We start from the raw sequence: 115,343 nt of genomic DNA on the forward strand, positions 1-115,343 counted from the left end.
TGAACACATAATTACCGGCAGCGGATTTGGCAACACGCGCTTTACCTTCTTCCGTGCTGGCAACAATAAAATGCCACGGCTGGGAGTTGGTGCTGGATGGGCTGTATTGCAGGAGAGTTTTGATCTGCTCGGCCTGTTCCGGGGTAAGTTTTTTACTGGCATCAAATGCCTTAGTGGAATGACGCTTTAAGGCGACAGAAATGATATCCATAAAGACTCCATGTGAAAGTAATTTTGCGTGCCAGCAGATTACAAGGTTCAACGAGAAATGGTAAGCGAGAAAAATGCGCTATAGATTTCCGCTTTAGCCTGGACGCACTCTTTTTTGATCGCGTTTAGCCAGACCATCAACCACCAGATTCCACGAATCGTTGATCAGATCGCGAAGTAACGCTTCGGAGATTGCCTCGCCGGGATACACCGAAATCCAGTGCTTTTTATTCATGTGATACCCTGGCTTAATGCTCGGGTATATCTGCTGATTTAACAGGGATTTTTGTGGATCGGACTTCAGATTGATAAAGGGGACGCCGCGCAGCTCCGACGACAGCATAAAAATTTTGCCGCCAATTTTAAAAACATCGAACTCCGGGCCAAAAGGCCAGCAAAGCTCGACAAAGGGTAACTCAAGGGCCAGGCGTTTCGCCGTTTCGTGCAGTGATTGCTTATCCATAAACGTTCCTTTAGGCGAAGGAGAATAAGCAAAGTATGCCGCGAAGTACGGCGATAATCGACGTTTAATCCGCCAGCGAGAACCAGCGTCGCCAGATAAAGCGCAGAACAAAATACTCAATAGCGCCCAGCACTAAAAACCACAGACAAAACAATAAAGTGTAAAGCTGGCTAAGATCCATCAGATGGAACATGGTCACCAGTTTTTGTGCCAGCGTCAGCCCCAGTGCGGGGGCGGGCAGCAGCAGGCAAGAGAGGAAAGCCATCAGCAAAATGCCTGCTGCGGTAGTCAAGGTTTCTAAAGGGTGTTTCATAACATTGTTAAATGTAAGTTAAAACACCATTGTCAGGGATATTCTTCTGTAAGGCAATTCCCTACTTAGTCACCGGCCCAGATCTCACAATGCTTTTTCACCAGCCCAATCAGCGAGCCACCATCGGCGACGAAATCGCGCATCAGCTGCGCTTCATTCAGACCGCTGACGACCTGGCGATGCAGGGCCTCAATCGCGCTCGATGCACCCATTTTATGTGCGGAAGGGGCGATTTTTTCCAGCAATCGCAAGGTATCTTCCGTTAGCGGTCGACGATCGCCAGTGTGCGGATCGGTAATGACGCCTTCCAGCCCATAGCGGCAGGCCTGGAAACGGTTGAATTTATACAGCAGGTAATCTTTCTCCTGATGTTTAAACGGGCGTTCCGTCAGTAACCAGTGGGCGGTGGCCTGAATTAATCCCGCCATATTTACCGCGTGGCTAAGGGTTAACGGGGTATCCATCACCCGAACCTCCACCGTGCCAAAATGAGGACTGGGGCGAATATCCCAGTGCAGATCTTTAATGCTGTCGATCATCGTGGTGTAACTCAGGCAGCGAAACAGGGCTTCAAATTGTTGCCAGTTACTGACCCACGGCATCGGGCCATTATCGGGAAAGGCGGAAAAAATATTCGGTCGTGAGGAGGCAAAACGCGTATCCGTTCCCTGCATATACGGCGACGCGGCGGAAAGGGCGATGAAGTGCGGCACAAACCGTGACAGGCCGTGCAGCAAATAAATGGCGTCATCGCCACTGGCGCAGCCAACATGGACATGCTGACCAAAAACGGTCGCCTGCTGGATGAGATAGCCAAAGTTTTCCAGCGTTCGTTGATAGCGTTCGTTGTCGCATACCTCCTGACGCTGCCATTTCTGAAACGGGTGCGTGCCACCGCCGCAAATTTCCAGATGATGGTCTGCGGCTGCCTGCAATACGACTTTCTGCATCGCTGAAAACTGCCCGGCAGCCTGGTTGATATCACGGCAAACATCCGTCGCCAGCTCCAGCATACTTTCGGTGATATCGTGCTTTACCTCTCCGGCCGTGATCTCATTTTTAACCGCGTCAATCAGCATTGAAGAGTCCTGGCTTAAGTCATAGCCCGGCGGATTAACCACCTGCATTTCCAGTTCAATACCGAGGGTAAAAGGTTCAGAAACATGAAAATCGGGTAATGGCATAGGTTTCTCTTATGTTGGCGTTTTCTATTCAGTATAGAAGTCGGAGCGGCTGGGCGAGATGCGGAAGTTCTGGAATGTTTCTTTTTTTGGTGATGGTGACTGAAGCAATTTGGCTACTTTTGCAATGTGACAAGTTATGGCACGGCTGGCTGGTGGCGAAGAATTTTGACGATTGAGGCATGCAGAAAAAACGGGCTCAGCTTCAGTTGATTAAATGAGGAGTGAGAAGTCCGAAACAGGATTTACTGTATAAATAAACAGCTATTTTGTTGAGGAAGGGTAAGATAACGGCGGGTGCCTGAAGCTTTCCGGTTTCAGGTTTACTCTGAGGTCTGGAAAGATGAAGCCCCAGGAGATATTTCTATCAACCCTGGGGCTGCCACTCCAAACCAGACAATTTGGATGGTAGTTCCTTCTTCGCATGGAGGCAATATAAACATGCTGACGAAATATGCCCTTGTGGCAGTCATAGTGCTGTGTTTGACGGTACTGGGATTTACGCTTCTGGTCGGAGACTCGCTGTGTGAGTTTACGGTGAAGGAACGTAATATTGAGTTCAGGGCTGTTCTCGCTTACGAACCGAAGAAGTAGCCGTTGTGCGGGGAGTAATCCCCGCATATCCGGTTGTCAGGTCAGGATGGTAAGGCACCTGCTTTACACTTTCGCCCGCGGTCAGTGATGGCTGCGGGCGGTTTCGTTTTAAGAGCAATGATGAGTTTTGCCGACAGAAGTCCGAAACAGGATTCACTGTATAAATAAACAGCTATTTTGCTAAGGAAGGGTAAGATAACGGCGGGTGCCTGAAGCTTTCCGGTTTCAGGTTAACTCTGAGGTTTGGAAAGATGAAGCCCCAGGAGATATTTCTATCAATCCTGGGGCTGCCACTCCGAACCTGAACAACTCGGATGGTAGTCCCTTCTTCGCATGGAGGCAATATAAACATGCTGACGAAATATGCCCTTGTGGCAGTCATAGTGCTGTGTTTGACGGTGCTGGGATTTACGCTTCTGGTCGGAGACTCGCTGTGTGAGTTCACCGTAAAGGAACGTAATATTGAGTTTAAGGCTGTTCTCGCTTACGAACCGAAGAAGTAGCCGTTGTGCGGGGAGCAATCCCCGCATATCCGGTTGTCAGGTCAGAGTGGTAAGGCACCTGCTTTACACTTTCGCCCGCAGTCAGTGATGGCTGCGGGCGAATCGTACCAGATGTTGTCAATTAATCGTGTTGGCACAGAGTTATGACTATTTTTTCTTTTATCTGCCAGTGCACAGCAAACATCTCATTCTCACGATGAATGATGACCTGCTGTTTATTCCAGCTAATTATCTGATAGTCCAGAAAACCTGCATCAGTTTGGATCTCACTTGCCTTAAATGCGCTCTCTTTGGCGGAAAATGCCAGTGTCAGCGCCAGAGAAAAGGCTAAACCGCAGTCTGCGAGTCGCTCGTGTTCTGCTGGTGTAATAATGTTGTCTGTCAATTCGGTCGCTGTTTGCGCAGAAAAAATTTCTTCGATATCAACGCCAATCGGTTGACGGGAAACCACGGCCAATGCCGTAGCCCCGCAGTGGCTAATACTGCCGTATACCTCCGCAGGCCACACCGGTTGGCGTAGCTCGCCGATTGCGGGCACACATTTATAGCCATATTCCCGCAAGGCATAAACAGCAGCGATCCGTCCGGCTAAATGCTCTGTTTTACGTTTACGTCCAGCGTGTTGCAGTTGTGCGTAGTGCGGCAGCCAGAGTAAATCCTGCTCACAAAAATTCGCCGGATCGAACTCAACAAAATGCAGCGTATGTCCGGCAAAGGGGAGGGAGGTATGCGTAGTTTTCATATCGACCATATTCGAGACTGATGACAAACGCAAAACTGCCTGGTGCGCTACGCTTATCAGGCCTACATGGTCCTGCAATATATTGAATTGGCAAGATTTTTGTAGGCCGGATAAGGCGTTCACGCCGCATCCGGCATGAACGACGCGCACTTTGTCAACAATCTGACGTTAGCATCAGAAGTGAGTGTTTACGCTCATATACCACGTACGTCCCGGCTCGTTATAGGTATACGCCCCGGCACCGGCGATATAGTTGGCCCCTGCCAAATCGCCCGTGGTCTGGGCATTACCCGCACGCCACAAACGTTTGTCGAACAGATTGTCCACGCCGCCGGTCAGACTGACATTCTTCGTCACATCCCACGTCGCGCTCAGCCCAACAATGCTGTAAGGACTAATTTCTTTGGTTTCCGGTCCAACCGCTGGCTGACCTTTATAGTTGTACTTCTTCGGCTGCTGCTTACCGTACCAGGTGAAGGTCGTTTGCATCGACAAATCTTCTCGTGCCTGCCAGCTCAGCGTTGAGTTCAACGTATACTCCGGGATGATCGACAAACGGTCGCCCGTGGTTTTGTTTTCACTCTTCAGCATATAAGTGATGTTATTAGTCCACATCACCGTTTCGCTAACCGGTACGTTTAACGATCCTTCCAGACCTTCAACCACCGCTTTCGGCACGTTATCCCACTGATAGAGATCGGTGCCGACTGCGTTTTGCCCTACAGCAACATAGCCTGCTTCAATCTTATTGCGATAATCGTTGCGGAACCAGGTCACACCCGCCAGCCAACCGTCGCGTTTGAACTCCAGACCAATCTCCTTGTTGATGCTGGTTTCTGCTTTCAGGTCATCGTTACCTTGCAGATAGCAGCCGCCCGCGCTGGCATAGCAGCCCTGGCCTTTACTATAGAGGATATAGTTAGGGTTAGTCTGGTACAGGCTCGGCGCTTTATAAGCACGGGCAATGCCCATTTTCAGCGTGAAGTCATCGCCTAAACCTTGCGATATGTTCAGCGCCGGGCTCCAGTTATTGCCGACAATACTGTGATGATCGAAACGCAGCCCCGGCGTTACGATGGTGCTGTCAGTCAGCTCCATGTTGTTTTCGGCAAACAGCGAGAAAATTTCTGCTTTTGAATACGGGCTACGGTCGGTGGCACTCACGCCATCAATAGCGCCACCGGTATTCGTTCCGGTCAGTGCCTGGGTGTTGGAACTTAAGTCCTTCATCCGTTGCTGATTCCACTCCGTACCCAGCGTCAGCGTTTGGTTAACGAGGAAATCAATCGGCAGGTTAACTTCGCTGTGCAGCATCACGTCATCAAGATCGATATCGACGAAATCCTGTGTCGCTTTTTCGTTAAATTTCCCTTCGGTACCGCCCGCCAGACCTTCCGGAATACGCGAGTTACGGGTGTGTTCGTACTGCACCCAGTTGCTGGTGGTCACGCCGTTATCCCAGCCGCCGTTCCAGGTCAGCGAGTAGTTCTGGCGATACAGACGGTTGGTTTCATCGCCATATTTCGAGCGGGTATAGGAATCGGAGTTGGTGTTCTGGGTGTCGCCCGCATACAGGTTACCCTGGCGGCTGTAACCCGCTTCCAGTTCCAGCGATTGCAATGGTGCGAAGTCCCAGCGCACCACGCCGTTAATATCTTTATTGATCACCCCTTCGCGCCCGGCTGGTAACGTCGTGGCATACGTTCCGGCACGCGCGGACTGATGGCCCTGGTTGATATCCCACGCGTCAGCCTGAGTTTTGTCGAGGTTGCCATACAAGCGGAAGCTGAATTCGTCGCCCAGCGGACCGGTCAGGCTAAAGTTAGTGCGTTTGGTGGCACCTTCCTCTTTATGTTCTGGCGCATTGAAATATGCGTCCCAGGAGCCGTGCCACTCGCCGCTGCCTTTTTTGGTAATGATGTTAACCACGCCGCCCGCCGCGCCGTTGCCATAACGCGCAGCTGCCGGACCACGCAGAACTTCAATACGTTCAATCATTTCAGGTGGCACCCAGGAGGTATCACCACGGGTATCGCGCTCGCCACGCCAGCCCTGACGCACCGAGTTACGGCTGCTTACCGGCTTGCCGTCAATCAAAATCAGCGTGTTTTCCGGACCCATACCGCGAATATCAATCTGTCGGTTATTCCCACGCTGACCACTGGTGGAGTTACCGGTCAGGTTAACGCCTGGCATGGTACGGATGATCTCCGACACATCGCGGGCAACGGGGTTTTTGCGGATTTCATCTGCGGTGATGGTCGAAACGCCAGGCGCCTGTAAGTTCTGCTCGGCGGCGGTAACGACAATAGTATCGTCATGTGAAACAGGAGTATCGGTCGGCTCTTGTGCCTGCGCTACCCCATAAATCCCCAGATTGACCAACAAGGCCAAGGAATGAATCTTCTTGTTCATTGTTTTATTCCTGCATTTTTGCCACGAATTGCAACTGTCGGGCATGGTCGTCATCAACACGACGCATCCCGCTACCGCGAAAACCTTTGATCCTGAAAGACACGCAGTGCAGTTGGTTAATTAATGTCCGCGCTTCCCACGGCGCGCCATTACGCTATTGCAAATGCAAATAGTTATCAATAATATTATCAATATATTTCTGCAATCAATGAAAAATTGCACAGTAAACATGGGGTTATGGTGTGACGGCGTTAAAAGTAGGAAGTGAGAGCTGGTGGCAGTCGAAACATGGCCCGGAATGGCAGCGTCTGAATGACGAAATGTTTGAGGTCACTTTCTGGTGGCGTGATCCCCAAGGTTCTGAAGAATACTCGACGATAAAGCGCGTATGGGTCTACATCACTGGTGTGACCGATCATCATCAGAACAGCCAGCCCCAGTCGATGCAGCGAATTGCAGGTACTGATGTCTGGCAGTGGACGACACAACTCAATGCCAACTGGCGCGGCAGCTACTGCTTTATTCCCACCGAACGCGATGACATTTTTTCTGCACCATCCCCCGATCGCCTCGAATTACGTGAAGGCTGGCGAAAACTATTACCCCAGGCAATAGCCGATCCGCTGAATCCACAAAGCTGGAAAGGCGGGCGAGGGCACGCTGTTTCTGCACTCGAAATGCCGCAAGCGCCTCTGCAACCGGGATGGGATTGTCCGCAAGCGCCAGAAATACCAGCCAAAGAAATTATCTGGAAAAGTGAACGGTTGAAAAATTCACGTCGTGTATGGATTTTTACCACCGGCGATGTAACAGCAGAAGAACGCCCGCTGGCAGTTTTGCTCGATGGCGAATTTTGGGCGCAAAGTATGCCCGTCTGGCCTGTGCTGACTTCGCTGACCCATCGTCAGCAACTTCCTCCCGCCGTGTATGTGTTGATCGACGCTATCGACACCACGCACCGCGCCCACGAACTGCCGTGTAATGCGGATTTCTGGCTGGCAGTACAGCAAGAGTTATTACCCCTGGTGAAAGCTATTGCCCCTTTTAGCGATCGCGCCGATCGCACCGTGGTCGCCGGGCAGAGTTTTGGTGGGCTTTCCGCGCTGTATGCCGGACTGCACTGGCCTGAACGCTTTGGCTGTGTATTAAGCCAGTCAGGATCGTACTGGTGGCCGCATCGGGGCGGGCAGCAAGAGGGCGTGTTACTTGAAAAGCTAAAAGCTGGTGAAGTTAGCGCCGAAGGTCTGCGCATTGTGCTGGAAGCGGGTATTCGCGAGCCGATGATCATGCGGGCCAATCAGGCGCTGTATGCGCAATTGCACCCTATAAAAGAATCCATTTTCTGGCGTCAGGTTGACGGCGGACATGATGCGCTTTGTTGGCGCGGTGGCTTGATGCAGGGGCTAATCGACCTCTGGCAACCACTTTTCCATGACAGGAGTTGAATATGGCATTCAGTAATCCCTTCGATGATCCGCAGGGAGCGTTTTACATATTGCGCAATGCGCAGGGGCAATTCAGTCTGTGGCCGCAACAATGCGCCTTACCGGCAGGCTGGGACATTGTGTGTCAGCCGCAGTCACAAGAGTCCTGCCAGCAGTGGCTTGAAGCCCACTGGCGTACTCTGACACCGGCGAATTTCACCCAGTTGCAGGAGGCACAATGAGCCAGCATTTACCTTTGGTCGCCGCACAGCCCGGCATCTGGATGGCAGAAAAACTGTCGGATTTACCCTCCGCCTGGAGCGTGGCGCATTACGTTGAGTTAACCGGAGAGGTTGATGTGCCATTACTGGCCCGCGCGGTGGTTGCCGGATTAGCGCAAGCAGATACGTTGCGGATGCGTTTTACGGAAGATAACGGCGAAGTCTGGCAATGGGTCGATGATGCGCTGATATTCGAACTGCCAGAAATTATCGACCTGCGAACCAATATTGATCCGCACGGTACTGCGCAGGCATTAATGCAGGCGGATTTGCAACAAGATCTGCGCGTCGATAGCGGTAAACCACTGGTCTTCCATCAGCTGATACAGGTGGCGGATAACCGCTGGTACTGGTATCAGCGTTATCACCATTTGCTGGTCGATGGCTTCAGTTTCCCGGCCATTACCCGCCAGATCGCCAATATTTACTGTACATGGCTGCGTGGCGAACCAACGCCTGCTTCGCCGTTTACGCCTTTCGCTGATGTAGTGGAAGAGTACCGGCAATACCGCGAAAGCGAAGCCTGGCAGCGTGATGCGGCATTCTGGGTAGAACAGCGTCGCCAACTGCCACCGCCCGCGTCACTTTCTCCGGCACCTTTACCGGGGCGTAGCGCCTCGGCAGATATTCTGCGCCTGAAACTGGAATTTACCGACGGGGAATTCCGCCAGCTGGCTATGCAATTTTCAGGTGTGCAGCGTACCGATTTAGCTCTTGCGCTGGCGGCTTTGTGGCTGGGGCGATTGTGCAATCGCATGGACTACGCTGCCGGATTTATCTTTATGCGTCGACTGGGGTCGGCGGCGCTGACGGCTACCGGACCTGTGCTCAACGTTTTGCCGTTGGGTATTCACATTGCGGCACAAGAAACGCTGCCGGAACTGGCAACCCGACTGGCGGCTCAACTGAAAAAAATGCGTCGCCATCAACGTTACGATGCCGAACAAATTGTCCGTGACAGTGGGCGAGCGGCAGGTGATGAACCGCTGTTTGGTCCGGTACTCAATATCAAGGTATTTGATTACCAACTGGATATTCCTGATGTTCAGGCGCAAACCCATACCCTGGCAACCGGGCCGGTTAATGACCTTGAACTGGCCCTGTTCCCGGATGAACACGGTGATTTGAGTATTGAGATCCTCGCCAATAAACAGCGTTACGATGAGCCAACGTTAATCCAGCATGCTGAACGCCTGAAAATGCTGATCGCCCAATTCGCCGCGGATCCGGCGCTGTTGTGCGGCGATGTCGATATTATGCTGCCAGGTGAGTATGCGCAGCTGGCGCAGATCAACGCCACTCAGGTTGAGATTCCAGAAACCACGCTTAGCGCGCTGGTGGCAGAACAAGCGGCAAAAACACCGGATGCTCCGGCGCTGGCAGATGCGCGTTACCAGTTCAGCTATCGGGAAATGCGTGAGCAGGTGGTGGCGCTGGCGAATCTGCTGCGTGAGCGCGGCGTTAAACCAGGGGACAGCGTGGCGGTGGCACTACCGCGCTCGGTCTTTTTGACCCTGGCACTCCATGCGATAGTTGAAGCTGGCGCGGCCTGGCTACCGCTGGATACCGGCTATCCGGACGATCGCCTGAAAATGATGCTGGAAGATGCGCGTCCGTCGCTGTTAATCACCACCGACGATCAACTGCCGCGCTTTGTTGATGTTCCAGATTTAACCAGCCTTTGCTATAACGCCCCGCTTACACCGCAGGGCAGTGCGCCGCTGCAACTTTCACAACCGCATCACACGGCTTATATCATCTTTACCTCTGGCTCCACCGGCAGGCCGAAAGGGGTAATGGTCGGGCAGACGGCTATCGTTAACCGCCTGTTGTGGATGCAAAATCATTATCCACTTACAGGTGAAGATGTCGTTGCCCAAAAAACGCCGTGCAGTTTTGATGTCTCGGTGTGGGAGTTTTTCTGGCCGTTTATTGCCGGGGCTAAACTGGTGATGGCTGAACCGGAAACGCACCGCGACCCGCTCGCTATGCAGCAATTCTTTGCCGAATATGGCGTAACGACCACGCACTTTGTGCCGTCGATGCTGGCGGCATTTGTTGCCTCGCTGACGCCGCAAACCGCTCGCCAGAGTTGCGCGACGTTGAAACAGGTTTTCTGTAGTGGTGAGGCCTTACCGGCTGATTTATGCCGCGGATGGCAACAGTTAACCAGCGTGCCGTTGCATAATCTATATGGCCCGACGGAAGCGGCGGTAGATGTCAGCTGGTATCCGGCTTTTGGCGAGGAATTGGCACAGGTGCGCGGCAGCAGTGTGCCGATTGGTTATCCGGTATGGAATACGGGTCTGCGTATTCTTGATGCGATGATGCATCCGGTGCCGCCGGGTGTGGCGGGTGATCTCTATCTCACCGGCATTCAACTGGCGCAGGGGTATCTTGGAAGACCCGATCTGACCGCCAGCCGTTTTATTGCCGATCCTTTTGCCCCAGGTGAACGGATGTATCGTACCGGAGACGTTGCCCGCTGGCTGGATAACGGCGCAGTGGAGTACCTCGGGCGCAGTGACGATCAGCTAAAAATTCGCGGGCAGCGTATCGAACTGGGCGAAATCGATCGCGTGATGCAGGCGCTGCCGGATGTCGAACAAGCCGTTACCCACGCCTGTGTGATTAACCAGGCGGCAGCCACCGGTGGTGATGCGCGTCAGTTGGTGGGCTATCTGGTGTCGCAATCAGGTCTGCCGTTGGATACCAGCGCATTACAGGCACAGCTTCGCGAAACATTGCCGCCGCATATGGTGCCGGTCGTTCTGCTGCAACTTCCACAGTTACCTCTTAGCGCCAACGGCAAGCTGGATCGCAAAGCCTTACCGTTGCCTGAACTTAAGGCACAAACGCCGGGGCGTGCGCCGAAAGCGGGCAGTGAAACGATTATCGCTGCGGCATTCGCGTCGTTGCTGGGTTGTGACGTGCAGGATGCCGATGCTGATTTCTTCGCGCTTGGCGGTCATTCGCTACTGGCAATGAAACTGGCAGCGCAGTTAAGTCGGCAGTTTGCCCGTCAGGTGACGCCGGGGCAGGTGATGGTCGCGTCAACCGTCGCCAAACTGGCAACGATTATTGATGGTGAAGAGGACAGCTCCCGGCGCATGGGATTCGAAACCATTCTGCCGTTGCGTGAAGGTAATGGCCCGACGCTGTTTTGTTTCCATCCGGCATCCGGTTTTGCCTGGCAGTTTAGCGTGCTCTCGCGTTATCTCGATCCACTATGGTCGATTATCGGCATTCAGTCGCCGCGCCCTCATGGCCCCATGCAGACAGCGACGAACCTGGATGAAGTCTGCGAAGCGCATCTGGCAACGTTACTTGAACAACAACCGCACGGCCCTTATTACCTGCTGGGTTATTCACTTGGCGGTACGCTGGCGCAGGGTATTGCGGCGCGGCTGCGTGCCCGTGGCGAACAGGTGGCATTTCTTGGCTTGCTGGATACCTGGCCGCCAGAAACGCAAAACTGGCAGGAAAAAGAAGCTAATGGTCTGGACCCGGAAGTGCTGGCGGAGATTAACCGCGAGCGCGAGGCCTTCCTGGCGGCACAGCAGGGAAGTACTTCAACGGAGTTGTTTACCACCATTGAAGGCAACTACGCTGATGCTGTGCGCCTGCTGACGACTGCTCATAGCGTACCGTTTGACGGTAAAGCGACGCTGTTTGTTGCTGAACGCACACTTCAGGAAGGTATGAGTCCCGAACGCGCCTGGTCGCCGTGGATAGCGGAGCTGGATATCTATCGTCAGGATTGTGCGCATGTGGATATTATCTCTCCAGGGGCATTTGAAAAAATTGGGCCGATTATTCGCGCAACGCTAAACAGATAAATTAACATTATCTATAAACCCATAATTGCAGGAAATAATTATGGGTTTATCATTTATTTAATTTATAAGTTTGCTGGTTATTTTTCTTAAATAGAGTGAATGTTGCATTCAGTGGAATGAATTTACAAACTTCAGCTTCGGATAATTCTCACCAACTGGTAAAGTGAGCGCCGTGGAGATTTCCCCCTATTGGACTCATTTTCAGGTTATACCCCATGTCATCACTGAATATTAAACAGGGAAGTGACGCTCATTTTCCCGATTATCCTCTGGCGTCGCCCAGTAATAATGAAATTGATTTACTTAATCTAATCTCAGTTTTATGGCGGGCCAAAAAAACGGTCATGGCGGTCGTTTTTGCGTTTGCCTGCGCAGGCTTGCTGATCTCTTTCATCCTGCCGCAAAAATGGACCAGCGCGGCGGTTGTCACGCCTCCAGAACCTGTTCAGTGGCAAGAGTTGGAGAAAACATTCACTAAGCTTCGTGTGCTGGATCTGGATATCAAAATTGATCGTACAGAAGCATTTAACCTGTTTATCAAGAAGTTTCAGTCGGTTAGCTTGCTGGAAGAGTACCTGCGTTCATCACCTTATGTGATGGACCAATTAAAAGAGGCGAAAATCGACGAACTGGATTTGCATCGCGCAATTGTCGCATTGAGCGAAAAAATGAAAGCGGTTGATGACAATGCCAGTAAGAAAAAAGATGAACCGTCACTGTATACCTCCTGGACGCTAAGTTTTACCGCGCCAACCAGTGAAGAGGCGCAGACCGTTTTGAGCGGGTATATCGATTATATCTCTGCGTTGGTGGTGAAAGAGTCGATAGAAAACGTCCGTAATAAACTGGAGATCAAAACCCAGTTTGAAAAAGAAAAACTGGCTCAGGACCGCATTAAAATGAAAAATCAACTTGATGCAAACATTCAGCGCCTCAATTATTCACTCGACATTGCCAACGCGGCAGGAATTAAAAAGCCCGTTTACAGTAATGGTCAGGCCGTTAAAGATGACCCCGATTTCTCTATTTCTCTCGGCGCAGACGGTATTGAACGCAAACTGGAAATTGAAAAAGCGGTCACTGACGTTGCGGAACTGAACGGTGAATTACGTAATCGTCAGTATCTTGTCGAGCAGTTAACAAAAGCAAATATCAACGATGTGAATTTTACGCCGTTTAAATATCAGTTAAGCCCGTCATTGCCAGTGAAAAAAGACGGTCCGGGTAAGGCGATTATTGTGATCCTTTCCGCGCTGATCGGCGGGATGGTGGCTTGTGGTAGCGTGTTATTGCGCCATGCGATGGCATCCAGAAAAAAGGATGCCATGATGGCAGACCACTTAGTTTAACTATTTGCGATTGAAGGTGCCGTTCGTCCGAGCGGCACCACAAGTGGCGTTCCTGCAACCGGGTCGTCAATTATCATGCAGCGCAGACCATAAATGCGCTCAATCAGTTCAGCAGTGACAATCTCCTTCGGCGCTCCCTGAGCAACAATTTTCCCTTCTCGCAATGCAATCAAATGGCTGGCGTAACGACAGGCCTGATTAAGATCGTGCAGCACCGCCGCCAGGGTATAGCCTTTCTCGCGGTTCAGTTCGCTTAACAGTTCCAGTAGATCAATCTGATGACTGATATCCAGCCAGGTCGTGGGTTCGTCGAGCAGCATAATCGCCGTTTCCTGGGCCAGCACCATCGCGATCCACGCTCGCTGGCGTTGCCCACCGGAAAGGGTATCCACGCTTTGATCCGCCAGATGAGTTATTCCCGTGGCCTGCATCGCTTTCGTTACCGCTTCTTCATCTTCTTTGCGCCAGCGGGTAAACAGCGGTTGATGCGGGTAACGCCCACGCGCCACCAGCTCCTGCACGGTGATATCTCCCGGAGTGGTGGCATTCTGTGCCAACAGACCAATCCGGCGTGCAACCTCTTTACTGGCGTAATGTTGAATGTGCTCGCCATCCAGCCAGACATGCCCGTGAGCAGGCGTCATCAGGCGGCTTAAGGTACGCAGTAACGTGGATTTACCGCAGCCATTTGGCCCGATAATTGCCGTGAAGTGACCATCAGGAATTTCTACAGTCAGATTTTCCGCAACGGTAAATTTGCCATATCCGAGGGTTAACTGTTCGCCGCGCAAACGGGCTACTGATTCGGTCATTTTTTGCGAGACTCCTGAATTAACAAGACGATAAGGTAAATACCGCCGAGGCTGACGGTAACGACGCCAACCGGAAGTTGATACGGCATAAACAGTTGTTGGGCGCAGAGATCGGCCGCCAGCAGTAACAGCGCCCCGCATAGCGCCGCCTGGGTTAGCCCCCAGCGAGCGGTGCCGCTAATGCGTCGGGCAATGTGCGGCGCGACTAAAGCAATAAAGGAAATCGGCCCGGCAAGCGCTGTTGCCGCAGCGGTAAGCACCACTGCAACCAGCATCATTAACAGACGCGAACGTTCGACGCTGACGCCAAGCGCACACGCGGTATCATCGCCCATTTCCAGCAAGCGCATCCGGCGTACCAGTAAGGCGGCGGCAATTAGCATCAATATAATGATGGGTGCGGAAGGCGAGGTTTTTGCCCACGTCAGGCCGTTGAGCGATCCGGCATTCCACAAACCTGCTGTTAGCGCCGTTTCTAAAGACGCTTTCAGCAACAGCCAGGTATTAAAGGCCACCAGCATGGCGCGAACGCCGATACCGATAATAATCAACCGAAAGGTGTCGATACCGTTACGCCAGGCGAGCAGCCAGACCAACAGCGAAGTGATAATGCCGCCCACCATTGCTGCCAGCGCGATAGCCGTCAGATCCTGACCAAACAGCACCATCGCCACCAGCACGCCGCTCCACGCCCCGGTGTTAAAGCCCATTACGTCAGGGCTGCCGAGCGGGTTACGCATCAGCGACTGAAAAATCGCACCGCTGACGCCCAGTGCCGCGCCAATCAACAGCGCCATCAGCACGCGTGGTAAACGCCATTCGGTGACCACCATCGTCATACTGCGCGGCGCATCGCCCATCAGCGCGGCGAATACCTGCGAGGTTTCCAGCGTGACGGCACCGCTGCGTAATCCCCAGATACCTGCAACCACACAGGCGGAAATCAGCAGCAAACAGGTGATGAGTAATCGGCGAGAGACGTAAATCATGCACCACCTCGCGTTTTACGTCGCACGAGGAAGATCAGCACCGGTGCACCAATAAACGCACTGACCACAGAAACGCGCAGTTCACCGGGCACAATCACCCGCCCGATGATATCGGCGAACAGCAGCAGGGCAGGGGTAGCAAGTAGCGTGACGGGCAGCGACCAGCGATGATCGGCACCCACCAGCCAACGCGCCATATGCGGCATCATCAGGCCAATAAAGGCAATCGGGCCAACTACCGCTGTCGCACTACCACAAAGCACGGTAATCGCCAGCAGACCAATTAACTGTGTGCGCGCCACGCGACTGCCCAGCGCCGTCGCGGTGTCACTGCCGAGGCTCAAACTGTTCAGCGCGCGACTCAGTAATAGCGCAGTTGCTCCGGCGATCAGCACCGGGATCAGCACCACTTTTAAGGTATGTAGATTGCGAATATCCAGCGAACCGGCTTGCCAGAAACGCAGTTGATCGTAGACGTCAGGATTAAGCAGGGCGATGCCGCTGGTCAGTCCTTCCAGCACCGCCGCCAGCGCCACGCCCGCCAGGGTTAAACGCACCGGACTTAACTGCCCGCCGCCCTGACTGCCGGTAAAGGCAACAATCAATGAGGCCACCAGCGCCCCGGCGAAGGCCATCGCCAGTTGTTCCTGCGCGGATGAGTAACCAAACAGCGCCGCACCCAGCACAATGGCAAAGCTGGCTCCGGCATTCACGCCAAGCAAGCCGGGGTCGGCAAGTGGATTTCGGGTGAGGGTTTGCATCAACGCCCCGGCAAGGCCAAGCGCGCCGCCTGCAAGTAAACCGGCAAGGGTGCGCGGCAGTCGCGCGTCGAGCACGATGGTGCAGTCGGCGCTCTGGCAGGTGCCGGAGAGGGCCTCCAGCACTACGGAAGCGGGGAGTGATTTTGCCCCAATGAGCAGGCTTAATGCCGTCGCGATAATCAGTAATAACAGCAATCCGGGCACGGCAATGGCGCGTGTCACGGCAACAGAACCAGACATACGAACTTCCATGATAATGAAATTAATTATCGTTATCGATCTTATTTGGATATGTTAGCATGTGCAGCCTAAGAATAGGTATTTAAAATATTTGATGGCAAGGCATTGTAATGAATAAACAATCCTGGCTGCTTAACCTCAGCCTGTTGAAAACGCACCCGGCGTTTCGCGCAGTATTCCTCGCTCGTTTTATCTCAATTGTGTCTCTGGGTTTGCTCGGCGTCGCGGTGCCGGTGCAGATCCAGATGATGACGCATTCTACCTGGCAGGTGGGGCTTTCGGTGACGCTGACCGGCGGCGCGATGTTTGTTGGCCTGATGGTTGGCGGTGTGCTGGCGGATCGCTATGAGCGCAAAAAAGTGATTTTGCTGGCGCGCGGCACCTGTGGCATTGGCTTCATTGGACTGTGCCTTAATGCACTGCTGCCGGAGCCGTCATTGCTGGCAATCTATTTACTTGGTTTATGGGATGGTTTTTTCGCATCGCTTGGCGTTACGGCGCTATTGGCGGCGACACCAGCACTGGTAGGGCGTGAAAACTTAATGCAGGCCGGGGCGATCACCATGTTGACCGTGCGTCTGGGGTCGGTGATTTCGCCCATGATTGGCGGTTTATTGCTAGCGACCGGTGGCGTAGCCTGGAACTACGGGCTGGCGGCGGCGGGCACGTTTATTACCTTGCTACCGTTGTTAAGCCTTCCGGCGTTGCCACCGCCACCGCAGCCGCGTGAGCATCCGTTGAAATCATTACTGGCAGGATTTCGTTTTCTGCTTGCCAGCCCGCTGGTGGGCGGGATTGCGCTGCTGGGTGGTTTATTGACGATGGCGAGCGCGGTGCGGGTACTGTATCCGGCGCTGGCTGACAACTGGCAGATGTCAGCGGCACAGATTGGTTTTCTCTACGCGGCGATCCCGCTCGGCGCGGCTATTGGTGCGTTAACCAGCGGGAAGCTGGCACATAGTGCGCGACCAGGGTTATTGATGCTGCTCTCCACGCTGGGATCGTTCCTCGCCATTGGTCTGTTTGGCCTGATGCCGATGTGGATTTTAGGCGTGGTTTGTCTGGCGCTGTTCGGCTGGCTGAGCGCGGTTAGTTCGTTGCTGCAATATACAATGCTGCAAACGCAAACCCCGGAAGCGATGTTAGGGCGGATTAACGGTTTGTGGACGGCGCAGAACGTGACGGGCGATGCCATAGGCGCGGCGCTGCTGGGTGGTTTGGGCGCGATGATGACACCGGTTGCTTCCGCAAGCGCGAGCGGTTTTGGTTTGTTGATTATCGGCGTGTTGTTATTGCTGGTGCTGGTGGAGTTGCGACGTTTTCGCCAGACGCCGCCGCAGGTGACAGCGTCTGACAGTTAATGCTTAAAACAGCGCCTTAAGTCGTTCCAGCACTTGCATGGCGCTGTAGTAATCCAGGCGGAACGTCTCGGTTCCCAGCGCATAAACCTGCTTGTTTTGTACTGCGGGCAGGTGCGCGAGCAGTGGATTGGCATAAATCGCATCGGCATCTTTCTGATCACCGGCGAACAGGAATAGTGACTCGCCATTTAACCCAGCAGCCAGATTTTCCCCACCAAGCTGAATGATGTCATGGCGTTTGCCCTGGCTTTGGCTGGCGTTTAACCCTGCGGGCAACTTCGCCAGCGTAAAGCCGAGTTGTTCCAGCATCTGCCCTTGTGCTGATTCCGGCGTCCAGAGATTGGCACTGTGTGCAGCGGCGGTATAGACAATGGCAGTGACCGGCTGCGGCGGTAATTTGATTTGCTCTTTCGCCGCTGCCAGTTGCTTATCAAACTGTGCAATCCGCTCTGCCGCTTGTTTCTCATGCCCGGTAATTTCGCCAAGCTGCGTTAACAGCGACTGCCAGCTTTTGTCGTCGTAATTGATGATTAATGTCGGGGCGATGGTGGAAAGCTGATCATACAGTGCCAGCGCCGAATCCCCGCCGGTTGCGCTAATTAAAATCAGATCCGGCATTTGCGCGGCAACGGCTTCGGCGCTCGGTTCGCCGATATAGAGCCGTTGCAGTTTGCGTTCTTTCGCCACCTTGCTCCACTGGCGTAAAAAGCCCTGGTCATCCGCGACGCGGTTATTCGGCGTGGTCGCGCCGCTGGCGATCACCGGAGCATCAATCGCCAGCAGTGAGCCGGTCAGGGTGACGCTGGTGGAAACAATACGCTGCGGCTGGCTTTCCAGGGTATGAGTGCCCCGGCTGTCAGTAATCTGACGCGGCCAGTCGGCAGCCTGAACTGCGGCTATTCCTGAAAGCAAAAGTCCTGTTAATAGAAGGGCGTTGCGGTAGAGCGGGGCGAGTCTCACAAATCAGCTTCCTGTTATTAATAAGGTTAAGGGTGTAATGACAAATTCGACAAAGCGCACAATCCGTCCCCTCGCCCCTTTGGGGAGAGGGGGCAAAACGGCGCAGGACATCACATTGCGCTTATGCGAATTCATCAATAATGCTTCTCATTTTCATTGTAACCACAACCAGATGCAACCCCGAGTTGCAGATTGCGTTACCTCAAGAGTTGACATAGTGCGCGTTTGCTTTTAGGTTAGCGACCGAAAATATAAATGATAATCATTATTAAAGCCTTTATCATTTTGTGGAGGATGATATGGATACGTCACTGGCTGAGGAAGTACAGCAGACCATGGCAACACTTGCGCCCAATCGCTTTTTCTTTATGTCGCCGTATCGCAGTTTTACGACGTCAGGATGTTTCGCCCGCTTCGATGAACCGGCTGTGAATGGGGATTCGCCCGACAGTCCCTTCCAGCAAAAACTCGCCGCGCTGTTTGCCGATGCCAAAGCGCAGGGCATCAAAAATCCGGTGATGGTCGGGGCGATTCCTTTCGATCCACGTCAGCCTTCGTCGCTGTATATTCCTGAATCCTGGCAGTCGTTCTCCCGTCAGGAAAAACAAGCTTCCGCACGCCGTTTCACCCGCAGCCAGTCGCTGAATGTGGTGGAACGCCAGGCAATTCCGGAGCAAACCACGTTTGAACAGATGGTTGCCCGCGCCGCCGCACTTACCGCCACGCCGCAGGTCGACAAAGTGGTGTTGTCACGGTTGATTGATATCACCACTGACGCCGCCATTGATAGTGGCGTATTGCTGGAACGGTTGATTGCGCAAAACCCGGTTAGTTACAACTTCCATGTCCCGCTGGCAGATGGTGGCGTTCTGCTGGGGGCCAGCCCGGAACTGCTGCTACGTAAAGACGGTGAGCGTTTTAGCTCCATTCCGTTAGCCGGTTCCGCGCGTCGTCAGCCGGATGAAGTGCTCGATCGCGAAGCGGGTAATCGTCTACTGGCGTCAGAAAAAGATCGCCATGAACATGAACTGGTGACTCAGGCGATGAAAGAGGTACTGCGCGAACGCAGTAGTGAGTTACACGTTCCCTCCTCTCCACAATTGATTACCACGCCGACGCTGTGGCATCTCGCAACTCCCTTTGAAGGTAAAGCGAATTCGCAAGAAAACGCACTGACTCTGGCCTGTCTGCTGCATCCGACCCCCGCGCTGAGCGGTTTCCCGCATCAGGCCGCGACCCAGGTTATTGCTGAACTGGAGCCGTTCGACCGCGAACTGTTTGGCGGCATTGTGGGTTGGTGTGACAGCGAAGGTAACGGCGAATGGGTGGTGACCATCCGCTGCGCGAAGCTGCGGGAAAATCAGGTGCGTCTGTTTGCCGGAGCGGGGATTGTGCCTGCGTCGTCACCGTTGGGTGAGTGGCGCGAAACAGGCGTCAAACTTTCTACCATGTTGAATGTTTTTGGATTGCATTAAGGAGCGAGGATGAGCATTCCATTCACCCGCTGGCCGGAAGAGTTTGCCCGTCGCTATCGGGAAAAAGGCTACTGGCAGGATTTGCCACTGACCGACATTCTGACTCGCCACGCTGCGAGTGATAGCATCGCGGTTATCGACGGCGAGCGGCAGTTGAGTTATCGGGAGCTGAATCAGGCGGCGGATAACCTCGCCTGTAGTTTGCGCCGTCAGGGCATTAAACCTGGTGAAACCGCGCTGGTACAACTGGGTAACGTCGCTGAACTTTACATTACCTTTTTCGCGCTGCTGAAACTGGGCGTCGCGCCGGTGCTGGCGCTGTTCAGCCATCAGCGTAGTGAACTGAACGCCTACGCCAGCCAGATTGAACCGGCGTTACTGATTGCCGATCGCCAACATGCGCTGTTTAGCGGGGATGATTTCCTCAATACTTTCGTCACAGAACATTCCTCCATTCGCGTGGTGCAGCTACTCAACGACAGCGGTGAGCATAACTTGCAGGATGCGATTAACCATCCGGCAGACGGTTTTACTGCCACGCCGTCACCTGCTGATGAAGTGGCCTATTTCCAGCTTTCCGGCGGCACCACCGGCACACCGAAACTGATCCCGCGCACACATAACGACTACTACTACAGCGTGCGTCGTAGCGTCGAGATTTGTCAGTTCACACAACAGACACGTTACCTGTGCGCGATCCCGGCGGCTCATAACTACGCCATGAGTTCGCCGGGATCGCTGGGGGTATTTCTCGCTGGCGGCACTGTCGTTCTGGCGGCCGATCCCAGCGCCACGCTCTGTTTCCCATTGATTGAAAAACATCAGGTGAACGTTACCGCGCTGGTGCCGCCGGCAGTCAGCCTGTGGTTGCAGGCGCTGACCGAAGGCGAAAGCCGGGCGCAGCTTGCCTCGCTGAAACTGTTACAGGTCGGCGGCGCACGTCTTTCTGCCACCCTTGCGGCGCGTATTCCCGCTGAGATTGGCTGTCAGTTGCAGCAGGTGTTTGGCATGGCGGAAGGGCTGGTGAACTACACCCGACTTGATGATAGCGCGGAGAAAATTATCCATACCCAGGGTTACCCAATGTGTCCGGACGATGAAGTGTGGGTTGCCGATGCCGAAGGAAATCCACTGCCGCAAGGGGAAGTCGGACGCCTGATGACGCGCGGTCCGTACACCTTCCGCGGCTATTACAAAAGCCCGCAGCACAATGCCAGCGCCTTTGATGCCAACGGTTTTTACTGTTCCGGCGATCTGATCTCTATTGATCCAGAGGGTTACATCACCGTACAGGGGCGCGAGAAAGATCAGATCAACCGTGGCGGCGAGAAGATCGCTGCCGAAGAGATCGAAAACCTGTTGCTGCGCCATCCGGCGGTGATCTACGCCGCACTGGTCAGTATGGAAGATGAGCTGATGGGCGAAAAAAGCTGTGCTTATCTGGTAGTAAAAGAGCCGCTGCGCGCGGTGCAGGTGCGTCGTTTCCTGCGTGAACAGGGTATTGCCGAATTTAAATTACCGGATCGCGTGGAGTGTGTAGATTCACTTCCACTGACGGCGGTCGGGAAAGTCGATAAAAAACAATTACGTCAGTGGCTGGCGTCACGCGCATCAGCCTGAAGGAGAGAACACGATGGCTATTCCAAAATTACAGGCTTACGCACTGCCGGAGTCTCACGATATTCCGCAGAATAAAGTCGACTGGGCCTTTGAACCGCAACGTGCCGCGTTGTTAATCCATGATATGCAGGACTATTTTGTCAGCTTCTGGGGTGAGAACTGCCCGATGATGGAGCAGGTGATCGCGAATATTGCTGCGCTACGCGACTACTGCAAACAGCACAATATCCCGGTTTATTACACCGCCCAGCCGAAAGAGCAGAGCGATGAAGATCGGGCGCTGTTGAATGATATGTGGGGGCCAGGCCTGACCCGTTCGCCGGAGCAGCAAAAGGTGGTGGATCGCCTGACGCCAGATGCCGACGACACGGTGCTGGTGAAGTGGCGCTACAGCGCGTTTCATCGTTCTCCGCTGGAGCAAATGCTCAAAGAGAGTGGGCGTAACCAGCTGATTATTACAGGGGTATATGCCCACATTGGCTGTATGACCACCGCAACCGACGCATTTATGCGCGATATTAAACCGTTTATGGTGGCGGATGCGCTGGCCGATTTCAGCCGTGACGAGCATTTGATGTCGCTGAAATATGTGGCCGGACGTTCTGGCCGGGTGGTGATGACCGAAGAATTACTGCCAGCACCTGGCCCAGCCAGCAAAGCGGCGCTGCGTAAGGTGATCCTGCCGTTGCTGGACGAGTCCGATGAACCGTTCGATGACGACAACCTGATCGACTACGGTCTGGATTCGGTGCGCATGATGGCGCTGGCGGCGCGCTGGCGCAAAGTGCATGGCGATATCGACTTTGTCATGCTGGCGAAAAAACCGACCATCGACGCCTGGTGGAAGCTACTCTCCCGCGAGGTGAAATAATGGATTTCAGCGGTAAAAATGTCTGGGTAACAGGCGCGGGGAAAGGTATCGGCTACGCCACGGCGCTGGCATTTGTTGAGGCTGGAGCGAAAGTTACAGGTTTTGATCAAGCGTTCACTCAGGAGCAATATCCCTTTGCGACCGAAGTGATGGATGTTGCCGATGCTGCGCAGGTGGCGCAGGTATGTCAGCGACTGTTAGCTGAAACGGAGCGACTGGACGTGCTGGTCAATGCGGCGGGAATTTTGCGCATGGGCGCGACAGACCAACTGAGCAAAGAGGACTGGCAGCAGACTTTTGCGGTTAACGTCGGCGGTGCGTTTAACCTGTTTCAGCAAACCATGAACCAGTTTCGCCGTCAGCAGGGCGGGGCGATTGTCACTGTGGCGTCCGACGCCGCACACACGCCGCGTATTGGTATGAGTGCTTATGGCGCATCGAAAGCGGCGCTGAAAAGCCTGGCGTTGAGCGTCGGGCTGGAACTGGCGGGTAGCGGCGTGCGCTGTAATGTGGTTTCGCCTGGCTCCACCGACACCGATATGCAACGCACGCTGTGGGTGAGCGATGACGCCGAAGAACAGCGTATTCGCGGCTTTGGCGAGCAGTTTAAACTCGGCATTCCGCTGGGGAAAATCGCCCGTCCACAAGAGATCGCCAACACGATTTTGTTCCTCGCCTCTGACCTCGCCAGCCATATCACCCTACAGGATATTGTGGTAGATGGCGGCTCAACGCTGGGGGCATAAGCATGATCTGGAAACGCCATTTAACGCTCGACGAACTGAACGCCACCAGCGATAACACAATGGTGGCGCATCTGGGGATTGTATATACCCGTCTGGGCGATGATGTGCTGGAAGCCGAAATGCCGGTTGATACCCGTACTCATCAGCCGTTTGGCCTGCTGCATGGCGGCGCGTCGGCGGCGCTGGCTGAAACGCTGGGATCGATGGCCGGATTTATGATGACCCGTGACGGGCAGTGTGTGGTGGGCACGGAACTTAACGCCACCCATCATCGCCCGGTGTCTGAAGGCAAGGTACGCGGCGTCTGCCAGCCGCTGCATCTTGGGCGGCAAAATCAGAGCTGGGAAATCGTCGTTTTCGATGAACAGGGGCGGCGTTGCTGCACTTGTCGGCTGGGTACGGCAGTTTTGGGATGAGCCCGACAGAATTAAATGAGATTGCAGGAAAACTCGGTTAACGGAGTGATCGAGTTAACATTGTTAAGTTAAATATTGGTTTCAACTCCGATTTACATGGTTGCCGTGTTGTTAAATCGTACAAAGATGTTATAGAAACAAAATGTAACATCTCTATGGACACGCACACGGATAACAACTATGAACAAATCAGGGAAATACCTCGTCTGGACAGTGCTCTCTGTAATGGGAGCATTTGCTCTGGGATACATTGCTTTAAATCGTGGGGAACAGATCAACGCGCTGTGGATTGTGGTGGCGTCGGTCTGTATCTATCTGATCGCTTACCGTTTTTATGGGCTGTATATCGCCAAAAATGTGCTGGCGGTTGACCCGACGCGTATGACGCCAGCGGTGCGCCATAACGACGGGCTGGACTATGTGCCGACGGACAAGAAAGTGCTGTTCGGTCACCATTTTGCGGCCATTGCCGGAGCAGGTCCGTTGGTTGGGCCGGTACTGGCGGCGCAAATGGGTTACCTGCCAGGGATGATCTGGCTACTCGCCGGGGTGGTTCTCGCCGGTGCAGTGCAGGATTTCATGGTGCTGTTTGTTTCTACGCGTCGTGACGGTCGCTCGCTGGGTGAGCTGGTCAAAGAAGAGATGGGGCCAACCGCCGGGGTGATAGCGCTGGTGGCCTGCTTTATGATCATGGTCATTATCCTTGCAGTACTGGCGATGATCGTGGTGAAAGCCCTGACTCATAGCCCGTGGGGAACGTATACCGTTGCGTTCACCATTCCGCTGGCGATTTTTATGGGAATCTACCTGCGCTATCTGCGTCCGGGGCGTATTGGCGAAGTGTCAGTGATTGGCCTGGTGTTCCTGATTTTTGCCATTATCTCTGGCGGCTGGGTGGCAGAAAGCCCGACCTGGGCACCGTACTTTGACTTTACCGGCGTGCAGCTGACCTGGATGCTGGTGGGCTACGGTTTTGTGGCGGCGGTGCTGCCGGTGTGGTTACTGCTGGCCCCGCGTGACTACCTCTCTACCTTCCTGAAAATCGGGACTATCGTCGGTCTGGCGGTAGGCATTTTGATTATGCGTCCGACGCTGACCATGCCTGCGCTGACCAAATTTGTCGATGGCACTGGCCCGGTATGGACCGGTAATCTGTTCCCGTTCCTGTTTATCACCATCGCCTGTGGCGCGGTGTCAGGCTTCCATGCGCTGATCTCTTCCGGCACCACGCCGAAGATGCTGGCGAACGAAGGGCAGGCTTGTTTTATCGGCTACGGTGGAATGTTAATGGAATCCTTCGTGGCGATTATGGCGCTGGTTTCCGCCTGTATCATCGATCCGGGCGTTTACTTTGCCATGAACAGCCCAATGGCGGTGCTGGCTCCGGCAGGGACGGCGGATGTGGTCGCTTCTGCCGCGCAGGTGGTGAGTAGCTGGGGCTTTAGCATTACACCAGATACGCTCAACCAGATTGCCAGCGAAGTGGGTGAACAGTCGATCATTTCCCGTGCGGGCGGTGCGCCGACGTTGGCGGTGGGGATGGCTTACATCCTGCACGGCGCGCTGGGCGGTATGATGGATGTAGCGTTTTGGTATCACTTCGCCATTCTGTTTGAAGCTCTGTTTATTCTGACGGCGGTAGATGCGGGTACGCGTGCTGCGCGCTTTATGTTGCAGGATCTGCTGGGCGTGGTGTCTCCTGGCCTGAAGCGGACCGATTCACTGCCTGCTAACCTGCTGGCAACGGCGCTGTGCGTACTGGCGTGGGGCTACTTCCTCCATCAGGGCGTGGTCGATCCGCTGGGCGGTATTAACACTCTGTGGCCGCTGTTTGGTATTGCCAACCAGATGCTGGCAGGGATGGCGCTGATGCTCTGTGCCGTGGTGTTGTTCAAGATGAAACGTCAACGTTACGCCTGGGTGGCGCTGGTACCAACGGCCTGGCTGCTGATTTGTACCCTGACCGCTGGCTGGCAGAAAGCGTTTAGCCCGGATGCGAAAGTCGGCTTCCTGGCCATTGCTAATAAGTTCCAGGCAATGATCGACAGCGGCAATATTCCGTCGCAGTATACTGAGTCACAGCTGGCGCAACTGGTGTTCAACAACCGTCTGGATGCCGGGTTAACCATCTTCTTTATGGTGGTCGTGGTGGTTCTGGCGCTGTTCTCGATTAAGACGGCACTGGCGGCATTGAAAGATCCGAAGCCAACGGCGAAAGAAACGCCGTATGAGTCAATGCCGGAAAATGTCGAGGAGATCGTGGCGCAGGCAAAAGGCGCACACTAAAGTCAGAGTGAGGGGGGATGTTGGCGAATGTTGGCATAGTGCCGAGGGTTCCTCCTCACCCTAACCCTCTCCCCGATGGGGCGAGGGGACTGACCGAGCGCGTTGATAGCATTTGTAGGCCGGATAAGGCGTTCACGCCGCATCCGGCACTCTTTCAGCAACATGGTTAGCGGAGGCCAAGATGTTTGATTCACTGGCAAAAGCCGGAAAATATTTAGGTCAGGCGGCGAAGCTGATGATTGGTATGCCTGATTACGACAACTATGTCGAACATATGCGGGTTAACCATCCCGATCAAACGCCGATGACCTACGAAGAGTTTTTCCGTGAGCGGCAGGACGCGCGCTACGGTGGAAAAGGCGGCGCGCGCTGCTGCTAAATTTGCACGTCAGGCTTTAAACGATTCCACTTTTTCGAACGCTGCACGCAACGTATCTGGTGTCAGCGTGACTGGCAGGTAATGAATGGATTCCACCGGACGCAGGGTGTGGGTAATCACTTTGTCGATCTCCGCATGATTATTGATATCCACTTCCAGCTCCGCCAGCGTGGTCGGCAGATGAAAACGCTGATACGCCCCGGTTAATTGCGCCAGCACATCATCCTGACCCAGCAAGGCGCTTTGTACCAGAATGCCATAAGCGACTTTGGTGCCGTGGAGAAATTTCTCGGTTTGCGGCAGGACAGTCAGACCGTTATGCACGGCATGAGCCGCCGCCACACGCGTAAAACGATCGCCCAGACCACCGACCATCCCACCACCAGCAATAATAGCATCCACCACATCGCAAAATGATTGCGTTAACTGTTGATTTTGCTGATCGCTCAGCGCCTGTTCGCTACTGTTTAACAATACGTCGCGAATGGCCTGCGCATTATTGATCCCCAGTCGCACGGTTAGCGGCAACGTTTCTGGTTGCGGAGCCAGCACCACCGCTTCATACCATTTCGCCAGCGTGTCACCGATCCCCGCCAGCAGATATTGTTGCGGTGCATTGAGGATAATCTCCGGTTCCACCAGCACCATAAAATTGGCGTCGTCGAAAATCTCATAATGCAGCGCCTGTCCGGCATCGTTATACCAGACGGAGAGCGGTGTCCAGGCTGCGCAGGTGGCGGCGATCGTCGGAGCGGCAACAAATGGCAGACCGAGACGGCGGGCGAGGGCTTTCGCGGTGTCGAGCAGTGCGCCGCCGCCGACGCCAATCACCACGCTGCGATCGTCACCGGACTCAGCCGCCAGTTGCTGTACATCGCTTTCGCTGCAATGACCACGAAACAAAATATGCTTTGCCGCTGGAAGTCCAAACGCTGGCGGAAGTTTGGTTTGCGCCGCAGCAATGGCGCGTTTGCCGTAGATCCACACCGCGCGAGAAAGTTGTTCATCAGTGAAAAAATCGTGCAGGTGATTGAAACTTCCTGGATGTGAAAAGTAGTTAGCCGGGCCGACGACCACGCGGATAGGATTGTGAGGCATGTTGTGTTGTCCTTATTGTTTTATTTAGACATCTAAACGTCTTGATTGCCAAATACTAGCATCGTGTTATAGTGCCTTCAACACGCAACTTCGTCAGGTACAATAAAAATGACAAATAACCCTCTGATTCCACAAAGCAAACTTCCACAACTTGGCACCACTATTTTCACCCAGATGAGCGCGCTGGCGCAGCAACACCAGGCGATTAACCTGTCGCAAGGCTTTCCTGATTTTGATGGTCCGCGCTATTTACAGGAGCGGCTGGCGTACCACGTTGCCCAGGGGGCAAACCAATACGCGCCCATGACCGGCGTGCAGGCCTTGCGCGAGGCGATTGCTCAGAAAACGGAACGTTTGTATGGCTATCAACCAGATGCCGATAGCGATATCACCGTAACGGCAGGGGCGACGGAAGCGTTATACGCGGCGATTACCGCACTGGTGCGCAATGGCGATGAAGTGATTTGTTTTGATCCCAGCTATGACAGTTACTCCCCCGCCATCGCGCTTTCTGGGGGAATAGTGAAGCGTATGGCACTGCAACCACCGCATTTTCGCGTTGACTGGCAGGAATTTGCCGCATTATTAAGCGAGCGCACCAGACTGGTGATCCTCAACACTCCGCATAACCCCAGTGCAACTGTCTGGCAGCAGGCTGATTTCGCCGCTTTGTGGCAGGCGATCGCCGGGCACGAGATTTTTGTCATTAGCGATGAAGTCTACGAGCACATCAACTTTTCACAACAGGGCCATGCCAGTGTGCTGGCGCATCCGCAGCTGCGTGAGCGGGCAGTGGCGGTTTCTTCATTTGGCAAGACCTATCATATGACCGGCTGGAAAGTGGGTTATTGTGTTGCGCCAGCGCCCATCAGCGCCGAAATTCGCAAGGTACATCAGTATCTGACCTTTTCGGTGAATACCCCGGCACAGCTGGCGCTTGCTGATATGCTACGTGCAGAACCTGAGCATTATCTTGCGTTACCGGACTTTTATCGCCAGAAGCGCGATATTCTGGTGAATGCTTTAAATGAAAGCCGGCTGGAGATTTTACCGTGTGAAGGTACATACTTTTTGCTGGTGGATTACAGCGAGGTTTCTACCCTGGATGATGTTGAGTTTTGCCAGTGGCTGACGCAGGAGCACGGCGTAGCGGCGATTCCGCTGTCGGTGTTTTGCGCCGATCCCTTCCCACATAAACTGATTCGTCTCTGTTTTGCCAAGAAGGAATCGACGTTGCTGGCAGCAGCTGAACGCCTGCGCCAGCTTTAGTTATTTAACCGTCCAGGCGCGGGAATATTGACGGTCGGCAAACAGCTCTTGCAGGCCGTTAATTTGCTTCAGGCGCAGCACTTCGTCGCTGTCCATTCCTAGCTCTTTGCCAATTTTATTATCGTCCCATCCCAACTGGCTAAGTTCACGGACGATTTCCGACATGGCGGTGATTTGATGGCGTCCACGAGCGCGATTATGACGAATAGTCGCGGCGATGCGTTGATTACGCGTACCTTCCAGACAGGTCACCGGCAAATAACCTTTTAAGCGTAATTTTAATGATGATGAGCCTTTACCAATTTCATGGCGGTGAAAACCATCCACGATTTCCAGGGCATTTTTATCCGTATGCGTGACCACAATGGGTTGGGTAAAACCATCTATTTCAATGGATTTTTTCAGCAGTTTTTTTTCGGGTGGTGCCACGTTGTTTGGGTTGTAATCATTAGGTATAAGTTGGCTGTTTTTAACCCACAGAACGCAATCCACTGGCTCTTCACGAAAGGGGCTAACCTGATGGATCGCCATGCGGATTTCATTAATCGCTTTGATGCGATCATCTTCCGGCAAGCTGGCGAGAAATTGCGTTAAATCCTGCGTTAATCGTTGTTGCATAGTATCCCCCATTCCTGACGTTTTCCTTTTATCCGTTCGTTATAACGCTGATAGTTCTTCGCTTTCGTAGGACTAAATGATAATGCCCGACACCAGTAATCGTTATTGAGTAAAACTTTGCATATCCGCCGCCAGGAGGGGATATCTTTCGCGCCAATGTCCCCTTGCTGGGTTTGTGGAACCTCGATGCCTTTTTTCTGATACCAGTGCAAATAAATGGCGATTTTATTGCGGTAATGCTCAGCTGTTTTTTCCGGCATGCTATTGAGCAGCAATAATGCATATTCTTGCCAGTCTAAATGTTCTGGCTTGAGGATTTTCCGATGCCCATAGAAATGATTATCATGTCCGGCGTAAATGCCGCCACTTTTTACCCCGCTGACTCGTGCGCACATAGCAGCCCAGCGATCCGGTTCGATAACGTGATAGAGCCATAATCCTTGTCGTTGCTCCGGGCCAAAAGGTTCGCAAATTCGCATATGACGCAGAGGAACGCCTGCCTGATACATTAGGTTATACAGTGGGTTGCAGAGACTTTGATGATTTGCATACCAGGTCCAGATATCAGCCACTTTCCAGTCGTAAATGGGGTAAATGTACCAGCTATGACCGCCTGGTGCGGCCGTAGTCCAGGGTTTATCGTCGGCAAAACGTTGTTTATTTAAACTGGCGATGGCGACAAAACGGTTGTAGGACTCATCCGCACGGATGCCGATCATCATCGCCGCCGGACGTTTTTGTGAAAACCATTCGGCAAACTCACGTACAAATTGTTCGAAGGTCATGCCTGGCTGGTAAAAGGAGAAAAAGTCAGGGTCGGTTATCGCATCTTGGGGAGGTTGACGTACCCATTCGACATCAGGTTCCCAGCACTGCCATTCGGGTTGGTATTGTGAAAGGGAATTTTGCGTCGTAAGCGGGAGCGCAACCCAGTAAAACTCTTCGATGACATCGGTGTACAACTCGCGCAGGGACTGAACATAGTTAATGGTGCAAGAGAATTGCGCCTCCCAGTCGATAAACAAAACGCAGATTTTTTTGCCCATTTGTCGGGCAAGTTCGGCTGTCAGATGCAGCATTAAACCAGAGTCTTTGCCGCCAGAAAATGAGACACAAACGCGGGGTAGGGTGTTGAGTGTCCAGGTAATACGCTCTCGTGCAGCTTCCAGAATATTGAGCGGAAGAGGAATTTTATAAATAGACATCTGAAGACGCTCTCTGAACGTTACAGGGTGATCAGTGAGATAAGTCTGTTAATTATAAAGTAAACACTGTAAAGCAGAGTGTTTTATTTTTCATTCGCGCTGTGAATAAATAGATGAAAGTTATAGTAGCTGTCTGTAGTTATATATCAAAAACTCTCATTTAGACGGTCAATAAATCGGGAGAACACCAAATTATTTAAAGAAGATTTATTATAGGAAATGTAAAGCTTTATTGAAGGTAACGGATGTTCTAGTTTTATCTCTTTTAAATTAAGAAAGTCACGGTAGGAATTATAAAGTTCATAGGGGACTATTCCCAGTAAATCTGTAACTGCAATGCTATTAATGATTGTCAGCAAAGAGGAACCACGAAATGAGATTTTGCGATTCATAAATCTCTCGTCTATTTCCATTTGAATATCATCAACCCCTGCTGATTTAGATATTAATTGGGTGAACTCTTCTGCCATAATTTGTTCATAAGTGCTATTGTCAGTAATTCGTGGATGCCTATTACTACAAATTAGAGTATTGCGAATCGTATGCAATGGCATGCAAATGACGGAACGGCTGATCACTGGCATTTGGGTGATCACCAGATCGGCTTTGCGGTGAACCAACAGTTCTTCAGCATTCTCTGCTGACATGAGGATATCATGGCACTCAATCTCGACAGAGGCATCTTGCCGTAGGCAGCGGATCAGCATACTATTATTAGAGCAAGAAATGAGCTGAGGGCCGTAAATAATAAAGTTTTTCTTTAGTTCGGACTTATTGACTATATTAATTGTTTGTTCAAGGCCTTTGAGGTTTTTCTCAAGATGGTGATGCAGATTCAACCCTGTTGTCGTCGGCGCGATACCTTTTCCTGAGCGAATGAATAAAGGGTCATTAAATTGCGCACGTAAGCGTTGTAACGACTGGCTCACGGCTGATGGGGTGATATATAGTGATTCAGCAGCTTTGCTAATGCTTAAATGCTGGTAAATACACTCAAATATGACAAGAAGGTTTAAGTCGAACTTTTTCAAGTCGTAGAGATTGGCCATACACTACTCCGGTTATATTTTTCTTCCATGGTATATTCACTTAATCAATGTTTTTTGCGTATATATTTTTATTGATTATATTTTTTTGCTTAACTCAGGATTAAGTTTTTCTAAAATAGCATAGCCACTTAGGGCAGAGCGAGCAATTCATGCTTTTTTAGGATGGTTGAAAAGCAGGGATGTATTTCAACCATCCATGAATTATCTTTTATTTATTCCCCATAATGATATTAAGCGTTTTCTGATCGGGCAACCCCACGGCCTGTTGCAGCGTATTTTCCTTACTCATGTAATAGATCGCTGGTGTGACATTTGCCCCCAGATCGTCCATGAGTTTCTCGTTGGCGCTTAACACTTTCATTTGTTCTGTACTTACGTTTGCAGGCACGTTTAGCTTAAGCTTGCCACCAGAGGATTCATATTCTTGCCAGGTTTTTGCGGGATCTTTGGAGGCAAGAATTGCCGCTGCTGTCGCCGGGCTTTCTGGCTTGATAACCCCAACCAACAATGTTCTTAATTGCACTTTGCCAGAATCTACCCACGGGCGCGCCTGCTGCCAGAACTGTTTACAATATGGGCAGAACGGATCGGCGAACACGTAGACAATGACCGGCGCATCTTTTTTACCGTCGAGGAGCCAGTGGGATTGTTCCATCCGTTGCCACATTTCGCGTCCGGCTGGTGCGTAAATTTCTTTTTCGATAAGTGTGTTACTCAGGTTTTCACCTTTCTCGTTGTACATGTAACCAGAGATAGCGTGCTTACCATCTGGAGTCAGGTAGATGGTGACGCCCATATCCTGATACTTTCCGAGATAACCTTTCATTCCTCCGGGGGCATCGAATGTTTTGATGATTGTAATGCCCTGTTTTTCAATCGCTTTTACTGGAGCAGGAAGTTCCTCTGCGAAGGCGATTGCAGGAAGCAGAGCCAGTAAAAGTATCTTTTTTAACATTAATTTGTCCTTTTCAGTCAGTGCAAAAGTCGAGTAAAAGGCATAACCTATCACTGTCATAGGTAAGAGCTTAGATCAGGTGATTGCCCTTTGTTTATGAGGGTGTTGTAATCCATGTCGTTGTTGCATTTGTAAGGGCAACACCTCAGCCTGCAGGCAGGCACTGAAGATACCAAAGGGTAGTTCAGATTACACGGTCACCTGGAAAGGGGGCCATTTTACTTTTTATCGCCGCTGGCGGTGCAAAGTTCACAAAGTTGTCTTACGAAGGTTGTAAGGTAAAACTTATCGATTTGATAATGGAAACGCATTAGCCGAATCGGCAAAAATTGGTTACCTTACATCTCATCGAAAACACGGAGGAAGTATAGATGTCCTTGATTAACACCAAAATTAAACCTTTTAAAAACCAGGCATTCAAAAACGGCGAATTCATCGAAATCACCGAAAAAGATACCGAAGGCCGCTGGAGCGTCTTCTTCTTCTACCCGGCTGACTTTACTTTCGTATGCCCGACCGAACTGGGTGACGTTGCTGACCACTACGAAGAACTGCAGAAACTGGGCGTAGACGTATACGCAGTATCTACCGATACTCACTTCACCCACAAAGCATGGCACAGCAGCTCTGAAACCATCGCTAAAATCAAATATGCGATGATCGGCGACCCGACTGGCGCCCTGACCCGTAACTTCGACAACATGCGTGAAGATGAAGGTCTGGCTGACCGTGCGACCTTCGTTGTTGACCCGCAGGGTATCATCCAGGCAATCGAAGTTACCGCTGAAGGCATTGGCCGTGACGCGTCTGACCTGCTGCGTAAAATCAAAGCAGCACAGTACGTAGCTTCTCACCCAGGTGAAGTTTGCCCGGCTAAATGGAAAGAAGGTGAAGCAACTCTGGCTCCGTCTCTGGACCTGGTTGGTAAAATCTAAATTTCCTTCGTCTTTCGCGCTACCAACTCCGGCGCGAAATACTTCGGAAATTCACCTAATTCTTCGGGTGCTGCGGCACCCGATTTTCTTCCCCGCACCATGATGCAAGCTGCATCCAGGTAGCCGCAGAGGCCGCTTGCATGATGATGTTTAAAGCCCAGGAGATAAACATGCTCGACACAAATATGAAAACTCAACTCAAGGCTTACCTTGAGAAATTGACCAAGCCTGTTGAGTTAATTGCCACGCTGGATGACAGCGCTAAATCGGCAGAAATCAAGGAACTGTTGGCTGAAATCGCAGAACTGTCAGACAAAGTCACCTTTAAAGAAGATAACAGCTTGCCGGTGCGTAAGCCGTCTTTCCTGATCACCAACCCAGGTTCCAACCAGGGGCCACGTTTTGCAGGCTCCCCGCTGGGCCACGAGTTCACCTCGCTGGTACTGGCGTTGCTATGGACCGGTGGTCATCCGTCGAAAGAAGCGCAGTCTCTGCTGGAGCAGATTCGCCATATTGACGGTGATTTTGAATTCGAAACCTATTACTCGCTCTCTTGCCATAACTGCCCGGACGTGGTGCAGGCGCTGAACCTGATGAGCGTACTGAACCCGCGCATCAAGCACACTGCAATTGACGGCGGCACCTTCCAGAACGAAATCACCGATCGCAACGTGATGGGCGTTCCGGCAGTGTTCGTAAACGGGAAAGAGTTTGGTCAGGGCCGCATGACGTTGACTGAAATCGTTGCCAAAATTGATACGGGCGCGGAAAAACGTGCGGCAGAAGAGCTGAACAAGCGTGATGCTTATGACGTATTAATCGTTGGTTCCGGCCCGGCGGGTGCAGCTGCAGCAATTTACTCCGCACGTAAAGGCATCCGTACCGGTCTGATGGGCGAACGTTTTGGTGGTCAGATCCTCGATACCGTTGATATCGAAAACTACATTTCTGTACCGAAGACTGAAGGGCAGAAGCTGGCAGGCGCACTGAAAGTTCACGTTGATGAATACGACGTTGATGTGATCGACAGCCAGAGCGCCAGCAAACTGATCCCAGCAGCAGTTGAAGGTGGTCTGCATCAGATTGAAACAGCTTCTGGCGCGGTACTGAAAGCACGCAGCATTATCGTGGCGACCGGTGCAAAATGGCGCAACATGAACGTTCCTGGCGAAGATCAGTATCGCACCAAAGGCGTGACCTACTGCCCGCACTGCGACGGCCCGCTGTTTAAAGGCAAACGCGTAGCGGTTATCGGCGGCGGTAACTCCGGCGTGGAAGCGGCAATTGACCTGGCGGGTATCGTTGAGCACGTAACGCTGCTCGAATTTGCGCCAGAAATGAAAGCCGACCAGGTTCTGCAGGACAAACTGCGCAGCCTGAAAAACGTCGACATTATTCTGAATGCGCAAACCACGGAAGTGAAAGGCGACGGCAGCAAAGTCGTTGGTCTGGAATATCGAGATCGTGTCAGCGGCGATATTCACAACATCGAACTGGCCGGTATTTTCGTCCAGATTGGTCTGCTGCCGAACACCAACTGGCTGGAAGGCGCAGTCGAACGTAACCGCATGGGTGAGATTATCATTGATGCGAAATGCGAAACCAACGTCAAAGGCGTATTCGCAGCGGGTGACTGTACGACGGTTCCGTACAAGCAGATCATCATCGCCACTGGCGAAGGTGCCAAAGCCTCTCTGAGTGCTTTTGACTACCTGATTCGCACCAAAACTGCATAAGAAGAAGTAAGATTCACCTGCAATTGCTTAGCCGCCGGGGTCAAACCTGGCGGCTTTTTTATGGCATTAAAAAGCCCTGCCGGGATGGCTCCGGGCAGGGCGGGATATTTATTCTGGCAATTAACGCACAACCAGCACCGGCAGATTGGCATGGCGGATCACGCTCGAGGCGTTAGAACCTAACAGATGGGTCGAAATCGATGGGTTGCGAGAACCAATAACTACAACATCAGCCCCCAGTTCTTCTGCCAACTCATTGACTTCATCCCGCACGCTACCAAAACGGACATGTTGTTTAATGCGGGAAGGATCGATGGTGAAGTGGCTGACCATCGTTTGCAGACGTTCTTCTGCTTCATGTTGCAGATGCTCTTCAAAACGACGCACATCAGCGGCAAAACGGTGCAGGCTCAGGCTGGCTGACCCGGGTAGTACGTGAAGTAGATGAATAACTCCGTCATCCTGGGCGAGGAATTCAGCGTGGCGAACAGCTTTGTCGCTCAATTCCATTTCAAATACATCAACTGGCATAATGATTGTCTTATACATAACCCTTTCTCCCTGTTAATCATGAACAAATCATTCGCCATGATTATAATATTTATCCCTGATATTTGTCTGGTTCTTTTTCCTTACGAACGGTTTCTGTGATTAATATATTCTCACTGAACACCAGGAATTCTCCCAAAACCTGCGGTACCGCCCGTTTTCCCGCTGTGATAGCTACCCTTAAAGACTGACTCTTTTTTGAACTGTCTCTGGAGGTTGCATGAAAGCATTGACTTATCACGGCCCACATCACGTTCAGGTAGAAAATGTTCCCGATCCGGGCATTGAACAGGCAGATGATATTATTCTGCGTATTACGGCAACGGCGATCTGTGGCTCTGACCTCCATCTTTATCGAGGCAAAATACCCCAGGTTAAACATGGCGATATTTTTGGTCATGAATTTATGGGGGAAGTCGTTGAAACCGGAAAGGACGTAAAAAATTTGCAAAAAGGCGACCGGGTGGTAATTCCGTTTGTCATTGCTTGTGGCGACTGTTTTTTCTGTCGATTACAGCAATATGCCGCCTGCGAAAATACCAATGCGGGTAAAGGCGCTGCGCTCAATAAAAAACAGATACCAGCTCCCGCGGCATTGTTTGGTTATAGTCACCTGTATGGCGGCGTTCCTGGTGGGCAGGCGGAATATGTCCGCGTCCCTAAAGGGAATGTGGGGCCGTTTAAAGTACCGCCTTTGCTTTCAGATGATAAAGCCCTTTTCCTTTCTGATATTCTGCCAACGGCATGGCAGGCAGCAAAAAATGCGCAGATCCAACAAGGTTCAAGCGTTGCAGTCTATGGTGCCGGTCCAGTGGGATTGTTGACAATCGCCTGTGCACGGTTGCTCGGTGCGGAACAGATTTTTGTTGTTGATCATCATCCCTACCGCTTGCGTTTCGCCGCTGACCGCTACGGCGCGATCCCGATTAATTTCGATGAAGATAGCGATCCGGCACAGTCAATTATTGAACAAACGGCAGGTCACCGGGGCGTGGATGCAGTAATAGACGCCGTCGGTTTTGAAGCGAAAGGCAGCACCACGGAAACGGTGCTGACTAACCTGAAACTGGAGGGCAGCAGCGGTAAAGCGTTGCGCCAGTGTATTGCGGCGGTCAGGCGTGGCGGCATTGTTAGCGTACCGGGCGTCTACGCTGGATTTATTCACGGTTTCCTGTTTGGCGACGCCTTTGATAAAGGGTTGACGTTTAAAATGGGACAGACCCACGTTCACGCATGGCTGGGAGAATTATTACCGTTAATTGAGAAAGGATTACTGAAACCAGAAGAAATTGTTACCCACTATATGCCGTTTGAAGAGGCCGCCCGGGGATATGAGATTTTCGAAAAACGTGAAGAGGAGTGCCGTAAGGTGATTCTGGTACCCGGTGCACAAAGCGCAGAGGCGGCGCAGAAGGCGGTTTCAGGTCTGGTGAATGCGATGCCGGGGGGAACAATATGATCGTCAGGAGTGGTTTTCGAGGTAAAGGACAGCCATGACGATAATCGCCGCCATAATCAGAAATCCTATCAGGATGTAAAATGCTTCTGCCATGGTTATTCCCACAAACGAAACGGAATAATTTTGCAGCAAAAGTGAACAGTGAGAACCAGGAAAAATTGCTGATTTTGCGTAAAGAGGATGCGCGTGCATCCTCTGGGCAAAGCGAGTTATCGCTTGTGCAGATGGGATTAAAGCAGGTAGTCGCCAGCAGCTTCTGGCTGGTATTCGAGTTCCAGCACTTCAAGGTGGGTTGCAACGCCGCCCGGAAGTTCCCAGTGAATGGAATCGCCAACGCGCAGCCCCAGCAGTGCGGCACCTACCGGAGCCATAACGGAAAGCTGAGTATTGCTATCGGTCATTTTTGCCGGATACACCAGCGTGCGCACACGCACTTCGCCATCGCTAAGATTGCGGAATTTAACCCGGCTGTTCATTGTCACCACGTCGTGTGGCATCTCTTCTGGCGAACACATTTGGGCGCGATCCAACTCTGCGTTTAACGCGTCGGCGATTGGCAAACCAGCATAGGCGGGTTGCTCCAGCAGAATATCGATGCGTTCGGCATCCAGGTCGTTAATGATGATAGTTGGTCTGGACATTTTTACTCCATGTCGTCGGTACTGCGAGTGTCGCAGATAAACATACCCAAAAGAAAACCCTCACCGTCAGGCGGCGAGGGTTTAACTCACATGATGATACTGACTGTTGCTCACTCTTTGAAGTGATTTGCGTCACATTCAGGGAATTCCTCAATGCAGCGCATTATGTATAATTCTTAATCGTCATGGTTATGGAAGACGAATTAGCGTGTTTTGTAAATCAGAGGATTAATAACCCGCTTTATCAATCACAAAGGTTTTGCCACAGTTACCTGGGTGAGGTTGTGGCAAGAATGAGTTTGCAGAAAGCGGAGCGTTGATGGCGTCAGCTTTGATCGAGATCTGAATTTCAGTCAAATACGCAGGGTTACCCTGGCACGTTAGCTTAACTGCTTTCACGTTCTCTTTTCCCCAGCTTTTGGCAAAGGCGGCGTCAAAGTCACGGCGGCTCACTGTTTTACCGTAATTATCCGCAAGGAATTTTCCGGCTTCGCTCTCTTTAATTTCTTGATTCAGGCGTACCATCGTACCGAAGTATGCGTCCGGATCAAAACCAAAGCAGGCACCGTGTTTGGCATATTCGTAGCGTTCCAGGCAGGAACGTCCGCCAGCTCCTGGCATGACTTCACTTAGTTTAGCGGCCGTTTCCAGTGATAATCCGGTTTCCGGCGATGAACACATCCGGCTGGCGCGCGCTTCTGGTAGATTCGGGATTGGGCGAGTAGCGCAACCGAAGCGCATCCAGCGGCGTTCATCAACACCACGGGCAGCGACCGATTTAGGCAATCCTGGCCACAGACCATGTACGGTCAGAAAATCAGCTTTGTTGGTCGTTTCGGTTTGCAGGCGACATTCATCTCGTTCGTTACGATTTCGATCGTGTTGACTCTGGCAAAATCCGGTTTGCCAGGAGAGGGCCAGGACATAGCGATCAAAATCGCCATACTGTTTTGCCTGCAACGCTACGGCGTTGGCAGAAGAGAAGGGAAGCAGAGAAACCGCGAGCAACGCGGCGTTACGCCAGAATGCTTTCATAATGGGTGTGGAACTCATACATACACTGAATACTATCTATTAAATCATAAAAAAGCCCGCCAGGTGGGCTTACCTGGCGGGCGTGATGATTTATTCAGCGTTTGGCGAACGTATTAGTTCCACATAGCGAGAATCGGCCAGCCAACCAACAGCAACATAGAGATGTAAATCACCCCGAAGATTGCGCCAAGACGCCAGTAATCTTTTGATTTCACATAGCCACAGCCGTAAATAATCACCCCAGGACCGGTTGCATACGGCGTCAGACAGCCCATGATACCAATAGACAGCACCAGCAGGATACACAGTTGTTCCATTGGTACGCCCGGAATACCTTTACCGACGGCCAGAATAACCGGCAGCATGGTTGCGGTGTGCGCAGACAGGCTGGCAAACAGGTAGTGTGCAAAGTAGAACACCAGAACCAGTACAATCACCGTTGCGTTTGGTGAGAATCCTTCCAGGTGCGTACTCATGGTACCGGCGAACCAGTCAATAAAACCAGAACGAGTCAGGCCGTTAGCCATCACAACCAGAGTTGCCAGGTTGACCAGCGTGTTCCATGCGCTGTTATAGCGGGTAATGTCTTTCCACGGCACAACGTGCAGGGCCAGCATTAGCGAAACTGCCAGCAGACCAACCGCAGTAGCATTAATGACTTCACTGCCAAATACCCACAAACCTAAGCTGAGCAATACAAGGCCAATCAGTGTCCACTCTCTGCGTGTCAGCGCACCCATGGTTTTCAGTTCATCACCCGCCCAGGTTGCCACTTCTTCACTGTGTGTGATTTCCGGTTTGTACAGCACGTAGGAAAGCCACGGCGCAATGATAAGCAAGATAACCCCAACCGGCAGGAAGCAGAGGAACCACTGCAACCAGCTAATCTGGATACCGGCAATTTTGCTGACGAACTCCAGACCCAGCACGTTTGGTGCCGCACCGGTGACAAACATGGACGAACTCAGACTGGTACTAATGACCATCATCCACATCAAATAGCCGCCAATACGACGCGCGGACGGATCGTTCGGGAATGATTTAAACAGCGGCGGCAGGTTTTTAATGACCGGAAAAACCGTACCCCCGGTACGCGCGGTGTTGGACGGTGTAAACGGTGCCAGCAGAATGTCGATAATGACAATCGCATAACCCAACGTCAGCGTGCGTTTGCCCATGAATTTCACCAGGAAAAGGGCAATGCGACGACCTAACCCGGAAACTTCATACCCTAATGCAAAAATAAATGCGCCAAATACCAGCCATACCGTGGTGCTGGAAAAACCAGCCAGACCCCATTTCAGCGCCTGTTTTTGCGCATTAAACGCTGGGTCAGCTAATTCTTTGGCATCAAAGAGCAGGTAATTACTGCCAATAACGCAAATAGTAACCGCAATAAAACTGATCGCTGTTGCCGGAATTGGCTCGAGGATCATGCCGACAATCATTGCCACAAACACAGCGAAGTAATGCCATGCCTGCGGCGGCATACCGTCGGGGACAGGGATAAGAAACATGACGCCCATCACCACCAGTGGGGCCAATAGTTTCCATATATTATCTTTTGCTAAAGACATACGGGTTCTCCGAAAATTAATATTTCAAAATTTATCAAGTGCTTAAATAATTAAATCTGTGCTAAAAACCAGGTAAGGATCAGCAGGTCGGCACTGCCGCCTGGACTGAGATTTCGTTCGATACACTCCCTGTCGAACTGCCGGAGATAATCGAGATCGGCGGGGGTTCGAATGCCCCCTTTTTGCAATAATGTTTGCGCCTCGCGCTGTAGCCAGCGCAGGCCCCCCTCGCCACCGCGCGACGCAACGTTGGTATCGCCGTTGATCGCCATCAGTAGGAGCAAGGTATCGAGCAATGCCAGTTCAGGATCTAACCCCTGATCCAGCAGAGTGAGGTAATGCGGCAAGGCGTGGTTGATCACCAGTGGATAACCCGCTTCGGCTTCACCGCGTGCGCCGGTAAGGCCAAGCTGCTGGTACAACCGTTGACCTGCCGTCAGTTGTGAATTATTGGTACGCAGTTCGCGATCGGTCAGGCCACGGCAGAAACTTGCCGCCGTAGAACAAACGGTTGTTGGCGTTACCGGCTGGTTGAGCTGAAGCAAACGGCCAATTGCCGCACATAGCAGCCCTAAAGAAAAAATGCTGCCTTTATGCGTGTTTACGCCCGCAGTAGCGCGGAACATATCACCTTCGCAAGCCATACCAATTGGGCGTAATCCGTGGAGTACCGCTTCTGGTGCCATTTCTGCACTACAGGCACCAAATTCAATGAAACGGGGTAACCAGCCCTGAATCGCCAGCGCGCTGCGGTGGAAATCTTCCAGCGCCATATCTTTGTGCGCACCGCAGTTAATCCGATCCACGAGGCCTGGTTTCGGTGACAGATTGACTTCAGTCAGCATGGCGCGCCAGCCCAGCAGGGCGTACTCATCGATTAATGACGTCGCAAGCTTTGTGGTTTTAGTTGACGTTGCAGGCATCGACATCGTTCAGCAGTGCCTCCATGCGGTTGAGTAAATCGGTCAGTTGATGGGTTTTTCCACGCGCGCAGACGGCTGCGCTTTGCTCGCACAACAGGCAGCGGCGAGGCGGCAGTGAATAGTCGCGGCGGGAGAGAATTTCGCCTTCGGGCGTCAGGACATCGATATCCCATAACCGCCCGAGAGGATGACTATGTTCAAGCTCAATGGTGGCGAGCTTGAGGTCGCGAGCCGGGGCGGCAATGCTCAACATGCCCTCCGGCCCGCTGGCGGAAACCAGTGCAGCCTGCTCCTGAATTTGCCAGCCCTGTTTTGCGGCTAAGGCACACAAGGCGGTCACGCCATGATTAAAAATTCGGCGTGTGACCTCGCTGTCTTTAATCGGCCCAGGCGCAACCACGGTAAAGGAGACCAGTGGAACAGGATGGCGCTTGAGCCAGGCGTGTTGCCGTGCTTGCCTTTCATCCCGGCTGACGAGCAGCTCGGGAATTGACACCGCATGGTGGCTGGCGAGTTCAGGAAGCAGGTGCATGGCTTATTCCTTCACCTGATGCACAACATCGATCACCGAGCCATCGCGGTAACGCACAACGGCAACGACGCGGTCGGTGAATTCAATCGGCTGTGGTTCACCGGTCAGCAGACGCGCACGTTCGCGCAGCCACTCAATGGAAACCACTTTAATGCCCGCTTCCTGCAGACGTTCTGCTAGTTCCGGACGTGCCGGGTTAACTGCGATACCGTGGTCTGTGACCAGAATATCGACACTGGAGCCCGGGGTGATGCAGGTCAGCACGTTATCCACCAGAGTCGGAATACGGCCGCGTACCAGCGGTGCGACGATGATGGAAAGCGCAGAGGCAATTGCGGTATCGCAGTGACCACCGGAAGCGCCGCGCAGTACGCCGTCAGAGCCGGTCAGCACGTTAACGTTGAACTGGGTGTCAATTTCCAGCGCGCTCAGTACCACCACGTCGAGACGATCAACCGATGCGCCTTTCGAACCCCAGTTAGCGTACTGGTTGGCGCTGATTTCGATGTGATTGGGGTTACGGGCCAGCGATTGCGCAGCATGGCTGTCAAAGCTCTGCACATCCAGCAGTTTGCGGATCAGACCTTTTTCGTGCAGGTCAACCATCGTTGCAGTAATACCGCCGAGGGCGAAGTCGGCGCGAATATCGCGGCTACGCATTTTGTCTTCCAGGAAACGGGTTACCGCCAGCGATGCGCCACCGGTACCGGTTTGCATGGAGAAACCTTCTTTGAAGTAGCCAGAGTTGACAATCACATCCGCAGCGCTACGGGCAATAAGCAGTTCGCGCGGGTTAGTGGTCATACGGGTCGCACCAGCGCCGATTTTTGCAGCATCGCCAACGCGATCAACTTTGACGATCAGATCAACCTGATCTTGTTCAATGCTTGCCGGATTATGCGGATAAGGCAGCAGTTCTTCGGTAAGCATCACGACCTGTTTTGCGTTGTCGGCATCAACCATTGCATAGCCGAGGGAGCCGCAGCAGGCTTTACCGGTGTAGCCGTTGGCATTACCGAATTCATCACAGGACGGGACGCCGAGGAAAGCCACGTCGATATTCAGTTCGCCGCTCTGTACCAGATGCACACGACCGCCGTGAGAGTGGATCTGCACCGGTTCTGCCAGCAGACCACGGGAGATCTCTTCCGCCAGTGGACCACGCAGGCCGGAGGTATAAATGCGGGTAACCACGCCCTGGCGAATGTGTTCTACCAGCGGCGCATGGCAATCACTCAGGGAGCTGGACGCCAGGGTCAGGTTTTTAAAGCCCATCTTCGCGATGACGTCCATCACCATATTGACGGTCAGGTCACCGCCACGGAAAGCGTGATGGAAGGAAACCGTCATGCCGTCCTGTAAACCTGAGCGACGAATCGCTTCTTCCAGGTTGGCGCACAGTTTGCGATCGCGCGCTTTTTCAGCCTGGTAGGTTTGCTTTGGCGAGTTTTGGAAAGCGGCAAGATCGCATTCAGCGCGACGATTCCAGGCCGCTACCCGTTCTTGTCGTTGAGATTGTTCAATTTTCTGCGTCATTTTGATTGCCTTATTCTTCGCGGATGCCGGAAAGTTCTGCACGGGAGAGCACCAGACGGGCGCGATCGATAACCGGACCGTCCACCATCTTGCCGTTCAGGGAAACCACGCCGAGGCCTTCGCGAGCGGCGGCTTCAGCGGCTTCTACGACGCGGCGGGCGTGATCCACTTCTTTCTGGGTCGGTGCGTAGAGGTTGTGCAGCAGATCAATCTGACGCGGGTTGATCAGCGATTTGCCGTCAAAGCCCAGCTGTTTGATGTGGGCGGCTTCTTGCAGGAATCCGGCTTCGTTGTTAGCGTCGGAATAGACGGTATCGAACGCCTGAATACCCGCAGAGCGCGCGGCCTGCAAAATGGAACAGCGTGCGAACAGCAGTTCAGTTCCTTCCGGGGAGCGTTCTGTACGCAGGTTGCGCACATAGTCTTCTGCACCGAGGGCGATACCGATCAAACGCTCGGAAGCGTGAGCGATTTCCACTGCGCGGGTAATGCCCAGCGGAGATTCAATCGCCGCCAGCAGGCCGGTGCTGCCGGGTTCACGACCACAGGCTTTTTCGATACGCAGGATCTCTTTTTCGATATCCAGAACATCCTGAGCGGTATCGGTTTTCGGCAGACGCACAACGTCCGCACCACCGCGAACGACGGCTTCCAGGTCGTTAACACCCCATTCGGAATCCAGCGCGTTGACACGCACAATGGTTTCAATATCGCGATACAGCGGATGTTGCAGCGCGTGATAAACCATGCGGCGGGCGGTGTCTTTTTCACGTAATGCCACGGAGTCTTCGAGGTCAAACATCAGGGCATCAGCCGGGTAGATGAAGGAGTTGCTGACCATCGCGGCATTGGCACCAGGCACAAACAACATGCTGCGGCGGGTGCGAGTTTTACGTTGTTGCAGCGAAGCGGAAATCATTGGCAATCCTCCCATGGCAGAGCCGGGATACCGCTGGCGCGTGCCAGCAGGGCTTCCAGTCGTGCACGTAAAATGCAGTCCAGTGCGCCTTTGTCATCGACATTCAGCTGTACGCCGCGCACGTTGTAGCGGGCGAGAACGTCCAGAATGGTGGTGCGAATTGCATCGCCAAACTGTTTCTCAACGCTGCTATTGATTTGCAGGTCGATATCCTGCGTATCGAGTGGGGCGATGCGTATCATCACATCCCCAGACTCAAGGGTGCCTGCAACGGCGGGCTGGTTTATTTTCATTTTTCACCTGTTTCTCATGCGGGGGTCTTTTGACGAGCTGCCGCGTCCTGGCGGGAGTGCTCAAGCAGGTTCTGCAAATAATGCAGCGTGACTGCAGGGACCAGCGGCGCGATAGCCGTGAGATCGTTTTTCGCCAGCAGTTGACGTACCCGGGAAGCGGATATCGGCATCTCCTGGTAACGCAGCCGCTCAATTTCAACCAGTTCGATGGGCGGTGCGGAGATAGTCGGCGTTTCCAGCCAGTAGCGCATATCCTGGTTGTACTGGGCGGTAACGCGACAAAAGGGTTCAGTACCGACAAAGCGGTGAGTTACACCCAGCGCGGGAGCGAGGTACTGACGGAAAATCTTCAAATCAATTTCGGTGTAACAATGGTTAATGACGCTCTGTTCTTTAATGAAGTAGCAAGGGAACGTAGCGCGGGAGATGATGTATTCGGAGCCGCGATGCACAGTCAGGCGTGGAATATCGGCGGTGCCTTTTAACACCAGATCCAGCCGGTCTTCATAGGGGAAGCGTGAAGAATCTTCTTTGACTAAAAACAGATGCAACCAGTCGCACTGTGCCGCAGCCTGTTGAATCAGATAACGGTGACCCTTCGTAAAGGGATTGGCGTTCATCACAATGCAGCCAATCTTGTTCCCGGGATGACGAAATTTTTTTAGCGATTCGGCATAGCGTTTCAATCGCGTGGCGCTGTTTTCCATCAGCACCATCACGCCTGGTACGCTGGTCAACGTGGAAAAACCGCACTGGCGGAACAGCGCCTCGTATTCGGTTTTGGTATAAATAAACAGATGCGTGCTGTGCCGCTCATAGGCGAGGTTTATCAGTTCAGTGGCTAATGTCAGCGCCAGTCCTTCACCGCGAACGGATTCACTGATAGCAACGCATTTAATAATATTTCCGGCAATTCCACCGCACGCGATAAGCTTTTCATCGCGGGTTACGGTAATAAATACTTCGACTGTGGTGTCAACGCTCAAATCATTTTCATGCAGGAATTGGGCGATTTCCGCCATTTTTTTATTTTCTGAACGTTTTACGCGGGTGAAAATATCATTGCCGAACATAATAAATAGTATCCTGAAGGTGCATGTTGTTATCGATTTGCAACGAATGTTGTTCAATGTTGCAAACTGATAACCTTTTATTTTCACTTGGGAGAAAGGGGGGTGATCGAGGTATATCTTTTTCTCCTTTCGCTATACATCCTAAGGAGTATTTTGGCGTGAAATTTTGATTTATTTCACATAGAGTTAGTGGTTTTTTATTTATTTAATGGTTTTAAGTTTTTTAATTAATGTAATTACAAAATGACTCGCGGGTTTAATTGATTTAATTGATTTAATGAATAAAATTTGCCACGATCATAATTAATATCTATGTATTTTGATTCAACATTTTAATTACATCCGTCAAAGAGGCTCGGGACAACCCGCAAGGAAAACAATGTTGCAGCTTAACGAGAATAAACAGTTTGCATTTTTCCAAAGACTGGCATTTCCGCTGCGTATCTTTTTGCTGATTCTGGTGTTCTCAATATTTGTCATTGCAGCCCTGGCGCAATATTTTACGGCCAGTTTTGAGGACTATTTAACGCTTCATGTACGCGACATGGCAATGAATCAGGCGAAAATTATTGCCTCCAATGACAGTGTCATCTCTGCGGTGAAAACGCGTGACTACAAACGGCTGGCGACCATCGCTAACAAATTACAAAGAGATACCGATTTTGATTATGTGGTGATTGGCGACCGGCACTCGATCCGCCTTTACCATCCTAATCCGGAGAAAATTGGTTATCCTATGCAGTTCACCAAACTGGGCGCGCTGGAGAAAGGGGAGAGCTACTTCATTACCGGGAAAGGGTCAATGGGTATGGCGATGCGCGCCAAAACGCCAATCTTTGATGACGATGGAAAAGTCATCGGCGTGGTGTCGATTGGCTACCTGGTGAGTAAAATCGATAGCTGGCGGGCTGAGTTTTTATTACCGATGGCAGGCGTGTTTGTCGTGCTGTTAGGGATTCTGATGTTGCTGTCTTGGTTCCTGGCCGCGCATATCCGTCGGCAGATGATGGGCATGGAGCCAAAGCAAATCGCACGCGTGGTCCGTCAGCAAGAGGCGCTGTTTAGTTCGGTTTATGAAGGGCTGATTGCGGTGGATCCGCACGGTTACATTACCGCCATCAATCGTAACGCAAGAAAGATGCTGGGGCTGAGTTCCCCTGGACGGCAATGGTTGGGTAAACCCATTGCAGAAGTGGTCAGGCCTGCCGATTTCTTTACCGAACAGATTGATGAAAAACGTCAGGATGTGGTGGCTAACTTTAACGGTCTGAGCGTTATTGCCAACCGGGAAGCTATTCGTTCAGGTGATGATTTGCTGGGGGCCATTATCAGCTTTCGTAGTAAAGACGAAATTTCCACCCTCAATGCGCAACTGACGCAAATAAAACAATACGTCGAGAGCCTTCGTACATTGCGACACGAGCATCTCAATTGGATGTCGACGCTCAATGGTCTGTTGCAGATGAAAGAGTATGATCGCGTGCTGGCGATGGTGCAGGGGGAGTCTCAGGCCCAGCAACAGCTTATTGACAGTCTGCGCGAGGCGTTTGCCGATCGCCAGGTGGCGGGGCTGCTTTTTGGTAAAGTGCAGCGCGCCCGCGAACTGGGGCTAAAAATGATCATCGTCCCCGGTAGCCAGCTTTCGCAACTGCCGCCAGGACTGGATAGCACCGAGTTTGCCGCCATTGTGGGAAATTTACTTGATAACGCCTTCGAAGCCAGCCTGCGTAGCGATGAAGGAAACAAGATCGTTGAATTATTCCTCAGCGATGAAGGCGATGATGTGGTGATTGAAGTCGCCGATCAGGGCTGCGGCGTTCCAGAGTCTCTACGAGACAAAATATTTGAGCAGGGGGTCAGTACGCGTGCTGACGAGCCCGGTGAACATGGCATTGGGTTGTACTTGATTGCCAGCTATGTAACGCGCTGCGGTGGTGTTATCACTCTCGAAGATAATGATCCCTGCGGTACCTTATTTTCAATCTATATTCCGAAAGTGAAACCTAATGACAGCTCCATTAACCCTATTGATCGTTGAGGACGAAACGCCGCTGGCAGAGATGCATGCGGAATATATTCGTCACATTCCCGGATTCAGTCAGATATTACTGGCGGGAAACCTGGCGCAGGCCCGAATGATGATCGAGCGTTTTAAGCCGGGGCTAATCTTGCTCGATAACTATCTTCCTGACGGTAGAGGGATTAATTTACTGCATGAACTGGTGCAGGCGCATTATCCCGGCGACGTGGTGTTTACCACTGCAGCCAGCGATATGGAAACGGTGTCTGAAGCCGTACGTTGTGGTGTATTTGATTATCTCATTAAGCCCATTGCCTATGAACGGCTGGGGCAAACGCTAACCCGTTTCCGCCAGCGTAAACATATGCTGGAAAGTATTGATAGCGCCAGCCAGAAGCAAATTGATGAGATGTTTAATGCCTATGCTCGCGGTGAACCCAAAGACGAACTGCCGACCGGCATTGACCCCTTGACGCTAAACGCGGTGCGAAAATTGTTCAAAGAGCCTGGTGTGCAACATACGGCAGAAACGGTAGCGCAGGCACTGACCATCAGCCGCACCACTGCCAGGCGTTATCTTGAATATTGCGCCAGCCGCCATCTGATTATTGCTGAAATTGTTCACGGCAAAGTTGGCAGACCGCAACGCATATACCACAGTGGGTGACATGATAAAGCCGGAGGAAACTGCCTCCGGCATTACTATTTACTTGCCTGTGACCGCTGCTGCCGTTCCTGGCACCATCAGCTCTGTAGCAACGATAACAATCACCAGCCCAACAAGCACCGGCACCGAGGTGCGTTTTACGACTTCAAATGGTGAGATTTTCGCCATCCCGGCAACCGCAACGACTACGCCAGAAACGGGTGACAGGGTACGACCGAGGTTTGACGCCTGCAGCATCGGGATAGTCAAATACGCCGGGTTAATGCCGGAAGAGTGCGCCAGTTTCGGGATCATCTCAACAAACGCATAAAACGGCGCATTGCCTGAACCGGTCGTGACTGCCGCCAGCATTGTCAGAATCACCAATACCAGCATCAGGATGATACTCGCCGAACCAAACGATGTAGCGATAGAAATCAGACTTTGAATAAAGCCGATGGTGCTAAGCCCCTGAGCGAATACCCCAGCGGCAACCAGCAGCATCACCACGTTTGCAAATGCATCTGCCATCCCGCGATAAGCCACTTCCAGACCAGAGAAAACTTTCTGGGTATTAAAGCTGCGGAGGAACTCCAGAATGGAGGCAATCAGCATACAAATCACCAGAATAGTGATGATGTGTAATTGCGGACCCCATTTACCGTCAAAAATCAGTACACCGATGATCGGCGTGAACGGCAAAATGGCATAAAACGCAGGAGCAGTGGTGGTGATTTCACTGACATCTAACATTTCATGAGAGATGTGCTCTTTTTTATCCAGATAACGTTGCCAGAAGAAGTGGGCGATCGCCATGCCGATAATTGCAGCAATTGAGATAGGCAGTGTCGTTTTGAAGGCGAAGTCAATCAGCGACATTTCGGAAGCCTGCGCCGCCAGCACCACATCCCCTGAAGTCGGTGCGAGAATAATCGCCGCCGGGGAGGCACAAATGGCAGCAGCTGCTCCACGACTGATACCAACGTTTACCATCACCGGAAACAGGGTTGCCATCAGCAAAACACCCAGACCGGTTGCGGAAGAGACGGCCAGAGACATCAGACAGGCGACAAAATAGGCGGCAATCATCAGCAGGTAAGGGGAGTTAATATACTGTAATGGTTTTGACGCCAGCTTGACCACCATATCATTCGCGCCGATATGGGTCATGTAAGCGGCAAAGCCACACAGCATCATAATCATCATGCCGAGGTCGCCGCCGCGGCTCATTAGCAATATTTTAACGTATTCAACGATATCCGTGGCGCTGTAGCCTGTTGAAGCCTGGCTGGACGGTAACACTTTGTGCCCCATAATGGCACTAATAATCAGCAATAACAGGCCACCGACAAATAACACACCAGTGGCGGAATACCCTTTAATGATGTAGCGAGCTACACCCACAATAACCACAACCCCAATAAGGAGTTCAATGAATGTCAGCATAATTTTTCCTGTCTCCAGGCCCCAAAGTAAATAATAAAAAAATCCTAAAGCTTAAGGAAAAAATATGCCCAATAAATTGGCGGTGGATGCTGATTAAAATCAAGAAAAACTGCCATTAAGACATTGAAGTTGCTGTTTTTATACGTAGATAACAAAACGCATATTTAGCGGTTGGCAATTATCACATAATAATGTGTGTAAATTGATGGAGGATTGATGCAAATTTGTTAATCGCAATGGTGTTAGCTGCGGTTGTGTGCTCAGAAAATAATCTACCATGAGCATGGGTTGACGATATATATTATATACTTCGTTAAGATGATTGTTGTATATCATTAAAAAATAAAGAAATATTTCCTTGATTGCATTTTGTCATCAAAAAAGACTTGGTTTTCCTTTTTTGACTATTCCCATCGAAGAAAACGACGCATCGATCTTTAATCGATGCGCGGAAATATTTAACTTGAACAAGCGGAAATAAATAGAGAAGCTATTCAGATTATTCTTTATGTTGGGGCTATTAAGGTTATGTTAATAGTAGCTTTGCTATGCTAGTAGTAGATTTTTGATAAATGTTTTATGGTCACAAATGAACGTGAGTAAATATGTCGCTATCTTTTCCTTTGTTTTTATTCAGTTAATCAGCGTTGGTAAAGTTTTTGCTAACGCAGATGAGTGGATGACAACGTTTAGAGAAAATATTGCACAAACCTGGCAACAGCCTGAACATTATGATTTATATATTCCTGCCATCACCTGGCATGCACGTTTCGCTTACGACAAAGAAAAAACCGATCGCTATAACGAGCGACCGTGGGGTGGCGGTTTTGGCCTGTCGCGTTGGGATGAAAAAGGAAACTGGCATGGCCTGTATGCCATGGCATTTAAGGACTCGTGGAACAAATGGGAACCGATTGCCGGATACGGATGGGAAAGTACCTGGCGACCGCTGGCGGATGAAAATTTTCATTTAGGCCTGGGATTCACCGCTGGCGTAACGGCACGCGATAACTGGAATTACATCCCTCTCCCGGTTCTACTGCCATTGGCCTCCGTGGGTTATGGTCCAGTGACTTTTCAGATGACCTACATTCCGGGTACCTACAACAATGGCAATGTGTACTTTGCCTGGATGCGCTTTCAGTTTTGAGACAAATGAAGTTTTAGTAAATTCTTTAAAATCAATCACTAAAATAATTAACATCAAAAATAACGCGACTTTTATCACTTTTTAGTGAAGTTGCACTGGACAAAGCGTACCACAATTGGTGTACTGGTAACCGACACAGCATTTGTGTCTATTTTTCATGTAAAGGTAATTTTGATGTCTAAGATTAAAGGTAACGTTAAGTGGTTTAATGAGTCCAAAGGATTCGGTTTCATTACTCCGGAAGACGGCAGCAAAGACGTGTTCGTACACTTCTCTGCAATCCAGACTAATGGTTTTAAAACTCTTGCTGAAGGTCAGCGCGTAGAGTTCGAAATCACTAACGGTGCCAAAGGCCCTTCTGCTGCAAACGTAATCGCTCTGTAAGATACGTCAGCAAGAATTCAAAACCCGCTTAATCAGCGGGTTTTTTTTGGTCTTTAGTGTGCGGTTGAGGCCGAAAACAGCCAGAATGCCAGTGCGGTCATGGCAAAAGACCCCAGAAGGTTGACGAAAACGTTCAGTAATGCCCAGCCAAAGCGGCCCTCTTGTAACAAAAACACCACTTCTGCCGAAAATGTTGAGAAGGTTGTTAGACCGCCACAAAATCCGGTGGTGATTAATACTTTCCACACTGGATCAATGTTCGTCATCCTGCTGAACCAGGCGAATCCCATTCCTATGATGAATGCCCCAATCAGGTTTGCTGCCAGCGTCCCCAACGGAATCGCCTGATGCAGCGGGTTAAATCGCATACTTAACAGCCATCTCGCCACGCTTCCTGTACCACCGCCAATAAAAACTGCTAAAAGAAGTTGTAACACTGCAAAATCCTGCTATTTGATTTGTATGAGTGATAAGTGTAACGCCGAATAATCGTCGTTGGCGAATTTTACGACTCTGACAGGAGGTGGCAATGCTGGTTGCTGCAGGACAGTTTGCTGTTACATCTGTGTGGGAAAAGAACGCTGAGATTTGTGCCTCGTTGATGGCGCAGGCGGCGGAAAACGACGTATCGCTGTTTGTCCTGCCGGAAGCATTGCTGGCACGCGATGATCATGATGCAGATCTATCGGTTAAATCAGCACAGCTGCTGGAAGGCGAATTCCTCGGACGTTTACGGCGAGAAAGTAAACGTAACATGATGACGACAATTCTGACGATTCATGTTCCTTCAACGCCGGGGCGCGCATGGAATATGCTGGTGGCGCTACAGGCAGGAAACATCGTCGCCCGTTATGCCAAACTGCATCTCTATGATGCATTTGCCATTCAGGAATCACGCCGTGTTGATGCTGGTAATGAAATCGCTCCGTTACTGGAGGTGGAAGGGATGAAGGTCGGTCTGATGACCTGTTATGACTTACGCTTTCCAGAGCTGGCGCTGGCACAGGCATTACAGGGAGCTGAAATCCTGGTACTTCCTGCCGCCTGGGTTCGCGGGCCGCTCAAAGAGCATCACTGGTCAACGTTGCTTGCCGCTCGTGCGCTGGATACCACCTGTTATATGGTGGCGGCGGGGGAGTGCGGGAACAAAAATATCGGGCAAAGCCGGATTATAGATCCCTTTGGCGTCACCATTGCGGCAGCGTCAGAAATGCCTGCACTCATTATGGCGGAAGTGACGCCCGAACGTGTGCGTCAGGTGCGCGCGCAACTACCCGTCTTAAACAACCGTCGCTTTGCGCCGCCGCAATTATTATGATGTTTTTTTACTCGGCGCTTGATTCACCTTGTTACAGATTGCTATTGTGTGCGCGCGTCGAATGACCGTTAATATTCTCTGGTTTTTAAGGCGTGTTCTGTTGCCGGTTATATGTCAAGAAGGTATCTATGGGTGAGATTAGTATTACCAAACTGCTGGTAGTTGCGGCGCTGGTCGTTCTGCTGTTTGGGACTAAGAAGTTACGTACGCTGGGCGGAGACCTTGGAGCGGCCATTAAAGGGTTCAAGAAGGCGATGAATGATGACGATGCTGCGGCGAAAAAAGGCGCAGACGTTGATCTTCAGGCTGAAAAGCTCTCTCATAAAGAGTGACGTGGCGAGCAGGACGCTCCCTCAATATCTTGTTCGATACAAAAAACCCGCTTCAAAAAGCGGGTTTTTTATCAGACAGATGTAAGTAATTATTACAGGATTACTTAACTTCCATCCCTTTCGCCTGCAAATCGGCGTGGTAAGAAGAGCGGACAAACGGACCGCATGCAGCATGGGTAAAGCCCATCGCCAGCGCTTCGGCTTTCATTTCGTCGAACTCATCCGGGCTAACGTAACGTTGAACCGGCAGGTGATGGCGGCTTGGCTGCAAATATTGCCCCAGCGTTAACATCGTCACACCATGACGGCGCAGGTCGCGCATTACCTCAATAATTTCTTCATTGGTTTCACCCAGACCCACCATCAGACCAGACTTGGTCGGGATTTCCGGATGCGCTTCTTTAAAGCGTTCCAGCAGCTTCAGCGACCAGTTGTAATCTGCGCCAGGCCGTACCTGCCGGTAAATACGCGGTACGTTTTCCAGGTTATGGTTGAACACATCTGGGGGCGTTGCAGTCAGAATATCCAGAGCACGATCCATACGACCGCGGAAATCCGGCACCAGAGTTTCAATTTTGATTTGCGGGCTTTTTTCCCGAATGGCAGTAATACAATCCGCAAAGTGTTGGGCACCGCCATCGCGCAGGTCATCACGGTCAACGGAGGTGATAACCACATAACGCAGCGCCATATCGGCAATGGTCTGCGCCAGTTTCACTGGCTCATTGGCATCAGGAGCTACCGGCCGACCGTGGGCAACGTCACAGAACGGACAACGGCGGGTACAAATAGCGCCGAGGATCATAAACGTTGCTGTGCCGTGGTTGAAGCATTCCGCCAGGTTAGGGCAGGAGGCTTCCTCGCAGACAGAATGCAGGCCATTTTTGCGCATTGCGGCTTTGATGCCCTGGATACGTGTAGAGTCCGCTGGAAGCTTGATTTTCATCCATTCCGGCTTGCGCAGCAGGGCTTCGCGCTCTGTTGCCACGTTTTTAACCGGGATAAGGGCCATCTTATCGGCATCGCGGTATTTAACACCGCGTTCCATCACAATGGGTTTACTCATAGCGTGCGTGTTCCAGTTGCGAATTACGAAGGAAAGCGTTTCAATTCAATAGATTGTTGTAATTATCAACTATTTTTGAATTAACGACTGGCAGTATATCATTGAAACGGACCTGAAAGCAGCCAAAGCGGTCGCGAAAATGTAAAATTGTTGTTGGATTGTGCCATTTTATCGTTCTGCGCTGTGATCTGGCTGTAACAATACTTTTTCAAAATGCATTACGGATAACATCTATTACCCCGTGCAGGATGGGATCACGCAGGCTGAATTTGTTGTAGTGGATAGAGAAATCTATTTGCTCCTCATTTAAGGACGGAAAAGGCAGTTTTTCCAGCGGCCAGCAACGGCTAAACAGGTTATAAAAACGGCTGGGAATAATCGCTAACATGTCACTGTTGGCAACCAGTGCAGCGATTGTCAAAATGTTGTAGCTGGTGAAATTGATTTGCCGATCCGGAAACATCTCTTGAACTCTCTGCCGCAGACCGCTGAAATTTTGCCCTTCCGGTAACAGGAGTACATGTGCAGCGTTGTCGATAGTCTCTCTGTCATCTTCTAAAGAGAGTAGTGGATTTCCCTCGCGGCAAATTAACACCATATTGTCGGTGAACAGAACATGATGTTGCACCGTACGATTGGTGCAAAACATGTTATCGATGATGAGATCGGTTTGAAACTGACTGAGTTGGTTTTCCGCGTCGCTGATGGGCGGGTTGCGCAGTAAAAGCTGCGGGTAGTGAGTTTTAATCGCCCGATAGATGACAGGAAGGACCAGGGCTCCGACCGAGGGGGTGGTCGCGATAGTTATCGTTCGTTGCTTATCATAGCTTCCTTCGATATCCAGCGCGCCAAGAATGGATTCAAGGCCCTGACTGATATACTCATGTAGATGCATCGCAAATGCGGTAGGAGTGACACCCTGGCCTTTGCGAATAAACAATGGGTCAGGGAATATAACGCGCAGTTTCTGTATAGACTGACTGATTGCCGAGGGGGTCAGATTAAGCACTTTCGCTGCATTAACGATCCCTTTATGTACATATACAGCTTCAAAAATAGTCAGAAGGTTAAGATCAATATTTCGTAAGGTTGTAAATATTTGTGGTTTACCTTCTGACGACTTTCTGCTTAAACAGGGTTCGATTTGATTATTACTATCCACGCACTTACTCCAATTTTATTCATGGAAAAATAATATTTAAAAAAATTACAATAATCTTATGTCTAATTGGAACGGAACGCTTTTGCTCACCATAATCAACTATTTCAATAGGTTAATCAATGGGGTGAGTTACGGAGCAAGGCGTAGCATCGCATTTCTGCAAGTGATAAAGAAAATATACAAACGCGAAGGAGATGTAAAGCATTAGCAGGTATTATGAGTAATGACCCAGTGTAAATTGGGCCATTGATGTATGGAATTAAGCGCTAATATATTCGAAGTCAGGATTGTTTAGTAGCGCTAAAATATTTTCCAGTAAACGTGGTGCAATATTATTAGTCGTCGCTTCGGGTTTCCATTGTGATATTTTAGCCATTTCCATTCCGGCATACCCACAAGGATTAATACGTAAAAATGGTGAAAGATCCATATTGACGTTTAATGCCAGACCGTGGAATGAACAACCGCGTCGAATTCGTAAACCCAGAGAGCAAATTTTCTTTTCCCCTACATAGACACCAGGCGCGTCAGCCCGAGGATGCGCTTCTATACCCAGTTCAGCCAGGGTATTCACCACTGTTTGCTCAAGCAAGGTCACCAGTTCACGCACACCGAGTTTACGGCGTTTCAGGTTAAGCAATACATACATCACCTGTTGCCCCGGCCCGTGATAAGTCACCTGCCCACCGCGATCGCTCTGAATCACCGGAATATCACCAGGCATTAAAATGTGCTCCGCCTTTCCTGCCTGCCCTTGGGTGAATACCGGATAGTGCTCGACCAGCCAGATTTCATCAAGGGTACTATCATCGCGGGTATCGGTGAATTCATGCATAGCCTGGGAGATTGGCTCGTAAGGCTGAAGACCGAGCTGGCGGACAAGAATTTTATCCTGATACAAAACGGCATCTCCGTGGAGAATGAGTAAAAGTGGGGGAAAAGTATATCACAGCGAGGAGAGGGGAGTTACCCGACCAGGTGCCGGGTAACGGAGAAGCGAGTTACAGAACCATGCGGACAATATCGATTTTGCCCAGTTCTTCATACAGTGTTTCAACCTGCTCGATATGAGTGGCGTTGATAGTGATAGATACCGAGTGGTAGTTGCCTTTGCTGCTTGGTTTTACCGTTGGGGTGTAGTCACCTGGCGCATGGCGCTGTACCACTTCAACCACCTGATCAACCAGCTCAGGTAACGCCTGCCCCATAACTTTGTAAGTAAAAGGAGTAGGGAATTCAAGCAGTTCGTTAAGTTTGGTTTTCATGTCAGCTCCGGCGTAACGTAATTAAATAGCAACTCCCGCCAGAAGGCGGGAGTTTTTTACTGATGCTTAGTATATGGGGACGGAAATTACACTTTCAAGTGTTCAATTTTTAACCAAACCAGTGATGGAACATTAATTTAATGTAATCAATGATTTTGCCGAAGAAGTTACCTTCCGGGATTTCTTGCAACACAACCAGCGGGCGTTGTTCGATCGTTTTGCCATCGAGCTGGAAGTTGATAGTTCCGACGACCTGATTCTTTTGCAGCGGCGCATGCAATTCACTGCTGTTCAGCACATAGCTGGCTTTCAGATCTTTCATGCGGCCACGCGGAATGGTCAGGTACACGTCTTTATCAACCCCTAACGAAGCGCGATCAGAATCACCAAACCAAACCGGTTCAGAGGCGAACTCTTTACCTACTTTCAGTGGGTTAACGGTTTCGAAGAAACGGAAGCCCCAGGTCAGCAGTTTTTTACTTTCGGCTTCACGGCCTTTAAAAGTACGTCCGCCCATCACCGCAGAAATCAAGCGCATCTGGCCTTCAGTCGCAGAAGCAACAAGGTTGTAACCTGCTTTGTCAGTGTGTCCGGTTTTGATGCCATCGACATTCAGGCTGTTATCCCATAACAGGCCGTTACGGTTCAGCTGGCGAATACCGTTAAACGTAAATTCTTTTTCTTTATAGATCGAGTATTCATTCGGTACGTCACGGATCAATGCCTGGCCGATCAGCGCCATATCTCGCGCGGAGCTGTACTGACCATCAGCATCCAGACCATGTACCGTCTGGAAGTGGGTATTTTTCAGGCCCAGGGCGTTAACGTAGCTGTTCATCAAGCCAACAAAAGCGTCCTGGCTACCAGCGGCAAAATCGGCCATGGCGACACAAGCATCGTTACCCGATTGCAGGTTAATACCGCGGATCAGCTGAGAAACCGGAACCTGCATGCCCGGTTTGAGGAACATCAGCGAAGAACCTTTAAACACCGGGTTACCGGTGGCCCATGCGTCGTTGCCGATAGTGACTAAATCAGTTTCTTTAAATTTACCGGCTTTCATTGCCTGGCCGATAACGTAACTGGTCATCATTTTGGTCAGGCTGGCAGGATCGCGGCGGACATCTGCGTTCTGTTCGGCGAGCACTTTGCCGGAGTTATAGTCAATCAGGATGTAGGACTCCGCATCGATCTGCGGTACACCCGGGATCATAGTTTTGATATTCAGGTCATCGGCATGTGCAGCAGAGATAAAGGCTGTGCAAAGAGCCGTGGTGAGCGCCAGGCGCTTCATGATACGAGCGGAAAAAATGGTATTCATGGTCTGAACTACGACATCCGTGATGGAATTAAAAAAAGTGCCCTACTATAGCAAATGCACTACCGGCAGGCATCTGACTTTCCGCGTGACTTTGTTAACGTCATTTACAGAAATTGACACATCAGATGCCTGCTTTACGCTACTGCGCGGTGGTAATAAATGACTGTAATTGGGCTTCGGTTTGCAAACGTTGCTGCAAGGTACTGGCTTCGGCTTTGCTGGCGAATGGGCCAAGCTGGATCCGCCAGACTGCGCCATTTTGAGTTACGCGACCGGGGACGCCGAACTTCTGTCCCAGTTGCTGTTGGTACTGTTGCGCACGAGCCTGATCGCTAACGGCCCCGACCTGCACCATAAAGTTGCCGCTGGCGCTTTGCGAGGCTGCTTGCGGTGTCACCATTGCAGGCGAGGTTGCAGGCGTTGTCGACGGAGCTGTAACAACGGGCTGTGGCGCAGGCGTCGGTTCGCTGCCTTCCAGTACACCAGGCGCTAAGGTCGTTGGTGCGCCGAGGAAACCGCTGCTGGTTACCGGCGCGCCGGTCGGATCTTCGCTTTTTAGCGTCGAATTACTGACCGGAAGAATGTCACCCTGCGGGCCAGACACTGAACTTGTTCCTGCGCCGCCGCTTAAATCGGGAGGTGCAGGCAGGGCGTAAGTCTGTTTGGCGACTGTGGTACAAGCCATACCAGGACCAGAAAGCGAACCATCCTGGGCGACAATAATCGGATCGATACGAACTTTGGTGTTGTTTGACGTGTTAAGACGGTCAGCTGCAGCGCGAGAAAGCGAAATAACGCGGTCGTTGCCGTAAGGACCGCGATCATTAATGCGCACCACGATCATTCGCCCGTTAGCCAGGTTAGTGATTCTGGCGTAGCTGGGGATCGGAAGCGTTGGATGGGCCGCCGTCAGCTGTGTCGGATCGAAAGCTTCGCCAGAGGCCGTCAGGTTACTGCCTGGTTCGGCATCATAGATTGCCGCCAGTCCCGCCTGGCTAAATCGAGACGGATCCTGCACGATTTTGTAGCTTTTACCGTCGCGCTGGTAATCCTGATTTGCCGTCGCGCTCAGTGGTTCGAAACGCGGGTCCGCCCCGCTAATTTCAACTATGGGGCCGTTACATACCGCAGGCTGCGGTACACTTACCGTCTGTTGCTGACCATCATCGCTTGTACATGCCGCGAGCATTCCTGCCGCGATGCAGATCCCGAGCCACTGCTTACGCATTGCGCACCTCTTACACGCTTTTCGACAACATTTTCCTGTGGGTGTGGATTGACATTACAATCCCGAACCCAGCCATCAGCACAATTAGCGCCGATCCTCCATAACTGACCAGTGGGAGCGGAACCCCTACAACCGGCAGAATACCGCTTACCATACCAATATTTACGAAGACATAAACGAATAATATCAGCATTAAGCCACCAGCCATGACGCGACCAAAGGTGGTTTGCGCTCTGGCGGCTATCCACAGCCCGCGCATGATCAGCAGAATGTAGAGAGCGAGCAGAATCAGAATGCCCACTAATCCCAGCTCTTCCGCCAGTACCGCGAAGATAAAGTCAGTATGGCGTTCGGGGAGAAATTCAAGCTGTGACTGAGTGCCGTGCAGCCAGCCTTTGCCGCGTAATCCGCCGGAGCCAATAGCAATTTTAGACTGAATAATGTGATAGCCCGCGCCGAGTGGGTCTGATTCCGGGTCCAGGAGCATCATTACGCGCTGGCGCTGGTAATCATGCATCAGGAAGAACCACAGAATCGGAATGAACGCCGCTACCAGCACTACTGCGACGCCAATCAGACGCCAGCTAAGGCCAGAGAGGAACAGTACAAACAGACCGGAAAGCGCAACGAGGATTGATGTTCCCAGGTCAGGCTGTGCAGCCACCAGCAGCGTGGGCATAAATATCAGCACCAGCGCGATGCCAGTGTTCTTCAACGATGGCGGGCAAACGTCGCGGTTGATAAAGCGCGCAACCATCAGTGGTACGGCTATTTTGGCAATTTCCGACGGCTGAAAACGAACAATACCGAGGTCCAGCCAGCGTTGAGCGCCTTTAGAGATGGCACCGAAAGCATCTACCGCCACCAGCAAAATAATACAGATGATATAGAGATAGGGGGCCCAGCCTTCATAAACGCGTGGAGGAATTTGCGCCATCACCACCATGATGACCAGACCCATCGCGATTTGGCCGATTTTACGCTCCATCATGCCAATATCCTGACCGCTGGCGCTCCAGATAACCAGGGCGCTGTAAACCAGCAATGCCAGTAAAATCAGCAGCATTGTGGGATCGAGATGGACTTTATCCCAGAATGTTTTTTTATTCGGATTATCCGTCATGATTAATGGTCCTCCGCTGCGGCAACCGCTGGATTTTCCGCAGGCAGATCGGTGTTGTTATCACCCAGCATAATGTGGTCGAGGATCTGGCGCATCAGCGTACCAACCGCCGGACCCGCGCCGCCGTTCTCCAGAATCATGGCGACAGCCACTTGCGGATTGTTGTATGGCGCAAAGGCGGTCATCAGTTTGTGGTCACGTAAACGCTCGGCAATTTTGTGCGCATTATAGGTTTCGTTCGCTTTCAGACCGAAGACCTGAGCGGTACCAGATTTCGCCGCAATTTTGTACGGTGCGCTGGCAAAGTATTTATGCGCCGTACCGTTAGGGCGGTTAGCAACACCGTACATACCGTCTTTCGCCAGCTCCCAGTAACCGGAATGAATATCGCCGACGGGCGGTTCATGCGGCTGTACCCATGGCACCTGTTTGCCGTCTTCGGCGGTGCTCATCAGCAAATGCGGAACCTTCACGATACCGTCATTAATCAGGATCATCAGTGCCTTACTCATCTGGATTGGGGTCGCTGTCCAGTAACCCTGACCGATACCAACCGGAATGGTGTCACCCTGATACCACGGTTTTTTAAAGCGTTTCTGTTTCCATTCGCGGGTAGGCATGTTGCCGGAACGTTCTTCCGCCAGGTCGATACCGGTGTAATGACCATAACCGAATTTACCCATCCATTCGGAGAGGCGATCGATCCCCATATCGTAGGCCACCTGATAGAAGAAGGTATCCGCAGATTCTTCCAGCGATCTTGTGACATTCAGACGCCCGTGGCCCCATTTTTTCCAGTCACGATAACGTTTTTCCGAACCTGGCAGTTGCCACCAGCCTGGGTCAAACAGCGTCGTATTGCGCGTGATCACCCCGGCGCTCAATGCCGAAACCGCTACATAGGGTTTAACTGTAGACGCGGGAGGATAAACCCCCTGTGTGGCGCGGTTCACCAGCGGTGTATTCGGGTCGTTCAGCAAGGCGGAATAATCTTTGCTGGAGATACCGTCAACAAACAGGTTTGGGTCATAACTAGGCGTGGAAACCAGCGCCAGCACCCCACCTGTACGCGGATCGGTGACTACCACAGCTGCGCGGCTACCCGCCAGCAGCGTTTCAATATATTGCTGGAGTTTGAGATCCAGCGTCAGGTAAATATCGTGTCCGGCTTGCGGTGGTACTTCTTTTAACTGGCGGATAACACGCCCACGGTTGTTAACTTCAACCTCTTCATAACCGGTCTGACCGTGCAGCACGTCTTCATAGTAACGCTCAATGCCCAGCTTACCGATATCATGCGTTGCCGCATAGTTGGCCAGTTTGCCGTCATTATTCAGGCGTTCGACGTCTTTATCGTTGATTTTCGACACATAGCCGATGACGTGGGTCAACGCCGAACCGTAAGGATAGTAACGACGTTTATAGCCTTTAACTTCGACGCCCGGAAAACGGTACTGATTGACGGCAAAGCGAGCTACTTGTACTTCGGTCAGGTTAGTTTTCACCGGAATAGAGGTGAAACGGTGTGAACGTGCGCGCTCTTTTCGGAATGCAGCAATATCGTCATCGGTCAGATCTACCACGCTGCGCAAAGCGTCCAGCGTTTGCTGCACGTTATCGACTTTCTCCGGCATCATTTCTATCTGGTAGATAGTGCGGTTGAGGGCCAGAGGGATACCGTTACGGTCATAGATAATGCCGCGGCTGGGCGCGATAGGCACCAGCTTAATGCGGTTTTCATTAGAGCGGGTCTGGTAGTCGGTAAAGCGAACAATTTGCAGATTATACAGGTTGGCGATAAGCACGCCGGTCAGCAGCAAAATCCCCAAAAAGGCGACCAGCGCCCGGCGCACAAACAGCGCGGACTCTGCCGTATAGTCGCGAAAAGAGTTCTGTAGTTTCATCCGCTGCGTTTTCTACTCAAAGCTCCCTTATCACTCACGGTGATAAGGATGGTTGGTGGTGATGCTCCACGCCCGGTACAGACTCTCTGCGACCAGCACGCGAACCAGCGGATGGGGGAGGGTAAGCGCCGACAGCGACCAGCTCTGCTCCGCCGCCGCTTTACAGGCAGGCGACAACCCTTCAGGCCCGCCAATCAGTAGACTGACGTCGCGACCATCCAGCTTCCAGCGTTCCAGCTCAGCGGCTAACTGCGGCGTATCCCAGGGCTTGCCTGGAATATCGAGGGTGACAATGCGGTTTTTGCCTGCGGCCGCCAACATCTGCTCACCCTCTTTGTCGAGTATGCGCTTGATGTCCGCATTCTTGCCGCGTTTTCCGGCCGGAATTTCAATCAGCTCGAAGGGCATATCTTTCGGAAAACGACGCAGGTACTCGGTAAAACCGGTTTGTACCCAGTCCGGCATTTTCGTTCCCACGGCGACAAGTTGCAGCTTCACGCATTAACTCCAGAGTTTTTCCAGTTCATACAGGCGACGGCTCTCTTCCTGCATGACATGGACAATCACATCGCCCAAATCCACGACAATCCAGTCGGCGCTGTTTTCACCTTCTACGCCGAGCGGTAACAGGCCCGCTGCGCGAGACTCCTGCACAACGTGGTCAGCAATGGACATAACATGACGGCTGGACGTACCCGTACAGATGATCATGCAGTCGGTGATGCTGGATTTGCCCTGAACGTCTAAGGCGATGATGTCCTGACCTTTGAGGTCATCAATTTTGTCGATAACAAAATCCTGGAGTGCTTTACCCTGCAAGTTTTCCCCCTGGGTGAATCAAATAGATAAAAATGGTCTGTCAGTATACCTGAACCAGAGGCGATTTCGGGACAATTGTCGCCGAATCGGCTTTCGAAAGTGGGCTATCATCCCACCCCGCGCCGCAGATTGCATCGCCATTTTTGTAAAACAATTTCTACAAAGTCGTGTCTGGCGGAAAAAGTCTGGCTGCGGAGAATATCAGCCTGCCCGGGGCTGTCAATGGTCGTTGCGGCTTACCCGTAAAAAAACAGAAAAGTCATGCATTCTCGACCCCGATGGCACGGCTATTGAGGACGCGTAGCGTCGCGAATTTTTGGTTGATATCAATGGCGCTCCAACACCCCTGGTCAACGCGAAAATGCCACATAGACTCGGCAGGCATGCCAATTAAACGAGCAATTAACAGACTCAGTACGCCCTGATGGCTGACGATTAAAATATTCTGATAGTGCTGATATTCACTAAGCCTTGCGATAAAGCGTTCCACACGTTGCGAAAATGCCTGAAATCCTTCACCGTTCGTGGGGATAGCATGCTGCCAGTCATTGCACCACGCGCTATAGTTTTCGGCATCTTCTTGCATGAGGTCGCGATGATGTCGCATCTCCCAGTCGCCAAAAAACATTTCGTTGAGTTCAGGGATGATATGAACGGGGAGCTGGCGGTCACTGAGAACCAGTCGCGCAGTATGCTGTGCCCGTTCCAGTTCACTGCATAAAACCAGGTCAAAGGAAACATCATCTAGCAGTGTATGCAGATTTTGCGCTTGCTCAATACCGCGTGCGGTCAGGGGTGTGGGCGCATGACCGCTGTACAGACCATCGACATTCGCTTGTGTTTCGCCATGACGAATTAACCACAGTCGCATCATGCCCTCCGTAACGACAGGTATCAGCGATACAAGCCTTGTTGGTTAATGTAAGTCAATACCGGTTCCGGCAATAAATCCTCACACGATTCACCGTTTTGCAAACGTTCGCGGATGATGGTCGCCGAGATGTTAAACCACGGCGTTTCAGCCAGATAAATTTTACCGGCAGGCTGAAGGTGAAGATCTTCCGGGTTATGTGTCAAATGATCTTCCAGCCATTGCTGGTATTGCGGTTGCGCCATTTCAAGTGGGTAACCTGGACGCCGACAGACGATCAAATGTGCATTGTCGAGTATCGTTTCGTATTCGTACCAGGTCGGAAAGGTCAGCAATGAATCCTGACCAATAATAAACGCCAGCGGCACGTCCGGTCCTTGTTCCTGCCGCCACTCTTTCAGTGTTTGCGCAGTGTAAGAGGGGGCATTGCGCTTTAGCTCGCGTTCATCAAGAGTAAATAATGGCTTGTCGGCAATCGCCAGTTCAAGCATGTGTTTACGCTGCACGCTGTTCGCTTCCGGCTGGGGACGATGCGGAGGAACATTATTAGGGATTATTGTGACCCGCGTCAGACCAATCAAATTCGCCAGCGTTTCCACGGGTTTTAGATGACCATAGTGCACCGGATCAAAGGTGCCGCCAAACAGAGCCTGTAAAGATTTCATATCAACCGTCGATAAATACGTCCGCCAGGGGTTTATGGCACAACAGAAGAGATAACCCTTCCAGCTCTGCCCACACTGACTGACCGTAATCTTGTTTGAGGGTGAGTTCCGTTCGTGTCAGGAGTTGCACGGCCTGACGTAACTGCGGCTGACTTAAGCGATTTAACGCCTCGCCCATCATGCCCCGGCGGTTCTGCCATACCCGATGCTTATCAAACAACGCACGCAGTGGCGTATGGGCAGACTGGCGTTTCAGGTTAACCAGTAACAACAGTTCACGTTGTAATGTGCGCAACAAAATAACCGGCTCGCTGCCTTCCAGACGCAGTTGCTGAAGAATATGCAACGCGCGCTTACTTTTTCCCATCAACAAAGCATCAACCCAATGAAAAGGGGTGAAATGCGCGGCATCATTCACCGCCTGTTCAACGCGCGGTAATGTCAGTTTGCCGTCTGGCCAGAGCAGCGATAAACGCTCCAGTGCCTGGGCCAGCGCCAGCAGGTTACCTTCATAACAGTAGCAGAGCACCTGATTTGCAGCGTCATCCAGTTCTAAGTTGAGTTGTTTTGCGCGCGCAGCAACCCAGCGGGGAAGCTGAGCCTGCTCCGGTGTCTGACAGGTCACCTGCACGCTGCGATTCGCAAGAGCAGTAAACCAGGCGGCATTTTCTTGCGCTTTGCTTAATTTATTACCGCGGACGATCAACAGCAGGTCGTCATGCAGAAGTCCGGTGAGTGTGAGAAGTTGTTCATTGATCGCCGCATTCGGTCCGTTTTCTGGTAACAACAGCAATAGCGTTTGTCGACTGGCAAACAGACTCATAGCCTGGCATAACGAAAAGATCGCATTCCAGTCAGTGTTGGGATCAATGGAAAAAGTGTGGTGTTCTTCGAATCCTTGTGCCGCAGCTACCTGACGAACAGCGTCCTGGCTTTCCTGCAATAACAGAGGATCGTTACCAAGTAAAAGATACGCCGCGCGCAGCCCTTCATTGAGCTGCGCGCGGAGTTGTTCCGGGTACAACCGAATCATCAGTTACCCAGCGTGGTGGAGACGCGTGCAGGCGTTGCCGGAGTATCCGTTGTGGTCGACGTCTGTTCTTCGTCGGAACGAATATCCGCAGCACGGATGCTTGGCAGCTTACGAATCAGCTGTTCGGCAGCACGGTCGTACATCTCTTTTACGATCATGTCTTGTTCGTTATCTTTCGCTAACGCCATTTGCGGGTTATCAAAGAACGAACGGAAGACTTTGGCGCTAATCGGGTAGATATCACGGCCGGGGATCAACACGGTCGCATTCACCGTCATGATCATCTGATACTCTGCTGTTTGACCGTTACGGAATACCGATGCGGTATCTTTCGCGATGCTCACTTTACCCAAACGCAGGGATGGAACGTCCTTACGCGTGGTTTCTTTATCAAGCAACTCGACACCATTCAGACGTAACTGGTTACGCACCGCACGGCTTAATGGCCCGTTCGGATCGCCTGAGTCCAGGATCATGACCTTCATAGTGGAAGGAACCTGCGTGGTGTCACGCAGATGCCAGCCACACCCGGCGGTGATTAACACCGCCAGAGATAACAACAATGTTGCCAGATATCGCACGCTTCCTCCCGCGCTTAGCCAACGACCAGATTGAGGAGTTTACCTGGTACGTAAATCACTTTACGTACAGTAACGCCATCAAGATATTTTGCTACCAGATGTTCCTGGCCAGCACGTTCGCGAACCTGTTCTTCCGTTGCGTCCACCGGAACGGTGATTTTGGCACGGACTTTACCGTTAACCTGCACCACGACCAGCGTGGAGTCTTCCACCATCGCTTTTTCGTCAGCAACCGGCCACGGCGCGTTGTCGATATCGCCTTCGCCTTTCAGTTCCTGCCACAGCGTGAAGCAAATGTGCGGGGTGAACGGGTTAAGCATACGGACAACGGCCAGCAGTGCTTCCTGCATCAGAGCGCGATCCTGCTCGCCATCGGTCGGTGCTTTCGCCAGTTTGTTCATCAGCTCCATAATCGCCGCAATTGCGGTGTTGAAGGTCTGACGACGGCCGATATCATCGGTCACTTTAGCGATAGTTTTATGCACATCGCGACGCAGCGCTTTCTGATCTTCAGTCAGTGCATCAACGTTCAGTGCCGCAACATCACCTTTCGCAGTATGCTCGTACACCAGTTTCCAGACACGTTTCAGGAAGCGGTTAGCCCCTTCCACGCCGGACTCCTGCCATTCGAGAGTCATATCAGCCGGAGAAGCAAACATCATAAACAGACGAACGGTGTCCGCGCCGTAACGTTCAACCATCACCTGCGGGTCGATACCGTTGTTCTTCGACTTGGACATTTTGCTCATGCCGGTATAAACCAGTTCATGGCCTGCCGCATCTTTCACTTTCACGATACGGCCTTTCTCGTCACGTTCAACGATAGCATCAACCGGGGAAACCCAGTTACGTTCGCCGTTTTCGCCAACATAGTAGAAGGCATCTGCCAGCACCATACCCTGACACAGCAACTGTTTCGCTGGTTCGTCAGAGTTCACCATGCCTGCATCACGCATCAGTTTGTGGAAGAAGCGGAAGTAGAGCAGGTGCATAATGGCGTGTTCGATACCACCAATGTAGATATCCACCGGCAGCCAGTAGTTAGCCGCTTCGGAATCCAGCATACCTTCTTTGTACTGCGGGCAAGTGTAGCGCGCATAGTACCAGGAGGACTCCATAAAGGTGTCGAAAGTGTCGGTTTCACGCAGTGCTGGCATACCGTTAACGGTAGTTTTCGCCCACTCCGGATCTGCTTTAATCGGGCTGGTAATGCCGTCCATTACCACATCTTCCGGCAGGATCACCGGCAGCTGGTCGTCCGGGGTCGGCATTACGGTACCGTCTTCCAGCGTCACCATCGGAATCGGCGCGCCCCAGTAACGCTGACGGGAAACACCCCAGTCGCGCAGGCGGTAGTTCACTTTACGCTCGCCAACGCCCATCGCAGTCAGTTTATCGGCGATGGCGTTGAAGGCCGCTTCATGGTCAAGACCGTTGAACTCGCCAGAGTTGAACAGCACGCCTTTTTCAGTCAGGGCTTGTTGAGAAAGATCTGGCTCAGAGCCGTCAGCTGCCAGGATAACCGGTTTGATGTTCAGGCCGTATTTAGAGGCAAACTCGTAGTCGCGCTGGTCGTGACCCGGAACCGCCATAACTGCGCCCGTGCCGTACTCCATCAATACGAAGTTTGCTGCCCAAACGGGAATTTCTTCGCCCGTTAATGGGTGAACAGCTTTAAAGCCAGTATCGACGCCTTTTTTCTCCATCGTCGCCATTTCAGCTTCGGCAACTTTGGTGTTACGGCATTCGTCAATAAAGGCCGCCAGTTCAGGATTATTTTCTGCCGCTTTCTGCGCCAGCGGATGACCCGCAGCTACCGCCAGGTAGGTACAACCCATAAAGGTGTCCGGGCGGGTAGTGTAAACGGTCAGCGTGTTGTCATAGTCGTTAACGTTGAAGGTGATTTCCACGCCTTCGGAACGACCGATCCAGTTACGCTGCATGGTTTTAACGGTGTCTGGCCAGTGATCCAGTTTATCCAGATCGTTGAGCAGCTCGTCAGCGTAAGCAGTGATTTTGATAAACCACTGCGGGATCTCTTTACGTTCAACTTTGGTATCGCAGCGCCAGCAGCAGCCGTCGATAACTTGTTCGTTCGCCAGTACGGTCTGGTCGTTCGGGCACCAGTTGACCGCAGAAGTCTTCTTATATACCAGGCCTTTTTTATACAGCTCGGTGAAGAATTTCTGTTCCCAACGGTAGTATTCCGGCGTACAGGTTGCCAGCTCGCGGCTCCAGTCATAACCAAAGCCCAGCATTTTGAGCTGGTTTTTCATATACGCGATGTTGTCGTACGTCCACGGTGCCGGAGCGGTGTTGTTTTTCACCGCCGCGCCTTCCGCAGGCAGACCAAACGCGTCCCAGCCGATCGGCTGCAGAACGTTTTTGCCCAGCATGCGCTGGTAACGGGCGATCACGTCACCGATGGTGTAGTTACGTACGTGGCCCATGTGTAGTCGACCAGAAGGATAGGGAAGCATAGACAGGCAGTAATACTTCTCTTTGCTCTCGTCTTCGGTTACTTCAAATGTGCGCTTCTCATCCCAATGAAGCTGTACTTTGGATTCTATCTCTTCCGGGCGGTATTGCTCTTGCATGGCAGCCAGTGGTCCTGTTTTCATTACGGCTACAAAAGTAGCGTTAGAGGTGGTTTTTCAGATCCGCATAGCATAGCCCAAACGTCCGCGTCAAAACAGCCTTTCGCGCACTCGACGTTGAAATGATGCCCGGATTATTCATACATTAATTTACAGAGTTTGTGGGCGTATTAGCAAAGCAAGGAACAAAGAACGTCTATTATTATAGTCAGTTAACGACCCGGGAGATGAAACGATGAACAAGGTTGCTCAATATTACCGTGAACTGGTTGCGTCACTGAGCGAACGCCTGCGCAATGGCGAACGTGATATCGACGCACTGGTGGAACAGGCGCGCGAGCGCGTAATAAAAACAGGGGAGTTAACGCGAACCGAGGTCGATGAGCTGACGCGAGCTGTCAGACGTGACCTGGAAGAGTTCGCCATGAGCTATGAAGAGAGCCTGAAAGAAGAATCTGACAGCGTCTTTATGCGGGTGATTAAAGAAAGCTTGTGGCAGGAGCTGGCAGATATCACCGATAAAACGCAGCTTGAATGGCGCGAAGTTTTCCAGGACCTCAATCATCATGGGGTTTATCACAGCGGAGAAGTGGTCGGGCTGGGAAATCTGGTCTGCGAGAAATGTCACTTCCATCTCCCGATCTACACACCGGAAGTGCTGACGCTATGCCCGAAATGTGGTCATGATCAGTTCCAGAGACGCCCGTTCGAGCCGTAATAGTCTGATTTCGCACAGCAATAAAGAGAATATGGGCCGAATGAAATTCCCCGGCCCTTGTTTTTATCTCTACAGTAAATCTTCAGTCTCACGAATTTCCTGACTGACATCTCTGGTTCCGGATGACTGAACTTTACGATACAGGTCGAGAGCCTGTCGGAGATCGACAGGTCTTCCTTCTCCGTAGTGATACATAATGGCCAGGTTATACCAGGCAGTGGCGTCATTGCATTCAGCGGCTTTCGTAAACCATTCAAAGGCAGCCTGATAATCTTTCTCAACGCCTTGTCCGTGTTTATACATATAACCGATGTTGACGTAAGCGCCGACGCTCCCCTGAGCGGCAGCCTTCAGATACCAGTACATCGCTTGCTTATAGTCCTGGTCCACCCCTTCGCCAGCGTTATAATCCCATGCAATTTGAAACTGGGCGTGCCGATTACCCTGCTGTGCGCTTTTCAAATACCAGAATGCGGCGAGTGTCTCGTTTTGAGCAACGCCTTTTCCGTCTTCATAAAGATCGGCCAGATTGTTTTGCGCGTCACTATGGCCTTGTAATGCAGCTTGTTTGTACCAGAAAAATGCCAGCGTATAGTCTTGTGCGACTCCGTTGCCATTTCTGTACATCCACCCAAGATTATTTTGCGCATAAGACATTCCGCTCTCCGCGGCTATCTGATACCAGGCAACCGCTTCTTTATAGTTGGGGTCTTCTCCACGATCCAGTATCCAGCCAAGGGCGTTGGAAGCGAAAGTATGGCCTTGTAGGGCAGCTTTTTTCAGCCAGAAGATGGCTTGCTCATTATCTTTATGACGGCTTTTATCCTCGGTATACTTTTGCCCTAAGGAATACTGTGCTTCACAATGACCTTGCTCAGCGGCCAGCTTCAGCCAGTAAAAGGCCTTTTCGTCGTCCGGAGAGTCAATTGCGCTATCGCGATTATAATAAAACCCAACAATATATTGAGCCTCACTATCGCCTTGTTCAGCACGTTCGATAATCTCATCTATTGACAAATTATCGCAGCAACTTGACGTAAAAATCATTATCATTTCCTTATGGTTGCAGATAAAGCATATTATATTTTTATGTGTTCCGTTTTTGCGTAAGTCTTATTTTATGCGTATTATGTTGTGTCAGAAAAGTATAAATAAATGAGCCTCGTAATGTAGTTTACATTCATTAAATGAATGTTTAAGGATAAATTATATGGACATGGAGTCGCAAAAAATATTGTTTGCACTTTCCACTCCGATGGAAATACGCAATGAATGCTGTTTACCTTCGCATTCATCCCCCAAAATGTATTTAGGTACATGCTTTTTTGACCTTTCTTCCTCCTGGGGAATTGATGACCGTGATGACCTGCTGCGCACAATTCACCGAATGATCGATAACGGTCATGCCGCGCGGTTGGCAGGGTTTTATCACCGCTGGTTTCGTTATTCTCCATGTGAATGGCGTGACTATCTTGCTGAATTAAATGAGCAAGGTCAGGCTTATGCGCAATTTGTCGCCAGCACAGCCGAATGCTGTGGTGAGGGAGGAATTAAAGCATGGGATTATGTCCGGATGGGTTTTTTAAGTCGAATGGGCGTACTTAATAACTGGTTGAGTGAAGAAGAAAGTCTATGGATCCAGTCGCGTATTCATCTACGGGCTCTACGTTATTATAGTAACTGGCGGCAATACTTTGCCGGTTATACCTTTGGTCGGCAATATTGGCAGTCTCCCGAAGATGATAATCTGCCTTTATTACGTGAATTCTTAGCGCGTAAAGAATACGACGATTCCGGCAATGATATGTTTTATCAATTATTTGCCAGTGACGATGCATATTACGCGACCTTACCCTGGCAACCACTGGCTGACTACCCCACATGCCCGGAAACGCTTAAGGATATGAGCGACCTATGAAAAATTGCTGGAAGATCCTCAACATAGAGGAAACGACTGACGTCGATATTATCCGCCGCGCTTATCTGGCGCTGTTACCGTCCTTTCATCCAGAAACCGATCCGCAGGGTTTTAAACAACTTCGTCAGGCGTATGAGGAAGCGCTCCGGATTGCGCAGTCGCCTGCTAAATCTGTTTGGCAACCAGAAGAATATGAGGTAGCAGAACATGAAATTCTGCTCGCCTTTAGTGCGTTACTTGCCTCTGATAGTGAACGTTTTCTGCCCTCCGCCTGGCAGCGATTCATTCAGCAATTAAATTATTGCTCGATGGATGAGATTGATGAATTACGCTGGTCGCTGTGCACAATAGCCATGAACACTGCCCATTTATCCTTCGAGTGCGTGGTGTTATTAGCAGAAAGATTGCGGTGGTTACAGGAGGAAAATACCGGGGAAATAGACGAAGAAGAACTGGAATCCTTTTTATATGCCATTGCGAAGGGGAATGTTTTTAACTTCCAGACCATTCTGCATCTGCCCGTTGCCGTGCAAAATGACACCATCGATTTTTACCAAATGTTCGCTCGGATTTGGTCATCGCATCCAGAATGGCTGACATTGTATTTAGCGCAACATCGCGCAGTGATTATCCCCGATGATGCAAAACTGCACGGAAATTTACTCCGCTGGTATAGCGCAGGTCGCCTGGGAATTCCCGAACTCCTGGATTACGCCCGGTCGTGGCGGGAAGCTGAATCTGATAATGAAGATGCGCGTTATTATGAATACGCACAACGCGTCTATTGTGGAGAAGGCGAAAGCTTGCTGGCAGAACTTTGTGACTACTGGCGCGAGTATCCCTCCACCCAGGCGGATGCTTTAATATTGCAATGGTGCCGTCAGCATCGGGTCGATTATTACCCGTTAGTGGTGATGATGATTGAAGCTCGTGAACTGGTTAACGATCAGGGAAAACCGCTACTTTATGTCCCTGGTGACAGCGCTCGTACGCGTTTTCATTTATACGAAATACTCAGTGATGAAAAACTCTCTGCGCTGGGGCGTTCTCTGGTCGAGATGGTTTTGCACAAAGGACGTAAGCCGCGGATCTCACTCACGCGTGATACAGAACATCCCTTATGGCCATTATATTTAGTTGCCAAACAATTAGTGCAGGCCAGCCAACCAACAGAAGAATCATTAATGCCGATCGTAAGCCGTCTTGATGCAGAAAATCGTTGTCCACTGGAAGCATTAATTATTCGTCGATTATTAATTCAGGCGGCGAATTTTACCGAGAAGCAAACTGTTGAACCGGAGCCGCAACCGCAGCCAATGCCCGTTGACGATGGTGGGCCAGGCTGTCTGGGCATCATTAAAATTATTTTCTATATTTTTATCTTTGCTGGTTTGATAGGGAAAATACTCCATCTGTTCGGGTGACATTCGACGTTAATGTGCGGGAAGCCCGGCAAGTAATCTTTCCGCATTTTTGTAATGTTGTTTGGCGGCCAGTTTTAACCATTTTTGAGATTCATAATGGTTAACATTAATACCTGAGCCATTTCTGTAGATCAAACCTAAAGTATATTGAGCATGAGCATACCCTTGTTCAGCTGCTTCCTTATACCAGAGAATTGCTTTACGGGTGTCGGGTTTGACCCCCAGACCTTTGAGGTAGATCCACCCCAGTTTACTTTGCGCGCGTGGATTTTCCTGTTCCGCTGATTGCTCATACCAGTATCTCGCCTGTGTATAATCCAGTGGTTTACCGTCGCTACCATGAAGATAAAATTCTCCAAGGCGATATTGCGACGTTGAGTGACCATGAATCGCGGAAAGCTCCGTGGCTGCCGTGGTGAATGGAAGACTGCCCGGTGAGCTTAAATAATCAAAGGCATAATTCACCATGGCTTTATCACGCAACGTCGTTTTCTTGGGTTGGCTAATACAGGTAATTGCTGCAACTATAAAAATTGCGAATATATACATTAATTTTTTATTCATGTGTGAATGCTTCGATTTTCTTTTTATTTTGAAAGCGTCAAGTTTATACTCATCAATAATAAAAAAGTAGTCAGTTAATGCACTTAAGGGATTATTAACAAATGAATAAGGAAGAACAATATCTTCTTTTTGCGCTTTCTGCGCCCATGGAAATACTTAATCAGGGTTGCAAACCCGCGCATGACTCGCCAAAAATGTATACCGGGATAAAAGAATTCGATCTCTCATCATCCTGGGGAATAAATAATCGTGATGATTTAATTCAGACTATTTATCAGATGACTGATGATGGTCATGCCAATGATTTAGCTGGCTTATATCTGACATGGCATCGCTCTTCCCCTGAAGAGTGGAAAGCATTAATTGCTGGTGGCTCGGAGAGAGGGTTGATTTATACCCAGTTCGTTGCCCAAACCGCTATGTGCTGTGGGGAAGGGGGAATCAAAGCCTGGGATTATGTGCGGATGGGTTTTTTATCACGGGTTGGTGTGCTCAACAAGTGGCTGACGGAAGACGAGAGTTTATGGCTGCAATCGCGCGTCTATGTACGAGCTCACCATTACTATCACAGCTGGATGCACTATTTTTCCGCCTATTCACTAGGGCGTCTCTACTGGCAATCTTCTCAATGCGAAGACAACGCTTCGCCACGCGAGGCGCTAACCCTGTACAAATACGATAGCGCCGGGAGTCGGATGTTCGAAGAGCTGGCTGCGGGAAGCGATCGTTTCTATGCCACGCTTCCCTGGCAACCATTAACTGTCCAGCCTGAATGCCCGGTAACGCTTAAGGATGTGAGCGACCTATGAAAACATGTTGGCAAATCCTCGAAATTGAAAGCACGACGCAAATAGACATTATCCGCCAGGCTTATCTTGCTCGCTTACCGTTATGTCATCCCGAAACCGATCCGCAGGGGTTTAAAGCATTACGCCAGGCCTATGAAGAGGCGCTGCGACTGGCGGTAAATCCTGTCGAGGAAGCAGATGATGAAGAAAAAGATGCCGCCGCTGAACATGAAATACTACGTGCATTCAGGACATTACTGGATTCAGAAAGTGATCGTTTTCAGCCTTCCGCCTGGCAGAAATTTATTCAGCAATTAAATACCTGGAACATGGAGGATGTCGATCAATTACGCTGGCCGCTGTGTGCAATCGCTAAAGAAGCGCGATATCTTTCATTAAATTGTGCTTCTTTGCTGGCAGAGCGTTTGAACTGGCATTCGTTTAATGACAGCGTAGGAATGGATGAGGAAGAAAGGGAGGCTTTTCTTGAGGCCATTCAGGCTGGTGATTGTTTCGATTTCCTTAGCCTTCTGGAATATCCCATTGCGTTGCAGAACCAGACTGTTGAGTATTACTTCGCGCTGGAACGTTGCTGTCGTTACCATCCTGACTATGTCACTGCGTTTTTGGCGATGGCAGGTCCGTGGTTAATTCCTGATGATGCGAAGTTGCATCGCAAACTGTTGCGCTGGTACAGCTCGGTGCAAACAGGTATGGCGGAACTCATTCCTGTTGCCCAACAGTGGCAAACGGAAAAACCAGAAAGCGAAGATGCCCGGTATTACCAGTGTGCACAACGTTTGTACTGCGGCGAGGGGGAAAGCCTGCTTGCCGATCTCTGCGCGTACTGGGAAAGTTACCCATCTACACAAGCCGATAATTTGTTGTTGCAGTGGAGCGCACAACATTGCCCGGATTATTTCGCGTTATTAGTGATGGTTATCGAAGCGCGGAGCATGGTAGATGCGCAAGGTAAACCGTTGAAATATGTTCCTGGTGAGAGCGCCCGGACGCGTCTGTTATGGGCGGAAATTTTACATAACGGAAAACTATCGCCGTTAGGTCAATCGTTTATTGAGTCGTTATTCTTCAAACGCAAAGCATGGGCGTGGTGGAAATCGAGAGTCGGTAGCGAGACAGAAGAAGATTCACCGTTACTGGATTTGTATCGGGTAGCGGAACAGGTAGTACTTGAAGCGTTTCCGAAACAAGAGATGCTGGCCCGTCTCAATACAAGGCTGGAAGGAGGAGATGCTCATCCATTAGAGGCCATTATCACCCGGATGCTGTTGACGAAAGTAAAACTCGAGCCGGAGGATGAAGATGTCGATGAGCCAACACCTGAAAACCATGAAGAAAAAAATGATGAGGATGAAAAACCACAGAGCATTATCAGCATTATCAAAATCAGCTTAACGGTGCTGGTGATAGGTTATGCTCTCGGCAAAATCGCGATGTTGTTTAGTTGACGATGTGTTTTTTGCGCCGATGCCGGATGCAGCATTTACGCCGCATCCGGCAGCCGTGATTATGGGATCTCAATGGCTAAATAAACGCTCGCCCGCCGCCTGACCTCATCGACGCGGGCCATATCGTTTGACTGCAGCGCCGCATCAAAATCGGTGATCACCCGGCCAATCTCTTCTCGCTCGTCACCCAGCGCCCGCGCCCACAACTCTTCCAGTTTGGCCTTAAAGGTGCGGTTGATGAGCATATCGCGCGGATAAATTTTCAATGCGGATAACCGCGTCCGACTCTCTTCAATCTGCTGCGCGCTCAATGTTACCGGGCTGTGGTTAATCACTCTGGACTTAACGCTGCCGTCTTCCAGAAGCACGTCAACTTCAAGCAAACCGTTGATATCATAACTAAAGCGAATATCAATCGACTGATAAGCCCCGGTTCTCTTCAACGGCACATCGAAGGATTCCACCAGAATGTTGTTTTTAACTTTGTGGTTTTCTCCCTGATAGACGTTAACCGTAATTGAATCCTGTTCCGGGTGCATGGTTGAATAAGTTTCTACACGCGACACGGGCACAGTGGTGTTTCGTTCAATAATCGGCGAGAAAATGCCGGAAACGCCCTGGCGGTTAACCTCAACGCCCAACGAGTAAGGGCAAATATCAGTGAGGATCACTTCTTCAATATCTTCACTGCGTAAGCGGCAGGCTGCCTGGATTGCTGCGCCCAGCGCGACAATGGTGCTCGGATCGTAACTTTGATACGGTAATTTGCCAAACAGACGCACGGCGATTCGCTGCACCAGCGGCATTTGTGACGCGCCGCCAACCAGCACCAGACTGTCGATTTGACTCGGCTTCAGACGCGCATCGCGCAACGCCTGTTCAATCGGCACTCGCAAGCGATTGAGCAGCGGCAACCACAAATCTTCCAGTTCGTTCTCGTAAAATTCGCATTCCCGCGTTTCATCCTGGTACTGCCAGCGAATGTGCATTGGCGATTGATTGCTACATTTTGCCGCTTCCACACAGGCATACAAGGCTGCCAGTTCACTCTCGTTAAGCGTGGTCCTGGCGACATCCGCGCGTTTTAAAACCTCATCGACCAGCATATGGGTAAAATCTTCGCCACCGAGGAAGTTGTCGCCAGCGGAGGCGTGAACTTCAATCACCGGCGTGGCGTACTCAAGCACCGTAACGTCAAACGTGCCGCCACCGAGATCAAACACCAGCGAACGGGTATTTTGTTGGGTATGCAGGCCATACGCCATCGCAGCTGCTGTGGGTTCATTAATTAAGCGTACCGCATTTAAACCGGCTAACTCCGCTGCTAAACGGGTATGCTTGCGTTGTTCATCGCTGAAATAAGCCGGAACAGAGATCACCACATCTTTAATCGGACGTTGCAGAAATTCTTCGGCATCTTCTTTTAATGAGCGTAATACCAAAGAGGACAGTTCTGGCGCGTTAAATGTGTCGCTGCCTAACTGCCAGTTGGTATTACTGCCCATTGCACGTTTAAATAACGCTGCCGTTTTATCCGGATGCGAAGTACGCCGTGATACAGCCGGTTTTCCGACTAAAATATGATTATTTTCATCCATGCTAATTATGGATGGTGTTAAATATTCACCGAACTTATTTGGAATTAATTGCGCGGCACCGTCTTTCCAGACGGCAATTAAACTATTGGTAGTACCGAGATCGATACCAATGGCGAGTTCTGCATTATCCATTGCATTTATATCTTGAAAAAAAAAAGAGATAAACAGATTAAGACCACCCAGGTAACGCGTGGTGATCTTAATCAATGACGTGTGTTAAGCGTAAAATTTCAGACGATCAGCCAGTAAATCAACAAAGCCCTGACGATCAACATCGACCATTACAGTGGCATTCGGTTTATTGCCAGTCAGATAATAATAATCAACAACCGTCATCCCCTGGGTATATTTCCCCTGTGTTTCCACGCCAACCCAGCGCTCAACAGTGGTAAACAACTCGGGTTTCAACAGCCAGGCGATGGTGCATGGGTCATGCAGCGGTGCGCCGACAAAGCCCCATTTTTCGTCTTTATGATATTCGAGGAAGAAATCCAGCAGTTCGGCAACAATGGTTGAAACCGGGTTACCAATCGCGCGGAAACGCTCGGTGTCCTCAACGTGGATTTGCGCTTTGTGAGTAACATCCAGACCGGCCATCACCACCGGGATCCCTGACTGGAAGACAATTTCTGCCGCTTCCGGGTCAACGTAAATATTAAATTCAGCCGCAGGCGTCCAGTTACCCAGCCCCATTGCGCCGCCCATAATCACGATACGGGCAATTTTGCTATGCAGTTCCGGATGGCTATTGAGCAGCAAAGCAACGTTAGTTTGCGGTCCGGTAGAAACAATGGTGACAGGTTCCGCACTTTCACGTAGCGTTTTCGCCATCAGCTCCACCGCCGTACACTTTTGCGGTGCAAACGTCGGTTCCGGTAATGCCGGGCCGTCGAGACCGCTTTCGCCGTGCACATTGTCCGCGATAATCAACTCACGCATTAACGGTTTTACCGCGCCGCCTGCCACCGGAATATCGGTGCGATTAAGCAAGGTCAGCATACGCAGAACATTGCGTAAGGTTTTTTCTGGTGTCTGGTTTCCGGCGGAAGACGTAATTGCTTTGACATCAAGCTCTGGTGAGGCGAGGGCGAGAACTATTGCGATAGCGTCATCATGACCTGGGTCGCAATCTAACAGAATTGGCAGTGCCATTGTTGCTCCTTGTTGTGTGCTTCTTTGCGACAAGGGTAACGCCAGGATGTAACAGATACGAGGGGCGAAACGATAAAGCGTGAGATGGCGCGCAATTGGGTATGCGCGCCAGAGTGATTAATGCAGGATTTTCGCGAGGAAGTCTTTTGCGCGGTCCGATTTCGGATCATCGAAGAACGCATCTTTCGGCGAGTCTTCAACAATTTTACCCTCATCCATAAAGATCACCCGATTCGCCACTTTACGGGCAAAGCCCATTTCGTGGGTCACCACCATCATGGTCATCCCCTCGTTCGCCAGTTCCACCATCACGTCCAGTACTTCGTTGATCATCTCCGGGTCTAGTGCCGATGTGGGTTCGTCGAACAGCATCGCAATAGGATCCATACACAATGCGCGAGCAATTGCCACACGCTGCTGCTGGCCGCCGGAAAGCTGCGCCGGAAATTTATTGGCATGTGCGGAAAGTCCCACGCGCTCCAGCAATTTCAATGCTTTTTCACGAGCCGGTGCTTTATCGCGTTTAAGCACTTTCACCTGCGCCAGGGTCAGGTTTTCGATAATCGACAGATGAGGGAACAGCTCGAAATGTTGGAATACCATCCCGACGCGAGAACGCAGCTTTGCCAGATCGGTTTTCTTGTCGTTAACCACGATACCATCGACGGTGATTTCACCTTGCTGCACTGGTTCGAGGCCGTTGACGGTTTTAATCAGCGTTGATTTGCCGGAACCAGACGGGCCGCAAACCACCACCACTTCGCCTTTTTTCACTTCGGTTGAGCAGTCGGTCAGCACCTGAAAGTGACCATACCATTTTGAAACATTTTTCAGGGTAATCATTATGCTGTCCTTCTTTTCAAGTAGCTGACCAACAACGACGCGCTAAGGCTAATAACGAAATAAACAAATCCGGCAAACAGGATCATCTCAACCTGCGTGCCATCACGCTCACCAATGGTTGAGGCGGTACGGAAGAAATCGGCCAGAGATAACACATACACCAGCGAGGTATCCTGGAACAGTACGATGCCCTGAGTGAGCAGCAGCGGCACCATCGCGCGGAACGCCTGCGGCAGAATAATCAGTTTCATCGTCTGCCAGTGAGTCATTCCCAACGCCAGCGCGGCGCTCGACTGACCACGAGAAATACTTTGAATACCGGCACGGATAATCTCTGAATAGTAGGCCGCTTCAAACATCGAAAACGCCACCATCGCCGAAATTAAACGGATATCATTTTTTGGTGATAATCCCAGCACGTTTTGCAGAAAACCCGGCACGATCAGGTAAAACCACAGCAAAACCATAACTAAAGGAATCGAGCGGAATACGTTAACGTAGGCTTTGGCAAACCACGCTACGGGCGCAAAGCTGGACAAGCGCATCACCGCCAGCATGGTGCCCCACAAAATACCAATCACGACTGCCGTGACGGTGATTTTCAGCGTGATCACCAGCCCGTCGAGCAGATATGGCAGGGAAGGAACAATGGAACTCCAGTCAAACTCGTACATTATTTGCCCCCCATGTTGCCGGGCAGGCGAACTTTACGTTCAACCAGCGTCATCACCAGCATGATAAAAGCGTTAATCAATACATACGCCAGCGTAATGGCGGTAAACGACTCCCAGGCGTGAGCCGAGTAGTCGAGCAATTTACCTGCCTGCGCTGCCATATCTACCAGACCGATGGTCGAGGCGATGGCGGAGTTTTTCACCAGGTTCATCATCTCTGAGGTCATCGGCGGGACGATAACGCGATAAGCATTAGGCAGCAGTACGTAGCGGTAAGCCTGCGGCAGCGTCAGACCCATAGCCAGCGCGGCATTTTTTTGCCCGCGCGGCAGCGACTGAATCGCGGCGCGTACCTGTTCGCAAACACGGGCGGCGGTAAACAGCCCCAGGCAGAGCATGGATGAAAGGAAAAACTGAATATTGGGATCCAGCTCGGCCTTAAACCACATGCCGATTTTCTCCGGCAACAGCTCCGGGATCACCAGATACCAGGTAAAGAATTGCACAATCAACGGCACGTTGCGGAACAGTTCGACATACAACGTACCCAGACCGGAGAGAAAACGGTTTGGAACGGTACGTAAAATGCCGAAAAATGAACCGACGAGGAAAGCGATAATCCAGGCGCAGATCGACAAAGCGATCGTCACCTGAAAACCACTCCAGATCCAACCAAGATAGGTGGTGTTGCCGAACGGGGCTTGTTGTAAAAAAATACCCCAGTTCCAGTCTATAGACATAAATCTACTCCAGAAAAAAGAGGGTAGCAGCGTTAACTGCTACCCTCGAAGATTGTTACCCAGCGTATTGCGGTTTTCAGGCCCGATGGGGAACGACCATCAGGCGTATAGTCTGTCCGTGCTACGTAACAATCGAGAGGGCTAGAATTTCCGCCCCTGGTTCTTGTAATTAGTTCAGTGCTTTGTCATTCGGTTCTTTGAACAGTGCTTTCATTTCGTCTGACAGTTCGAAATTCATGTTCAGGTTTTTCGGCGGAATGGGATTTTTGAACCATTTATCAAACCATTTTTCCGCTTCACCGGAGGTCTGCACCTGAGCGATAGTGTCATCCATCAGCTTTTTGAACTGCGGATCGTCTTTACGCAACATGCAACCATAGGCTTCCTGAGACTGCGGCTTGCCGACGATATCCCAGTTGTCTGGTTTCTTCGCTTTCGCACGTTCACCGGCCAGCAGAGCATCATCCATCATAAAGGCAACGGCACGACCGCTTTCCAGGGTACGGAAAGAGTCACCGTGATCTTTGGCGCTGATGATGCGCATATTCATTTTTTGCTCTTCATTCAGTTTGTTGAGCAAAACTTCAGAGGTAGTGCCGGAAGTGACGACTACGGCTTTGCCTTTCAGGTCGGCAAAATCTTTGATATCGCCGCCCTTTTTGGTCAACAGGCGCGTACCGACCACGAAAATAGTGTCAGAGAAAGCCGCCTGTTTTTGGCGTTCGACGTTGTTGGTGGTAGAACCACATTCAAAATCGAAAGTGCCGTTTTGCAGAAGAGGAATACGGTTTTGTGAGGTGATCGGAATCAGTTTCACCTGCAAGTCCGGTTTGTTGAGTTTCTTTTTCACTGCTTCAACAATGGCGTTGGAGTAATCCTGCGAGTAACCCACCACTTTTTGCTGATTGTCGTAATAAGAGAAAGGTACTGAAGATTCACGGTGACCGACGACAATCACGCCGTTTTTGGCGATTTTGTCCAGCGTACTGCCCGCTACCGGGGCGGCGTCATCTGCCTGTGCCAGTCCTGCGGAAAGCGCCAGGGCCAGGATTGCTGTGGCAGGTTTACGTAATTGCATATCCAACTCCTTTATCTTCTGCGTTAAGAACGCATGGATACTCGTTGTGAGTGTTTGTGTTGTTATCGTCTGCAACTTTATTGTGCAGTGTTGTGACTGTTAGGTAACATTTAGTTTGGTTAAATGTAAAGATATTGATGTTTTATTGTTTGTTTTTGCGAGGTGCACCGCACCATTCCGAAGCAAAATTCTTAAAATGCACTCTTTTGGTGCTACCGGTGGATTGCTGCGGTGCAACCGGGTTGTACTGATGCTGGTTAAAGCTTTGCCTTGTATAACAAAGCAATAGATGTGCCAAAGTTGGATAGGAGAATATTGTTATCCGGATAATGCACTGATGCCGCATCCGGTGAGCGTGCCGAAATATGGGATGTATTCCGGCACGATAAGAAGGGATTATTTACGTCGCTGACGCAGACTCATCAACACAGCAGCAAAACCAAACAGTGCCGTCAGCACCCACAGCGGCCAGTTGCCGGTACGTGCGTATGGTGTGAGTCCGGTGGTCGGCGTCACGTTAGTGGTTAACACCTCGCGGGTGAACTGCGGGATCATCGCCTGAATCTCACCCTGCGGGCCAATCACCGCCGTAATGCCGTTGTTGGTGCTGCGCAACAGTGGGCGCGCCAGCTCCAGCGCACGCATTCGCGCCATCTGGAAGTGCTGCCATGGACCAATAGACTTACCAAACCACGCATCGTTGGAGATAGTCAGCAGATAGTCGGTATCCGGGCGGAAGTTATCGCGCACTTGCTCGCCGAGAATGATCTCGTAGCAAATAGCCGCAGTAAGCTCAATACCGTTTACTGACAGCGGCGGCTGGATATATGGCCCACGGCTGAACGACGACATCGGCAGATCAAAGAACGGTGCTAACGGACGCAGAATCGACTCCAGCGGGACAAACTCGCCAAACGGCACCAGATGGTTTTTGTTATAGCGATCGGCTGATTCGTAGCTGTACGGTGCACCTTTACCCAGCGTGATAATGGTGTTGTAGGTATCGTAGCGGTTCTGCTTATTGAGGCGCGCGTCGACAATCCCGGTTACCAGCGTACTCCCTTTATCGCGCAACTCACCGTCCAGTGCTTTGAGGAACGGTTGCTGATTAATTTCCAGATCGGTTATCGCCGACTCCGGCCAGATAATCAACGATGATTTGCCCATCAGCGGTGCCGTTGCGTTGTAGTAAATCTTCAGCGTATTAAGAAGCTGATCTCCATCCCATTTCAGTGATTGCGGAATATCGCCCTGAACCATCGAAACCTGAATGGTTTTCTCCGGTTGCGGGGTAAACCATTGGATGTAACGCAGCGGGAAGGGAAGGGCAAACAGCACGACGGCCACCACCAGCGGACGCCAGTTGCGTTTGACTAACGCCAGTGCCAGCAGGCCGCTAACCATCATCAGCAGGAAGTTAATGGCTTCCACGCCCATTATTGGTGCCAGCCCTTTTAACGGGCCATCAATCTGGCTATAGCCGAACTGTAACCACGGGAAGCCGGTCAGTACCCAACCACGCAGAAACTCGGTCACTTGCCAGAGAGCAGGGGCGGCAATCGCCACGCGCAGCCAGGTGGTTTTCGGCCACAGACGCGACAGCACGCCAGCAAACAGTCCGGTATACAGCGACAAATACGCCGCCAGCAGCACCACCAGGAAGATGTTAACCGGGCCAGGCATCCCGCCAAAGGTCGCGATGCTGACATAGACCCAGTTAATACCGCTGCCAAAGAGGCCAAATCCCCAGCAAAAGCCAATAGCGGCAGACTGGAGTGGACGGCGGTTAAAGGTCAACGCCTGAAGCCCCATCAGCGAAATAATCGCCGCAGGCCAGACATCGTAAGGAGAGAAGGCCAGCGTTCCGCAGGCACCGAATAATAACGCCAGCAGCAGGCGAATGCGCTGGCGTTCAATTAATGAGGCAAAAGCCATGTAGTTATCTATCCAGTTTCGGTTTTATTCATCCAGCTTCGGCTGGGGTGAGTCATCCGGGATTTTGACATGAACCTGAATAATACGCCGACTGTCGGCCATCGCCACTTTGAACTGGTAACCGTCGATGTCGATAGTTTCGCCACGCGCCGGAAGATGCCCAAATGCCTGCATCACCAGACCACCGATAGTGTCAACCTCTTCATCGCTAAAGTGGGTGCCGAACGCTTCGTTGAAGTCTTCAATGGAAGCCAGTGCGCGCACGGTCCAGGTATGACGACTCAGCTGACGGAAGTCGATATCATCTTCTTCGTCATACTCGTCTTCAATCTCACCAACAATTAGTTCCAGGATGTCTTCAATGGTCACCAGACCGGAAACCCCACCGAATTCGTCAATAACGATCGCCATGTGGTAACGCTGAGAGCGAAACTCTTTCAGCATCCGGTCTACGCGCTTACTTTCAGGAACGACAACCGCCTGACGTAACACTTTGTCCATGCTGAAGGCTTCAGCATCGCTGCGCATAAACGGCAGCAAGTCTTTCGCCATCAGAATCCCTTCAATGTGATCTTTGTCTTCGCTAATCACCGGGAAACGTGAGTGGGCGGACTCGATGATGACATCAAGGCATTCGTCCAGCGTCTGGTTGCGTTTCAGGGTAATCATCTGGGAGCGGGGGATCATGATGTCGCGAACGCGTTGGTCTGCGATGTCCATCACCCCTTCGAGCATATCGCGCGTATCTTCGTCGATAAGGTCGTTCTGCCCGGAATCACGGATCAGCGCCAGCAGTTCGTCACGGTTTTTCGGTTCACCGTGGAAAAGTTGGCTGAGTAACAGGGAGAAAAATCCCTTCTTGTTGCTTATCGTGTCACTACTGTGTGAATTGTCGTCGCTCATGGCGTCGTATGGGTTCTCATGTTAGTTAATCAAAACGCCGTCGTTAATCACCAACGGCGGGGACGTCTGCCAGTCAAATGCCTGGCAAATTATTCTTTCTCGGCAATGTACGGATCCTCATAGCCCAGAGCAAGCATAATCTCTGTTTCGAGGGCTTCCATTTCTTCTGCTTCGTCATCTTCGATGTGATCGTAACCTAACAAATGCAGACTGCCGTGCACCACCATATGCGCCCAGTGCGCCTCCAGTGGTTTGCCTTGCTCCTGAGCTTCCTTCTCAACCACCTGACGGCAGATAACCAGATCGCCCAGTAGCGACATTTCCATGCCAGGCGGCACTTCAAACGGGAAGGAGAGCACGTTGGTCGGCTTATCCTTACCGCGATAGGTCAGATTCAGACTGTGGCTTTCGGCGGTATCGACCACGCGAATAGTCACTTCCGATTCTTCCTGAAACTGCGGGATCACCGCATTCAGCCATGTTTGAAACTGGCTCTCTTCCGGTAACCCGGAATTATCTTCACATGCCAGTTGTAAATCGAGGATCACCTGACTCATTTTTGTTCCTGTTCTTCGCGCTTGCGTTCTGCCGCCAGCGCCGCTTTTCGTTTTTGTTCGGCTTCTTCCCAGGCTTCATAGGCGTTAACGATACGCGCCACCACAGGGTGACGAACCACGTCTTCGCTGTGGAAGAAGTTAAAGCTGATCTCTTCGACATCGGCCAGCACTTCGATGGCGTGACGTAAGCCTGATTTAGTATTACGCGGCAGGTCGATCTGTGTGACGTCGCCGGTGATAACCGCTTTTGAGTTAAAACCGATACGGGTCAGGAACATCTTCATCTGTTCGATGGTGGTGTTCTGGCTCTCATCGAGAATGATAAACGCGTCGTTCAGCGTACGACCACGCATATAGGCCAGCGGCGCGACTTCAATAACGTTGCGCTCAATCAGTTTCTCAACTTTCTCAAAGCCCAGCATTTCAAACAGCGCGTCGTACAGCGGGCGCAGATACGGGTCTACTTTCTGGCTTAAATCGCCAGGCAGGAAGCCCAGTTTCTCACCGGCTTCGACCGCCGGACGAGTCAGCAGAATACGGCGAATCTCCTGACGCTCCAGGGCATCAACTGCCGCAGCCACTGCCAGGTAGGTTTTACCCGTACCCGCCGGGCCAACGCCGAAGGTAATGTCATGGTCGAGAATATTGGCGATGTACTGCGCCTGGTTTGGCGTGCGCGGCTTAATTACGCCGCGTTTGGTTTTGATATTGACCGCTTTGCCGTACTCCGGCACGCTCTCCGCACTTTGCTCCAGTACTCGCGCTTCTTTAATCGCAAGGTGGATCTGTTCCGGTTCGATATCCTGAATCTGACCGCGCATCGGGGCTGTATCGACATACAGGCTACGCAGAATGTCTGCCGCAGCGGTGACGCAAATCGGACGGCCGGTCAGTTTAAAGTGGTTATCGCGGCGATTGATCTCGATGCCGAGACGGCGTTCGAGCTGCTTGATGTTGTCATCAAACGGGCCGCACAGGCTCAACAGACGCGCGTTGTCTGCTGGCTCCAGGGTGATTTCGCGAGTGTCTATGTTCAAACCGTTCCTCTTATCTGTATGCCGCCGGAAGCTGAACATTCACCGGCCTATAAGGAAATTATTCACGCCACAGGAAAAAGGCGCAAGCATTGCGATAATGATGGGGATAAAGAGAGAAAAAACAAGGCCCACCGGAACGGCAGGCCTGAGAATTACGGCTGATAATAACCCACGCCAAGGTCGTTTTCTTTGCGGGTGCGGGCAATCACCGACTCCGGTGTTTCTGCCATGCGCAGACCCATTTCATCTTCAGTTCGCACCACTTTACCGCGCAGAGAGTTCGGGTAGACGTCGGTAATTTCTACATCGACGAATTTACCGATCATATCCGGCGTGCCTTCGAAGTTGACCACGCGGTTATTTTCCGTACGCCCGGAAAGCTCCATGATGCTCTTACGCGATGTACCTTCTACCAGAATACGCTGGGTGGTGCCGAGCATCCGGCGGCTCCACGCCATCGCTTGCTGATTAATGCGCTCTTGCAGAATATACAGACGCTGCTTCTTCTCTTCTTCCGGAACATCATCCACCATATCGGCGGCGGGCGTCCCCGGACGTGCAGAGAAGATAAAGCTGTAGCTCATGTCGAAATTGACGTCGGCAATCAGCTTCATCGTTTTCTCGAAGTCTTCGGTGGTTTCGCCAGGGAAGCCAACAATGAAGTCAGAACTGATCTGAATATCCGGACGCGCCGCACGCAGTTTACGGATGATCGCTTTGTACTCCAGCGCCGTGTGAGTACGGCCCATCAGGTTCAGAATGCGATCGGAACCGCTTTGTACCGGCAGATGCAGGAAGCTCACCAGCTCAGGCGTGTCGCGGTACACTTCGATGATATCGTCGGTGAATTCGATCGGATGGCTGGTGGTAAAGCGAATACGATCGATCCCGTCGATCGCAGCAACCAGACGCAGCAGATCGGCAAACGATCCGGTGGTGCCGTCGTAGTTTTCACCACGCCAGGCGTTCACGTTCTGACCGAGCAGGTTGACTTCACGCACGCCCTGAGCAGCAAGCTGGGCAATCTCAAACAGAATATCGTCAGACGGACGGCTTACCTCTTCACCACGGGTGTAAGGCACCACGCAGTAGGTACAATATTTATTGCAGCCTTCCATGATGGAGACAAACGCGGTCGGCCCTTCGGCGCGCGGTTCCGGTAGACGGTCAAACTTCTCGATTTCCGGGAAGCTGATATCTACAACCGGGCTGCGGTCGCCGCGCACGGAGTTGATCATCTCCGGCAGACGGTGCAGCGTTTGCGGCCCAAAAATAATATCGACATAGTGGGCGCGCTGGCGAATGTGCTCGCCTTCTTGCGATGCCACGCAGCCACCGACGCCGATAATCAGGTCTGGATTCTTCTCTTTTAACAGTTTCCAGCGACCCAACTGATGGAAGACTTTTTCCTGAGCCTTCTCGCGGATTGAGCAGGTGTTCAGCAGCAGCACATCCGCTTCTTCCGCCACGTCGGTCAGTTGATAGCCGTGGGTGGCATCCAGCAGATCGGCCATCTTCGATGAATCGTACTCGTTCATCTGACAGCCCCAGGTTTTAATATGGAGTTTTTTGGTCATCGACTTGCTCTTGCGAAATAGTAGCCAGGAATGCAGGGCGCATAGTGTAATGCTTTGCTGCCGTTGTGACCAGTATGAGCGTTATCAGCCCTTAGGGGTAAAAATCCTGTAAACTTAAAGCATATTGCTAACAGGATGATTGACCATGACAAATCAACCAACGGAAATTGCCATTGTCGGCGGAGGAATGGTCGGCGGCGCACTGGCGCTGGGGCTGGCACAGCACGGATTTTCGGTAACGGTGATCGAGCACGCAGAACCTGCACCGTTTGTCGCTGACAGCCAGCCGGATGTGCGGATCTCAGCGATCAGCGCGGCTTCGGTATCATTGCTTAAAGGGTTAGGGGTCTGGGATGCAGTACAGGCTATGCGTTGCCATCCTTACCGCAGACTGGAAACGTGGGAGTGGGAAACGGCGCATGTGGTGTTTGACGCCGCTGAACTTAAGCTGCCGCTGCTTGGCTATATGGTGGAAAACACCGTCCTGCAACAGGCGTTGTGGCAGGCGCTGGAAGCGCATCCGAAAGTAACGTTACGTGTGCCAGGCTCGCTGATTGCGCTGCATCGCCATAATGATCTTCAGGAGCTGGAACTGAAGGGCGGTGAAACGATCCGCGCGAAACTGGTGATTGGTGCCGACGGCGCAAATTCGCAGGTGCGGCAGATGGCGGGAATTGGCGTTCATGCCTGGCAGTATGCGCAGTCGTGTATGTTGATTAGCGTACAGTGTGAGAACGATCCCGGCGACAGCACCTGGCAGCAATTTACCCCGGACGGACCGCGTGCGTTTCTGCCGTTGTTTGATAACTGGGCATCGCTGGTGTGGTATGACTCTCCGGCGCGTATTCGCCAGTTGCAGAATATGAATATGGCGCAACTCCAGGCGGAAATCGCGAAGCATTTCCCGTCGCGTCTGGGTTACGTTACACCGCTTGCCGCTGGTGCGTTTCCGCTGACGCGCCGACATGCGTTGCAGTATGTGCAGCCGGGGCTTGCGCTGGTGGGCGATGCCGCGCATACCATCCATCCGCTGGCGGGGCAGGGGGTGAATCTTGGTTATCGTGATGTCGATGCCCTGATTGATGTTCTGGTGAATGCCCGCAGCTACGGTGAAGCGTGGGCCAGTTATCCTGTCCTCAAGCGTTACCAGATGCGGCGCATGGCGGATAACTTCATTATGCAAAGTGGTATGGATCTGTTTTATGCCGGATTCAGTAATAATCTGCCGCCGCTGCGTTTTGTGCGTAATCTTGGTTTGATGGCGGCGGAGCGTGCTGGCGTGTTGAAACGTCAGGCGCTGAAATATGCGTTAGGGTTGTAGCCTTACAACATTGCCGGATGCGTGCCAACCGTAGGTCGGATAAGACGCGGCAGCGTCGCATCCGACATTGAAGGATAAGACGTGTCAACATCGCATTCGACATTGAATGAACGCAGAAAAGCAAAAAGCTCGCCGAAGCGAGCTTTTTTAATGTGGCTGGGGTACGAGGATTCGAACCTCGGAATGCCGGAATCAGAATCCGGTGCCTTACCGCTTGGCGATACCCCAACTGGGCGCACTTACGATGTAAGCGTCTTGAATAAATTGGCTGGGGTACGAGGATTCGAACCTCGGAATGCCGGAATCAGAATCCGGTGCCTTACCGCTTGGCGATACCCCAACAAATTGGTTTTTGAATTTGCCGAACGTATTCGACACATTCAGAATTTGGTGGCTACGACGGGATTCGAACCTGTGACCCCATCATTATGAGTGATGTGCTCTAACCAACTGAGCTACGTAGCCAGATTGTTTCTTCGATGGCTGGGGTACCTGGATTCGAACCAGGGAATGCCGGTATCAAAAACCGGTGCCTTACCGCTTGGCGATACCCCAATAACCGGGCGGTGAACCGCTTACTCGAAGAAGATGGCTGGGGTACCTGGATTCGAACCAGGGAATGCCGGTATCAAAAACCGGTGCCTTACCGCTTGGCGATACCCCATCCGTACAACGCTTTCTGGTGAATGGTGCGGGAGGCGAGACTTGAACTCGCACACCTTGCGGCGCCAGAACCTAAATCTGGTGCGTCTACCAATTTCGCCACTCCCGCAAAAAAGATGGTGGCTACGACGGGATTCGAACCTGTGACCCCATCATTATGAGTGATGTGCTCTAACCAACTGAGCTACGTAGCCATCTTTTTTTTCGCGATACCTTATCGGCGTTGCGGGGCGCATTATGCGTATAGAGCCTTGCAGCGTCAACCTCTTTTTCAAGGAAAATTGCTCGAAAGTGACTGTTTGGTTAGGTTGCGAACAGCGTGGCGCTATATTCGTCAATTATTGTTTACTTTGTGTTTTTTCCCCACCCTACAGCCATTCTTTTGTCGTACAGGATGAAATTCGGAATTCAACAATAGTGGTGGGAAATTAATCTATGAAATACTGGCCTACAGTGATGAGTTGTCAAACAGTGATGTGGCAAACCCGGAACATTTCCTTACTGCATATCAGAATTAACAAGCACCTCAATAACTGAAACAGCCCCGGATTTCACCGGGGCTGTTTCGCATTTCTTACTTATACGCCGACTGGTGAACGCCAACCGCACGACCAGACGGATCGTCCATTTTCTTGAACGCCTCATCCCACTCAATCGCTTTAGCGGAAGAACACGCGACGGAAGGACCGCCAGGCACGCACTCAGCGGCGCTCGGAAGCGGGAACAGTTCTTCAAAGATCTCCCGGTACAGATACGCTTCTTTTGAGGTTGGCGTGTTGTACGGGAAGCGGAAGCGGGCAGTTTCCAGTTGCTGATCAGAAACCTGCTGCGCCGCCACTTCTTTCAGGGTGTCGATCCAACTGTAACCGACGCCATCGGAGAACTGCTCTTTCTGCCGCCAGGCCACGCTTGCGGGCAGGTATGACTCAAAACATTCACGCAGGATGTGTTTTTCCATTTTGCCGTTACCGCACATTTTATCCTGCGGGTTAATGCGCATCGCCACATCAAGGAATTTTTTGTCGAGGAACGGAACGCGTGCTTCCACGCCCCAGGCTGACATCGCTTTGTTGGCGCGCGCGCAGTCATACATATGCAGGGCCAGCAGTTTACGCACCGTCTCTTCATGCAGTTCTTTGGCATTCGGTGCTTTGTGGAAGTAAAGATAACCGCCAAACACTTCATCAGAACCTTCACCGGACAGCACCATTTTAATGCCCATTGCCTTGATCTTACGCGACATTAAATACATCGGTGTTGAAGCGCGAATAGTTGTCACATCATAGGTTTCGATGTGGTAAATCACGTCGCGGATGGCATCCAGACCTTCCTGTACAGTGAAGTGAATTTCGTGATGCACCGTGCCCAGATGGTTTGCCACTTCCTGGGCTGCTTTCAGATCCGGTGAACCCGGCAGACCTACAGCAAAGGAGTGTAATTGCGGCCACCAGGCTTCAGAGCGTTCCTGATCTTCCACGCGACGGGCGGCGTATTTCTTGGTGATCGCGGAAATAATTGAGGAATCCAGACCACCCGAGAGCAGCACACCGTAAGGAACGTCAGACATCAGATGGCTTTTAACGGAATCTTCCAGTGCCTGACGCAGCTCGTTTTTGTCGGTCACGTTATCTTTCACTGCATCAAAGTCGAACCAGTCGCGATGATAATAAGAACGGATTTCGCCGTCCTGACTCCACAAATAGCTCCCCGCCGGGAACTCTTTAATCGTGCGGCAAACTGGCACCAGGGCTTTCATTTCTGAGGCCACATACAGCTGACCGTGCTCGTCATAGCCCATATACAGTGGGATGATCCCCAGATGGTCGCGACCAATCAGATATGCATCTTTTTCGCTGTCGTACAGGGCAAAGGCAAACATGCCCTGCAAGTCGTCGAGAAATTCCGGCCCTTTTTCCTGATACAGCGCGAGGATCACTTCGCAGTCAGATCCGGTCTGGAACTGATAACGATCGCCATATTCGGCGCGCAGTGCCTGGTGGTTGTAGATTTCACCGTTTACCGCCAGCACATGAGTTTTTTGTTGGTTGTAGAGAGGTTGCGCCCCCGCGTTAACGTCAACAATTGACAGACGTTCGTGGGCGAGAATGGCGTTATCGCTGGCATAAATACCGGACCAGTCCGGGCCACGATGACGCATCAGGCGTGACAGCTCGAGTGCTTTCTTACGCAGCTCAACTGCGTCTGTTTTGATATCGAATACGCCAAAAATTGAACACATAACCTTCTCCGTTAACCTGGTATTTGTTGCTTGTTGTGTTTGCTTGTTTAAAAAAATGCCGCAAAGCAGCACCGTGCGCAAGCGATTTGGCAGTGCAAAAATAAAAAACGTAATGGTGATTGCTGATTTGTGAAAAAGGGGAGGGTGTGGTGATGTATTTATTGATGGATCGATAATTTTTGGCGAGTTTTATTGAATGGGATGATTTTAATGATGGGTAAAAATAAGAAACCACGCCCTGAGACGTGGTTGCTATTCAGATAACGTCGATTTCAGCGACCGACGGGTAAATCCAGCTTGGGCGGAACGGCATACTGTCGATATCGTCGAGCGATGAAACACCAGAAAGCACCAGAATCGTCTCCAGACCCGCCTGGAAGCCCGCCAGAATGTCGGTGCGCAAGTTATCGCCGACAATCACCGTTTCTTCCGAATGCGCCTGCATTTTGTTTAATGCCGCGCGGATGATCCACGGGCTGGGCTTACCAACATAGAACGGTTTGCGCCCGGAGATTTTCTCAATCCCTGCACACAACGCGCCACAAGCGGGATAAAAACCGCGCCCGTGGGTGTCCGGGTTGGTGGCGATAAAGCGTGCACCGTTAGCGACGAAATAGGCCGCTTTATGCATCATGTCCCAGTTGTAGGAACGCGTTTCGCCAACAATCACAAAATCAGGGTTCACATCGGTAATAGTGAAACCGGCTTTGTACAGTTCATGAATCAGTGCGCCTTCGCCCACCACATACGCTTTCTTGCCTTCCTGGCGACGCAGGAAATCGGCAGTCGCCATCGCAGAGGTATAAAACACGCTATCCGGCACATCGACACCGGCAGTGGCAAAGCGGTTCGCCAGATCTTGCCCGGTCTGCGAAGGATAGTTGGTCAGCAACACCAGCGGCAGGCCTTTATCCATAATCCCGTGCAAAAATTCCGCTGCACCCGGTACGGCGACGTTATCGTGCATCAGCACGCCGTCGATATCGCAAATTACATTTTTAATGGTCATGGACTACCCAGAATATTGACAACAATAAGCGCCACTATAAAAGCACATTAATTTTCCAGCAAATGCTGGAGCAAAATACCGTTGAGCATGGCGCGTTTTACCAGCGCAAAAGCGCCGATTGCCGAGCGGTGATCCAGCTCAGAACGTACCACCGGCAGATTAGTGCGAAACGCCTTCAGCGCCTGGGTATTAATGCAGCTTTCAATAGCAGGGAGCAGCACTTTATCGGCTTCGGTGATTTCACCGGCAATAACAATTTTTTGCGGATTAAATAAGTTGATAGCAATGGCGATGGTTTTGCCCAGATGACGACCGACATACTCAATCACTTCCGAGGCCAGGCTATCGCCTTTGTTCGCGGCTTTGCAGATAGTTTTGATGGTGCAGTCGTCCAGCGGCACGCGGCTCTGGTAGCCCTGCTTTAACAGATTCAACACCCGTTGTTCAATAGCGGCGTTGGCAGCGATAGTTTCCAGGCAGCCAAAGTTGCCGCAGTGGCAGCGTTCACCCAGCGGTTCGACCTGAATATGGCCAATTTCACCGACGTTGCCGTTGCGGCCAATAAAAATGCGCCCGTTAGAGATAATCCCGGCCCCGGTTCCGCGATGGACACGCACCAGAATGGAGTCTTCGCAATCCTGACTTGCACCGAAGTAGTGCTCCGCCAGCGCCAGACTACGGATATCGTGACCAACGAAACAGGTCACTTTAAAACGTTCTTCCAGTGCTTCTACCAGCCCCCAGTTTTCTACCTGAATATGCGGCATGTAATGAATTTTGCCGCTGTCCGGGTCAACAAGCCCTGGCAGGATCACCGAAATCGCGATCAGCTCGCGCAGTTTGCGCTGGTAGCTATCAATAAACTGAGCAATGGCATTCAACAGGGCATGTTCCAGCGTTTGCTGGGTACGTTCCGGTAGCGGGTAATGTTCTTCTGCCAGCACTTTGCTGCTGAGATCAAACAGGGTGATGGTGGCGTCGTGACGACCAAGCCGTACGCCGATTGCGTGGAAATTGCGGGTTTCGGTGACGATGGAGATAGCGCGGCGGCCCCCGGTGGAGGCCTGCTGATCAACTTCTTTGATCAGCCCGCGTTCGATAAGCTGACGCGTAATTTTGGTTACGCTGGCGGGGGCAAGCTGGCTTTGCTCGGCAATCTGAATCCGCGAGATTGGCCCGTACTGGTCAATCAGGCGATAAACCGCCGCGCTGTTAAGCTGTTTTACGAGATCAACATTACCTATCTGAGCTTGTCCGCCTGGTGTCATACTTTCTCTTATTGAGTTACGACCTCGTTACCGTTAACGATGGTCTTGGTGATTTTAAAATCAGGTGTGAATGCGGTCAGGTTGGCTACTTTACCTGCGGCGAGTGTGCCGAGACGTTTCTCAACGCCAATCGCACGCGCCGGATAGAGCGTCGCCATACGCAGCACTTCATCCAGTGCGATACCGCAATGTTCGACCAGATTACGCACGCCTTCAATCATGGTTAAGGATGAACCGCTTAACGTACCGTTCTCATCCACACAAAGTCCGTTACGGTAGTATATTGTTTTACCCGCAAAAATGAACTGTTCAATGTTGGCACCTGCTGGCGCGGTGGCGTCGGTAACCAGACACAGTTTGTCGCCTTTAAGGCGTTTAGCGTTACGAATGTTGGCGTAATCAACATGCAGGCCATCAGCGATAATACCGCAATAAATGTCAGCTTCGTCGAGGATCGCGCCCGCCAGGCCCGGTTCACGACCGGTAATATACGGCATCGCGTTGTACAGATGGGTGGCAAAGGTAATCCCCGCGCGGAAACCGGCTTTCGCTTCTTTCAACGTCGCGTTGGAGTGACCGGCAGAAACCACAATCCCGGCATTTGCCAGTTTGCTGATGACTTCCGCAGGAACCATTTCCGGTGCCAGGGTCACTTTGGTAATGACGTCGGCGTTTTCACACAGGAAATCGACCAGCGCGGCATCAGGCTTACGCACAAAATTCGGATTATGGGTGCCTTTTTTTACCAGATTCAGCCACGGACCTTCCAGATGCAGACCTAACGCCTGATTCGGATGTTTTGCCAGGTACTCGCGCATAACGCGCACGCCCTGTTTCATCAGCTCATCGCTGGTGGTGATAAGCGTCGGCAGATAGTTAGTACAGCCTGATTTCTCATTGGCTTTCTGCATGATTTCCAGCGTTTCCACGCTGACCGCTTCAGCGGTGTCGTTAAACTGTACGCCGCCGCAGCCGTTTAACTGCACATCGATAAAACCGGGGGAGAGAATGGCCCCGTTCAGTGAACGTTGTTCGATCTCTGGCGGCAGTTCCGCTACCGGACAGACGCTTTTAATCAGGCCATCAGCGATAACAACCGCGTGGTCATCAAGAAATTCGTGGCCGGTAAAGATTCGGCCTTGGGTTAATGCATACATTCTGACCCCCGATTTTAAAAAATATTGCCCTGAGCAAGGAGCCAGGGCAGGGATAACAATTACAGACCTTTGATATTTTCTGCTTCTAATTCATTGAAATATCTTAAAGTCTTAACTTTCAGCTCCATGGTGGAAGGTTCATCGCACACCATGATCGCTTTTGGATGCAGTTGCAGACAGCTGATGGTCCACATGTGGTTTACGCAACCTTCAACGGCGGCCTGCAGTGCCAGTGCTTTCTGGCTACCCAGCACCAGAATCATCACTTCTTCGGCATCCAGCAATGTACCAACACCGACAGTCAGGGCATATTTTGGCACCTGATTGACATCGTTATCAAAGAAACGAGAGTTCGCGACGCGAGTGTCATGAGTCAGGGTTTTGATACGAGTACGAGAAGCCAGAGAAGACGCCGGTTCGTTAAATGCAATATGACCGTCGTTACCTACACCGCCCATAAACAGATGAATTTTTCCGTAAGAACGGATTTTTTCTTCATACTGGCGGCACTCGGCGTCGATATCCGGGGCGTTGCCGTTGAGAAGGTTGATGTTTTCTGCTGGAATATCAACGTGATCGAAGAAATTACGGTGCATAAAGCTGTAGTAGCTTTCCGGATGCTCTTTCGGCAGACCGACATACTCGTCCATGTTGAAGGTGACAACGTGCTTAAAGCTGACCTGGCCTGCTTTATGCATTTCGACTAACGCTTTATAGGTGGTCATTGGCGTGCCGCCAGTTGGCAGGCCCAGAACAAACGGACGATCAGCAGTCGGTTTGAACGCATTGATACGATTGACGATATGGCGAGCAGCCCATTTGCCGACCTGTTCAGCGGTAGTCAGGGGGATCAGTCTCATTATTCACCTCAATAAGTAAAATGTAAGCCGTTGGCGGATTAGGCATCTTTAAGCGTAACCTGGATTTGCGCAGACAGGCGTCAATCCGACCTGATTTTTTGAATGATAAAATAAGTTTTCTGGTTTAGCCAGTAAAAGGGAGTAATGATAACGATATTTGGTGACAAAACTCACAAAAGACACGCGTTTAATTTGCGATACGAATTAAATTTTCACACACTCTGTGGCAGATGATCTAACAATCTGATTACAGAACATCGGCAGTACAATTTGCAGCACAATAAAAATACGGCTTTAAACGAGCCAAATAGGGTTCTCGTAGGGGGAATAAGATGAATATTTTAGGTTTTTTCCAGCGACTCGGTAGGGCGTTACAGCTCCCTATCGCGGTGCTGCCGGTGGCGGCACTGTTGCTGCGATTCGGTCAGCCAGATTTACTTAACGTTGCGTTTATTGCCCAGGCGGGCGGTGCGATTTTTGATAACCTCGCATTAATCTTCGCCATCGGTGTGGCATCCAGCTGGTCGAAAGACAGCGCAGGTGCGGCGGCGCTGGCGGGTGCGGTAGGTTACTTTGTGTTAACCAAAGCGATGGTGACCATCAACCCAGAAATTAACATGGGTGTACTGGCGGGTATCATTACCGGTCTGGTTGGTGGCGCAGCCTATAACCGTTGGTCCGATATTAAACTGCCGGACTTCCTGAGCTTCTTCGGCGGCAAACGCTTTGTGCCGATCGCCACCGGCTTCTTCTGTCTGGTGCTGGCGGCCATTTTTGGTTACGTCTGGCCGCCGGTACAGCACGCTATCCATGCAGGCGGCGAGTGGATCGTTTCTGCGGGCGCGCTGGGTTCCGGTATCTTTGGTTTCATCAACCGTCTGCTGATCCCAACCGGTCTGCATCAGGTGCTGAACACCATCGCCTGGTTCCAGATTGGTGAATTCACCAACGCGGCGGGTACGGTTTTCCACGGCGACATCAACCGTTTCTACGCTGGTGACGGCACCGCGGGGATGTTCATGTCCGGCTTCTTCCCGATCATGATGTTCGGCCTGCCGGGTGCGGCGCTGGCGATGTACTTCGCAGCACCGAAAGAGCGTCGTCCGATGGTTGGCGGGATGCTGCTTTCTGTTGCTGTTACTGCGTTCCTGACCGGTGTGACTGAGCCGCTGGAATTCCTGTTCATGTTCCTTGCTCCGCTGCTGTACCTCCTGCACGCACTGCTGACCGGTATCAGCCTGTTTGTGGCAACGCTGCTGGGTATCCATGCCGGCTTCTCTTTCTCTGCGGGGGCTATCGACTACGCGTTGATGTATAACCTGCCGGCCGCCAGCCAGAACGTCTGGATGCTGCTGGTTATGGGTGTTGTCTTCTTCGCTATCTACTTCGTGGTGTTCAGTTTGGTTATCCGCATGTTCAACCTGAAAACGCCGGGTCGTGAAGATAAAGAAGACGAGATCGTTACTGAAGAAGCCAACAGCAACACTGAAGAAGGCCTCAATCAACTGGCGACCAACTATATTGCTGCGGTTGGCGGCACTGACAACCTGAAAGCAATTGACGCCTGTATCACCCGTCTGCGCCTTACCGTGGCTGACTCTGCCCGCGTTAACGATACGATGTGTAAACGTCTGGGGGCTTCTGGGGTAGTAAAACTGAACAAACAGACTATTCAGGTGATTGTTGGCGCGAAAGCAGAATCCATCGGCGATGCGATGAAGAAAGTCGTTGCCCGCGGTCCGGTAGCAGCTGCCTCTGCTGAAACTGCTCCGGCAACTACCGCTCCTGTAGCAAAACCGCAGGCTGTACCAAACGCGGTATCTATCGCGGAGCTGGTATCGCCGATTACCGGTGATGTCGTGGCACTGGATCAGGTTCCTGACGAAGCATTCGCCAGCAAAGCGGTGGGTGACGGTGTGGCGGTGAAACCGACAGATAAAATCGTCGTATCACCAGCCGCAGGGACAATCGTGAAAATCTTCAACACCAACCACGCGTTCTGTCTGGAAACCGAAAAAGGTGCGGAGATCGTCGTCCATATGGGTATCGACACCGTAGCGCTGGAAGGTAAAGGCTTTAAACGTCTGGTGGAAGAGGGCGCGCAGGTAAGCGCAGGACAACCGATTCTGGAAATGGATCTGGATTACCTGAACGCTAACGCCCGCTCGATGATTAGCCCAGTGGTTTGCAGTAATATCGACGATTTCAGTGGCTTGATCATTAAAGCTCAGGGCCATGTTGTGGCGGGTCAAACACCGCTGTATGAAATCAAAAAGTAATCTGCTTTATGCCTGATGCGACGCTTGAGCGTCGCATCCAACAATGACAAGCGGTGGAGATCTTCTCTGCCGCTTTTTTTTTCATCAATCATCCCCATAATCTCAGTGAGATTTTCGATTTTCACTAACTAACAGTTGTCAGCCTGTCCCGCTTATAAGATCATACGCCGTTATACGTTGTTTACGCTTTGAGGAATCCACGATGAGTGAGGCAGAAGCCCGCCCGACTAACTTTATCCGTCAGATCATCGATGAAGATCTGGCCAGTGGTAAGCACACCACAGTACACACCCGTTTCCCGCCGGAGCCGAATGGCTATCTGCATATTGGCCATGCGAAATCTATCTGCCTGAACTTCGGGATCGCCCAGGACTATAAAGGCCAGTGCAACCTGCGTTTCGACGACACTAACCCGGTAAAAGAAGATATCGAGTATGTCGATTCGATCAAAAACGACGTTGAGTGGTTAGGTTTTCACTGGTCTGGTAACGTCCGTTACTCCTCCGATTATTTTGATCAGCTCCACGCCTATGCGATCGAACTGATCAATAAAGGCCTGGCGTACGTTGATGAACTGACGCCGGAACAGATCCGCGAATACCGCGGCACCCTGACGCAGCCTGGTAAAAACAGCCCGTACCGCGACCGTAGCGTTGAAGAGAACCTGGCGCTGTTCGAGAAAATGCGTACCGGCGGTTTTGAAGAAGGTAAAGCCTGCCTGCGTGCGAAAATCGACATGGCTTCACCGTTTATCGTGATGCGCGATCCGGTGCTGTACCGCATTAAATTTGCTGAACACCACCAGACTGGCAACAAGTGGTGCATCTACCCGATGTACGACTTCACCCATTGCATCAGCGATGCGCTGGAAGGTATTACGCACTCTCTGTGTACGCTGGAGTTCCAGGACAACCGTCGTCTGTACGACTGGGTACTGGACAACATCACCATTCCTGTTCACCCGCGCCAGTATGAGTTCTCGCGCCTGAATCTGGAATACACTGTGATGTCCAAGCGTAAGCTGAACCTGCTGGTGACCGATAAGCACGTTGAAGGCTGGGATGACCCGCGTATGCCGACCATTTCCGGTCTGCGTCGTCGTGGTTACACTGCGGCTTCTATTCGTGAGTTCTGCAAACGCATCGGCGTGACCAAGCAGGACAACACCATTGAGATGGCGTCGCTGGAATCCTGCATCCGTGAAGATCTCAACGAAAATGCGCCGCGCGCAATGGCGGTTATCGATCCGGTGAAACTGGTTATCGAAAACTATCAGGGCGAAGGCGAAATGGTTACCATGCCGAACCATCCGAACAAACCGGAAATGGGCAGCCGTCAGGTGCCGTTTAGCGGTGAGATTTGGATCGATCGCGCCGATTTCCGCGAAGAAGCTAACAAGCAGTACAAACGTCTGGTGCTCGGTAAAGAAGTGCGTCTGCGTAATGCTTATGTGATTAAGGCAGAACGCGTCGAGAAAGATGCCGAAGGTAATATCACCACCATCTTCTGTACTTATGACGCCGACACCTTAAGCAAAGATCCGGCTGATGGTCGTAAAGTCAAAGGCGTTATTCACTGGGTGAGCGCGGCACATGCGCTGCCGGTTGAAATCCGTTTGTATGATCGTCTGTTCAGCGTGCCTAACCCAGGTGCTGCGGATGATTTCCTGTCGGTGATTAACCCGGAATCGCTGGTGATCAAACAGGGCTTTGCTGAACCGTCGCTGAAAGATGCGGTAGCGGGTAAAGCATTCCAGTTTGAGCGTGAAGGTTACTTCTGCCTCGATAGCCGCCATTCTACGGCGGAAAAACCGGTATTTAACCGCACCGTTGGGCTGCGTGATACCTGGGCGAAAGTAGGCGAGTAATTTTAAGTTTCGCTATGCCGGATGGGGCGTTTACGTCGCATCCGGCAAGGAACAGACAAACAGTTTCAAACGCTAAATTGCCTGATGCGCTACGCTTATCAGGCCTACATGATCTCTGCAATATATTGAGTTTGCGTGCTTTTGTAGGCCGGATAAGGCGTTCACGCCGCATCCGGCAAGAGACATGCAAACAATCCCAAACGCCGCGGTCTGCGGCGTTTTTTTCTGCTTTTCTTCACGAATTAATTCCGCTTCGCAATTTATCCATAAAATAAATTTAAAATCACAAAACATAATTAAATAAAATGTAACCGCTTTCATCTTGCTGGAATTTCACGCTTTTATTCTTCTGCAAGCCTTTCAACCGCAAACTTAAGCCTTGTAACAAAAATCATCAAAATATGTGCGGTTGCTCATGTTCTTACATTCTGGTTACAGAAAGAGATTGATAATTCGCGTCGCGAAAAATAGTCTGTTCCTGTAGTCAGCGAGACTTTTCTCAACGCTACTTTTTTAATTTTTATTTTTTTTCGCTGTTCACCTTTGGTGCAGCAATTTATACGTCAAAGAGGATTAACCCATGCGTACGTTTAGTGGCAAACGTAGTACGCTGGCGCTGGCTATCGCCGGTGTTACAGCAATGTCGGGCTTTATGGCAATGCCGGAGGCTCGCGCCGAAGGATTCATCGACGATTCAACCTTAACCGGCGGTATATATTACTGGCAGCGTGAACGCGACCGTAAAGATGTTACCGACGGCGACAAATACAAAACCAACCTTTCTCACTCCACCTGGAATGCCAACCTCGATTTTCAGTCCGGTTATGCTGCTGATATGTTCGGCCTTGATATTGCTGCGTTTACGGCGATTGAAATGGCGGAAAACGGCGACAGCTCTCACCCGAACGAAATCGCGTTTTCAAAAAGTAATAAAGCCTATGACGAAGACTGGTCCGGCGACAAAAGCGGTATAAGCCTGTATAAAGCTGCGGCCAAATTTAAATACGGTCCGGTTTGGGCGAGGGCAGGTTATAGTCAGCCAACCGGTCAGACGCTGTTAGCGCCTCACTGGAGCTTTATGCCGGGTACTTATCAGGGTGCGGAAGCCGGAGCGAATTTTGATTACGGCGATGCTGGTGCGTTGAGTTTCTCCTACATGTGGACCAACGAATACAAAGCACCGTGGCATCTGGAAATGGATGAGTTTTATCAGAACGATAAAACCACCAAAGTTGATTATCTGCACTCCCTTGGGGCGAAATACGACTTCAAAAATAACTTCGTACTGGAAGCGGCATTTGGTCAGGCAGAAGGGTATATCGATCAATATTTTGCCAAAGCCAGCTACAAATTTGATATCGCCGGTAGCCCGTTAACCACCAGCTACCAGTTCTACGGTACCCGCGATAAAGTTGACGATCGCAGCGTCAACGATCTTTATGACGGCACCGCCTGGCTGCAAGCGTTGACCTTTGGTTACCGGGCGGCTGACGTAGTGGATTTGCGTCTCGAAGGCACCTGGGTTAAAGCTGACGGTCAGCAGGGATACTTCCTGCAACGTATGACTCCAACCTACGCTTCTTCGAACGGTCGCCTGGATATCTGGTGGGATAACCGTTCTGACTTCAACGCCAACGGCGAAAAAGCGGTCTTCTTCGGTGCGATGTATGACCTGAAAAACTGGAATCTTCCAGGCTTCGCCATCGGCGCTTCCTACGTTTACGCATGGGATGCTAAACCTGCGACCTGGCAGAGCAATCCGGATGCGTACTACGACAAAAACCGGACTATTGAAGAGTCTGCCTACAGCCTGGATGCGGTCTACACCATTCAGGACGGTCGCGCCAAAGGCACGATGTTCAAACTGCACTTCACCGAATACGACAACCACTCCGACATCCCAAGCTGGGGCGGTGGTTACGGCAACATCTTCCAGGATGAGCGTGACGTGAAATTTATGGTAATCGCACCATTCACCATCTTCTGATGCCCGACGCGGCAGGTTTTGTGCCTGCCGCACGTTTGAGGAATTTGCTATGAAAAAACTGATTCTCATCGCCATGATGGCATCGGGGCTGGTAGCTTGTGCGCAATCAACCGCGCCACAGGAAGACAGCCGTCTGAAAGAGGCATACAGCGCCTGTATCAACACCGCACAAGGTTCGCCGGAAAAAATTGAAGCCTGCCAGAGCGTGTTAAACGTGCTGAAGAAAGAGAAACAACATCAGCAGTTTGCCGACCAGGAAAGTGTCCGCGTACTGGATTATCAGCAGTGTCTGCGTGCAACGCAAACCGGAAATGATCAGGCGGTGAAAGCCGATTGTGATAAGGTCTGGCAGGAAATTCGCAGTAATAACAAATAAGTGAGAGCTGTAACTCTCGCTTTTCTTATTTCCCTTGCATAAAAAAGCCAACCCGCAGGTTGGCTTTTCTCGTTCAGACTGGCTTATTTGCCTTCGTGCGCGTGCTCATCTTCGCGGCAATCGCCTTCGGCACAGTGACCGTAAAGATAGAGACTGTGGTTAGTCAGGCGAATGCCATGTTTTGCGGCAATTTCACGCTGACGCGCTTCGATGGAATCATCACTAAATTCGATAACCTTGCCGCAGTCGAGGCAGATCAGGTGATCGTGGTGATGTTGCTGTGTCAGTTCAAATACGGATTTACCGCCTTCAAAATTGTGGCGGGTGACGATACCAGCGTCGTCAAACTGGTTCAGTACGCGATATACCGTAGCCAGACCAATTTCTTCACCCATATCGATCAGACGTTTGTATAAATCTTCCGCACTGACGTGATGGTTGTCCGGCTCCTGAAGAACTTCCAGGATTTTTAAACGTGGAAGCGTTACTTTCAGGCCAGCTTTCTTTAGGGCGGTATTGTTATCAGTCATGCGGAATCTGTCCTGTTACTAAGCGGTTCACTTCATTAGAAGAAGTGACAGAATTTGCTCTTGAGATAATGCGTATCATTATAGAATTGCCACGCCTAAATGAAAACCACAAGTCCCTGGCAAATATTGTTAATAAAAACGTGGCACAGCTTACATTTACAACGGCAAGGCCACTTGAACACCGGGACATTGTACAGGTACAACAGCAAAAGTTACAAATTTGTAGCAATTATTTTGATTGGCATTATCTATTAATACGGCGTAGACATGAGTCTACGCCGCATCACATCAGGCATTGAGAATTTCGTCGAGATGCAACTCTTCAGAAATCTGTTTAACCCATTTTTCTACACGTTCAGCGGTCAGTTCCGGCTGACGGTCTTCGTCGATAGCCAGACCGACAAAGTGGTCGTCATCTGCCAGACCTTTTGATGCTTCGAAATGATAGCCCGCAGTTGGCCAGTGACCAACGATGGTTGCACCGCGCGGTTCAATGATGTCGCGGATGGTGCCCAATGCGTCGCAGAAATATTCGGCGTAATCTTCCTGGTCACCACAACCAAACAGCGCAACCAGTTTGCCATTGAAATCAATCTCTTCGAGAGTCGGGAAGAAGTCATCCCAGTCACACTGCGCTTCGCCGTAATACCAGGTTGGGATGCCCAGCAGCAGAATGTCATAAGCTTCCAGATCTTCTTTGCTGCTTTTTGCAATGTCATGGACATCGGCAACGTCTTTACCAAGCTGTTTTTGAATCATTTTTGCGATATTTTCGGTATTACCGGTGTCGCTGCCGAAAAAGATGCCAGTGATAGCCATGAGTGAAATAACCTCTTGAAACTTATTGAAATGGGGGTGGAAAATTGCCCACGGATAAAGGCAATCATAGCAGAACAGGCAGTCTTGCGGAATCAGCAAACGAGCAGGACTGCACACTGTGCTACATGAAAGTGGAAATTTAAACGATGCCCTGACTACGCAGCGCCGCCAGTTGCTGCATTAACATCTCTTCGATCAGTTCGCTACGGCTCATATTGCGCGATTCCGCCAGCTCGTTCAGCGCCTCGACAGCTTCCGCGTTCAGCTTCAGTTCGACACGCTTAAGGCCACGTACTTTGTCGCGTTTTAGTTGGTTGCGTTTATTAATACGCAGCTGTTCATCGCGCGAAAGCGGATTTGTTTTCGGTCGTCCCGGTCGACGCTCGTGCGCGAACAGATCTAATGTCGTACGGTCCGTTTGTTCTTTGGCCATGATCTTGGTGACTTCGGGGGAAACAATCAGCCAGGCCTCTGCCCGGATGGATAGCGCGCCATAATACATCAGCGCGATGAGTCACGCCAACGCCCACGCGCGGAAAGCGACGCGGACGCTGGGTTTTTAATCAGTTGCGTTAATCATTGAGATAGCGACGGATAGCGCGTAATACCGCATCCGGTTTTTCAGCATGGACCCAGTGACCCGCGCCTGCAATCACATGCGCCCGTGCCTGTGGAAATTGTGCCAGTAAATCATCACGGTACTGCTCGCTAACATACGGAGAATTACCACCAGGGATAAACAGGGCAGGGTGATCCCATGCCGGGATTTTCTCCCAACCCACAATATGCGGATACTGATCCCACAATACCGGCACGTTAAAGCGCCACTCCCCGTCAACAAAAGATTTCAACAGAAACTGAATCACCCCTTCTTCATTAAGATGCTGGCGCATTATTGCTGCTGCTTGCTGGCGAGTTTGTGCGTCCGATTCACTGACCGCGTTGATAGCCGAGAAAATCTCATCATGACGGCGTACGTGATAGTCGACCGGTGCGATATCGATCGCCACCAGTTTATCGATGCGATCGGGGGCCAGTGCAGTAAGTGCCATTACCGCTTTACCGCCCATGGAGTGACCGATAAATGTTGCTTTGTCGATCTGCAGTGCATCCAGGGTATCAACAAGATCCTGCGCCATCGTCGGGTAATTCATTACCGGATCTCTCGGTGAAAGACCGTGGTTACGCATATCAACCTGGATGATATTGTGATCGTTTACCAGATCGCGAGCCAGTACGCCAAGGTTGTCGAGGCTGCCAAACAGACCATGGACAAGAACGATGGGAGAATTATTGTGCTGGTTTTGTGCAGTTTGCGCGCGGATATTCAATTTCATGGCAAAGTTCTTTTTTTCGCGTTGTCGGGTTAGGGTATTATGTTGACCATTGTGCCACAGGGCTGCAACAAATAAGGTTTATTCCGAGTTTTTCTGCAAGCCAGGCTTGACGCTATCCGCTGCCGGGATTTATTCATATACTCCTGGCGACTTGTATTCAGCTAAGACACTGCACTGGATTAAGATGAAAACGATTGAAGTTGATGATGAACTCTACAGCTATATTGCCAGCCACACTAAGCATATCGGCGAGAGCGCATCCGACATTTTACGGCGTATGTTGAAATTTTCCGCCGCATCACAGCCTGCTGCTCCGGTGACGAAAGAGGTTCGCGTTGCGTCACCTGCTATCGTCGAAGCGAAGCCGGTCAAAACGATTAAAGACAAGGTTCGCGCAATGCGTGAACTTCTGCTTTCGGATGAATACGCAGAGCAAAAGCGAGCGGTCAATCGCTTTATGCTGCTGTTGTCTACACTATATTCTCTTGACGCCCAGGCGTTTGCCGAAGCAACGGAATCGTTGCACGGTCGTACACGCGTTTACTTTGCGGCAGATGAACAAACGCTGCTGAAAAATGGTAATCAGACCAAGCCGAAACATGTGCCAGGCACGCCGTATTGGGTGATCACCAACACCAACACCGGCCGTAAATGCAGCATGATCGAACACATCATGCAGTCGATGCAATTCCCGGCGGAATTGATTGAGAAGGTTTGCGGAACTATCTAAAACGTTGCAGACAAAGGACAAAGCAATGGCAATCCACAATCGTGCAGGCCAACCTGCACAACAGAGTGATTTGATTAACGTCGCCCAACTGACGGCGCAATATTATGTACTGAAACCAGAAGCAGGGAATGCGGAGCACGCGGTGAAATTCGGTACTTCCGGTCACCGTGGCAGTGCAGCGCGGCACAGCTTTAACGAGCCGCACATTCTGGCGATCGCTCAGGCAATTGCTGAAGAACGTGCGAAAAACGGCATCACTGGCCCTTGCTATGTGGGTAAAGATACTCACGCCCTGTCCGAACCTGCATTTATTTCCGTTCTGGAAGTGCTGGCAGCGAACGGCGTAGATGTTATTGTGCAGGAAAACAATGGCTTCACCCCGACGCCTGCCGTTTCCAATGCCATCCTGGTTCACAATAAAAAAGGTGGCCCGCTGGCAGACGGTATCGTGATTACACCGTCCCATAACCCGCCGGAAGATGGTGGTATCAAGTACAATCCGCCAAATGGTGGCCCGGCTGATACCAACGTCACTAAAGTGGTGGAAGATCGTGCCAACGCACTGCTGGCCGATGGCCTGAAAGGCGTGAAGCGTATCTCCCTCGACGAAGCGATGGCATCCGGTCATGTGAAAGAGCAGGATCTGGTGCAGCCGTTCGTGGAAGGGCTGGCCGATATCGTTGATATGGCGGCGATTCAGAAAGCGGGCCTGACGCTTGGCGTTGATCCGCTGGGCGGTTCCGGTATCGAATACTGGAAGCGTATTGGCGAGTATTACAACCTCAACCTGACCATCGTTAACGATCAGGTCGATCAAACCTTCCGCTTTATGCACCTTGATAAAGACGGCGCGATCCGTATGGACTGCTCCTCCGAGTGTGCGATGGCGGGCCTGCTGGCACTGCGTGATAAGTTCGATCTGGCGTTTGCTAACGACCCGGATTATGACCGTCACGGTATCGTCACTCCGGCAGGTTTGATGAATCCGAACCACTACCTGGCGGTGGCAATCAACTACCTGTTCCAGCATCGTCCGCAGTGGGGCAAAGATGTTGCCGTTGGTAAAACGCTGGTTTCTTCTGCGATGATCGACCGTGTGGTCAACGACTTGGGCCGTAAACTGGTAGAAGTCCCGGTAGGTTTCAAATGGTTTGTTGATGGTCTGTTCGACGGCAGCTTCGGCTTTGGCGGCGAAGAGAGCGCAGGGGCTTCCTTCCTGCGTTTCGACGGCACGCCGTGGTCCACCGACAAAGACGGCATCATCATGTGTCTGCTGGCGGCGGAAATCACCGCTGTCACCGGTAAGAACCCGCAGGAACACTACAACGAACTGGCAAAACGCTTTGGTGCGCCGAGCTACAACCGTTTGCAGGCAGCTGCGACTTCCGCACAAAAAGCGGCGCTGTCTAAGCTGTCTCCGGAAATGGTGAGCGCCAGCACCCTGGCTGGTGACCCGATCACCGCGCGCCTGACTGCTGCTCCGGGCAACGGTGCTTCTATTGGCGGTCTGAAAGTGATGACTGACAACGGCTGGTTCGCCGCGCGTCCGTCAGGCACGGAAGACGCATATAAGATCTACTGCGAAAGCTTCCTCGGTGAAGAACATCGCAAGCAGATTGAGAAAGAAGCGGTTGAGATTGTTAGCGAAGTTCTGAAAAACGCGTAAACACATTAAATAAAAAAAGGGCGGTCGCAAGATCGCCCTTTTTTACTTATGACTACCTGATGCGCTATGCTTATCAGGCCTGCGAGGATGGTGCAATATATTAAATTTGCGCTATTTTGTAGGTCGGATAAGGCGTTCACGCCGCATCCGGCAATTCAGCCCCTAAAGCATAAACCGATAACCAATCCCAGTTTCAGTAATAAAATGGCGAGGCCGGGCCGGGTCTTGCTCCAGTTTTTGTCGCAGATGTCCCATATAAATACGCAAATAATGACTGTGTTCGACCGCGTTTGGCCCCCACACCTGGTTAAGGAGTTGGCGCTGGGTGAGCACTTTTCCGGCGTTGTTGAGCAGCACTGCCAGCAGGCGAAACTCAATCGGCGTGAGATGCACCTCTTCCTCACCCCGGTGAATCACGCGGGCGGCTAAATCGACGGTAACATCGGAGAATTTCACCAGCGGATCGGGCGCGGCGGTGGCGGAGTGGCGGCGTAAAGCGACGCGCAGACGGGCCTGCAATTCGCCAATGCCAAACGGCTTACTTAGATAATCATCCGCTCCGGCATCCAGCGCGGCGATTTTGTCGCTCTCTTCGCTGCGTGCGGAAAGCACAATCACCGGCACCGCGCTCCACTGGCGCAGGTCGCGGATAAACTCAATCCCATCACCATCGGGCAGGCCAAGATCGAGAATAATCAAATCTGGCTTACGGGTAGCCGCCTCCAGCAAGCCGCGTTGCAGCGTTTCGGCCTCATAGACGCGCATCCCGTCGCCCTCCAGCGCCGTGCGCAGAAAGCGACGAATAGCCTGTTCATCTTCAACAATCAGAACGTTTGTCACATATCCTCATGAAATTCTTCAAGTTCAGGAGCGGTTTGCTGGGGAAGTGTAACACGAAAACAGGCACCACCTTCCGGTCGGTTGAACGCGGTAATGGTGCCGCCGTGTACATCCACAATCGCCCGACAAATTGCCAGCCCAAGCCCTACACCCGGGACTGCCGACTCTTTATTCCCACGAGCAAACTTATCAAAAATCGACTGCTCCTGGCCTTGCGGAAGTCCGGGGCCGTTATCCCAGACATCCAGTTGTAGATTTTCGCCCTCAACGTGGGCATCGATACCAATTTCGGCCTGCACACCCGCATATTTCACTGCGTTCTCCAGCAAATTAATCAGCACCCGTTCAAAGAGTGGCCCGTCAACGTGGATTAAGGTCAGCGGTTCTGGCAGAGAAAGATTGATGGGCGACGATAAACCCGGTTCCAGCATTTGCAGCGCGCTGCCGACTACTTCTTCCAGCGTTAACCACTCTTTCTTCAAATTAAAGCCGCCGGACTGAATTCGCGCCATATCCAGTAGATTATTCACCAGTCGGGTAGTGTTCAGCACATGCTGACGAATCTCGCTGGCCTGGCGGGCGTGGGGTGATCCTTCGCTTGCCAGATCGAGCGTTAAGATTTCTGCCTGACCGAACAACACCGTGAGCGGAGTGCGTAAATCATGCGAAAGCGCCGCCAGCAGGGCGTTGCGGATCTGTTCACGTTCGCTTGCCATCCGCGCCTGTTCTTCGCTGGCGGTCAGCGTCAGCCGCTCAAGCGCATTGGCGACTAACAGCGTAAACGTCTCCAGCAGGCGCTGCTGTTCCGGGATCATCAACTGGCGCAGATTCCCCGGTTCCACCACCACCAACCCGTAGGTTTTCTCACCGCTTTTTAACGGCAAAATCTGGTACGGCACGCCGGGTAACGTGTCGGTGCCCGCACCCGCAGGCAGGCCTTTATCAAAACTCCACTGCGCGATGGCATCGTCCCACGGCGTCATTCCTTGCGGATGTGTTAACGGCTGCAATTTACCGTTGTCATCGGGCAACAACACCTGACTGCGGGCATGAAACGTGGAGGCAATAAATTGTTCGCTGGTGGCGGCGATGTCCTGCGGACTGCGGCCCACCGCCAGAGCTTTCGACATTTCATATAAGTGCCGTGTGCGTTGCTCGCGGTAACGGGCTACCCGTGCCTGATAACGCACACCCGCAGTAAGGTTCCCGATCACCAGCCCGACGGTTAACATCACCGCGAAGGTCAGCAGATATTGCACATCAGAGACGGCGAGCGTGCCGCGTGGGGCGATAAAAAAGAGATCGAAACTCACCACATTAATGACGGTAGCAACCACCGAAGGCCAGCGTCCATAAAATAGCGCCACCACCACCACGCCAAGTAGATACAGCATCACCAGGTTGGCGGCATCAAACGCCATCAGCCACTGCATGGCAATTAAGGTGATAACGGCGCATAACGCGGCGGCAACCACGCATCCCTGAATCTGTACCCGCCACTTGTCTTTAAAAGAGCGGCTATCCGGCGCGTTGTTAATCGTGCGGGCGGGTGGTTCATCAAGCGCGACCAGCACCTGATCGAGATCGGGGGCGATGCGCGCCAGTCGGTCAGCAAACGTTTCCCGACGCCACCAGCGGCGCGAGGCTGGGCGACCGAGAATAATCTTGCCGAGATTATGTTCACGGGCATAACGCACTACCGCTTTCTCTTCCGCTGGATCAGAAAGTGTTGCCGTCTCCGCGCCCAGCTCCTGCGCCAGACGTAAGGCGCTGAGAATTGCCCGACGTTTTTTCTCCGGTAAGCGATGCAGGGCAGGGGTTTCAACATACACCGCGTGCCAGACGCTACCCAGCCGCGCCGCCAGCCGCGCCGCCGCGCGGACCAGTTTCTCACTGCCGGTGTTATGGCCGATGCATAAAAGGATCGCGTCGCGCGTGTGCCAGACTTTCTCTTCGCCAGGATGCCCCCGCCAGGCGCGCATTTGCTCATCAACGCGATCGGCAGTACGGCGCAGTGCCAGTTCGCGCAGGGCGATCAGATTGCCTTTGCGGAAAAAATGTTCAATGGCGCGCTCCGCCTGCCCGGCAATATAGACTTTGCCTTCTTTCAGCCGCTGGCGCAGATCGTCCGGGGGCAAGTCCACCAGCACCACGTCGTCGGCGGCATCGAAAAAAGGATCGGGCACGGTTTCCCGTACCTGAATTCCGGTGACGCCGCTGACCACATCATTCAGACTTTCCAGATGCTGAACGTTGACGGTTGTGAAAACATCAATGCCAGCTTCCAGCAGTTCTTCGATATCCTGCCAGCGTTTAGGATGACGAGAACCTGGCGCATTACTGTGCGCCAGTTCGTCCATTAAGATCAGCGCCGGACGGCGGGCGAGGGCAGCATCGAGATCAAACTCGCTGATGTGCCGCCCACGGTACGCCAGGCGTTTTGGCGGCAGAACAGCCAGCCCTTCCAGCATTGCGGCGGTATCTTTCCGCCCGTGGGTTTCTACCACGCCAACCACAATATCCAGCCCTTGCGCCCGCAGTCGCTGGGCTTCCGCCAGCATCGCCCAGGTCTTCCCGACGCCTGCACAGGCACCGAAGAAAACTTTCAGCTTCCCCCGATGCGGCGCGGCAGTTTGTTCCAGCAGACGATCGGGGTCGGGACGTAAGGGTTCGTTATTCATCAAGTTTATCCAGCGCCAGATTGAGTTCGACAATGTTGACGACCGGCTGGCCGATATATTTCACCAGTGGTTGTTGGCTGTATTTTGCGATCAGTTGCGTGAGCTGTTCAACGCTGAGATTACGCGCTTTCGCTACGCGTGGGATCTGCCAGGCCGCCGCTTGTGGGGTGATGTTATTGTCCAGCCCGCTTGCCGATGCCGTCACCAGTTCAACCGGAACGCTCGTGCTGGCATCCGGGTTAGCGGCCCGTAATGCGGCAACGCGTGCGGCTATCTGTTTATCCAGCTCCGGGTTACTGACTGCCAGATTGCTCCCGCCAGAAGCCTGTGGATTATAGGGCATTTCTGCCGTTGCCGACGGGCGACCCTGAAAATAGCCGTTGTCGGTAAAATTCTGCCCGATTAATGCCGAACCGCGCACCGTATCACCTTCACGGATCAACGAACCGTTGGCCTGCCAGGGAAACCACCATTGCCCCAGCGCGGTGGTCAGCAGCGGGTAAACGCCGCCAGTAATCAATAACAGAAAGATAAATGTCGATAACGCCGGACGTAATCCACGCATGGTAAACCTCACACCAGACCGCAAACGGTCAGCAGTAAATCAATGATTTTGATACCAATAAACGGCACCAGCAGCCCACCCAGACCGTAAATCCATAAGTTACGGCGCAACATGGCAGAAGCGGTAAGCGGTTTATAACTCACACCTTTTAACGCCAGGGGAATCAAAAAGACGATAATCAAGGCGTTGAAAATGACCGCACTGAGAATGGCGGAGTCGGGCGAATGCAGGCGCATGATGTTCAGCGCATTTAACTGCGGATACGTTGCCGCGAACGCCGCCGGAATAATGGCGAAGTATTTCGCCACATCGTTGGCAATGCTGAAGGTGGTCAGCGAGCCACGGGTCATCAGCATCTGTTTGCCAATGTGCACCACCTCGATCAACTTGGTCGGGTTAGAGTCGAGATCCACCATATTGCCCGCTTCTTTCGCCGCCTGAGTACCGGAGTTCATCGCCACCGCGACATCTGCTTGCGCCAGCGCCGGAGCATCGTTGGTGCCGTCGCCGGTCATCGCTACCAAACGACCTTCCGCCTGATACTGACGAATCAATGCCAGCTTGGCCTCCGGTGTCGCTTCGGCGAGGAAATCATCGACGCCCGCTTCTGCAGCTATCGCGGCGGCAGTCAGACGGTTATCGCCGGTAATCATCACCGTTTTAATGCCCATTTGGCGCAGTTGCGCGAAGCGTTCTTTAATGCCGCCTTTAACGATATCTTTCAGCGCAATAACGCCCAGCACACGAGAACCTTCCACCACCACCAGCGGCGTGGCCCCCTGACGCGCAACCTGATCGACTTTTTGATCAACATCGGCAGGGAAGTGACCACCGTTAGCCTCAACATGGCGGCGAATGGCATCGACAGAACCTTTACGGATCATGCGGTTGTCGATGTTGATCCCGCTCATCCGGCTTTGCGCAGTAAACGGTACAAAGGTGGCATGGAGCGACTGCACATCGCGCTCGCGCAGGTTAAAACGCTGCTTGGTGAGGATCACAATACTGCGGCCTTCCGGCGTTTCATCAGCCAGCGAAGCCAGTTGTGCGGCGTCAGCCAGCGTTTTTTCATCCACGCCCTGCGCAGGGATAAACTCCGATGCCTGACGGTTACCGAGTGTGATGGTGCCGGTTTTATCCAGCAGCAGAACGTCAACGTCACCTGCCGCTTCAACTGCACGTCCGCTGGTGGCAATCACATTCGCGCCCAGCATCCGACTCATCCCGGCGACGCCGATCGCTGACAACAGGCCGCCAATAGTGGTTGGGATCAGACAGACCAGCAGCGCCACCAGTACCGTTACACTGACTGCATTACCGCCCCACGCAGAAAACGGCCACAGCGTGGCGGTTGCCAGTAAAAAGACGATAGTCAGGGCAATCAGCAGGATGGTCAGGGCAATCTCGTTCGGCGTTTTACGTCGCTGTGCGCCTTCCACCATCGCGATCATCCGATCCAGAAATGTCTCGCCGGGGTTAACGCTACACTCAATCACCAGCCAGTCAGAAAGAATACGCGTGCCGCCAGTGACGGAGGCAAAATCGCCACCGGATTCACGGATCACCGGTGCCGATTCCCCGGTGATGGCGCTTTCATCGACCGATGCGCCGCCTTCAATGACTTCACCATCGCAGGGGATAATATCGCCAGCTTCTACCAGCACGATGTCACCTTTACGCAGTTGATCGGCAGGAACTTTGTCTGCCACAGCGCCATATTTCGGTTCGCGCAGCTTGCGAGCAAAAGCAGTTTTTTTCACCCCTTTCAGACTGTTGGCCTGCGCTTTACTGCGGCCTTCTGCCAGCGCCTCGGCGAAATTAGCGAACAGTACGGTGATCCACAGCCAACCGCTAATGGCCGCGCTAAACAGCGCATTGCCGGGCATCGCACCGCTTGCCATCGCGATGCTAATACAGGTGGTCAGCAGACTGCCGATCCAGACGATAAACATCACCGGATTGCGCCATTGCGCCTGCGGGTTTAATTTTTTCACCGCTTCTTTCAGCGCCTGAACGACAAGTGTTGGTTCGAATAGCGCCAGTTGTTTACGACTCATATTCAGTGCTCACTCAATATCATCAGGAGAGATATTCCGCCACCGGACCAAGCGCCAGGGCAGGGATAAAGGTCAGTGCGCCAACCAGCAACACGGTGCCGATTAACAGGCCAACAAACAGCGGGCCGTGCGTTGGCAGCGTGCCGGAGCTGGCGGGTTGGCTCTTTTTACTCACCAGCGAACCGGCAATTGCCATCACCGGGATAATCACCCCGAAGCGACCGACAAACATGCAGAACGCCAGTAAACAGTTCCAGAACGGAGAGTTGGCGCTTAATCCGGCAAAGGCGCTGCCGTTGTTGTTAGCGGCGGATGACACGGCGTACAGCACTTCGCTAAAACCATGCGGGCCAGGGTTGAGCATGGCGCTACGTCCGGCGTCGGTCATCATTGCCAGCGCCGCGCCCATCAGCACCAGCGTCGGGGTGACCAGAATCGCCAGTGCAGTCAGTTTCATCTCACGTACGTCGATTTTTTTACCCAGATATTCCGGTGTACGACCAATCATCAGCCCGGCAATAAACACCGCCAGCAGGACAAACAGCATCATGCCGTAAAGACCAGAACCGACACCGCCGAATACCACTTCACCAATTTGCATCAGCCACATCGGCACCATGCCACCGAGAGCGGTAAACGAATCATGCATCGCAATCACCGCGCCACAGGACGCCGCCGTAGTCACGACCGCAAACAGGCTACTGACCAGCACGCCGAAACGGCTCTCTTTACCTTCCATATTGATGCTGCTGTCTGCGCCGAGCGCCAGCAGATGAGGATTACCCTGAACTTCTGCCCACATCACCACGCCTACGCAGATGACAAAAATCACTGACATCGCCCACAGCAACATGCGCCCCTGGCGGCGATCGCCCGTCACTTCACCAAAGGCAAAGCACAGCGCTGTTGGGATCAAGAAGATCGCCAGCATCTGCACGAAGTTGGTCAGTGCGGTTGGGTTTTCAAACGGATGCGACGAGTTGGCATTAAAGAAGCCACCGCCGTTAGTACCGAGCATCTTGATCGCTTCCTGAGAAGCTACTGGCCCCATGGGTAACAGCTGTTGCGCTCCTTCAACGGTATTCACTGCCTGATAGGGCAGAAAGTTTTGCAGCGCACCTTGTTGAATAAAAAACAGTGCGATCAACAACGCCACAGGGACTAGCACCCATAACGTGATGCGTAGCAGATCGACCCAGGCATTCCCGAGTGTGCTCATGCTCTGGCGGGTAAACGCGCGGATGAGGGCAAAAATCACCGCAATCCCGCTGGCGGCAGAAAGAAAGTTTTGCACCGTTAAACCCGCCATCTGGCTGAAATAGCTCAACGTGGTTTCACCGCTGTAAGCTTGCCAGTTGGTATTGGTGACAAAGCTGACGGCGGTATTCAGCGCCAGATCCCACGACAGCCCCGGCAGTTGTTGCGGATTAAGCGGCAGATAGTTCTGACCGAGCAACATAAAAAACAGCACCGCCAGCCCCAGCATATTCAGGCCAAGAATGGCTGAGAGATACTGCTTCCAGTTCATCTCACGGTCAGAGACGCCAAGCGCGC

107 protein-coding genes, 7 tRNA genes and 1 pseudogene (2 of these 115 cut by a window edge) are annotated in these 115,343 nt (G+C 51.6%); 36 read left to right on the forward strand and 79 right to left on the reverse strand.

The window, feature by feature from the left end; all coding sequences use genetic code 11:
- The 5 genes and pseudogenes from nfsB to ACJHW7_RS16400 form a co-directional block, all read right to left on the reverse strand.
- Positions 1–211, reverse strand: the 5' end (the start) of a protein-coding gene (gene nfsB, locus ACJHW7_RS16380; protein ID WP_000351464.1) for an oxygen-insensitive NAD(P)H nitroreductase. It extends 443 nt beyond the left edge of the window; only the first 211 of its 654 coding nucleotides appear in the window; its start codon is at positions 209–211; the stop codon falls past the left edge of the window.
- Positions 212–304: 93 nt separating this feature from the next.
- Positions 305–673 (reverse strand): MmcQ/YjbR family DNA-binding protein, encoded by a 369-nt coding sequence (locus ACJHW7_RS16385; RefSeq protein WP_040234602.1) that lies wholly within the window; start codon positions 671–673, stop codon positions 305–307.
- Between the two features lie 64 nt (positions 674–737).
- Positions 738–986 carry a DUF1158 domain-containing protein gene (locus tag ACJHW7_RS16390; RefSeq protein WP_000682518.1) on the reverse strand — a complete coding sequence of 83 codons (249 nt, stop codon included), beginning with the start codon at positions 984–986 and terminating at the stop codon, positions 738–740.
- Positions 987–1,051: 65 nt separating this feature from the next.
- Positions 1,052–2,170, reverse strand: a complete 1,119-nt coding sequence (locus tag ACJHW7_RS16395) for a YbdK family carboxylate-amine ligase (protein ID WP_001130618.1) — start codon at positions 2,168–2,170, stop codon at positions 1,052–1,054.
- Between the two features lie 202 nt (positions 2,171–2,372).
- Positions 2,373–2,640 (reverse strand): annotated as a pseudogene (locus ACJHW7_RS16400) (hypothetical protein).
- On the opposite strand from ACJHW7_RS16400, the gene hokE (ACJHW7_RS16405) reads away from it, so the two are divergent.
- A complete protein-coding gene (hokE, locus tag ACJHW7_RS16405; RefSeq protein ID WP_000956467.1) occupies positions 2,609–2,761 on the forward strand; it encodes a type I toxin-antitoxin system toxin HokE in 153 nt (50 codons plus the stop codon). The pseudogene ACJHW7_RS16400 and the gene hokE (ACJHW7_RS16405) sit on opposite strands and share 32 nt — an antisense overlap.
- A 350-nt stretch (positions 2,762–3,111) precedes the next feature.
- A complete protein-coding gene (hokE, locus tag ACJHW7_RS16410) occupies positions 3,112–3,264 on the forward strand; it encodes a type I toxin-antitoxin system toxin HokE (protein WP_000956465.1) in 153 nt (50 codons plus the stop codon).
- Positions 3,265–3,385: 121 nt separating this feature from the next.
- On the opposite strand, the gene entD is transcribed toward hokE (ACJHW7_RS16410), so the two are convergent.
- Both entD and fepA read right to left on the reverse strand, forming a co-directional pair.
- Positions 3,386–4,006: an enterobactin synthase subunit EntD gene (gene entD, locus ACJHW7_RS16415; RefSeq protein ID WP_001506608.1), complete on the reverse strand. Its 621-nt coding sequence runs from the start codon at positions 4,004–4,006 to the stop codon at positions 3,386–3,388.
- A 174-nt stretch (positions 4,007–4,180) separates the two neighbouring features.
- On the reverse strand, positions 4,181–6,421 hold the full coding sequence (gene fepA, locus ACJHW7_RS16420) for a siderophore enterobactin receptor FepA (RefSeq protein WP_001034924.1): 2,241 nt from the start codon (positions 6,419–6,421) through the stop codon (positions 4,181–4,183).
- A gap of 242 nt (positions 6,422–6,663) precedes the next feature.
- Here fepA and fes point away from each other — a divergent pair, with 242 nt between their 5' ends.
- From fes to wzz(fepE), 4 genes are all read left to right on the forward strand, one after another.
- On the forward strand, positions 6,664–7,866 hold the full coding sequence (gene fes / locus ACJHW7_RS16425; RefSeq protein ID WP_000125829.1) for an enterochelin esterase: 1,203 nt from the start codon (positions 6,664–6,666) through the stop codon (positions 7,864–7,866).
- A 2-nt stretch (positions 7,867–7,868) separates the two neighbouring features.
- Positions 7,869–8,087, forward strand: coding sequence for an enterobactin biosynthesis protein YbdZ (ybdZ, locus tag ACJHW7_RS16430; protein ID WP_000885782.1), 219 nt, complete (start codon positions 7,869–7,871; stop codon positions 8,085–8,087).
- The gene (gene entF / locus ACJHW7_RS16435) at positions 8,084–11,965 is read left to right on the forward strand and encodes an enterobactin non-ribosomal peptide synthetase EntF (protein WP_021556577.1); all 3,882 of its coding nucleotides are present in this window, start codon (positions 8,084–8,086) and stop codon (positions 11,963–11,965) included. The genes ybdZ and entF overlap by 4 nt, the downstream gene beginning before the upstream one ends.
- Positions 11,966–12,180: 215 nt before the next feature.
- Positions 12,181–13,314 (forward strand): LPS O-antigen length regulator Wzz(fepE), encoded by a 1,134-nt coding sequence (gene wzz(fepE) / locus ACJHW7_RS16440; RefSeq protein ID WP_021556578.1) that lies wholly within the window; start codon positions 12,181–12,183, stop codon positions 13,312–13,314.
- Here wzz(fepE) and fepC read toward each other — a convergent pair.
- Genes fepC through fepD form a run of 3 tightly spaced genes read right to left on the reverse strand, consistent with a single transcriptional unit; the run spans position 13,311 to position 16,116 of the window.
- Positions 13,311–14,126: an iron-enterobactin ABC transporter ATP-binding protein gene (gene fepC / locus ACJHW7_RS16445; RefSeq protein WP_021556579.1), complete on the reverse strand. Its 816-nt coding sequence runs from the start codon at positions 14,124–14,126 to the stop codon at positions 13,311–13,313. The two genes, wzz(fepE) and fepC, sit on opposite strands and share 4 nt — an antisense overlap.
- Entirely contained in the window at positions 14,123–15,115 is a 993-nt protein-coding gene (gene fepG / locus ACJHW7_RS16450) for an iron-enterobactin ABC transporter permease (RefSeq protein WP_021556580.1), read from the reverse strand. Before fepG ends, fepC begins: the two co-directional genes overlap by 4 nt.
- Positions 15,112–16,116: a Fe(3+)-siderophore ABC transporter permease gene (gene fepD / locus ACJHW7_RS16455; protein ID WP_001295314.1), complete on the reverse strand. Its 1,005-nt coding sequence runs from the start codon at positions 16,114–16,116 to the stop codon at positions 15,112–15,114. Before fepD ends, fepG begins: the two co-directional genes overlap by 4 nt.
- A gap of 110 nt (positions 16,117–16,226) precedes the next feature.
- Here fepD and entS point away from each other — a divergent pair, with 110 nt between their 5' ends.
- Positions 16,227–17,477 carry an enterobactin transporter EntS gene (gene entS, locus ACJHW7_RS16460; RefSeq protein WP_001041789.1) on the forward strand — a complete coding sequence of 417 codons (1,251 nt, stop codon included), beginning with the start codon at positions 16,227–16,229 and terminating at the stop codon, positions 17,475–17,477.
- Between the two features lie 3 nt (positions 17,478–17,480).
- Here the strand turns inward: entS and fepB are convergent, their stop codons facing one another.
- Positions 17,481–18,437, reverse strand: coding sequence for a Fe2+-enterobactin ABC transporter substrate-binding protein (gene fepB, locus ACJHW7_RS16465; protein WP_001234312.1), 957 nt, complete (start codon positions 18,435–18,437; stop codon positions 17,481–17,483).
- Positions 18,438–18,736: 299 nt separating this feature from the next.
- Between fepB and entC the strand changes: the two genes are divergently transcribed.
- The 7 genes from entC to ACJHW7_RS16500 all read left to right on the forward strand — a co-directional run bounded on the left by entC (position 18,737) and on the right by ACJHW7_RS16500 (position 26,230).
- A complete protein-coding gene (gene entC, locus ACJHW7_RS16470) occupies positions 18,737–19,912 on the forward strand; it encodes an isochorismate synthase EntC (RefSeq protein WP_000381303.1) in 1,176 nt (391 codons plus the stop codon).
- 9 nt (positions 19,913–19,921) lie between these two features.
- Complete coding sequence (entE, locus tag ACJHW7_RS16475; protein ID WP_000026811.1) at positions 19,922–21,532, forward strand: (2,3-dihydroxybenzoyl)adenylate synthase EntE; 1,611 nt, start codon at positions 19,922–19,924, stop codon at positions 21,530–21,532.
- 13 nt (positions 21,533–21,545) lie between these two features.
- Positions 21,546–22,403 carry an enterobactin biosynthesis bifunctional isochorismatase/aryl carrier protein EntB gene (gene entB / locus ACJHW7_RS16480; protein ID WP_021556581.1) on the forward strand — a complete coding sequence of 286 codons (858 nt, stop codon included), beginning with the start codon at positions 21,546–21,548 and terminating at the stop codon, positions 22,401–22,403.
- A complete protein-coding gene (entA, locus tag ACJHW7_RS16485; RefSeq protein WP_000347654.1) occupies positions 22,403–23,149 on the forward strand; it encodes a 2,3-dihydro-2,3-dihydroxybenzoate dehydrogenase EntA in 747 nt (248 codons plus the stop codon). Before entB ends, entA begins: the two co-directional genes overlap by 1 nt.
- A 2-nt stretch (positions 23,150–23,151) precedes the next feature.
- The gene (gene entH, locus ACJHW7_RS16490; protein WP_000637953.1) at positions 23,152–23,565 is read left to right on the forward strand and encodes a proofreading thioesterase EntH; all 414 of its coding nucleotides are present in this window, start codon (positions 23,152–23,154) and stop codon (positions 23,563–23,565) included.
- Between the two features lie 180 nt (positions 23,566–23,745).
- A complete protein-coding gene (gene cstA / locus ACJHW7_RS16495; RefSeq protein ID WP_001043135.1) occupies positions 23,746–25,851 on the forward strand; it encodes a pyruvate/proton symporter CstA in 2,106 nt (701 codons plus the stop codon).
- A gap of 181 nt (positions 25,852–26,032) precedes the next feature.
- Positions 26,033–26,230 (forward strand): YbdD/YjiX family protein, encoded by a 198-nt coding sequence (locus ACJHW7_RS16500; RefSeq protein ID WP_000460431.1) that lies wholly within the window; start codon positions 26,033–26,035, stop codon positions 26,228–26,230.
- Positions 26,231–26,239: 9 nt separating this feature from the next.
- On the opposite strand, the gene hcxA is transcribed toward ACJHW7_RS16500, so the two are convergent.
- Positions 26,240–27,328 (reverse strand): hydroxycarboxylate dehydrogenase HcxA, encoded by a 1,089-nt coding sequence (gene hcxA, locus ACJHW7_RS16505; RefSeq protein WP_001120431.1) that lies wholly within the window; start codon positions 27,326–27,328, stop codon positions 26,240–26,242.
- Between the two features lie 108 nt (positions 27,329–27,436).
- Here hcxA and ybdL point away from each other — a divergent pair, with 108 nt between their 5' ends.
- Positions 27,437–28,597, forward strand: a complete 1,161-nt coding sequence (gene ybdL / locus ACJHW7_RS16510; RefSeq protein WP_000183940.1) for a methionine-oxo-acid transaminase — start codon at positions 27,437–27,439, stop codon at positions 28,595–28,597.
- Here ybdL and ACJHW7_RS16515 read toward each other — a convergent pair whose 3' ends face one another.
- The 4 genes from ACJHW7_RS16515 to dsbG all read right to left on the reverse strand — a co-directional run bounded on the left by ACJHW7_RS16515 (position 28,598) and on the right by dsbG (position 32,424).
- Positions 28,598–29,227: an IbrB-like domain-containing protein gene (locus ACJHW7_RS16515; RefSeq protein WP_072847848.1), complete on the reverse strand. Its 630-nt coding sequence runs from the start codon at positions 29,225–29,227 to the stop codon at positions 28,598–28,600.
- Positions 29,200–30,420, reverse strand: a complete 1,221-nt coding sequence (locus ACJHW7_RS16520) for a phosphoadenosine phosphosulfate reductase (protein WP_000029824.1) — start codon at positions 30,418–30,420, stop codon at positions 29,200–29,202. Before ACJHW7_RS16520 ends, ACJHW7_RS16515 begins: the two co-directional genes overlap by 28 nt.
- 146 nt (positions 30,421–30,566) lie before the next feature.
- A complete protein-coding gene (citR, locus tag ACJHW7_RS16525; RefSeq protein ID WP_000002452.1) occupies positions 30,567–31,469 on the reverse strand; it encodes a DNA-binding transcriptional repressor CitR in 903 nt (300 codons plus the stop codon).
- 208 nt (positions 31,470–31,677) lie between these two features.
- The gene (gene dsbG, locus ACJHW7_RS16530; protein WP_001342038.1) at positions 31,678–32,424 is read right to left on the reverse strand and encodes a thiol:disulfide interchange protein DsbG; all 747 of its coding nucleotides are present in this window, start codon (positions 32,422–32,424) and stop codon (positions 31,678–31,680) included.
- Between the two features lie 371 nt (positions 32,425–32,795).
- On the opposite strand from dsbG, the gene ahpC reads away from it, so the two are divergent.
- Positions 32,796–33,359: an alkyl hydroperoxide reductase subunit C gene (gene ahpC / locus ACJHW7_RS16535; protein WP_000052796.1), complete on the forward strand. Its 564-nt coding sequence runs from the start codon at positions 32,796–32,798 to the stop codon at positions 33,357–33,359.
- A gap of 170 nt (positions 33,360–33,529) precedes the next feature.
- Positions 33,530–35,095 (forward strand): alkyl hydroperoxide reductase subunit F, encoded by a 1,566-nt coding sequence (gene ahpF / locus ACJHW7_RS16540; protein WP_000887629.1) that lies wholly within the window; start codon positions 33,530–33,532, stop codon positions 35,093–35,095.
- A 120-nt stretch (positions 35,096–35,215) separates the two neighbouring features.
- On the opposite strand, the gene uspG is transcribed toward ahpF, so the two are convergent.
- A complete protein-coding gene (uspG, locus tag ACJHW7_RS16545) occupies positions 35,216–35,644 on the reverse strand; it encodes a universal stress protein UspG (protein ID WP_000278505.1) in 429 nt (142 codons plus the stop codon).
- A gap of 220 nt (positions 35,645–35,864) precedes the next feature.
- Between uspG and ACJHW7_RS16550 the strand changes: the two genes are divergently transcribed.
- Entirely contained in the window at positions 35,865–37,103 is a 1,239-nt protein-coding gene (locus tag ACJHW7_RS16550; RefSeq protein ID WP_000646142.1) for a zinc-dependent alcohol dehydrogenase, read from the forward strand.
- A 3-nt stretch (positions 37,104–37,106) separates the two neighbouring features.
- On the opposite strand, the gene yldA is transcribed toward ACJHW7_RS16550, so the two are convergent.
- The 10 genes from yldA to citC all read right to left on the reverse strand — a co-directional run bounded on the left by yldA (position 37,107) and on the right by citC (position 45,632).
- Positions 37,107–37,196 carry a small membrane protein YldA gene (yldA, locus tag ACJHW7_RS16555; RefSeq protein ID WP_000796528.1) on the reverse strand — a complete coding sequence of 30 codons (90 nt, stop codon included), beginning with the start codon at positions 37,194–37,196 and terminating at the stop codon, positions 37,107–37,109.
- A 137-nt stretch (positions 37,197–37,333) separates the two neighbouring features.
- The gene (gene rnk / locus ACJHW7_RS16560; protein WP_000089731.1) at positions 37,334–37,744 is read right to left on the reverse strand and encodes a nucleoside diphosphate kinase regulator; all 411 of its coding nucleotides are present in this window, start codon (positions 37,742–37,744) and stop codon (positions 37,334–37,336) included.
- A 228-nt stretch (positions 37,745–37,972) separates the two neighbouring features.
- Entirely contained in the window at positions 37,973–38,779 is an 807-nt protein-coding gene (gene rna, locus ACJHW7_RS16565; RefSeq protein WP_001295857.1) for a ribonuclease I, read from the reverse strand.
- Positions 38,780–38,892: 113 nt separating this feature from the next.
- Positions 38,893–40,356, reverse strand: coding sequence for a citrate/succinate antiporter CitT (citT, locus tag ACJHW7_RS16570; protein ID WP_000050323.1), 1,464 nt, complete (start codon positions 40,354–40,356; stop codon positions 38,893–38,895).
- Positions 40,357–40,406: 50 nt separating this feature from the next.
- Positions 40,407–41,285, reverse strand: a complete 879-nt coding sequence (gene citG, locus ACJHW7_RS16575) for a triphosphoribosyl-dephospho-CoA synthase CitG (protein WP_000062457.1) — start codon at positions 41,283–41,285, stop codon at positions 40,407–40,409.
- A complete protein-coding gene (gene citX, locus ACJHW7_RS16580) occupies positions 41,260–41,811 on the reverse strand; it encodes a citrate lyase holo-[acyl-carrier protein] synthase (protein ID WP_000550403.1) in 552 nt (183 codons plus the stop codon). The genes citG and citX overlap by 26 nt, the downstream gene beginning before the upstream one ends.
- Positions 41,812–41,814: 3 nt before the next feature.
- The gene (gene citF, locus ACJHW7_RS16585) at positions 41,815–43,347 is read right to left on the reverse strand and encodes a citrate lyase subunit alpha (RefSeq protein ID WP_000192245.1); all 1,533 of its coding nucleotides are present in this window, start codon (positions 43,345–43,347) and stop codon (positions 41,815–41,817) included.
- A gap of 10 nt (positions 43,348–43,357) precedes the next feature.
- Entirely contained in the window at positions 43,358–44,266 is a 909-nt protein-coding gene (gene citE, locus ACJHW7_RS16590) for a citrate (pro-3S)-lyase subunit beta (RefSeq protein WP_000622357.1), read from the reverse strand.
- Positions 44,263–44,559 carry a citrate lyase acyl carrier protein gene (gene citD / locus ACJHW7_RS16595; protein ID WP_000700703.1) on the reverse strand — a complete coding sequence of 99 codons (297 nt, stop codon included), beginning with the start codon at positions 44,557–44,559 and terminating at the stop codon, positions 44,263–44,265. Before citD ends, citE begins: the two co-directional genes overlap by 4 nt.
- 14 nt (positions 44,560–44,573) lie before the next feature.
- Positions 44,574–45,632 (reverse strand): [citrate (pro-3S)-lyase] ligase, encoded by a 1,059-nt coding sequence (gene citC / locus ACJHW7_RS16600; RefSeq protein ID WP_000467695.1) that lies wholly within the window; start codon positions 45,630–45,632, stop codon positions 44,574–44,576.
- A gap of 379 nt (positions 45,633–46,011) precedes the next feature.
- Between citC and dpiB the strand changes: the two genes are divergently transcribed.
- Both dpiB and dpiA read left to right on the forward strand, forming a co-directional pair.
- Positions 46,012–47,670, forward strand: a complete 1,659-nt coding sequence (gene dpiB / locus ACJHW7_RS16605) for a sensor histidine kinase DpiB (protein ID WP_072847881.1) — start codon at positions 46,012–46,014, stop codon at positions 47,668–47,670.
- Positions 47,639–48,319 (forward strand): two-component response regulator DpiA, encoded by a 681-nt coding sequence (gene dpiA, locus ACJHW7_RS16610; RefSeq protein ID WP_000126500.1) that lies wholly within the window; start codon positions 47,639–47,641, stop codon positions 48,317–48,319. The genes dpiB and dpiA overlap by 32 nt, the downstream gene beginning before the upstream one ends.
- 39 nt (positions 48,320–48,358) lie before the next feature.
- Here the strand turns inward: dpiA and dcuC are convergent, their stop codons facing one another.
- A complete protein-coding gene (gene dcuC, locus ACJHW7_RS16615) occupies positions 48,359–49,744 on the reverse strand; it encodes an anaerobic C4-dicarboxylate transporter DcuC (RefSeq protein ID WP_000955063.1) in 1,386 nt (461 codons plus the stop codon).
- Positions 49,745–50,333: 589 nt separating this feature from the next.
- Here dcuC and pagP point away from each other — a divergent pair.
- Positions 50,334–50,894 (forward strand): lipid IV(A) palmitoyltransferase PagP, encoded by a 561-nt coding sequence (pagP, locus tag ACJHW7_RS16620; protein WP_001103094.1) that lies wholly within the window; start codon positions 50,334–50,336, stop codon positions 50,892–50,894.
- 174 nt (positions 50,895–51,068) lie between these two features.
- Entirely contained in the window at positions 51,069–51,278 is a 210-nt protein-coding gene (cspE, locus tag ACJHW7_RS16625; RefSeq protein ID WP_000034825.1) for a transcription antiterminator/RNA stability regulator CspE, read from the forward strand.
- A 53-nt stretch (positions 51,279–51,331) separates the two neighbouring features.
- Here the strand turns inward: cspE and crcB are convergent, their stop codons facing one another.
- Entirely contained in the window at positions 51,332–51,715 is a 384-nt protein-coding gene (gene crcB, locus ACJHW7_RS16630; RefSeq protein ID WP_000939738.1) for a fluoride efflux transporter CrcB, read from the reverse strand.
- A 92-nt stretch (positions 51,716–51,807) separates the two neighbouring features.
- Between crcB and ACJHW7_RS16635 the strand changes: the two genes are divergently transcribed.
- Both ACJHW7_RS16635 and tatE read left to right on the forward strand, forming a co-directional pair.
- Positions 51,808–52,596: a deaminated glutathione amidase gene (locus ACJHW7_RS16635; RefSeq protein WP_000959109.1), complete on the forward strand. Its 789-nt coding sequence runs from the start codon at positions 51,808–51,810 to the stop codon at positions 52,594–52,596.
- 128 nt (positions 52,597–52,724) lie between these two features.
- Positions 52,725–52,928, forward strand: coding sequence for a twin-arginine translocase subunit TatE (gene tatE, locus ACJHW7_RS16640; RefSeq protein WP_000503931.1), 204 nt, complete (start codon positions 52,725–52,727; stop codon positions 52,926–52,928).
- 100 nt (positions 52,929–53,028) lie between these two features.
- Here tatE and lipA read toward each other — a convergent pair whose 3' ends face one another.
- The 15 genes from lipA to leuS all read right to left on the reverse strand — a co-directional run bounded on the left by lipA (position 53,029) and on the right by leuS (position 68,563).
- Positions 53,029–53,994 carry a lipoyl synthase gene (gene lipA / locus ACJHW7_RS16645; RefSeq protein WP_000042632.1) on the reverse strand — a complete coding sequence of 322 codons (966 nt, stop codon included), beginning with the start codon at positions 53,992–53,994 and terminating at the stop codon, positions 53,029–53,031.
- Positions 53,995–54,202: 208 nt separating this feature from the next.
- Complete coding sequence (locus ACJHW7_RS16650; protein WP_000378031.1) at positions 54,203–55,156, reverse strand: YbeF family transcriptional regulator; 954 nt, start codon at positions 55,154–55,156, stop codon at positions 54,203–54,205.
- Positions 55,157–55,415: 259 nt separating this feature from the next.
- Complete coding sequence (lipB, locus tag ACJHW7_RS16655) at positions 55,416–56,057, reverse strand: lipoyl(octanoyl) transferase LipB (protein ID WP_000284026.1); 642 nt, start codon at positions 56,055–56,057, stop codon at positions 55,416–55,418.
- A gap of 100 nt (positions 56,058–56,157) precedes the next feature.
- A complete protein-coding gene (ybeD, locus tag ACJHW7_RS16660) occupies positions 56,158–56,421 on the reverse strand; it encodes a DUF493 family protein YbeD (RefSeq protein ID WP_000850550.1) in 264 nt (87 codons plus the stop codon).
- A 109-nt stretch (positions 56,422–56,530) separates the two neighbouring features.
- A complete protein-coding gene (gene dacA, locus ACJHW7_RS16665) occupies positions 56,531–57,742 on the reverse strand; it encodes a D-alanyl-D-alanine carboxypeptidase DacA (protein WP_001092082.1) in 1,212 nt (403 codons plus the stop codon).
- Positions 57,743–57,881: 139 nt separating this feature from the next.
- Complete coding sequence (gene rlpA / locus ACJHW7_RS16670; RefSeq protein WP_001231437.1) at positions 57,882–58,970, reverse strand: endolytic peptidoglycan transglycosylase RlpA; 1,089 nt, start codon at positions 58,968–58,970, stop codon at positions 57,882–57,884.
- 10 nt (positions 58,971–58,980) lie between these two features.
- Positions 58,981–60,093, reverse strand: a complete 1,113-nt coding sequence (gene mrdB / locus ACJHW7_RS16675) for a peptidoglycan glycosyltransferase MrdB (protein WP_000131719.1) — start codon at positions 60,091–60,093, stop codon at positions 58,981–58,983.
- Between the two features lie 2 nt (positions 60,094–60,095).
- The gene (gene mrdA, locus ACJHW7_RS16680) at positions 60,096–61,997 is read right to left on the reverse strand and encodes a peptidoglycan DD-transpeptidase MrdA (RefSeq protein ID WP_000776191.1); all 1,902 of its coding nucleotides are present in this window, start codon (positions 61,995–61,997) and stop codon (positions 60,096–60,098) included.
- 30 nt (positions 61,998–62,027) lie between these two features.
- A complete protein-coding gene (rlmH, locus tag ACJHW7_RS16685) occupies positions 62,028–62,495 on the reverse strand; it encodes a 23S rRNA (pseudouridine(1915)-N(3))-methyltransferase RlmH (protein ID WP_000776104.1) in 468 nt (155 codons plus the stop codon).
- 3 nt (positions 62,496–62,498) lie between these two features.
- Positions 62,499–62,816, reverse strand: a complete 318-nt coding sequence (gene rsfS, locus ACJHW7_RS16690; protein WP_001161664.1) for a ribosome silencing factor — start codon at positions 62,814–62,816, stop codon at positions 62,499–62,501.
- 259 nt (positions 62,817–63,075) lie between these two features.
- A complete protein-coding gene (locus tag ACJHW7_RS16695) occupies positions 63,076–63,687 on the reverse strand; it encodes an adenosylcobalamin/alpha-ribazole phosphatase (RefSeq protein ID WP_001241888.1) in 612 nt (203 codons plus the stop codon).
- A 23-nt stretch (positions 63,688–63,710) separates the two neighbouring features.
- Entirely contained in the window at positions 63,711–64,352 is a 642-nt protein-coding gene (nadD, locus tag ACJHW7_RS16700; RefSeq protein ID WP_000838889.1) for a nicotinate-nucleotide adenylyltransferase, read from the reverse strand.
- Between the two features lies 1 nt (position 64,353).
- Positions 64,354–65,385, reverse strand: coding sequence for a DNA polymerase III subunit delta (gene holA / locus ACJHW7_RS16705; RefSeq protein WP_000620532.1), 1,032 nt, complete (start codon positions 65,383–65,385; stop codon positions 64,354–64,356).
- Positions 65,385–65,966, reverse strand: a complete 582-nt coding sequence (gene lptE, locus ACJHW7_RS16710; protein WP_001269673.1) for an LPS assembly lipoprotein LptE — start codon at positions 65,964–65,966, stop codon at positions 65,385–65,387. The genes holA and lptE overlap by 1 nt, the downstream gene beginning before the upstream one ends.
- A gap of 14 nt (positions 65,967–65,980) precedes the next feature.
- Complete coding sequence (leuS, locus tag ACJHW7_RS16715) at positions 65,981–68,563, reverse strand: leucine--tRNA ligase (RefSeq protein ID WP_021556582.1); 2,583 nt, start codon at positions 68,561–68,563, stop codon at positions 65,981–65,983.
- Positions 68,564–68,798: 235 nt separating this feature from the next.
- Here leuS and ACJHW7_RS16720 point away from each other — a divergent pair, with 235 nt between their 5' ends.
- Positions 68,799–69,281, forward strand: coding sequence for a zinc ribbon-containing protein (locus tag ACJHW7_RS16720; protein WP_001044880.1), 483 nt, complete (start codon positions 68,799–68,801; stop codon positions 69,279–69,281).
- Between the two features lie 69 nt (positions 69,282–69,350).
- Here the strand turns inward: ACJHW7_RS16720 and ybeQ are convergent, their stop codons facing one another.
- Positions 69,351–70,328, reverse strand: a complete 978-nt coding sequence (ybeQ, locus tag ACJHW7_RS16725; RefSeq protein WP_000578189.1) for a Sel1 family TPR-like repeat protein YbeQ — start codon at positions 70,326–70,328, stop codon at positions 69,351–69,353.
- A gap of 163 nt (positions 70,329–70,491) precedes the next feature.
- Between ybeQ and ACJHW7_RS16730 the strand changes: the two genes are divergently transcribed.
- Positions 70,492–71,199, forward strand: a complete 708-nt coding sequence (locus ACJHW7_RS16730; protein ID WP_000367025.1) for a DUF1266 domain-containing protein — start codon at positions 70,492–70,494, stop codon at positions 71,197–71,199.
- The gene (locus ACJHW7_RS16735; RefSeq protein WP_021556583.1) at positions 71,196–72,623 is read left to right on the forward strand and encodes a J domain-containing protein; all 1,428 of its coding nucleotides are present in this window, start codon (positions 71,196–71,198) and stop codon (positions 72,621–72,623) included. The genes ACJHW7_RS16730 and ACJHW7_RS16735 overlap by 4 nt, the downstream gene beginning before the upstream one ends.
- A 9-nt stretch (positions 72,624–72,632) precedes the next feature.
- Here the strand turns inward: ACJHW7_RS16735 and ACJHW7_RS16740 are convergent, their stop codons facing one another.
- Positions 72,633–73,187: a tetratricopeptide repeat protein gene (locus ACJHW7_RS16740; RefSeq protein WP_001035673.1), complete on the reverse strand. Its 555-nt coding sequence runs from the start codon at positions 73,185–73,187 to the stop codon at positions 72,633–72,635.
- Between the two features lie 101 nt (positions 73,188–73,288).
- Between ACJHW7_RS16740 and ACJHW7_RS16745 the strand changes: the two genes are divergently transcribed.
- On the forward strand, positions 73,289–73,996 hold the full coding sequence (locus tag ACJHW7_RS16745; protein ID WP_021556584.1) for a DUF1266 domain-containing protein: 708 nt from the start codon (positions 73,289–73,291) through the stop codon (positions 73,994–73,996).
- Entirely contained in the window at positions 73,993–75,444 is a 1,452-nt protein-coding gene (gene djlC / locus ACJHW7_RS16750) for a co-chaperone DjlC (protein WP_021556585.1), read from the forward strand. The genes ACJHW7_RS16745 and djlC overlap by 4 nt, the downstream gene beginning before the upstream one ends.
- Positions 75,445–75,503: 59 nt before the next feature.
- Here djlC and hscC read toward each other — a convergent pair whose 3' ends face one another.
- The 11 genes from hscC to miaB all read right to left on the reverse strand — a co-directional run bounded on the left by hscC (position 75,504) and on the right by miaB (position 87,538).
- Positions 75,504–77,174 carry a molecular chaperone HscC gene (hscC, locus tag ACJHW7_RS16755; protein ID WP_000367840.1) on the reverse strand — a complete coding sequence of 557 codons (1,671 nt, stop codon included), beginning with the start codon at positions 77,172–77,174 and terminating at the stop codon, positions 75,504–75,506.
- Positions 77,175–77,258: 84 nt separating this feature from the next.
- Positions 77,259–78,194 (reverse strand): pyrimidine-specific ribonucleoside hydrolase RihA, encoded by a 936-nt coding sequence (gene rihA, locus ACJHW7_RS16760; RefSeq protein ID WP_021556586.1) that lies wholly within the window; start codon positions 78,192–78,194, stop codon positions 77,259–77,261.
- 117 nt (positions 78,195–78,311) lie between these two features.
- Positions 78,312–79,037 carry a glutamate/aspartate ABC transporter ATP-binding protein GltL gene (gene gltL / locus ACJHW7_RS16765; RefSeq protein ID WP_000631384.1) on the reverse strand — a complete coding sequence of 242 codons (726 nt, stop codon included), beginning with the start codon at positions 79,035–79,037 and terminating at the stop codon, positions 78,312–78,314.
- On the reverse strand, positions 79,037–79,711 hold the full coding sequence (gene gltK, locus ACJHW7_RS16770; protein ID WP_024227149.1) for a glutamate/aspartate ABC transporter permease GltK: 675 nt from the start codon (positions 79,709–79,711) through the stop codon (positions 79,037–79,039). Before gltK ends, gltL begins: the two co-directional genes overlap by 1 nt.
- Complete coding sequence (gene gltJ, locus ACJHW7_RS16775) at positions 79,711–80,451, reverse strand: glutamate/aspartate ABC transporter permease GltJ (protein WP_000020941.1); 741 nt, start codon at positions 80,449–80,451, stop codon at positions 79,711–79,713. Before gltJ ends, gltK begins: the two co-directional genes overlap by 1 nt.
- Positions 80,452–80,620: 169 nt before the next feature.
- On the reverse strand, positions 80,621–81,529 hold the full coding sequence (gltI, locus tag ACJHW7_RS16780; RefSeq protein ID WP_001177088.1) for a glutamate/aspartate ABC transporter substrate-binding protein GltI: 909 nt from the start codon (positions 81,527–81,529) through the stop codon (positions 80,621–80,623).
- Between the two features lie 396 nt (positions 81,530–81,925).
- Complete coding sequence (gene lnt, locus ACJHW7_RS16785) at positions 81,926–83,464, reverse strand: apolipoprotein N-acyltransferase (RefSeq protein ID WP_021556588.1); 1,539 nt, start codon at positions 83,462–83,464, stop codon at positions 81,926–81,928.
- Positions 83,465–83,488: 24 nt separating this feature from the next.
- Positions 83,489–84,367 carry a CNNM family magnesium/cobalt transport protein CorC gene (gene corC / locus ACJHW7_RS16790; RefSeq protein WP_001278605.1) on the reverse strand — a complete coding sequence of 293 codons (879 nt, stop codon included), beginning with the start codon at positions 84,365–84,367 and terminating at the stop codon, positions 83,489–83,491.
- 89 nt (positions 84,368–84,456) lie between these two features.
- Positions 84,457–84,924 (reverse strand): rRNA maturation RNase YbeY, encoded by a 468-nt coding sequence (gene ybeY, locus ACJHW7_RS16795; protein ID WP_000084469.1) that lies wholly within the window; start codon positions 84,922–84,924, stop codon positions 84,457–84,459.
- A complete protein-coding gene (locus tag ACJHW7_RS16800; protein ID WP_001018040.1) occupies positions 84,921–85,961 on the reverse strand; it encodes a PhoH family protein in 1,041 nt (346 codons plus the stop codon). Before ACJHW7_RS16800 ends, ybeY begins: the two co-directional genes overlap by 4 nt.
- 152 nt (positions 85,962–86,113) lie before the next feature.
- Positions 86,114–87,538, reverse strand: coding sequence for a tRNA (N6-isopentenyl adenosine(37)-C2)-methylthiotransferase MiaB (miaB, locus tag ACJHW7_RS16805; RefSeq protein WP_000162739.1), 1,425 nt, complete (start codon positions 87,536–87,538; stop codon positions 86,114–86,116).
- Positions 87,539–87,683: 145 nt separating this feature from the next.
- Here miaB and ubiF point away from each other — a divergent pair, with 145 nt between their 5' ends.
- Positions 87,684–88,859, forward strand: a complete 1,176-nt coding sequence (gene ubiF / locus ACJHW7_RS16810; RefSeq protein WP_021556589.1) for a 3-demethoxyubiquinol 3-hydroxylase — start codon at positions 87,684–87,686, stop codon at positions 88,857–88,859.
- A gap of 153 nt (positions 88,860–89,012) precedes the next feature.
- Here the strand turns inward: ubiF and ACJHW7_RS16815 are convergent.
- The 12 genes from ACJHW7_RS16815 to nagB form a co-directional block, all read right to left on the reverse strand.
- Positions 89,013–89,087, reverse strand: a tRNA-Gln gene (locus tag ACJHW7_RS16815).
- A 37-nt stretch (positions 89,088–89,124) separates the two neighbouring features.
- Positions 89,125–89,199 (reverse strand) — tRNA-Gln (locus ACJHW7_RS16820).
- Positions 89,200–89,247: 48 nt separating this feature from the next.
- Positions 89,248–89,324, reverse strand: a tRNA-Met gene (locus tag ACJHW7_RS16825).
- A 15-nt stretch (positions 89,325–89,339) separates the two neighbouring features.
- Positions 89,340–89,414, reverse strand: a tRNA-Gln gene (locus tag ACJHW7_RS16830).
- A gap of 34 nt (positions 89,415–89,448) precedes the next feature.
- A tRNA-Gln gene (locus ACJHW7_RS16835) sits at positions 89,449–89,523 on the reverse strand.
- A 23-nt stretch (positions 89,524–89,546) separates the two neighbouring features.
- Positions 89,547–89,631, reverse strand: a tRNA-Leu gene (locus ACJHW7_RS16840).
- Positions 89,632–89,639: 8 nt separating this feature from the next.
- Positions 89,640–89,716: transfer RNA gene (locus ACJHW7_RS16845), tRNA-Met, on the reverse strand.
- A gap of 380 nt (positions 89,717–90,096) precedes the next feature.
- A complete protein-coding gene (gene asnB / locus ACJHW7_RS16850) occupies positions 90,097–91,761 on the reverse strand; it encodes an asparagine synthase B (protein ID WP_000337066.1) in 1,665 nt (554 codons plus the stop codon).
- 256 nt (positions 91,762–92,017) lie between these two features.
- The gene (gene nagD, locus ACJHW7_RS16855; protein WP_000153129.1) at positions 92,018–92,770 is read right to left on the reverse strand and encodes a ribonucleotide monophosphatase NagD; all 753 of its coding nucleotides are present in this window, start codon (positions 92,768–92,770) and stop codon (positions 92,018–92,020) included.
- A gap of 47 nt (positions 92,771–92,817) precedes the next feature.
- Positions 92,818–94,038, reverse strand: a complete 1,221-nt coding sequence (nagC, locus tag ACJHW7_RS16860; protein ID WP_000187594.1) for a DNA-binding transcriptional regulator NagC — start codon at positions 94,036–94,038, stop codon at positions 92,818–92,820.
- Positions 94,039–94,046: 8 nt separating this feature from the next.
- On the reverse strand, positions 94,047–95,195 hold the full coding sequence (gene nagA, locus ACJHW7_RS16865) for an N-acetylglucosamine-6-phosphate deacetylase (protein ID WP_000271153.1): 1,149 nt from the start codon (positions 95,193–95,195) through the stop codon (positions 94,047–94,049).
- 59 nt (positions 95,196–95,254) lie between these two features.
- Entirely contained in the window at positions 95,255–96,055 is an 801-nt protein-coding gene (nagB, locus tag ACJHW7_RS16870; protein ID WP_001237072.1) for a glucosamine-6-phosphate deaminase, read from the reverse strand.
- Between the two features lie 332 nt (positions 96,056–96,387).
- Here nagB and nagE point away from each other — a divergent pair, with 332 nt between their 5' ends.
- From nagE to chiQ, 4 genes are all read left to right on the forward strand, one after another.
- Positions 96,388–98,334 (forward strand): PTS N-acetyl glucosamine transporter subunit IIABC, encoded by a 1,947-nt coding sequence (gene nagE / locus ACJHW7_RS16875; protein ID WP_021556590.1) that lies wholly within the window; start codon positions 96,388–96,390, stop codon positions 98,332–98,334.
- A gap of 202 nt (positions 98,335–98,536) precedes the next feature.
- On the forward strand, positions 98,537–100,201 hold the full coding sequence (gene glnS, locus ACJHW7_RS16880) for a glutamine--tRNA ligase (RefSeq protein ID WP_001287134.1): 1,665 nt from the start codon (positions 98,537–98,539) through the stop codon (positions 100,199–100,201).
- 580 nt (positions 100,202–100,781) lie between these two features.
- Positions 100,782–102,188 carry a chitoporin ChiP gene (chiP, locus tag ACJHW7_RS16885; protein WP_072847875.1) on the forward strand — a complete coding sequence of 469 codons (1,407 nt, stop codon included), beginning with the start codon at positions 100,782–100,784 and terminating at the stop codon, positions 102,186–102,188.
- Between the two features lie 49 nt (positions 102,189–102,237).
- A complete protein-coding gene (gene chiQ / locus ACJHW7_RS16890) occupies positions 102,238–102,564 on the forward strand; it encodes a ChiQ/YbfN family lipoprotein (RefSeq protein WP_000733592.1) in 327 nt (108 codons plus the stop codon).
- Between the two features lie 83 nt (positions 102,565–102,647).
- On the opposite strand, the gene fur is transcribed toward chiQ, so the two are convergent.
- The 5 genes from fur to ybfF form a co-directional block, all read right to left on the reverse strand.
- Positions 102,648–103,094, reverse strand: a complete 447-nt coding sequence (gene fur / locus ACJHW7_RS16895) for a ferric iron uptake transcriptional regulator (RefSeq protein WP_000131702.1) — start codon at positions 103,092–103,094, stop codon at positions 102,648–102,650.
- Positions 103,087–103,173, reverse strand: a complete 87-nt coding sequence (uof, locus tag ACJHW7_RS16900) for a fur leader peptide (protein ID WP_001406816.1) — start codon at positions 103,171–103,173, stop codon at positions 103,087–103,089. The genes fur and uof overlap by 8 nt, the downstream gene beginning before the upstream one ends.
- 209 nt (positions 103,174–103,382) lie before the next feature.
- The gene (gene fldA, locus ACJHW7_RS16905; protein WP_001018618.1) at positions 103,383–103,913 is read right to left on the reverse strand and encodes a flavodoxin FldA; all 531 of its coding nucleotides are present in this window, start codon (positions 103,911–103,913) and stop codon (positions 103,383–103,385) included.
- A gap of 139 nt (positions 103,914–104,052) precedes the next feature.
- Positions 104,053–104,346 (reverse strand): LexA regulated protein, encoded by a 294-nt coding sequence (ybfE, locus tag ACJHW7_RS16910; RefSeq protein WP_001300829.1) that lies wholly within the window; start codon positions 104,344–104,346, stop codon positions 104,053–104,055.
- A 139-nt stretch (positions 104,347–104,485) separates the two neighbouring features.
- Positions 104,486–105,250, reverse strand: a complete 765-nt coding sequence (gene ybfF, locus ACJHW7_RS16915; protein WP_000773297.1) for an esterase — start codon at positions 105,248–105,250, stop codon at positions 104,486–104,488.
- 184 nt (positions 105,251–105,434) lie between these two features.
- On the opposite strand from ybfF, the gene seqA reads away from it, so the two are divergent.
- Positions 105,435–105,980: a replication initiation negative regulator SeqA gene (gene seqA / locus ACJHW7_RS16920; RefSeq protein WP_000848387.1), complete on the forward strand. Its 546-nt coding sequence runs from the start codon at positions 105,435–105,437 to the stop codon at positions 105,978–105,980.
- A gap of 25 nt (positions 105,981–106,005) precedes the next feature.
- Positions 106,006–107,646 (forward strand): phosphoglucomutase (alpha-D-glucose-1,6-bisphosphate-dependent), encoded by a 1,641-nt coding sequence (pgm, locus tag ACJHW7_RS16925; RefSeq protein ID WP_001297249.1) that lies wholly within the window; start codon positions 106,006–106,008, stop codon positions 107,644–107,646.
- A gap of 162 nt (positions 107,647–107,808) precedes the next feature.
- On the opposite strand, the gene kdpE is transcribed toward pgm, so the two are convergent.
- The 5 genes in view from kdpE to kdpA are tightly spaced (at most 22 nt apart) and all read right to left on the reverse strand, a layout consistent with a single transcriptional unit that may run on beyond the window.
- Positions 107,809–108,486: a two-component system response regulator KdpE gene (gene kdpE, locus ACJHW7_RS16930; protein WP_000186102.1), complete on the reverse strand. Its 678-nt coding sequence runs from the start codon at positions 108,484–108,486 to the stop codon at positions 107,809–107,811.
- On the reverse strand, positions 108,483–111,167 hold the full coding sequence (gene kdpD, locus ACJHW7_RS16935; protein WP_021556591.1) for a two-component system sensor histidine kinase KdpD: 2,685 nt from the start codon (positions 111,165–111,167) through the stop codon (positions 108,483–108,485). The genes kdpE and kdpD overlap by 4 nt, the downstream gene beginning before the upstream one ends.
- The gene (gene kdpC / locus ACJHW7_RS16940; RefSeq protein WP_001307675.1) at positions 111,160–111,732 is read right to left on the reverse strand and encodes a K(+)-transporting ATPase subunit C; all 573 of its coding nucleotides are present in this window, start codon (positions 111,730–111,732) and stop codon (positions 111,160–111,162) included. The genes kdpD and kdpC overlap by 8 nt, the downstream gene beginning before the upstream one ends.
- 8 nt (positions 111,733–111,740) lie before the next feature.
- Entirely contained in the window at positions 111,741–113,789 is a 2,049-nt protein-coding gene (kdpB, locus tag ACJHW7_RS16945) for a potassium-transporting ATPase subunit KdpB (RefSeq protein WP_021556592.1), read from the reverse strand.
- A 22-nt stretch (positions 113,790–113,811) separates the two neighbouring features.
- Positions 113,812–115,343 carry the 3' portion of a potassium-transporting ATPase subunit KdpA gene (gene kdpA, locus ACJHW7_RS16950; protein ID WP_021556593.1) on the reverse strand. It continues 142 nt past the right edge of the window, so the window shows 1,532 of its 1,674 coding nt (coding positions 143–1,674); its start codon lies off the right edge, out of view; it ends in the stop codon at positions 113,812–113,814.

Source organism: Escherichia sp. WS1152 (genome assembly GCF_046487665.1).
Taxonomy (GTDB): Bacteria; Pseudomonadota; Gammaproteobacteria; order Enterobacterales; family Enterobacteriaceae; genus Escherichia; species Escherichia coli.

Excerpts from the sequence above, each read along its gene's own strand:
- hcxA (WP_001120431.1), bottom strand. The coding sequence starts at position 27,328 with ATGCCTCACAATCCTATCCGCGTGGTCGTCGGCCCGGCTAACTACTTT.
- corC (WP_001278605.1), bottom strand. The coding sequence starts at position 84,367 with ATGAGCGACGACAATTCACACAGTAGTGACACGATAAGCAACAAGAAG.
- kdpC (WP_001307675.1), bottom strand. The coding sequence starts at position 111,732 with ATGCGTGGATTACGTCCGGCGTTATCGACATTTATCTTTCTGTTATTG.
- ACJHW7_RS16635 (WP_000959109.1), top strand. The coding sequence starts at position 51,808 with ATGCTGGTTGCTGCAGGACAGTTTGCTGTTACATCTGTGTGGGAAAAG.
- djlC (WP_021556585.1), top strand. The coding sequence starts at position 73,993 with ATGAAAACATGTTGGCAAATCCTCGAAATTGAAAGCACGACGCAAATA.
- citC (WP_000467695.1), bottom strand. The coding sequence starts at position 45,632 with ATGTTCGGCAATGATATTTTCACCCGCGTAAAACGTTCAGAAAATAAA.
- hscC (WP_000367840.1), bottom strand. The coding sequence starts at position 77,174 with ATGGATAATGCAGAACTCGCCATTGGTATCGATCTCGGTACTACCAAT.
- ACJHW7_RS16550 (WP_000646142.1), top strand. The coding sequence starts at position 35,865 with ATGAAAGCATTGACTTATCACGGCCCACATCACGTTCAGGTAGAAAAT.
- nagD (WP_000153129.1), bottom strand. The coding sequence starts at position 92,770 with ATGACCATTAAAAATGTAATTTGCGATATCGACGGCGTGCTGATGCAC.
- gltI (WP_001177088.1), bottom strand. The coding sequence starts at position 81,529 with ATGCAATTACGTAAACCTGCCACAGCAATCCTGGCCCTGGCGCTTTCC.
- ybfE (WP_001300829.1), bottom strand. The coding sequence starts at position 104,346 with ATGGCCAAAGAACAAACGGACCGTACGACATTAGATCTGTTCGCGCAC.
- rna (WP_001295857.1), bottom strand. The coding sequence starts at position 38,779 with ATGAAAGCATTCTGGCGTAACGCCGCGTTGCTCGCGGTTTCTCTGCTT.
- ybfF (WP_000773297.1), bottom strand. The coding sequence starts at position 105,250 with ATGAAATTGAATATCCGCGCGCAAACTGCACAAAACCAGCACAATAAT.
- uof (WP_001406816.1), bottom strand. The coding sequence starts at position 103,173 with ATGATACGCATTATCTCAAGAGCAAATTCTGTCACTTCTTCTAATGAA.
- fldA (WP_001018618.1), bottom strand. The coding sequence starts at position 103,913 with ATGGCTATCACTGGCATCTTTTTCGGCAGCGACACCGGTAATACCGAA.
- nagA (WP_000271153.1), bottom strand. The coding sequence starts at position 95,195 with ATGTATGCATTAACCCAAGGCCGAATCTTTACCGGCCACGAATTTCTT.
- leuS (WP_021556582.1), bottom strand. The coding sequence starts at position 68,563 with ATGCAAGAGCAATACCGCCCGGAAGAGATAGAATCCAAAGTACAGCTT.
- ACJHW7_RS16740 (WP_001035673.1), bottom strand. The coding sequence starts at position 73,187 with ATGAATAAAAAATTAATGTATATATTCGCAATTTTTATAGTTGCAGCA.
- ACJHW7_RS16385 (WP_040234602.1), bottom strand. The coding sequence starts at position 673 with ATGGATAAGCAATCACTGCACGAAACGGCGAAACGCCTGGCCCTTGAG.
- gltK (WP_024227149.1), bottom strand. The coding sequence starts at position 79,711 with ATGTACGAGTTTGACTGGAGTTCCATTGTTCCTTCCCTGCCATATCTG.
- ACJHW7_RS16500 (WP_000460431.1), top strand. The coding sequence starts at position 26,033 with ATGTTTGATTCACTGGCAAAAGCCGGAAAATATTTAGGTCAGGCGGCG.
- nagC (WP_000187594.1), bottom strand. The coding sequence starts at position 94,038 with ATGACACCAGGCGGACAAGCTCAGATAGGTAATGTTGATCTCGTAAAA.
- dpiB (WP_072847881.1), top strand. The coding sequence starts at position 46,012 with ATGTTGCAGCTTAACGAGAATAAACAGTTTGCATTTTTCCAAAGACTG.
- citE (WP_000622357.1), bottom strand. The coding sequence starts at position 44,266 with ATGATTTCCGCTTCGCTGCAACAACGTAAAACTCGCACCCGCCGCAGC.
- glnS (WP_001287134.1), top strand. The coding sequence starts at position 98,537 with ATGAGTGAGGCAGAAGCCCGCCCGACTAACTTTATCCGTCAGATCATC.
- rnk (WP_000089731.1), bottom strand. The coding sequence starts at position 37,744 with ATGTCCAGACCAACTATCATCATTAACGACCTGGATGCCGAACGCATC.
- citF (WP_000192245.1), bottom strand. The coding sequence starts at position 43,347 with ATGACGCAGAAAATTGAACAATCTCAACGACAAGAACGGGTAGCGGCC.
- kdpD (WP_021556591.1), bottom strand. The coding sequence starts at position 111,167 with ATGAATAACGAACCCTTACGTCCCGACCCCGATCGTCTGCTGGAACAA.
- entS (WP_001041789.1), top strand. The coding sequence starts at position 16,227 with ATGAATAAACAATCCTGGCTGCTTAACCTCAGCCTGTTGAAAACGCAC.
- citT (WP_000050323.1), bottom strand. The coding sequence starts at position 40,356 with ATGTCTTTAGCAAAAGATAATATATGGAAACTATTGGCCCCACTGGTG.
- entA (WP_000347654.1), top strand. The coding sequence starts at position 22,403 with ATGGATTTCAGCGGTAAAAATGTCTGGGTAACAGGCGCGGGGAAAGGT.
- ubiF (WP_021556589.1), top strand. The coding sequence starts at position 87,684 with ATGACAAATCAACCAACGGAAATTGCCATTGTCGGCGGAGGAATGGTC.
- nagE (WP_021556590.1), top strand. The coding sequence starts at position 96,388 with ATGAATATTTTAGGTTTTTTCCAGCGACTCGGTAGGGCGTTACAGCTC.
- rihA (WP_021556586.1), bottom strand. The coding sequence starts at position 78,194 with ATGGCACTGCCAATTCTGTTAGATTGCGACCCAGGTCATGATGACGCT.
- fepA (WP_001034924.1), bottom strand. The coding sequence starts at position 6,421 with ATGAACAAGAAGATTCATTCCTTGGCCTTGTTGGTCAATCTGGGGATT.
- ACJHW7_RS16730 (WP_000367025.1), top strand. The coding sequence starts at position 70,492 with ATGGACATGGAGTCGCAAAAAATATTGTTTGCACTTTCCACTCCGATG.
- ACJHW7_RS16735 (WP_021556583.1), top strand. The coding sequence starts at position 71,196 with ATGAAAAATTGCTGGAAGATCCTCAACATAGAGGAAACGACTGACGTC.
- entE (WP_000026811.1), top strand. The coding sequence starts at position 19,922 with ATGAGCATTCCATTCACCCGCTGGCCGGAAGAGTTTGCCCGTCGCTAT.
- entB (WP_021556581.1), top strand. The coding sequence starts at position 21,546 with ATGGCTATTCCAAAATTACAGGCTTACGCACTGCCGGAGTCTCACGAT.
- kdpB (WP_021556592.1), bottom strand. The coding sequence starts at position 113,789 with ATGAGTCGTAAACAACTGGCGCTATTCGAACCAACACTTGTCGTTCAG.
- nadD (WP_000838889.1), bottom strand. The coding sequence starts at position 64,352 with ATGAAATCTTTACAGGCTCTGTTTGGCGGCACCTTTGATCCGGTGCAC.
- rlpA (WP_001231437.1), bottom strand. The coding sequence starts at position 58,970 with ATGCGTAAGCAGTGGCTCGGGATCTGCATCGCGGCAGGAATGCTCGCG.
- ybeY (WP_000084469.1), bottom strand. The coding sequence starts at position 84,924 with ATGAGTCAGGTGATCCTCGATTTACAACTGGCATGTGAAGATAATTCC.
- mrdB (WP_000131719.1), bottom strand. The coding sequence starts at position 60,093 with ATGACGGATAATCCGAATAAAAAAACATTCTGGGATAAAGTCCATCTC.
- ACJHW7_RS16515 (WP_072847848.1), bottom strand. The coding sequence starts at position 29,227 with ATGGGGGATACTATGCAACAACGATTAACGCAGGATTTAACGCAATTT.
- entF (WP_021556577.1), top strand. The coding sequence starts at position 8,084 with ATGAGCCAGCATTTACCTTTGGTCGCCGCACAGCCCGGCATCTGGATG.
- cstA (WP_001043135.1), top strand. The coding sequence starts at position 23,746 with ATGAACAAATCAGGGAAATACCTCGTCTGGACAGTGCTCTCTGTAATG.
- lnt (WP_021556588.1), bottom strand. The coding sequence starts at position 83,464 with ATGGCTTTTGCCTCATTAATTGAACGCCAGCGCATTCGCCTGCTGCTG.
- ACJHW7_RS16520 (WP_000029824.1), bottom strand. The coding sequence starts at position 30,420 with ATGTCTATTTATAAAATTCCTCTTCCGCTCAATATTCTGGAAGCTGCA.
- ACJHW7_RS16395 (WP_001130618.1), bottom strand. The coding sequence starts at position 2,170 with ATGCCATTACCCGATTTTCATGTTTCTGAACCTTTTACCCTCGGTATT.
- lipA (WP_000042632.1), bottom strand. The coding sequence starts at position 53,994 with ATGAGTAAACCCATTGTGATGGAACGCGGTGTTAAATACCGCGATGCC.
- nagB (WP_001237072.1), bottom strand. The coding sequence starts at position 96,055 with ATGAGACTGATCCCCCTGACTACCGCTGAACAGGTCGGCAAATGGGCT.
- miaB (WP_000162739.1), bottom strand. The coding sequence starts at position 87,538 with ATGACCAAAAAACTCCATATTAAAACCTGGGGCTGTCAGATGAACGAG.
- ACJHW7_RS16745 (WP_021556584.1), top strand. The coding sequence starts at position 73,289 with ATGAATAAGGAAGAACAATATCTTCTTTTTGCGCTTTCTGCGCCCATG.
- fur (WP_000131702.1), bottom strand. The coding sequence starts at position 103,094 with ATGACTGATAACAATACCGCCCTAAAGAAAGCTGGCCTGAAAGTAACG.
- hokE (WP_000956465.1), top strand. The coding sequence starts at position 3,112 with ATGCTGACGAAATATGCCCTTGTGGCAGTCATAGTGCTGTGTTTGACG.
- entH (WP_000637953.1), top strand. The coding sequence starts at position 23,152 with ATGATCTGGAAACGCCATTTAACGCTCGACGAACTGAACGCCACCAGC.
- citD (WP_000700703.1), bottom strand. The coding sequence starts at position 44,559 with ATGAAAATAAACCAGCCCGCCGTTGCAGGCACCCTTGAGTCTGGGGAT.
- ybeD (WP_000850550.1), bottom strand. The coding sequence starts at position 56,421 with ATGAAAACCAAACTTAACGAACTGCTTGAATTCCCTACTCCTTTTACT.
- dpiA (WP_000126500.1), top strand. The coding sequence starts at position 47,639 with ATGACAGCTCCATTAACCCTATTGATCGTTGAGGACGAAACGCCGCTG.
- chiQ (WP_000733592.1), top strand. The coding sequence starts at position 102,238 with ATGAAAAAACTGATTCTCATCGCCATGATGGCATCGGGGCTGGTAGCT.
- pgm (WP_001297249.1), top strand. The coding sequence starts at position 106,006 with ATGGCAATCCACAATCGTGCAGGCCAACCTGCACAACAGAGTGATTTG.
- dacA (WP_001092082.1), bottom strand. The coding sequence starts at position 57,742 with ATGAATACCATTTTTTCCGCTCGTATCATGAAGCGCCTGGCGCTCACC.
- gltJ (WP_000020941.1), bottom strand. The coding sequence starts at position 80,451 with ATGTCTATAGACTGGAACTGGGGTATTTTTTTACAACAAGCCCCGTTC.
- gltL (WP_000631384.1), bottom strand. The coding sequence starts at position 79,037 with ATGATTACCCTGAAAAATGTTTCAAAATGGTATGGTCACTTTCAGGTG.
- ybeQ (WP_000578189.1), bottom strand. The coding sequence starts at position 70,328 with ATGATTTTTACGTCAAGTTGCTGCGATAATTTGTCAATAGATGAGATT.
- asnB (WP_000337066.1), bottom strand. The coding sequence starts at position 91,761 with ATGTGTTCAATTTTTGGCGTATTCGATATCAAAACAGACGCAGTTGAG.
- uspG (WP_000278505.1), bottom strand. The coding sequence starts at position 35,644 with ATGTATAAGACAATCATTATGCCAGTTGATGTATTTGAAATGGAATTG.
- fepD (WP_001295314.1), bottom strand. The coding sequence starts at position 16,116 with ATGTCTGGTTCTGTTGCCGTGACACGCGCCATTGCCGTGCCCGGATTG.
- ahpC (WP_000052796.1), top strand. The coding sequence starts at position 32,796 with ATGTCCTTGATTAACACCAAAATTAAACCTTTTAAAAACCAGGCATTC.
- citR (WP_000002452.1), bottom strand. The coding sequence starts at position 31,469 with ATGGCCAATCTCTACGACTTGAAAAAGTTCGACTTAAACCTTCTTGTC.
- fepG (WP_021556580.1), bottom strand. The coding sequence starts at position 15,115 with ATGATTTACGTCTCTCGCCGATTACTCATCACCTGTTTGCTGCTGATT.
- ACJHW7_RS16390 (WP_000682518.1), bottom strand. The coding sequence starts at position 986 with ATGAAACACCCTTTAGAAACCTTGACTACCGCAGCAGGCATTTTGCTG.
- entD (WP_001506608.1), bottom strand. The coding sequence starts at position 4,006 with ATGAAAACTACGCATACCTCCCTCCCCTTTGCCGGACATACGCTGCAT.
- ACJHW7_RS16695 (WP_001241888.1), bottom strand. The coding sequence starts at position 63,687 with ATGCGACTGTGGTTAATTCGTCATGGCGAAACACAAGCGAATGTCGAT.
- holA (WP_000620532.1), bottom strand. The coding sequence starts at position 65,385 with ATGATTCGGTTGTACCCGGAACAACTCCGCGCGCAGCTCAATGAAGGG.
- tatE (WP_000503931.1), top strand. The coding sequence starts at position 52,725 with ATGGGTGAGATTAGTATTACCAAACTGCTGGTAGTTGCGGCGCTGGTC.
- yldA (WP_000796528.1), bottom strand. The coding sequence starts at position 37,196 with ATGGCAGAAGCATTTTACATCCTGATAGGATTTCTGATTATGGCGGCG.
- fepC (WP_021556579.1), bottom strand. The coding sequence starts at position 14,126 with ATGACCGAATCAGTAGCCCGTTTGCGCGGCGAACAGTTAACCCTCGGA.
- dcuC (WP_000955063.1), bottom strand. The coding sequence starts at position 49,744 with ATGCTGACATTCATTGAACTCCTTATTGGGGTTGTGGTTATTGTGGGT.
- pagP (WP_001103094.1), top strand. The coding sequence starts at position 50,334 with ATGAACGTGAGTAAATATGTCGCTATCTTTTCCTTTGTTTTTATTCAG.
- citG (WP_000062457.1), bottom strand. The coding sequence starts at position 41,285 with ATGTCGATGCCTGCAACGTCAACTAAAACCACAAAGCTTGCGACGTCA.
- hokE (WP_000956467.1), top strand. The coding sequence starts at position 2,609 with ATGCTGACGAAATATGCCCTTGTGGCAGTCATAGTGCTGTGTTTGACG.
- ACJHW7_RS16720 (WP_001044880.1), top strand. The coding sequence starts at position 68,799 with ATGAACAAGGTTGCTCAATATTACCGTGAACTGGTTGCGTCACTGAGC.
- ybdZ (WP_000885782.1), top strand. The coding sequence starts at position 7,869 with ATGGCATTCAGTAATCCCTTCGATGATCCGCAGGGAGCGTTTTACATA.
- ahpF (WP_000887629.1), top strand. The coding sequence starts at position 33,530 with ATGCTCGACACAAATATGAAAACTCAACTCAAGGCTTACCTTGAGAAA.
- entC (WP_000381303.1), top strand. The coding sequence starts at position 18,737 with ATGGATACGTCACTGGCTGAGGAAGTACAGCAGACCATGGCAACACTT.
- ybdL (WP_000183940.1), top strand. The coding sequence starts at position 27,437 with ATGACAAATAACCCTCTGATTCCACAAAGCAAACTTCCACAACTTGGC.
- chiP (WP_072847875.1), top strand. The coding sequence starts at position 100,782 with ATGCGTACGTTTAGTGGCAAACGTAGTACGCTGGCGCTGGCTATCGCC.
- cspE (WP_000034825.1), top strand. The coding sequence starts at position 51,069 with ATGTCTAAGATTAAAGGTAACGTTAAGTGGTTTAATGAGTCCAAAGGA.
- dsbG (WP_001342038.1), bottom strand. The coding sequence starts at position 32,424 with ATGTTAAAAAAGATACTTTTACTGGCTCTGCTTCCTGCAATCGCCTTC.
- mrdA (WP_000776191.1), bottom strand. The coding sequence starts at position 61,997 with ATGAAACTACAGAACTCTTTTCGCGACTATACGGCAGAGTCCGCGCTG.
- seqA (WP_000848387.1), top strand. The coding sequence starts at position 105,435 with ATGAAAACGATTGAAGTTGATGATGAACTCTACAGCTATATTGCCAGC.
- citX (WP_000550403.1), bottom strand. The coding sequence starts at position 41,811 with ATGCACCTGCTTCCTGAACTCGCCAGCCACCATGCGGTGTCAATTCCC.